This is a genomic window from Nocardia sp. NPDC050697, assembly GCF_040654395.1.
Classification (GTDB): domain Bacteria; phylum Actinomycetota; class Actinomycetes; order Mycobacteriales; family Mycobacteriaceae; genus Nocardia.
The window spans coordinates 558832-670371 of the sequence record NZ_JBFAHY010000001.1 but is presented as its reverse complement, the minus strand read 5'-3'; the positions used below and the strand labels follow the sequence as shown (position 1 = coordinate 670371).

111 protein-coding genes and 2 pseudogenes (1 of these 113 only partly in view) are annotated in these 111540 nt (G+C 72.7%); 56 read left to right on the top strand and 57 right to left on the bottom strand.

Features of this window, described 5'->3' with window-relative positions; all coding sequences use genetic code 11:
* Positions 1 to 14 precede the first annotated feature (14 nt).
* The 15 genes from AB0H71_RS03340 to AB0H71_RS03270 are packed head-to-tail and all read right to left on the bottom strand — an operon-like array spanning position 15 to position 22852.
* On the bottom strand, positions 15 to 593 hold the full coding sequence (locus tag AB0H71_RS03340; RefSeq protein ID WP_357014401.1) for a helix-turn-helix domain-containing protein: 579 nt from the start codon (positions 591 to 593) through the stop codon (positions 15 to 17).
* The gene (locus AB0H71_RS03335) at positions 590 to 1366 is read right to left on the bottom strand and encodes a hypothetical protein (protein WP_357014399.1); all 777 of its coding nucleotides are present in this window, start codon (positions 1364 to 1366) and stop codon (positions 590 to 592) included. Before AB0H71_RS03335 ends, AB0H71_RS03340 begins: the two co-directional genes overlap by 4 nt.
* Positions 1363 to 1992: a hypothetical protein gene (locus tag AB0H71_RS03330; RefSeq protein ID WP_357014397.1), complete on the bottom strand. Its 630-nt coding sequence runs from the start codon at positions 1990 to 1992 to the stop codon at positions 1363 to 1365. Before AB0H71_RS03330 ends, AB0H71_RS03335 begins: the two co-directional genes overlap by 4 nt.
* Positions 1979 to 4615, bottom strand: coding sequence for a phosphoenolpyruvate synthase (locus tag AB0H71_RS03325; protein ID WP_357014396.1), 2637 nt, complete (start codon positions 4613 to 4615; stop codon positions 1979 to 1981). Before AB0H71_RS03325 ends, AB0H71_RS03330 begins: the two co-directional genes overlap by 14 nt.
* A complete protein-coding gene (locus tag AB0H71_RS03320; protein ID WP_357014394.1) occupies positions 4612 to 7083 on the bottom strand; it encodes an ABC transporter permease in 2472 nt (823 codons plus the stop codon). Before AB0H71_RS03320 ends, AB0H71_RS03325 begins: the two co-directional genes overlap by 4 nt.
* Positions 7080 to 7772, bottom strand: a complete 693-nt coding sequence (locus tag AB0H71_RS03315; protein ID WP_357014392.1) for an ABC transporter ATP-binding protein — start codon at positions 7770 to 7772, stop codon at positions 7080 to 7082. Before AB0H71_RS03315 ends, AB0H71_RS03320 begins: the two co-directional genes overlap by 4 nt.
* Complete coding sequence (locus tag AB0H71_RS03310) at positions 7760 to 8833, bottom strand: SDR family oxidoreductase (protein WP_357014391.1); 1074 nt, start codon at positions 8831 to 8833, stop codon at positions 7760 to 7762. Before AB0H71_RS03310 ends, AB0H71_RS03315 begins: the two co-directional genes overlap by 13 nt.
* Positions 8830 to 9087, bottom strand: a complete 258-nt coding sequence (locus tag AB0H71_RS03305; RefSeq protein WP_357014389.1) for an acyl carrier protein — start codon at positions 9085 to 9087, stop codon at positions 8830 to 8832. The genes AB0H71_RS03310 and AB0H71_RS03305 overlap by 4 nt, the downstream gene beginning before the upstream one ends.
* Positions 9084 to 12671 (bottom strand): DUF6001 family protein, encoded by a 3588-nt coding sequence (locus tag AB0H71_RS03300; RefSeq protein ID WP_357014387.1) that lies wholly within the window; start codon positions 12669 to 12671, stop codon positions 9084 to 9086. Before AB0H71_RS03300 ends, AB0H71_RS03305 begins: the two co-directional genes overlap by 4 nt.
* 41 nt (positions 12672 to 12712) lie before the next feature.
* Positions 12713 to 15733: an amino acid adenylation domain-containing protein gene (locus tag AB0H71_RS03295; RefSeq protein WP_357014385.1), complete on the bottom strand. Its 3021-nt coding sequence runs from the start codon at positions 15731 to 15733 to the stop codon at positions 12713 to 12715.
* Positions 15730 to 18327, bottom strand: a complete 2598-nt coding sequence (locus AB0H71_RS03290; protein WP_357016125.1) for a beta-ketoacyl synthase N-terminal-like domain-containing protein — start codon at positions 18325 to 18327, stop codon at positions 15730 to 15732. The genes AB0H71_RS03295 and AB0H71_RS03290 overlap by 4 nt, the downstream gene beginning before the upstream one ends.
* A 7-nt stretch (positions 18328 to 18334) precedes the next feature.
* The gene (locus AB0H71_RS03285) at positions 18335 to 19300 is read right to left on the bottom strand and encodes a hypothetical protein (RefSeq protein WP_357014384.1); all 966 of its coding nucleotides are present in this window, start codon (positions 19298 to 19300) and stop codon (positions 18335 to 18337) included.
* Positions 19297 to 19740 (bottom strand): aspartate 1-decarboxylase, encoded by a 444-nt coding sequence (gene panD, locus AB0H71_RS03280; RefSeq protein WP_357014382.1) that lies wholly within the window; start codon positions 19738 to 19740, stop codon positions 19297 to 19299. Before panD ends, AB0H71_RS03285 begins: the two co-directional genes overlap by 4 nt.
* The gene (locus AB0H71_RS03275) at positions 19725 to 20528 is read right to left on the bottom strand and encodes an MBL fold metallo-hydrolase (protein ID WP_357014381.1); all 804 of its coding nucleotides are present in this window, start codon (positions 20526 to 20528) and stop codon (positions 19725 to 19727) included. Before AB0H71_RS03275 ends, panD begins: the two co-directional genes overlap by 16 nt.
* Entirely contained in the window at positions 20525 to 22852 is a 2328-nt protein-coding gene (locus AB0H71_RS03270) for a hypothetical protein (RefSeq protein ID WP_357014380.1), read from the bottom strand. Before AB0H71_RS03270 ends, AB0H71_RS03275 begins: the two co-directional genes overlap by 4 nt.
* A gap of 514 nt (positions 22853 to 23366) precedes the next feature.
* Between AB0H71_RS03270 and AB0H71_RS03265 the strand changes: the two genes are divergently transcribed.
* Complete coding sequence (locus AB0H71_RS03265) at positions 23367 to 23966, top strand: TetR/AcrR family transcriptional regulator (protein WP_357014378.1); 600 nt, start codon at positions 23367 to 23369, stop codon at positions 23964 to 23966.
* A 182-nt stretch (positions 23967 to 24148) separates the two neighbouring features.
* Complete coding sequence (locus AB0H71_RS03260; RefSeq protein WP_357014376.1) at positions 24149 to 25501, top strand: lipase family protein; 1353 nt, start codon at positions 24149 to 24151, stop codon at positions 25499 to 25501.
* Positions 25502 to 25738: 237 nt separating this feature from the next.
* Here the strand turns inward: AB0H71_RS03260 and AB0H71_RS03255 are convergent, their stop codons facing one another.
* Positions 25739 to 26986 carry a helix-turn-helix domain-containing protein gene (locus tag AB0H71_RS03255; protein WP_357014374.1) on the bottom strand — a complete coding sequence of 416 codons (1248 nt, stop codon included), beginning with the start codon at positions 26984 to 26986 and terminating at the stop codon, positions 25739 to 25741.
* Positions 26987 to 27127: 141 nt separating this feature from the next.
* Positions 27128 to 28339 (bottom strand): SpoIIE family protein phosphatase, encoded by a 1212-nt coding sequence (locus tag AB0H71_RS03250; RefSeq protein ID WP_357014373.1) that lies wholly within the window; start codon positions 28337 to 28339, stop codon positions 27128 to 27130.
* A 345-nt stretch (positions 28340 to 28684) separates the two neighbouring features.
* Here AB0H71_RS03250 and AB0H71_RS03245 point away from each other — a divergent pair, with 345 nt between their 5' ends.
* Positions 28685 to 29008 carry a hypothetical protein gene (locus tag AB0H71_RS03245; protein WP_357014371.1) on the top strand — a complete coding sequence of 108 codons (324 nt, stop codon included), beginning with the start codon at positions 28685 to 28687 and terminating at the stop codon, positions 29006 to 29008.
* 89 nt (positions 29009 to 29097) lie between these two features.
* On the opposite strand, the gene AB0H71_RS03240 is transcribed toward AB0H71_RS03245, so the two are convergent.
* Positions 29098 to 29931, bottom strand: coding sequence for a hypothetical protein (locus AB0H71_RS03240; RefSeq protein WP_357014369.1), 834 nt, complete (start codon positions 29929 to 29931; stop codon positions 29098 to 29100).
* Between the two features lie 58 nt (positions 29932 to 29989).
* Here AB0H71_RS03240 and AB0H71_RS03235 point away from each other — a divergent pair, with 58 nt between their 5' ends.
* Complete coding sequence (locus AB0H71_RS03235; RefSeq protein WP_357016122.1) at positions 29990 to 30190, top strand: hypothetical protein; 201 nt, start codon at positions 29990 to 29992, stop codon at positions 30188 to 30190.
* Between the two features lie 61 nt (positions 30191 to 30251).
* On the opposite strand, the gene AB0H71_RS03230 is transcribed toward AB0H71_RS03235, so the two are convergent.
* Positions 30252 to 30845 (bottom strand): hypothetical protein, encoded by a 594-nt coding sequence (locus tag AB0H71_RS03230; protein WP_357014367.1) that lies wholly within the window; start codon positions 30843 to 30845, stop codon positions 30252 to 30254.
* A gap of 351 nt (positions 30846 to 31196) precedes the next feature.
* Here AB0H71_RS03230 and AB0H71_RS03225 point away from each other — a divergent pair, with 351 nt between their 5' ends.
* The gene (locus AB0H71_RS03225) at positions 31197 to 31844 is read left to right on the top strand and encodes an ANTAR domain-containing protein (protein ID WP_357014366.1); all 648 of its coding nucleotides are present in this window, start codon (positions 31197 to 31199) and stop codon (positions 31842 to 31844) included.
* 234 nt (positions 31845 to 32078) lie between these two features.
* Positions 32079 to 33920 (top strand): anthranilate synthase family protein, encoded by a 1842-nt coding sequence (locus AB0H71_RS03220; RefSeq protein WP_357014364.1) that lies wholly within the window; start codon positions 32079 to 32081, stop codon positions 33918 to 33920.
* 17 nt (positions 33921 to 33937) lie between these two features.
* On the opposite strand, the gene AB0H71_RS03215 is transcribed toward AB0H71_RS03220, so the two are convergent.
* The 3 genes from AB0H71_RS03215 to AB0H71_RS03205 all read right to left on the bottom strand — a co-directional run bounded on the left by AB0H71_RS03215 (position 33938) and on the right by AB0H71_RS03205 (position 35296).
* Positions 33938 to 34333 (bottom strand): SRPBCC family protein, encoded by a 396-nt coding sequence (locus tag AB0H71_RS03215; protein ID WP_357014363.1) that lies wholly within the window; start codon positions 34331 to 34333, stop codon positions 33938 to 33940.
* Positions 34334 to 34539: 206 nt separating this feature from the next.
* Positions 34540 to 34743: a cold-shock protein gene (locus tag AB0H71_RS03210; protein WP_357014361.1), complete on the bottom strand. Its 204-nt coding sequence runs from the start codon at positions 34741 to 34743 to the stop codon at positions 34540 to 34542.
* 136 nt (positions 34744 to 34879) lie between these two features.
* On the bottom strand, positions 34880 to 35296 hold the full coding sequence (locus AB0H71_RS03205) for a DUF3052 family protein (protein WP_357014359.1): 417 nt from the start codon (positions 35294 to 35296) through the stop codon (positions 34880 to 34882).
* Between the two features lie 608 nt (positions 35297 to 35904).
* Here AB0H71_RS03205 and AB0H71_RS03200 point away from each other — a divergent pair.
* Positions 35905 to 36186, top strand: a complete 282-nt coding sequence (locus tag AB0H71_RS03200) for a hypothetical protein (protein WP_357014358.1) — start codon at positions 35905 to 35907, stop codon at positions 36184 to 36186.
* Positions 36187 to 36196: 10 nt separating this feature from the next.
* On the opposite strand, the gene AB0H71_RS03195 is transcribed toward AB0H71_RS03200, so the two are convergent.
* Positions 36197 to 36448: a hypothetical protein gene (locus tag AB0H71_RS03195; protein WP_357014356.1), complete on the bottom strand. Its 252-nt coding sequence runs from the start codon at positions 36446 to 36448 to the stop codon at positions 36197 to 36199.
* Positions 36449 to 36926: 478 nt separating this feature from the next.
* Here AB0H71_RS03195 and AB0H71_RS03190 point away from each other — a divergent pair, with 478 nt between their 5' ends.
* The 3 genes from AB0H71_RS03190 to AB0H71_RS03180 are packed head-to-tail and all read left to right on the top strand — an operon-like array spanning position 36927 to position 39512.
* Positions 36927 to 37307, top strand: a complete 381-nt coding sequence (locus AB0H71_RS03190) for a hypothetical protein (protein ID WP_357014354.1) — start codon at positions 36927 to 36929, stop codon at positions 37305 to 37307.
* Between the two features lie 7 nt (positions 37308 to 37314).
* A complete protein-coding gene (locus AB0H71_RS03185; RefSeq protein WP_357014352.1) occupies positions 37315 to 38214 on the top strand; it encodes an SGNH/GDSL hydrolase family protein in 900 nt (299 codons plus the stop codon).
* The gene (locus tag AB0H71_RS03180; protein ID WP_357014350.1) at positions 38211 to 39512 is read left to right on the top strand and encodes an acyltransferase; all 1302 of its coding nucleotides are present in this window, start codon (positions 38211 to 38213) and stop codon (positions 39510 to 39512) included. The genes AB0H71_RS03185 and AB0H71_RS03180 overlap by 4 nt, the downstream gene beginning before the upstream one ends.
* Before the next feature lie 215 nt (positions 39513 to 39727).
* Here AB0H71_RS03180 and AB0H71_RS03175 read toward each other — a convergent pair whose 3' ends face one another.
* Entirely contained in the window at positions 39728 to 39835 is a 108-nt protein-coding gene (locus tag AB0H71_RS03175) for a lipoprotein (RefSeq protein ID WP_357014349.1), read from the bottom strand.
* Positions 39836 to 40004: 169 nt separating this feature from the next.
* Positions 40005 to 40190 carry a hypothetical protein gene (locus AB0H71_RS03170; RefSeq protein WP_357014347.1) on the bottom strand — a complete coding sequence of 62 codons (186 nt, stop codon included), beginning with the start codon at positions 40188 to 40190 and terminating at the stop codon, positions 40005 to 40007.
* A 127-nt stretch (positions 40191 to 40317) separates the two neighbouring features.
* Here AB0H71_RS03170 and AB0H71_RS03165 point away from each other — a divergent pair, with 127 nt between their 5' ends.
* The 3 genes from AB0H71_RS03165 to AB0H71_RS03155 are packed head-to-tail and all read left to right on the top strand — an operon-like array spanning position 40318 to position 42051.
* On the top strand, positions 40318 to 40734 hold the full coding sequence (locus AB0H71_RS03165; RefSeq protein WP_357014345.1) for a hypothetical protein: 417 nt from the start codon (positions 40318 to 40320) through the stop codon (positions 40732 to 40734).
* Positions 40715 to 41233: a DUF6879 family protein gene (locus tag AB0H71_RS03160; RefSeq protein WP_357014344.1), complete on the top strand. Its 519-nt coding sequence runs from the start codon at positions 40715 to 40717 to the stop codon at positions 41231 to 41233. Before AB0H71_RS03165 ends, AB0H71_RS03160 begins: the two co-directional genes overlap by 20 nt.
* On the top strand, positions 41230 to 42051 hold the full coding sequence (locus AB0H71_RS03155; protein WP_357014342.1) for a helix-turn-helix transcriptional regulator: 822 nt from the start codon (positions 41230 to 41232) through the stop codon (positions 42049 to 42051). Before AB0H71_RS03160 ends, AB0H71_RS03155 begins: the two co-directional genes overlap by 4 nt.
* A gap of 139 nt (positions 42052 to 42190) precedes the next feature.
* On the opposite strand, the gene AB0H71_RS03150 is transcribed toward AB0H71_RS03155, so the two are convergent.
* Positions 42191 to 43024 (bottom strand): hypothetical protein, encoded by an 834-nt coding sequence (locus tag AB0H71_RS03150; protein WP_357014340.1) that lies wholly within the window; start codon positions 43022 to 43024, stop codon positions 42191 to 42193.
* Positions 43025 to 43056: 32 nt separating this feature from the next.
* Here AB0H71_RS03150 and AB0H71_RS03145 point away from each other — a divergent pair, with 32 nt between their 5' ends.
* Complete coding sequence (locus AB0H71_RS03145; protein ID WP_357014338.1) at positions 43057 to 43998, top strand: restriction endonuclease; 942 nt, start codon at positions 43057 to 43059, stop codon at positions 43996 to 43998.
* Positions 43999 to 44205: 207 nt separating this feature from the next.
* On the opposite strand, the gene AB0H71_RS03140 is transcribed toward AB0H71_RS03145, so the two are convergent.
* Both AB0H71_RS03140 and AB0H71_RS03135 read right to left on the bottom strand, forming a co-directional pair.
* A complete protein-coding gene (locus AB0H71_RS03140; RefSeq protein ID WP_357014336.1) occupies positions 44206 to 45357 on the bottom strand; it encodes a hypothetical protein in 1152 nt (383 codons plus the stop codon).
* Entirely contained in the window at positions 45354 to 46283 is a 930-nt protein-coding gene (locus AB0H71_RS03135) for a metal-dependent hydrolase (protein WP_357014335.1), read from the bottom strand. Before AB0H71_RS03135 ends, AB0H71_RS03140 begins: the two co-directional genes overlap by 4 nt.
* A gap of 89 nt (positions 46284 to 46372) precedes the next feature.
* Between AB0H71_RS03135 and AB0H71_RS03130 the strand changes: the two genes are divergently transcribed.
* From AB0H71_RS03130 to AB0H71_RS03110, 5 genes and pseudogenes are all read left to right on the top strand, one after another.
* Complete coding sequence (locus AB0H71_RS03130) at positions 46373 to 46984, top strand: TetR/AcrR family transcriptional regulator (RefSeq protein WP_357014333.1); 612 nt, start codon at positions 46373 to 46375, stop codon at positions 46982 to 46984.
* 183 nt (positions 46985 to 47167) lie between these two features.
* Complete coding sequence (locus tag AB0H71_RS03125) at positions 47168 to 48202, top strand: glycosyltransferase family 1 protein (protein ID WP_357016119.1); 1035 nt, start codon at positions 47168 to 47170, stop codon at positions 48200 to 48202.
* The gene (locus AB0H71_RS03120; protein ID WP_357014331.1) at positions 48199 to 49287 is read left to right on the top strand and encodes a glycosyltransferase; all 1089 of its coding nucleotides are present in this window, start codon (positions 48199 to 48201) and stop codon (positions 49285 to 49287) included. The genes AB0H71_RS03125 and AB0H71_RS03120 overlap by 4 nt, the downstream gene beginning before the upstream one ends.
* Complete coding sequence (locus AB0H71_RS03115; RefSeq protein ID WP_357014329.1) at positions 49284 to 50264, top strand: glycosyltransferase; 981 nt, start codon at positions 49284 to 49286, stop codon at positions 50262 to 50264. The genes AB0H71_RS03120 and AB0H71_RS03115 overlap by 4 nt, the downstream gene beginning before the upstream one ends.
* Positions 50174 to 50896: pseudogene (locus tag AB0H71_RS03110) on the top strand (glycosyltransferase family 2 protein); the annotation flags it as partial. The gene AB0H71_RS03115 and the pseudogene AB0H71_RS03110, both read left to right, overlap by 91 nt.
* A 176-nt stretch (positions 50897 to 51072) precedes the next feature.
* Here the strand turns inward: AB0H71_RS03110 and AB0H71_RS03105 are convergent.
* Both AB0H71_RS03105 and AB0H71_RS03100 read right to left on the bottom strand, forming a co-directional pair.
* Positions 51073 to 52464, bottom strand: a complete 1392-nt coding sequence (locus tag AB0H71_RS03105; RefSeq protein WP_357014327.1) for an FAD-dependent oxidoreductase — start codon at positions 52462 to 52464, stop codon at positions 51073 to 51075.
* A gap of 10 nt (positions 52465 to 52474) precedes the next feature.
* Positions 52475 to 53362: a diiron oxygenase gene (locus tag AB0H71_RS03100; protein WP_357014326.1), complete on the bottom strand. Its 888-nt coding sequence runs from the start codon at positions 53360 to 53362 to the stop codon at positions 52475 to 52477.
* Positions 53363 to 53670: 308 nt separating this feature from the next.
* Between AB0H71_RS03100 and AB0H71_RS03095 the strand changes: the two genes are divergently transcribed.
* Positions 53671 to 53874 carry a cold-shock protein gene (locus AB0H71_RS03095; protein ID WP_067650927.1) on the top strand — a complete coding sequence of 68 codons (204 nt, stop codon included), beginning with the start codon at positions 53671 to 53673 and terminating at the stop codon, positions 53872 to 53874.
* Between the two features lie 50 nt (positions 53875 to 53924).
* On the opposite strand, the gene AB0H71_RS03090 is transcribed toward AB0H71_RS03095, so the two are convergent.
* On the bottom strand, positions 53925 to 54140 hold the full coding sequence (locus tag AB0H71_RS03090) for a hypothetical protein (protein ID WP_357014324.1): 216 nt from the start codon (positions 54138 to 54140) through the stop codon (positions 53925 to 53927).
* Between the two features lie 135 nt (positions 54141 to 54275).
* Here AB0H71_RS03090 and AB0H71_RS03085 point away from each other — a divergent pair, with 135 nt between their 5' ends.
* The gene (locus AB0H71_RS03085) at positions 54276 to 54833 is read left to right on the top strand and encodes a hypothetical protein (RefSeq protein ID WP_357014322.1); all 558 of its coding nucleotides are present in this window, start codon (positions 54276 to 54278) and stop codon (positions 54831 to 54833) included.
* Positions 54834 to 54877: 44 nt separating this feature from the next.
* Positions 54878 to 55681, top strand: coding sequence for a hypothetical protein (locus tag AB0H71_RS03080; protein ID WP_357014320.1), 804 nt, complete (start codon positions 54878 to 54880; stop codon positions 55679 to 55681).
* 52 nt (positions 55682 to 55733) lie between these two features.
* On the opposite strand, the gene AB0H71_RS03075 is transcribed toward AB0H71_RS03080, so the two are convergent.
* From AB0H71_RS03075 to AB0H71_RS03065, 3 genes are read right to left on the bottom strand one after another with little or no spacing between them, the layout of a single operon-like run.
* Positions 55734 to 56198 carry a group II truncated hemoglobin gene (locus AB0H71_RS03075; protein WP_357014319.1) on the bottom strand — a complete coding sequence of 155 codons (465 nt, stop codon included), beginning with the start codon at positions 56196 to 56198 and terminating at the stop codon, positions 55734 to 55736.
* A 14-nt stretch (positions 56199 to 56212) separates the two neighbouring features.
* Positions 56213 to 57292 (bottom strand): NAD(P)-dependent oxidoreductase, encoded by a 1080-nt coding sequence (locus AB0H71_RS03070; protein WP_357014317.1) that lies wholly within the window; start codon positions 57290 to 57292, stop codon positions 56213 to 56215.
* Complete coding sequence (locus AB0H71_RS03065; RefSeq protein WP_357014315.1) at positions 57289 to 57783, bottom strand: nuclear transport factor 2 family protein; 495 nt, start codon at positions 57781 to 57783, stop codon at positions 57289 to 57291. The genes AB0H71_RS03070 and AB0H71_RS03065 overlap by 4 nt, the downstream gene beginning before the upstream one ends.
* Positions 57784 to 57987: 204 nt before the next feature.
* On the opposite strand from AB0H71_RS03065, the gene AB0H71_RS03060 reads away from it, so the two are divergent.
* The 4 genes from AB0H71_RS03060 to AB0H71_RS03045 all read left to right on the top strand — a co-directional run bounded on the left by AB0H71_RS03060 (position 57988) and on the right by AB0H71_RS03045 (position 62192).
* Positions 57988 to 59049, top strand: coding sequence for a dihydrodipicolinate reductase (locus tag AB0H71_RS03060; protein WP_357014314.1), 1062 nt, complete (start codon positions 57988 to 57990; stop codon positions 59047 to 59049).
* A complete protein-coding gene (locus tag AB0H71_RS03055) occupies positions 59046 to 60425 on the top strand; it encodes an ABC transporter substrate-binding protein (protein ID WP_357014312.1) in 1380 nt (459 codons plus the stop codon). The genes AB0H71_RS03060 and AB0H71_RS03055 overlap by 4 nt, the downstream gene beginning before the upstream one ends.
* A 42-nt stretch (positions 60426 to 60467) precedes the next feature.
* The gene (locus tag AB0H71_RS03050; RefSeq protein WP_357014311.1) at positions 60468 to 61151 is read left to right on the top strand and encodes a TetR/AcrR family transcriptional regulator C-terminal domain-containing protein; all 684 of its coding nucleotides are present in this window, start codon (positions 60468 to 60470) and stop codon (positions 61149 to 61151) included.
* A 93-nt stretch (positions 61152 to 61244) separates the two neighbouring features.
* Positions 61245 to 62192, top strand: coding sequence for an alpha/beta fold hydrolase (locus tag AB0H71_RS03045; protein WP_357014309.1), 948 nt, complete (start codon positions 61245 to 61247; stop codon positions 62190 to 62192).
* Here AB0H71_RS03045 and AB0H71_RS03040 read toward each other — a convergent pair.
* Complete coding sequence (locus AB0H71_RS03040; RefSeq protein WP_357014307.1) at positions 62189 to 63154, bottom strand: helix-turn-helix domain-containing protein; 966 nt, start codon at positions 63152 to 63154, stop codon at positions 62189 to 62191. The genes AB0H71_RS03045 and AB0H71_RS03040 overlap by 4 nt on opposite strands.
* 101 nt (positions 63155 to 63255) lie before the next feature.
* On the opposite strand from AB0H71_RS03040, the gene AB0H71_RS03035 reads away from it, so the two are divergent.
* Complete coding sequence (locus AB0H71_RS03035) at positions 63256 to 63708, top strand: hypothetical protein (RefSeq protein ID WP_357014306.1); 453 nt, start codon at positions 63256 to 63258, stop codon at positions 63706 to 63708.
* Here the strand turns inward: AB0H71_RS03035 and AB0H71_RS03030 are convergent.
* Genes AB0H71_RS03030 through AB0H71_RS03020 form a run of 3 tightly spaced genes read right to left on the bottom strand, consistent with a single transcriptional unit; the run spans position 63699 to position 66792 of the window.
* A complete protein-coding gene (locus AB0H71_RS03030; protein WP_357014304.1) occupies positions 63699 to 64709 on the bottom strand; it encodes a phosphotransferase family protein in 1011 nt (336 codons plus the stop codon). The two genes, AB0H71_RS03035 and AB0H71_RS03030, sit on opposite strands and share 10 nt — an antisense overlap.
* Complete coding sequence (locus tag AB0H71_RS03025) at positions 64706 to 65998, bottom strand: acyl-CoA dehydrogenase family protein (protein ID WP_357014302.1); 1293 nt, start codon at positions 65996 to 65998, stop codon at positions 64706 to 64708. Before AB0H71_RS03025 ends, AB0H71_RS03030 begins: the two co-directional genes overlap by 4 nt.
* A gap of 32 nt (positions 65999 to 66030) precedes the next feature.
* A complete protein-coding gene (locus AB0H71_RS03020; RefSeq protein ID WP_357014301.1) occupies positions 66031 to 66792 on the bottom strand; it encodes an SDR family oxidoreductase in 762 nt (253 codons plus the stop codon).
* A gap of 92 nt (positions 66793 to 66884) precedes the next feature.
* Between AB0H71_RS03020 and AB0H71_RS03015 the strand changes: the two are divergent.
* Both AB0H71_RS03015 and ilvD read left to right on the top strand, forming a co-directional pair.
* A pseudogene (locus AB0H71_RS03015) lies at positions 66885 to 67238 on the top strand (SDR family oxidoreductase); the annotation flags it as partial.
* 155 nt (positions 67239 to 67393) lie between these two features.
* Positions 67394 to 69088, top strand: coding sequence for a dihydroxy-acid dehydratase (gene ilvD / locus AB0H71_RS03010; protein WP_357014299.1), 1695 nt, complete (start codon positions 67394 to 67396; stop codon positions 69086 to 69088).
* Here ilvD and AB0H71_RS03005 read toward each other — a convergent pair.
* Positions 69072 to 69704 carry a helix-turn-helix domain-containing protein gene (locus tag AB0H71_RS03005; RefSeq protein WP_357014297.1) on the bottom strand — a complete coding sequence of 211 codons (633 nt, stop codon included), beginning with the start codon at positions 69702 to 69704 and terminating at the stop codon, positions 69072 to 69074. The two genes, ilvD and AB0H71_RS03005, sit on opposite strands and share 17 nt — an antisense overlap.
* Before the next feature lie 84 nt (positions 69705 to 69788).
* On the opposite strand from AB0H71_RS03005, the gene AB0H71_RS03000 reads away from it, so the two are divergent.
* The 4 genes from AB0H71_RS03000 to AB0H71_RS02985 are packed head-to-tail and all read left to right on the top strand — an operon-like array spanning position 69789 to position 72037.
* Positions 69789 to 70484, top strand: a complete 696-nt coding sequence (locus AB0H71_RS03000; protein WP_357014295.1) for a hypothetical protein — start codon at positions 69789 to 69791, stop codon at positions 70482 to 70484.
* Positions 70481 to 71221, top strand: coding sequence for a hypothetical protein (locus AB0H71_RS02995; RefSeq protein ID WP_357014294.1), 741 nt, complete (start codon positions 70481 to 70483; stop codon positions 71219 to 71221). The genes AB0H71_RS03000 and AB0H71_RS02995 overlap by 4 nt, the downstream gene beginning before the upstream one ends.
* A gap of 35 nt (positions 71222 to 71256) precedes the next feature.
* Entirely contained in the window at positions 71257 to 71757 is a 501-nt protein-coding gene (locus AB0H71_RS02990) for a cytochrome c oxidase subunit 3 (protein ID WP_357016116.1), read from the top strand.
* A gap of 4 nt (positions 71758 to 71761) precedes the next feature.
* Positions 71762 to 72037, top strand: a complete 276-nt coding sequence (locus tag AB0H71_RS02985) for a cytochrome C oxidase subunit IV family protein (RefSeq protein ID WP_357014292.1) — start codon at positions 71762 to 71764, stop codon at positions 72035 to 72037.
* Here AB0H71_RS02985 and AB0H71_RS02980 read toward each other — a convergent pair.
* Entirely contained in the window at positions 72022 to 72237 is a 216-nt protein-coding gene (locus tag AB0H71_RS02980; protein ID WP_357014291.1) for a hypothetical protein, read from the bottom strand. The two genes, AB0H71_RS02985 and AB0H71_RS02980, sit on opposite strands and share 16 nt — an antisense overlap.
* A 155-nt stretch (positions 72238 to 72392) precedes the next feature.
* Between AB0H71_RS02980 and AB0H71_RS02975 the strand changes: the two genes are divergently transcribed.
* Entirely contained in the window at positions 72393 to 73166 is a 774-nt protein-coding gene (locus AB0H71_RS02975) for a hypothetical protein (RefSeq protein WP_357014289.1), read from the top strand.
* 4 nt (positions 73167 to 73170) lie between these two features.
* On the opposite strand, the gene AB0H71_RS02970 is transcribed toward AB0H71_RS02975, so the two are convergent.
* Genes AB0H71_RS02970 through AB0H71_RS02930 form a run of 9 tightly spaced genes read right to left on the bottom strand, consistent with a single transcriptional unit; the run spans position 73171 to position 81427 of the window.
* A complete protein-coding gene (locus AB0H71_RS02970; RefSeq protein WP_357014287.1) occupies positions 73171 to 73680 on the bottom strand; it encodes a GNAT family N-acetyltransferase in 510 nt (169 codons plus the stop codon).
* Entirely contained in the window at positions 73677 to 74423 is a 747-nt protein-coding gene (locus AB0H71_RS02965; RefSeq protein ID WP_357014285.1) for an enoyl-CoA hydratase/isomerase family protein, read from the bottom strand. The genes AB0H71_RS02970 and AB0H71_RS02965 overlap by 4 nt, the downstream gene beginning before the upstream one ends.
* Positions 74320 to 74919: a hypothetical protein gene (locus tag AB0H71_RS02960; protein ID WP_357014284.1), complete on the bottom strand. Its 600-nt coding sequence runs from the start codon at positions 74917 to 74919 to the stop codon at positions 74320 to 74322. Before AB0H71_RS02960 ends, AB0H71_RS02965 begins: the two co-directional genes overlap by 104 nt.
* 11 nt (positions 74920 to 74930) lie before the next feature.
* Positions 74931 to 76061: an acyl-CoA dehydrogenase family protein gene (locus tag AB0H71_RS02955; RefSeq protein WP_357014282.1), complete on the bottom strand. Its 1131-nt coding sequence runs from the start codon at positions 76059 to 76061 to the stop codon at positions 74931 to 74933.
* A complete protein-coding gene (locus tag AB0H71_RS02950; RefSeq protein WP_357014280.1) occupies positions 76048 to 76320 on the bottom strand; it encodes a phosphopantetheine-binding protein in 273 nt (90 codons plus the stop codon). The genes AB0H71_RS02955 and AB0H71_RS02950 overlap by 14 nt, the downstream gene beginning before the upstream one ends.
* A complete protein-coding gene (locus AB0H71_RS02945) occupies positions 76317 to 77489 on the bottom strand; it encodes a type III PLP-dependent enzyme (protein ID WP_357014278.1) in 1173 nt (390 codons plus the stop codon). Before AB0H71_RS02945 ends, AB0H71_RS02950 begins: the two co-directional genes overlap by 4 nt.
* Complete coding sequence (locus AB0H71_RS02940; RefSeq protein ID WP_357014276.1) at positions 77486 to 78913, bottom strand: AMP-binding protein; 1428 nt, start codon at positions 78911 to 78913, stop codon at positions 77486 to 77488. The genes AB0H71_RS02945 and AB0H71_RS02940 overlap by 4 nt, the downstream gene beginning before the upstream one ends.
* Complete coding sequence (locus AB0H71_RS02935; RefSeq protein ID WP_357014274.1) at positions 78897 to 80615, bottom strand: AMP-binding protein; 1719 nt, start codon at positions 80613 to 80615, stop codon at positions 78897 to 78899. Before AB0H71_RS02935 ends, AB0H71_RS02940 begins: the two co-directional genes overlap by 17 nt.
* A 2-nt stretch (positions 80616 to 80617) precedes the next feature.
* Positions 80618 to 81427, bottom strand: a complete 810-nt coding sequence (locus AB0H71_RS02930; protein ID WP_357014272.1) for a hypothetical protein — start codon at positions 81425 to 81427, stop codon at positions 80618 to 80620.
* A 416-nt stretch (positions 81428 to 81843) separates the two neighbouring features.
* Between AB0H71_RS02930 and AB0H71_RS02925 the strand changes: the two genes are divergently transcribed.
* From AB0H71_RS02925 to AB0H71_RS02915, 3 genes are all read left to right on the top strand, one after another.
* The gene (locus tag AB0H71_RS02925; RefSeq protein WP_357014271.1) at positions 81844 to 82740 is read left to right on the top strand and encodes a LysR family transcriptional regulator; all 897 of its coding nucleotides are present in this window, start codon (positions 81844 to 81846) and stop codon (positions 82738 to 82740) included.
* 81 nt (positions 82741 to 82821) lie between these two features.
* A complete protein-coding gene (locus AB0H71_RS02920; protein WP_357014269.1) occupies positions 82822 to 83418 on the top strand; it encodes a LysE family translocator in 597 nt (198 codons plus the stop codon).
* A 55-nt stretch (positions 83419 to 83473) separates the two neighbouring features.
* Positions 83474 to 83755, top strand: coding sequence for a hypothetical protein (locus AB0H71_RS02915; RefSeq protein ID WP_357014267.1), 282 nt, complete (start codon positions 83474 to 83476; stop codon positions 83753 to 83755).
* Here the strand turns inward: AB0H71_RS02915 and AB0H71_RS02910 are convergent.
* On the bottom strand, positions 83728 to 84834 hold the full coding sequence (locus AB0H71_RS02910) for an alpha/beta fold hydrolase (protein WP_357014266.1): 1107 nt from the start codon (positions 84832 to 84834) through the stop codon (positions 83728 to 83730). The genes AB0H71_RS02915 and AB0H71_RS02910 overlap by 28 nt on opposite strands.
* Here AB0H71_RS02910 and AB0H71_RS02905 point away from each other — a divergent pair.
* Positions 84833 to 85453, top strand: coding sequence for a class I SAM-dependent methyltransferase (locus tag AB0H71_RS02905; RefSeq protein WP_357014264.1), 621 nt, complete (start codon positions 84833 to 84835; stop codon positions 85451 to 85453). The two genes, AB0H71_RS02910 and AB0H71_RS02905, sit on opposite strands and share 2 nt — an antisense overlap.
* Before the next feature lies 1 nt (position 85454).
* Here AB0H71_RS02905 and AB0H71_RS02900 read toward each other — a convergent pair whose 3' ends face one another.
* Positions 85455 to 86018 carry a helix-turn-helix domain-containing protein gene (locus AB0H71_RS02900; RefSeq protein ID WP_357014263.1) on the bottom strand — a complete coding sequence of 188 codons (564 nt, stop codon included), beginning with the start codon at positions 86016 to 86018 and terminating at the stop codon, positions 85455 to 85457.
* Positions 86019 to 86173: 155 nt separating this feature from the next.
* Between AB0H71_RS02900 and AB0H71_RS02895 the strand changes: the two genes are divergently transcribed.
* Both AB0H71_RS02895 and AB0H71_RS02890 read left to right on the top strand, forming a co-directional pair.
* Positions 86174 to 88423 carry an MMPL family transporter gene (locus tag AB0H71_RS02895; RefSeq protein ID WP_357014261.1) on the top strand — a complete coding sequence of 750 codons (2250 nt, stop codon included), beginning with the start codon at positions 86174 to 86176 and terminating at the stop codon, positions 88421 to 88423.
* Positions 88424 to 88512: 89 nt separating this feature from the next.
* Positions 88513 to 89013 (top strand): GNAT family N-acetyltransferase, encoded by a 501-nt coding sequence (locus AB0H71_RS02890; protein WP_357014259.1) that lies wholly within the window; start codon positions 88513 to 88515, stop codon positions 89011 to 89013.
* 3 nt (positions 89014 to 89016) lie between these two features.
* Here the strand turns inward: AB0H71_RS02890 and AB0H71_RS02885 are convergent, their stop codons facing one another.
* Both AB0H71_RS02885 and AB0H71_RS02880 read right to left on the bottom strand, forming a co-directional pair.
* Positions 89017 to 90030 carry a MerR family transcriptional regulator gene (locus AB0H71_RS02885; RefSeq protein ID WP_357014257.1) on the bottom strand — a complete coding sequence of 338 codons (1014 nt, stop codon included), beginning with the start codon at positions 90028 to 90030 and terminating at the stop codon, positions 89017 to 89019.
* Positions 90024 to 90662 carry a HEAT repeat domain-containing protein gene (locus AB0H71_RS02880; RefSeq protein WP_357014255.1) on the bottom strand — a complete coding sequence of 213 codons (639 nt, stop codon included), beginning with the start codon at positions 90660 to 90662 and terminating at the stop codon, positions 90024 to 90026. Before AB0H71_RS02880 ends, AB0H71_RS02885 begins: the two co-directional genes overlap by 7 nt.
* A gap of 79 nt (positions 90663 to 90741) precedes the next feature.
* Between AB0H71_RS02880 and AB0H71_RS02875 the strand changes: the two genes are divergently transcribed.
* Positions 90742 to 90939, top strand: a complete 198-nt coding sequence (locus AB0H71_RS02875) for a hypothetical protein (protein ID WP_357014254.1) — start codon at positions 90742 to 90744, stop codon at positions 90937 to 90939.
* A 389-nt stretch (positions 90940 to 91328) separates the two neighbouring features.
* Here the strand turns inward: AB0H71_RS02875 and AB0H71_RS02870 are convergent, their stop codons facing one another.
* Both AB0H71_RS02870 and AB0H71_RS02865 read right to left on the bottom strand, forming a co-directional pair.
* Entirely contained in the window at positions 91329 to 92237 is a 909-nt protein-coding gene (locus AB0H71_RS02870) for a MerR family transcriptional regulator (protein ID WP_357014253.1), read from the bottom strand.
* Positions 92238 to 92282: 45 nt separating this feature from the next.
* Positions 92283 to 93767 (bottom strand): protein kinase, encoded by a 1485-nt coding sequence (locus AB0H71_RS02865; RefSeq protein ID WP_357014251.1) that lies wholly within the window; start codon positions 93765 to 93767, stop codon positions 92283 to 92285.
* A gap of 123 nt (positions 93768 to 93890) precedes the next feature.
* Here AB0H71_RS02865 and AB0H71_RS02860 point away from each other — a divergent pair, with 123 nt between their 5' ends.
* The 8 genes from AB0H71_RS02860 (at position 93891) to AB0H71_RS02825 (ending at position 101529) form a co-directional block, all read left to right on the top strand.
* A complete protein-coding gene (locus tag AB0H71_RS02860; RefSeq protein WP_357014250.1) occupies positions 93891 to 94895 on the top strand; it encodes a hypothetical protein in 1005 nt (334 codons plus the stop codon).
* Positions 94877 to 95671, top strand: coding sequence for a hypothetical protein (locus AB0H71_RS02855; protein WP_357014249.1), 795 nt, complete (start codon positions 94877 to 94879; stop codon positions 95669 to 95671). Before AB0H71_RS02860 ends, AB0H71_RS02855 begins: the two co-directional genes overlap by 19 nt.
* A gap of 24 nt (positions 95672 to 95695) precedes the next feature.
* Positions 95696 to 96175, top strand: a complete 480-nt coding sequence (locus tag AB0H71_RS02850; RefSeq protein WP_357014247.1) for a hypothetical protein — start codon at positions 95696 to 95698, stop codon at positions 96173 to 96175.
* Positions 96176 to 96179: 4 nt separating this feature from the next.
* The gene (locus AB0H71_RS02845) at positions 96180 to 97904 is read left to right on the top strand and encodes an asparagine synthase-related protein (RefSeq protein ID WP_357014245.1); all 1725 of its coding nucleotides are present in this window, start codon (positions 96180 to 96182) and stop codon (positions 97902 to 97904) included.
* Positions 97901 to 98641, top strand: coding sequence for a hypothetical protein (locus AB0H71_RS02840; protein ID WP_357014243.1), 741 nt, complete (start codon positions 97901 to 97903; stop codon positions 98639 to 98641). The genes AB0H71_RS02845 and AB0H71_RS02840 overlap by 4 nt, the downstream gene beginning before the upstream one ends.
* A 41-nt stretch (positions 98642 to 98682) precedes the next feature.
* Entirely contained in the window at positions 98683 to 99588 is a 906-nt protein-coding gene (locus AB0H71_RS02835) for an aromatic prenyltransferase (RefSeq protein ID WP_357014241.1), read from the top strand.
* A 365-nt stretch (positions 99589 to 99953) separates the two neighbouring features.
* Positions 99954 to 101033, top strand: a complete 1080-nt coding sequence (locus tag AB0H71_RS02830) for a rhodanese-like domain-containing protein (protein ID WP_357014240.1) — start codon at positions 99954 to 99956, stop codon at positions 101031 to 101033.
* 208 nt (positions 101034 to 101241) lie between these two features.
* Positions 101242 to 101529, top strand: a complete 288-nt coding sequence (locus AB0H71_RS02825; RefSeq protein ID WP_357014238.1) for an antibiotic biosynthesis monooxygenase family protein — start codon at positions 101242 to 101244, stop codon at positions 101527 to 101529.
* Between the two features lie 78 nt (positions 101530 to 101607).
* Here AB0H71_RS02825 and AB0H71_RS02820 read toward each other — a convergent pair whose 3' ends face one another.
* A complete protein-coding gene (locus tag AB0H71_RS02820) occupies positions 101608 to 103107 on the bottom strand; it encodes a hypothetical protein (protein ID WP_357014236.1) in 1500 nt (499 codons plus the stop codon).
* 311 nt (positions 103108 to 103418) lie between these two features.
* Between AB0H71_RS02820 and AB0H71_RS02815 the strand changes: the two genes are divergently transcribed.
* Together AB0H71_RS02815 and AB0H71_RS02810 are read left to right on the top strand one after the other, a co-directional pair.
* Complete coding sequence (locus AB0H71_RS02815; RefSeq protein WP_357014234.1) at positions 103419 to 104147, top strand: PIG-L deacetylase family protein; 729 nt, start codon at positions 103419 to 103421, stop codon at positions 104145 to 104147.
* Between the two features lie 247 nt (positions 104148 to 104394).
* On the top strand, positions 104395 to 105540 hold the full coding sequence (locus tag AB0H71_RS02810) for a damage-control phosphatase ARMT1 family protein (RefSeq protein ID WP_357014232.1): 1146 nt from the start codon (positions 104395 to 104397) through the stop codon (positions 105538 to 105540).
* Here AB0H71_RS02810 and AB0H71_RS02805 read toward each other — a convergent pair.
* The gene (locus AB0H71_RS02805; protein WP_357016113.1) at positions 105494 to 105700 is read right to left on the bottom strand and encodes a DUF397 domain-containing protein; all 207 of its coding nucleotides are present in this window, start codon (positions 105698 to 105700) and stop codon (positions 105494 to 105496) included. The genes AB0H71_RS02810 and AB0H71_RS02805 overlap by 47 nt on opposite strands.
* A 738-nt stretch (positions 105701 to 106438) precedes the next feature.
* On the opposite strand from AB0H71_RS02805, the gene AB0H71_RS02800 reads away from it, so the two are divergent.
* The 5 genes from AB0H71_RS02800 to AB0H71_RS02780 all read left to right on the top strand — a co-directional run.
* Positions 106439 to 106741 carry a hypothetical protein gene (locus AB0H71_RS02800; RefSeq protein ID WP_357014230.1) on the top strand — a complete coding sequence of 101 codons (303 nt, stop codon included), beginning with the start codon at positions 106439 to 106441 and terminating at the stop codon, positions 106739 to 106741.
* Between the two features lie 487 nt (positions 106742 to 107228).
* Positions 107229 to 108485 carry an ABC transporter substrate-binding protein gene (locus tag AB0H71_RS02795; protein ID WP_357014228.1) on the top strand — a complete coding sequence of 419 codons (1257 nt, stop codon included), beginning with the start codon at positions 107229 to 107231 and terminating at the stop codon, positions 108483 to 108485.
* Between the two features lie 86 nt (positions 108486 to 108571).
* Positions 108572 to 110569, top strand: coding sequence for an ABC transporter permease (locus tag AB0H71_RS02790; RefSeq protein WP_357014227.1), 1998 nt, complete (start codon positions 108572 to 108574; stop codon positions 110567 to 110569).
* Complete coding sequence (locus AB0H71_RS02785) at positions 110562 to 111326, top strand: ATP-binding cassette domain-containing protein (protein ID WP_357014225.1); 765 nt, start codon at positions 110562 to 110564, stop codon at positions 111324 to 111326. Before AB0H71_RS02790 ends, AB0H71_RS02785 begins: the two co-directional genes overlap by 8 nt.
* Positions 111323 to 111540, top strand: the start of a protein-coding gene (locus AB0H71_RS02780) for an ATP-binding cassette domain-containing protein (protein WP_357014223.1). 505 nt of this gene lie beyond the right edge of the window; 218 of the gene's 723 nt are visible here — the first part of the coding sequence; it begins with the start codon at positions 111323 to 111325; the stop codon falls past the right edge of the window. The genes AB0H71_RS02785 and AB0H71_RS02780 overlap by 4 nt, the downstream gene beginning before the upstream one ends.

Genomic DNA, 111540 nt, shown 5'->3' with positions numbered 1-111540 from the left:
GTAGCGCAGCCGGTTCACGTATCCGGGTCCTCGTCTCGGTCGCCGTGGGGGCCGGGGCCCGCCAGATTGCCGGACGCCTCGGATCCACCCTCGACAATGTCGTCTTCCCTGGCCTTCTCGGAGTCCGGAGAGCTTGCACCGTTGTCCGAGTCGTGCGGTCGCGTCATGGGTCCGTTCTCCTCCGCGGGGTGGGCGCTCGTCGCCCACGCAGTCGGCACCGTGCCTTCGCGAATCGGCCTACCCGGGTGCTCACCCGACAAACCGGGCGGGGCACCGCAGGCCCGGCGCAGGTGTTCACGCCGCACGATCACGGCGGCCCGCAGCTGCCAGAGCGACTCGAGCCGGGTGAGGTCGAGCCCGAGGAGCTCACCGGCTTTGGCGAGCCGGTTGCTCACCGTGTTCGGGTGCACGCCGAGGGCAACACCCGATGCCTGCCGCCCGTGCTCCTGCCGGACGTACTCGATCACGGTGTCGAGCAGCTCGGGGTGCGCGGCGAGCGGGTCGAGGAGCCGGGCGAGGTGGTCGCGGCCGGGGCCGGGGCGGGTGAGCTGGTCCTCGAGGGCGAGTTCGGCGCGCACCGGGTCCCAGGTCATGCGACGAAGCTGTGCACGATCTCGTCCGCGTCCGGGACGCGGACGAACTGCACTTCGGGGCAGTGCTTCTCGAGTTCGGGGCCGAGGGCGAGGTAGCCGGTGCGCAGGGTCTCCAGGTGGGCGGCGGTTTCGTGGGTCTCCCGGTGCCCGCCGCGCAGCGCGAGCCGTCGCGCGGCCTCGGCGGGCGGGGTGTCCAGCCACAGCACCCGGTCGGGCAGGGTGGTGCGGTAGGTCTCGGCGAGGCGGGTGATGGCCGCCGCGGTGCCGGTGCCGAGGATGGCGGCGATCGCGTCGAGCACCGTCGTGAGGTCGCCGCCGATACCGACCCGGTCCTGTTCGAGCGCCTGCCAGCGGTGCAGCGCGGCCGTCGCGCCGGGGTGCCGCCGCTCGGCCAGGGCGAGGACGGCGGGGACGTCGGGGGCCGCGCGGCGGGCCAGGCGGGTGTAGAGCGGGGCGTAGACCAGGGTCTCGATGATCGGATGGCGTTCGCACACCAGCACGTCGGGGCGGTAGGTGCGCAGCAGGAAGTCCTCGACCGGCCCGTAGAGGGTCATCCGCAGGTACAGCGTCGCGGCCTTCACCACCGGGCTGCCCAGGGAATCCGCCGCCTCCCCGACGGCCGCGAGCCCGCGCGACACCTCGTGCAGCGGCCCGTCGCCATTGTGGTGCAGGTCGGGGCAGCTGAGGGTGAGCAGGCGGGCGGCCCGCACCCGGGCGATGAGCGAGGATTTGCCGGAGCCGTCGATCCCGACCACCGCCACCCGGACGGTCACCGCCGCACCGCCTCGATGGCGGCGAGCATGGTCGCGGTCAGCGCGGCCGGGTCGGCGGTGGCGTCGAGCTCGACCCAGCCCAGCTCGGCGCCGAGCCGGTCCAGCTCCCGGTGGCTGCGGCGCTGGAATTCGAGGAACCGCGCGGCATCGCCGTAGCCGCTCTCGTAGTCGCTGCGCTCGCCGCGCCGGGCCAGCGCGGTCTCCGGGGTGACCCGCAGGTGGAAGGTGAGCGCGGGCGCCGGGAATCCGGTGACCGCGGCGCGCAGGGCGACCGGGTCACCGCCGTGCGCCACCTCGGTGGCGAAGTACTTGTACCAGTAGGCGTTCAGCAGCACGATGCGCGGCGTGCGGGCCAGCGCCAGGTCCAGTCCGGTGTGCACGGCGTGGAAGAGGAAGTGCGCGCGCGCCGCCGGGCCGAGCACGCGCAGGTAGGCCAGAACGGCCGCGCGGTCGCGGAAGGGCAGGTGCCGCGCGAGCACCGGGTCGGCGAGCGCGTCCCAGATCCCGGCGGCGACGGTATCGGTGCCGTCGGCGGTGAGGGCCGCGGTGAGGGCGTCGACCTGGGTGCTCTTGCCGGAGGCGTCGGCCCCGGACACGCAGATCAGCACCGGCTCAGCCGAGTTCATCGAGCCGCTCCACCAGTCCGGAGCCGCCGTCCAGCCGGACGGTCTCGCCGTCCCGGATGGTCGCCATGAGCCCGGGCACCCCGACCACGGCCGGGATCCCGAGTTCCCGGGCGAGCACCGCGGAGTGCGAGAGCATGCTGCCGCGCTCGATGAGCAGCCCGCGCACGCTCGGGAAGAGCGGCCCCCACCCGGGGTCGGTGCGCAGCGCGGCCATGATGGTGCCGCGCACGTCCAGGTCGTCGTCGGGGCTGCGGACCACCCGGATCGGGCCCTGCACGATGCCGGGCCAGCAGCCGGTGCCGCGCAGGGCCCGGCCGTCACCGGCGGGCTGCGCGGCGGGCGCGGCGGGGGCGACGATGTCGGAGGGGCCGGTGGTCTCGAACTGGTTCGGTGGCTCGGTGTGCTCGTAGCGGGCGAACTCGGCGATGCGGGTGCGGGCGAGCGCGGCGAGGTCGGTGGTCATGGAGCGGCCCTCGGCGAAGGCCTGGATCTCCTCCATGGTCAGGTAGAAGACGTGGCGCGGCTCGTCGAGGCGGCCCGCGGCGGCGAGCACCTCGCCGACCCGCAGGTACACCGAGCGGCCGACCCCGACGATGCGGGTGCGGGTGAGCCGCATGCGTTCCCGGTCGCGCACCGCCGTGCGGGCCCGGCGCAGTACGGGGGCCAGGCGGTCGCGGCGGCGGCGCGGGAGCGCGGCCAGGATCTCGCGCTCGAAGGCGGCGCGGCGGGCGCGGTGGTCGCGGTCGAAGGCGGCGGCGTCGATGGTGTCGTCGCGGACGTAGTTGCGCAGGATGGTGCCGATGAACGACGGGTCCTGGCGCAGCGAGACGGTCTCCAGCTTCTGCTCGCCCATGCAGCGGTCGCCGTAGCGGTCGAGGTAGTCGTCGAGTGCGGCGGCGACCGCGGGGGCGGCGGCGCGCACGGCGTCCAGGCCGGTGCGGGGGTCGCCGGTGGCGAGCGCGGTGCGCAGCTCCGGGGCGCGGCGGATGTCGGCGGCGAGGCGCATGAGGATGAGCGTCGGCTGCAGCGACTCCACCGCCTCCTCGGAGGCGAGCAGCCCGGCCACCGTCTCCTCCGAGCCGGGTGCGCCGCCGCCGGCCAGGATGCGCCTGGCCCGGCCCGCCTGGTTGCTCAGGTAGAGGTCGTTGAGGATCTGCACGGCCCAGCGGTCGAAGAGCTTCAGGCCGCGCTCGGCCAGGTCGAGCAGCTGGTCCAGCTCGGCGGCGGTATCGAGGTCGCGGCGGATCCGCTCGACCTCGGCGCCGACCTCGCGCTGGAACCGCTCGACCAGCCTGCCCCGGTTCAGCATGCGCCAGCCGAGCACCACGAAGACCGGGGCCAGCCGCGGGATCGCGGCGAGCCGCTCCGCCGGACCGGCGTGGATGCCCTCGATGAAGTCGACCGGGTGCTCGACGCCGATCATGCGCTCGACATCGTCCTTGTTGCGGTCGAAGAACGGGGCCAGCCGCAGCACCCGGTACCAGTTGTTGATGTTGTAGTAGACCCGCCCGGAGACCAGCCCGACCATATTGCGCAGCACCTTGTCGTTGGCGGCGATGGTGCGGTCGCCGACGCCGATGAGGTGCAGGGTCTCGCGGAAGATCACCTCGTAGACCTTGGCCGCCCAGGAGAAGGTGAGCGGGGTGGTGACGCCGTTGAAGCTCTCCTGGATATTGCTGTTGTCCCACACCGTGCGCCAGCTGCCGAGCGCCGCGGCCACGGCGGTGATGGGCCGGGTCTGCAGGAAGACGGCTTCGCCGTCGCGGATGGTCCACTCGATGTCCTGGGGGCCGCCGAGCACCGCCGCGATCGCCACGCCCGCGCGCACGAGCGCGGCCGTCTGCTCCGGGGTGAGGCAGCGGACCCGGCGGCGCTGCTCGGCGACCACACGCTGTTCGGCGCCGCCGCCGTCGGCCCGGCCGAACTCGAGGTCCTTGTCGGCGACGGTCACCGACAGCTCGGTGCCGTCGTGGCCGACGGTGAACTCGTCGGTGGCGCAGGCCCCGCTCACCACGCCCTCGCCGATGCCCCAGCAGGCGCTGAGGACCGCCCGGTCGGTGGCGCCGGTGACCGGGTCGGTGGTGAAGAGGACGCCGGAGACCTCGCCGTCCACCATGTCCTGGATGATCACCGCGAGTGCGGCGGCGGCGCCGTAGTGCAGCGCGCGAGGGCTGAAGGCGGAGGCCCAGCAGCGGCGGACGGCGTCGACGACCTGGTCGGTGCCGGTCAGGTAGAGGTAGGACTCGTAGATGCCCGCGTAGGAGCGGTCGGCGCCGTCCTCCCCGACGGCCGAGCTGCGCACCGCGACGCGGCCGCGCCCGCTCAGGGCGTGCGCGATGACGGTCACGAGCGCGGGATCCATCGGGGTGCGGCAGATCTCGGCGCGCAGCCGTTCCGCCGCCTCGGCGTCACCGTCGAGCGAACGCCGGTGCAGCTCGGGGAGCTCGCCGCGGGTCAGGTGCTCGGTGAAACCCTCGGTGCCGAGCACCACCCAGGACGGCACCCGCGCGCCGGTGCGGGACAGCCGGGCCAGCCCCACCGCCTTCCCGCCCGCCCACGCGGCATCGCCGTCGGTGACAAGGGCGCCGTCGCGCAGCTCGGGCAGGGCAATTCGCTGATTCATTCGACCCTCATCGCTTCGATGATGTTGACGGTGGAGACGCGCCACGCGGCGGGCAGCGCGCCGAGCAGGCAGAGCAGGAGCGCGCCGAGCGCCAGCGCGTAGGCGCCGGGGACCGGCGCGAAGGCGACGTCGACGTTCCACGCGCGGGCGGAGGCGAGGTCGGCGACGACCTGCTGCGCCGAGCCGAACACCAGCCCGAGCACCCCGCCGGTCACGGCCAGCCCGGCCGCCTCGGCGAGCACCGTGGCGACGGTGAACCGGCGGGCGGCGCCGATGGCGCGCAGCACCCCGATCTCGCGGCGCCGTTCGAGCACCGAGAGCAGCAGCGTGTTCAGCAGCGCGACCGCGGCGATGATCGTGACGATGATCCAGATGAGGTGATTCAGGCTGGTGGCCTGGTCGAGCGCGGCGGCGAAGCCGTTCACCGCCGCGTCGCCGCTGTAGACGTGGACGTCCGGCGGGACCGCGCTCCGGACCCGGTCGAGCGCCGCGCCGGGGTCGGCGCCGGGCTGGAGCCCGAGTTGCAGTGCGGCGGTGCCGGTATCGCCGAACCACCGCTGGACGAGCGGAAGGCCCAGTGCGAGTGCGCCGTTGAGGGCAGAGAAGAAGGCGACCTCGGCGAGGACCGGGACCGCGTGGGCGCCGGTGGGGCTCGGGACCGTGAGGGTGTCGCCCACCTCGAGCGAGAGCGCGTCGGCGAGGTCGCGGGAGACGACGGCGCCCTCGCCGTCCAGGACGCGGCGCGCTACCTCGGGGCCCGCGGCGTCCAGCAGGGCATTCGCCGAGCCCGGCGCGACGCCGTAGGCGAGGGCGCGCTGCTCGCCCAGCTCGACGTAGGTGGCCTGGTCGGCGACGACCGTGGCGATCGGGGGCAGTGCGCGCAGCCGGTCGGCGGTGTCCGCGGGGAGCCGGGGTCCGGTGGGGAAGGTTCCGGCGGGGGTGGTCGAGACCCAGATGTCGGCGCCGCGCAGCACCTCGAAGGACTCTTCGGTCGAGGTCACCGCGTTGCTGTTGCCCGCGCTGATCGCGAAGCTGGCCGCGACCGCGACGGCGACCGTCAGCAGCGTCGCCCAGGAGCGCTTCGGCGAGCGGCGGATGGTCTCGGCGGCGAGCGCGCCCGCGCCGCCGCAGCGGCTCGCGACCGCGGCCGCCGCGCGCACCAGCACCGCGCCGGCCGCGAAGCCCGCCGCGATCTCGGCGGCGAACATGGTCGAGATGCCCCCATTGGCGAGAATGCCGGGCTGACCGGTCGCGACCAGCACCGCCGCGACGGCCAGCACCGCGGCGAGCACGGCCGCGCCGATCCGCGCGGCGGGCCGGATGCGGTCGGCCGGGGAGACCCCGACCGGGGCGAGCGCCTCCACCGGCGACACCCGGTAGACCTGCCGCGCGGCCAGTGCCGCCGCGGCCACGCAGACCGCGACCGCCGCGAGCACGGCGAGCGGGATCGTCCACCACGGCACCGCGAACTCGATCCGGGCGGAAACGGATTGCAAAAATATGTCCGGGAGCTGCCCGACCGCGGTGCGGCCGAGCAGCAGCCCGAGCGCGGCGCCGGCGAGCGCGCCGAGCAGCGCGGCGACGGCGGTCTCGGCCAGCAGGTCGGCGACGATGCTCCGGCGGGTCGCGCCGAGCGCGCGCAGCATGGCGATCCGCTGCCGCCGCCCGGCGATCGCCAGCCCCATCGCGGTGTAGATGAGGAAGGCGGCGACCAGGAACGACATTCCGGCGGCGGAGACCGAGACGAAGCGGATGAGCTGCACGCCGTTGCTCGCCGCGGCGCGGTGCGCCGCGGGCTCGCCCACCCCGGCCCGGCCCGCCACGGCGGCGGTGACATCGCGGCGCAGTGCGGCGGGGTCGGTGCCGGGCGCGGCCACGATCAGGACGGAATCGATGCGGTCGCCGCGGCCCGCGGCGCGCTGGGCCAGCGGGAGCGGTGCGAGCAGGAAGCGGCCGCCGTCGAAGCGCTCGAGGCCGTCGAGCACGGCGGCCACGGTCACCCCGGTGTCCTGCAGGGCGAGGCGCTCCCCCGCCGCGAAGCCGGTGTTCGGGCCCGCCAGGACTCCGTCCGGGGTGGTGGGCAGGGCGCGCAGGTGGTCCTGGAGCGGGCTGTGCAGCGCGGCCGCGGTGGCGTCGGTGCCGATCAGCAGGGCGGTGCCGCGCGCGGTGGTGACCGGGGTCTGCACCAGCGGGACCGCCGCCGCGACGCCGGGGACCGCGGCGACCTCGGTGCGCAGCGCCGCCGGGATGCCGGCGCCGGAGAATGCCGAGACCTCCAGCGCGGCATCGCCGGTGGTGCCGTGTGCGAAGTCGTCCAGGGAGCGGTCGATCGAGCCGATGATCGAGAGCACCGTCACCAGCAGCGCGGTCGAGACCGCGACCACCGCGCCGGAGGTGAGCGCGCGGGCGCGGTGCGCGGACCACTCCCTGATCCCGAAGACCCACCAGCGGTTCAGCGCCGACCTCACGGCGCCTCGCGCACGATGTCGTCGGCGACCCGGCCGTCCCGCAGCGTGACCACGCGGTCGGTACCCGCGGCGGCCTGCTGGTCGTGGGTGACCATGACGACCGCGCGCTGCCGCTCGCCGTCGCGCGCGAGCCGGGCCAGCAGCGCCATGAGCTCCTCACCCGCGCGGGTGTCGAGGTTGCCGCTCGGTTCGTCGGCCAACACGATCGGCGGGTCGAGCATGAGCGCGCGCGCCACCGCGACCCGCTGCATCTGACCGCCGGAGAGCTGGGCGGGGCGGTGCTCGGCGCGGTCGGCCAGCCCGACGGTGCCGAGCAGGTCGTGGGCGCGGCTGCGGGCGCCGCGCAGGGTGCCGCCGTCGAGCAGCGACGGCAGCGCGACGTTCTCCCAGGCGCTCAGCGTGGGGAGCAGGTTGAAGAACTGGAAGACGAAGCCGATGGTGTGGCGGCGGAACGCCGCCTGCCGCTGTTCGCCGAGCCGGTCCACCGGCTCGCCGCGGAAGATCACCCGGCCGCTGTCCGGGGCGTCCAGCGTGCCGAGCAGGTGCAGCAGCGTGCTCTTGCCGGAGCCGGACGGCCCGACGACCGCGGTGAAGGTGCCCGCGCCGAAGCGCAGGCTGACCCGGTCGAGCGCGCGCACCTCCCGGCCGCCGACGGTGTAGGACTTGCTCACCTCGCTCAGCTCGAGCACCGCACCACCTCCTCGACGGAGGCCAGCGGCGCGCCGAGATAGCCGCTCTCGGTGCAGAAGTCGAGCAGGGTGCGCAGGTAGGCGGGGCCGGTGTCCGGTACCGCGGTGCCGAGCAGCGCGGCGGTGTTCGCGGTGTCGAAGCTGCGGCGGGCGCCGAAGTAGCCGGTGTACTGGGCGCCGATCCGCAGGTAGTACTCGCGCTCGAGGTCGCCGAGATCGGCGAGCGCGAAGGCCGAGGCGGGCACGAACCGCGCCACCTCGAACGAGGGGTACTCGGCCAGCACCTCCGACATGCCGCGCAGCGACAGCGGGTCGGCGCCGACCGCGTGGCAGGTCCGCCGCTCGGCGAAGTCCGTGACCGCGGCGACCACGGTCTCGGCGACGAAATCGACCGGGGCCAGCGAGAGCGTGGCGTCGTAGCGGCCGGGCAGCGTGCGCAACTTGCCCTCCACGATCAGCTTCACCACGGTGTAGAGGTTCTTGTAGTCGCGGATGGCGCCGCTGCCGGTGTAGCCGGTGACGATGCCGGGGCGCACGATCGACCAGCGCAGCCCCTCGGTGGTGCGCACGTGGGTCTCGGCGTCGAACTTGCTGCGCTCGTAGCCGTTGCCGAAGCCGTGCGCGTCATCGAGGTCGTCCTCGGCGATCACGCCCTCGCGGCGGCCGCAGACGTAGGCGGTGCTCACGTACACCAGCGGGACGTCCAGCTGCAGGGCGAGCGCGCAGGCGTGCGCGGTGCCCGCGACGTTGAGTTCGTCGTAATCGCGCTGCGACGCGGCGAAATCGGTGGTGGCGGCGCTGTGCACGATGGCCCCGACCCGGTCGGCGAGGGTGCGGGCGTCCAGGCCGAAACCCGGTGCGCGCACGTCGCCGCGCACGGCGGTGACCGGTGCCTCCGGGTCGTCGGCGAACGCGGTCGCGGGCAGCCGGTTCCCGGCGCAGTCCACGATGTCGGGGGTGCGGTGGGTGAGCGCGACGACGTGCCGTCCGCGCCGGTGCAGCCGGGCGGCCACCTCGGCGCCGACCAGCCCGCCGGCGCCGGTGAGCAGCACGGCGGTCATCGGCGCTCCCCCGCGGTGGCGCCGCGGACCAGCCCGACGACGTCGCCGACCCGCAGGATGTCGGCCAGGTCCTCGGGGTTCTGCCTGGGCAGGGCGAAGACGCGCTCCAGGGCGACGGTGAGCTCCATCAGCCGGATGGAGTCGAAGCCGAGATCCTCGATCAGGCGTTCGTCGTCGCCGACCCGCTGCGGGGTGTCGGGGGCCATGCGGGCGATGAGGGTGCGGACGGGTTCCGCGATGGCGTCGTCGGTCATCGGTCGAGTTCTCCGTTCGGGTCGGTGCCGCGCTGGTGCGGCTGGGCGCCGCCGGAGGCGAGCAGGTCCTGGACCTCGTCGATCGGCAGCTCGGTGTCCAGGTAGGCCGCGAGCCGCAGCCAGTCGTAGGTGATCCGCAGGGTCGCGCGCCACTGCTCGTGCGAATCGAAGGAGGCGGGGAAGGCCAGGTCGGCGCCGGCGCGGACGGTGTCCACGAGGTCGTCGAGGACGGCGAGCCCGGCGTTCGGCGGTGCCGCGTCCGGCCCGGCGAAGCCGACCCTGGCCGCGGCGTCCACCCGGGCCAGCAGCCGGTCGCGGCCGGGCAGCGCGGCGGGCACGAGCCGCTCGAGCGTGGCGACCGGCGCCACGTCCGGGGGCAGCGGGCTGATGCCGAGCGTGCACAGCAGCAGCCGCACCGCGCCCTTGAGCAGCCGGTCCGCGGCGGCCTCGGCCACCCGGGGCTGCCCCTGGCCGAGCGCACCGACCAGGTCCTCGCGGGCGTTCTCCACGATCACGTTGGACCAGACCAGCGCCGAGGCGCACTCGGTGAAGCGGGTGGCAGGCAGCGGGCTCAGCGTCACCGGCTGCCCCTCGGCCCTGGTGCCGCCGCCGATGCCGAGCACCGGGCTGACCGGGCACGGGGCGAGGGTGGACGGGCCGAGCGGTTTCACCATCGCCACCGCGGGCCGGATCGCGGCGCCGCGGCCCCAGCGCAGGCCGACCAGTCCGAGGCGGACGAACTCGGCGAGTTCGGCGTGCAGCGGCTCCGGCCCGCGCGCGAGCACCTCGGCGACGGAGCGGCCGAAGACCACGCCGCGCCAGGCTCTAGCGGCGCGGTCGGAGAGGACCAGGACGTCGGAGCGGCCGCGCACCACGTGGATGCGGCCGTCGATGGGCCAGGTCGTCACGGTGTCGACGCGGGTGAGCACCACCTGCGCCGGGTCGTCGGCGACCGCGACCCCCAGCTCCGCGGCGAGCGCCAGCGCCGGCGCGAGCACCCCGGCGGGGGCGAGCGCGGGCTCCGGCGCGAGGGCGGGCGCGGGCTCGAGCGCAGCCGCGGGCGCGGGCTCGGACGCGAGCGCGGGGACGGGCTCCGGCGCGGTGCGAATGCGCAGCGAGCGGAGCTGCTCGAAGTAGCGGCCGGCGAGCGTGTCCGCGCCGAGCCGGTCGAGCTGCGGCCCGAGCCACTTGCTCTCCAGGTAGGTCTCGCCGCGCTCGGCGAGGTACCCCTTGACCGCCTGGAGCAGCCCGTCCGCCGCCCAGGCCGCGGCGGTGCCGTGGTCGCGCAGCGCGGCCATGGCCACCGCCTGGCGCAGCGATTGGGTCGCGCGCGCCGACCACCAGCGGACCAGCACCCGGCTCAGCTCCGGGAGGGGCAGCGCCTGCCGCAGCCTGGCGATATCGGCCGCCCCGGGGCGCACCACCGCCGCCCTGGCGAACCGCTGGCAGCGGTTGAGCAGCTCCTGGTCCAGGTCGAGCAGTGCGGCGCCGGTGACGTCCTCGTCCAGCGCGGCCTTGCGGACGAGGTCGAGCTGCGCCCGCAGCTCGCCCTCCGACCGGGTGCGCACCTCGACCCGGCGCCCGCCGAGGAACAGCACCGACGGCATCACCGGCGTCGCCGCCGCGCCGGGCGAGACCGCGAGGAAGTCGATATCGGAGCCCTCGTTGCCGAACCCCTCTGCGATCGATCCCTCCAGCAGCACCGTCGCCGCCGCGGGCACCTCGACCGCCGCGAGCGCCTGCTCCAGCAGCCGGGTCAGCTCGGCGTCGCCGAGCCGGGACAGCGACGCGCGCCGCTCGGCGAACACCGGTGCGTCGTCGGTCTCGACCGTGCCGGTCCCGTTGTCCCGGTACAGCTCCCACATGAGCCTGCGCCGCGGCTTGCCGCTGGAAGTGCGCCGGATCAGCCCGCGCTCGCCGGTGACGACGACGCAGTCATGAGCAGGGCCGAGTTCGGCGCGCAGCGCCTTGCGGGCGGCGTCCGTCCAGTCACCGGGAGCATGCTCGGCGAAGAGCACGACGCCCTGACCTGCGCCCGCGTCCGGCATGGCGACCGCGGCGAAGGTGTGCTTGGGCAGCCCGGTCTCGCGGGCGATCCTGGCGTCGAGGTCCTCCATGAAGACCGAGCGGCCCCGCACCTTGAGGCTGGAGCCCATCCGGCCGAGCACGTAGAGCCGGCCGCCGCGCAGGAAGCCCGCGTCGCCGGTCCACAGCTCGCCGCCGGTGAAGCGGGTGCCGGCGGCCGAATCCTGTTCGCCGTGGTAGCCGGCGGCGACCGAGGCGCCGCTGAGCACCACCTCACCGAGCGTGCCCGGCGCGAGCGCGGCGCCGTCGGTGCCGGCGATGCGCACCGCGACCGCGGCGCCCTGACCGCCGAGCCCGACCAGCCAGCCGCCCCCCGGCAGTGGCTGCCCCCGGTACGGGGTCTCGGCGACGACGGCGACCGGCGCGCCGAACCGGGTCGCGGCGCTGTCGATCCGCACCGCGACCGGGGTCTCGCCCGAGCGGGTGATGGTGGCCATGAGCGTGCATTCGGCCAGGCCGTAGGCGGGGCGCAGGGCGGCGGGGTCGTAGCCGGCCGGGGCCAGCAGCGCGGTGAAGGCGCTGACGTGCTCGACGTCGACCGGTTCGGCGCCGGTGATCAGCGAGCGCAGGCCGGACAGGTCCAGGCCGACGAGGTCCTCGGGCCGGACCCGGCGCGCGGTGTACCCGAGCCCGAACGACGGCGCCACCGCGTGCTGGGCCTCCGCCATCGCCCGCACCCAGCGCAGTGGCTCGCGGATGAACTGATCGGGGCGTATCAGGAACAGCTCGCCCTGGCCGGCGATGGTCGCTATGACCGCGCCGACCAGCCCCATGTCGTGGTAGAGCGGGAGCCAGGAGACGGTGGCGTCGCCGGGGCGCCAGCCGATCGAGCCGGTGATGTGGGCGACGTTCGCGGCGAGGTTGCGCCAGCTGATCGGCACCCCCTTGGGCGCGCCCGACGAGCCGGAGGTGAACTGCACCAGCGCGCGATCGGTACTCCCCCGCCCGCGGGCGGGCCCGGCGGCCGCGGCGGATTCCACCGCGGTCCCCGGCAGGCTCGCCGTGGCCGCGCCGTCCTCCGCCGGGTTCTCCGGGGCGCTCGCCGCGAATGCGCCACCGCCCGCGGCGTCCTCCGGCAGGGTCACCGGGGTGCCGGCCACCCCGGTGTCGGCCATGGCCGCGCCGATCGGCCCGCGCAGCTGTCCGGTGGTGACGACCAGCCGCGGGGCGGCCCGGGTGAACTGCGCGCGCAGCTGCTCGCCGTACTCCCCGCCCGCGCCGAACACCGGCGGCGCCACCATCGTCACCGTCGCGCCGCACGACCAGACCGCGAACATGGCGGCGATGCAGCGCATCTCGGTCGGCAGCACCACGCACACCCCGTCGCCCGCGCGCAGCCCGGCGGCGGCGAGCAGGGCGGCGACGGTGCGCACGTCGGCGGCGAGCTCGGGGTAGCCCCGCCTGGTCCAGCCGCCGTCGTCGCCGGCGAGCCGCACCCCGCTCGCCGGGTCCGGGTCGTCGAGCCAGCCGCAGATGGCCCGGTAATCGTCGGAGGGCACGGGGTCTCGCTTCCTGTCGTCGGGGTTCGCGGGCACGGGCGTCACACCCGCTCGGCCAGGAACTCGGTCAGCGTGTCGGGGGTGCAGTGCTCGAACAGGTCGACCACGCTCAGCTCGGGCAGCCCGAGCCGGGCCCGCAGCCGCTCGCCGACCTGCAGCACCATGGCCGAGGTTCCGCCCGCGTCGAAGAACCGGGTGGAGCCGTCGAATGCGGTGCTGCCGAGCACTTCGCTCCACACCTCGGTCACCACCGCGTCGAGCCCGGCAGCGGCGCGGTCGCCCGGCGCGGCGGCGGGCGCGGTGTCGCGGTCGGCGGTGTGCAGCCGGGTCAGCGCGGCGGCGTCGAGCTTGCCGTTGGCGTTCACCGGCAGCACCGGGACGACCAGGTAGCGGTCGGGGTGGAAGGCGCGGGGCAGCAGCGGGCGCAGCCGATCGCGGACCGCCGCGAGATCGCCGTCCCCGGTCAGCACCAGGAAGCACACGAGTTCGGCGGTGAGCCCCTCCCCCGCCACCAGCACGTGCGCGTTCGCGACCAGCCCGGTCCGGTGCAGGGCCCGCTCGACCTCGCCCGGCTCGAGGCGGTGGCCGCGAATCTTGACCTGGGTGTCCATCCGGCCCGCGACGACGAACTGCCCGTCCGCGCCGAGCGTGCCCCGATCGCCGGAGAGGTAGCGGGGCACGCCGTCGATCTCGACGATGCGCGCGCGGGTGAGCTCGTCGTCCCCGAGATACCCCCGCATGAGCCCGGGACCGCTGATCACGAGCTGGCCGGGGACGCCGCGGGGCAGCACCCGGTGCGCGGCGTCGACCACGGCCATGCCGGTGTCGGCGAACGGCCTGCCGATGACGGAGCGCTCCGGCGGCCGGGCCGGGACGCGGAACGCGGTGTGGTACATGGTGGTCTCGGTGATGCCGTAGCAGTTCACGACCGCCACGTCGGGGCGGGCGGCGACGAAACCGCCGACGCTGCCGTACTCCAGCCGCTCCCCGCACAGCAGCACGTGACGCAGGTGGTCCAGCGTGCGAAGCCACGGCCCGTGCACGGCGAACGCCGACGGCGTCTGCGACACCACCGCCACCCGGTGCCGGTCCAGGAAGGCGCCGAGCGCGGCCGGGTCGCGCTTGACCTCGGCGCCCGGAATGCACACCGCGCCACCGGAGAACAGCGCACCGAAGGTCTCGACGAGGGAGATGTCGAACGACATCGAGTGGAACAGCAGCCAGCGCTCCGCCCCGATGCCGGTGGCCCGCCGCAGCCCGTCGAAGAACCGGACCGCGGCGTCGTGGCCGATCCGCACACCCTTCGGGGTGCCGGTCGTGCCGGAGGTGAAGATGATGTAGGCGAGATCGTCCGGGGCAGGGCCGTCACCCGAGGCGGGGGCGGCCGGCAGCCGCTCGGGCATCGCCACCGTGCGCACACCGGGCAGCGGGTCGCAGCGGCTCGCGCCGTCCTCATCGGCCGGGCCAGTGACGATCGTGATGCCGGGGCAGGCCGCGGCGATCTGGGCGACCCGGGCCGGGGCGGCCGCCACATCGATCGGCACGTAGACCTTGCCCGCCTTGAACACCCCGAGCATGGTCGCCACCAGCCGCACCGAGGGCGCGATGGTGACGCCGACCAGGGCGCCGGGGACGTGCGCGCGCAGCCAGGCCGCGACGGCGTCGGAGAGCGCGTCCAGCTCGGCGTAGCTCAGCTTCTCGTCGTCGGTGCGCACCGCCGTCGCCTCGGGAGCGCGGGCCACCGCGGTCGCGAACTCCGCGGCCATGCTGCGGCGCGGGAAGGTGGTCTCCGGGTCGACCCGCGCGGCGAGATCGCCTTCGGCCCAGCTGATCTCGCCGAGCCGCAGGCTCTCCGGGGCGGCCACGACCTGGTGCAGCACGTGCCGGTAGAGCGCGCCGATATCGGCGTCGGGCAGCTGATCGGCGCGCTGGACGAGCAGCGCGGGCTCGTCCGCGCCCACCTCGACGGTCACCGAGAGCGGGTGCTGCAGGTAGCGGCGGTCCACGTGCAGCGCCTCGCCCGCCACGCCGTCCACGACCGCGGCCAGCGGGCGCGGGTACAGGGTGAAGGCGACCGAGGGCTGGGTGGCGTCCATGGCCTCGGAGCCGATCAGGCTGCGGGAGAACGCCGAGAAGGGCAGCTGCTCGAACTCGAGCAGCCCGCGCAGCTGGGTCTCGGTGCGCGCGCAGAGCTCGGCGAAGCCGAGCTCCGGGCGCAGGTCGAACCGGATCGGCAGGGCGTTGACGCGCACGCCGCGGGTGGTCGCCGAGCCCGCCCCCGAGCGGCGATTGGACATCGGGGTGGAGACCACGACGGTGTCGGTGCCCGCCAGGCAGCCCGCGGCGAGCGCCAGCGTCGCGAGCAGCACTGTGTAGCGGCGCACGCCGAGCGCGGCCCCCGCCGCCTTGGCGCGGTCGTAGTCGGCGCGCGGCAAGGGTTCGCGGCGGATGCCGCCGGTGATCCGGCCGTCGGGGTCGCGCTCGCGCCAGCCCTCGACGCGCAGGTCGTCGAGGCCGGCGAGCACCGCGCCGAAGTGCCGCGCGGCGGCGGCGCGGCTCGGGGCGGGCGGCTCGGCGGCATCGGCGGGCGAGCCGGGGTCGGGGCTGGTGTAGGCGGGATCGGCGTAGCGGGCGGCGAAGTCGGCGAGCAGGTTGTAGAAGCCGAAACCGTCGGAGAGCACGTGCGCGCCGGCGAACAGGAAGTAGGCGTCGGTGCCGTCGGTGGCGATCTCCGCGCGGTAGAGGGGGGCGATCGCCGGGTCGAAGACGGTGTCGCCGAGCCTGCCCGCCTCGGCCTGGATGGCGGCGAGGTCGGGGTAGCGGGTGACCGGGACCGGCGCGCGCACGTCCGTCGGAGTCACGACGACATCGCCACCGGTGAGCGTGAAGGTCTCCGTGAAGGCGCGATTGCCGTGCAGGATCGCCGCGACGGCGGCGGCGAACCGGACCGGGTCGGTCCCGGCGGGCAGCCGGGAGAGCAGCGCCCAGTTCTGCGCCGGGTCGGCGGGGCGCAGCGCGGCGGCGAGCACCAGGTGCCGCTGGATCGGGGAGGCGGGTCTCATGGAATGGTCCTTCTCGTGTGCAGCGCCCGCTCGAGCAGCTCGGCCGCCGCCGCCCGGCAGGGCGGCTCGGTGAAGACGGTGTAGTGGTCGCCGGGGGTGTCGACGGTCTGCACCGCCGCACGGGTCCAGCGGGACCAGTCGGTGCCGGCGGCGGGGTCGATGCCGACGGCGCGGGCCCGCCACGCGGGGAGCGGGATCTCGGCGCGGAGCACCGTGATCGGCACCGAGACCGGGGCCGCGGGCCGGTAGGCGCGCAATGCGCTCGTATTGGCCAGCCACAGCGATTCGAAGGCGGCGAGGAGACCCGCGGGGTCGGCGCCGGGCAGCTCGGCGGCGGCCGTGCGCGCGATCGCGCCGACCTCGCGGCTCAGCGCCTCCGGCTGCACCGGTTCGGCCCCGAACGCCTGCGGCGGGAAGGAATCGATGAGCACCAGCCGGGCCGGTGGCATGCCGTCGCCTTCGAGCTGCCGCGCCATCTCGAAGGCGACATTGCCGCCGAAGGAGTACCCGCCGAGCACCAGCTCCGGGGTGACGGCGCCGCGGGCCCGCAGGGTGCGCACGCAGGCGGCGGCGATCTCCTCGACGGTGTGCGCGCCGCGCACCGCGCGGAACGCCGCCAGGGTCAACCGCGGTGCCGCGCGCTGGAGCGCGGCATAGCCGAAGTTGGTGCCGCCCGCGGGCGGGTACAGGTAGATCTGCGGCTCGCCCGCGCCGAGGACCAGCAGATCGGGGTCGCCGGGCGCGTCGTCCCGATGCCGTCCCGTGGCCCGCCCCTGGGCACGTGCCTGTCCGGCCAGGATCGCGGCCAGGTCACCGATCCGGGAGACCCCGTCCAGCGCGTCGAAGTCGACCCGGAAGCCGATGCTGTCGGTGAGCGTGCCGGCCAGCGCGACCAGCATCATGGACTCCCCGCCCGCGGCGAAGAAGTCGGTGTCCTCGTCCGCCCCGCCGCCCAGCTCGGCCACGGCCAGCCGCACGAACAGGGCGTGCGCGTCGTCCTCGCGGGCGGGCGCGGGCGCTGCCAGCAGCGGCAGGCTGTGGCGCTCCGGGATCAGCGGGCTCGGCGGGAGCCAGATCCGCTGGCCCACATCGGACTCCACTTCGAACCGGGCGGCCGTCGAGCCGACCGGCTCCAGCGCGAGCAGCTCGGCCAGTTCGGTGGCGGACCCCGCCGAGCCCGTCCAGACGTGCTCGTGGCGCACCCGGCGGTCCAGCGTCACCGCGATATCGCGCACCGCCGGCTCCGGGTTCGCCCGCAGGTACTCGGCGAGCCGCTGCCGGTACTCGCGCAGCCCGTCCGCCGAGCGGGCCGAGACCACCACCGGGACCGGCCCCCCTTCGGCCGGTCCCGGTGCCCGCGCCTCGGCCCGCCGCAACACGACGTGCCCATTGGTACCGCCCATGCCGAACGAGCTGACGGCGGCGTACTCCAGGTCGGGCACCGGCACCGGCTCGGTGGCGAAGGCGAACCGCGAATCCGCCAGCGGGATCGCCGGATTGGGCGCGGTGAACGCGGGCTGGGGGAAGATCGTGCGCTCGCGCAGCACCAGCATCGCCTTCAGCAGCCCGACCATGCCCGCGGCCACGTCGAGGTGGCCGTACCCCGCCTTGGCCGCGCCGAGGTAGCAGCGCCGCCCGGCCGGGTCCGCGTAGGCCCGGGAGAGCGCGCGGAACTCGATCGGATCACCGAGCGGCGTTCCCGTGCCGTGTGTTTCGAGGTAGCCGAGCGCACCGGGGGTGATCCCCGCCCGGTCCAGCGCGGCCGCGAGCACGTCCTGCTGCCCGCCGACCGCGGGCGCGCTGTACGCCATCCGCCGCGCGCCGTCGTTGTTGATCGCCGAACCCGCGATCACCGCGAGCACGGCATCGCCGTCCGCCCTGGCATCGGCGAGCCGCCGCACCACCACCACCCCGCCGCCGCTCCCGCGCACGGTGCCGTCGGCGGCCGCGTCGAAGGGCCGCGAGCGCCCGGTGGCCGAGAGGATCCCGCCCGCCTCGTGCAGGTACCCCTGCCCCTGCGGGAAGGCCAGCGACGCCGCTCCCACGATCGCGGTGTCGGCGTCGCCGAAGGCCAGCCCCAGGCACGCCTGGTGCAGCGCGACCAGCGAACTCGAGCACGCGCTCTGCACGGTCAGCGCCGGGCCGGTGCAGCCGAGGCGGTAGGCGATGCGGCTGGCCAGGAAGTCGCGGTCGTTGCCGAGCAGCGCGCGGTAGTCGACCCGGGCCGGGCCCGGCTCCGGCGCGGGCACCCGGCCGTGCAGCCAGGTCGACGCCGAGGCCGTCGCGTACACCCCGATCCGAGCGCCGGAGCGCGCGATCCCGGTGGATTCCATGGCCTCGTGGGCCAGCCGGAGCAGCAGCCGCTGCTGCGGGTCGGTCCAGCGCGCCTCGCTGGCGGTCAGCCCGAAGAACTCGCGGTCGAACAGCTCCGCCTCGGGCAGCACCGAGGCGACCGGAACCTCGTCGGCGTCGGCGCGCACGCGCGGCACCGGGCCGAAGTGCGTGGCGCCCGCGAGCAGATCGGCGCGGAAGCGATCCAGGTCGGCGACGCCGGGCAGCGCGAGCGCCGCCCCGACGATGGCGAAGGGCTCCATCACCGCCTCAGATCACCGCCAGCAGCGCGGCGGCCGAGACGATCTGCCCGATCAGCCACATCCCCGCCGACATCTCCGCGACATCCTTGACCCGGAACCGGTCCGGCTGCACCAGGAACCGCACCGCCGCCCCGATCGGGAGCAGCGCGGTGACCCCGAGCGCGATGATCGCCCACCGGGCGTCCGCACCCGCGGTGTGCAGCACGACCACCTCGAGCACGGTGGCAACGACGGCGAGCGCCACCAGGACCGCGACCGTGCCGGCCAGGCCGAGCGACCGGGTCCACGACCCCGCCGCCTTCGTGTAGTCGACCACGGTCGGCCGGTCGTCGCCGGGCGTGCGCGACTTGCGCGCGATCTCCAGCAGCAGCGCCGCCACGCACCACAGCGCCACCAGCCACCACACCGCCGCCGGCACCAGCCGGTCGCCGCCGCCCATCTGCGCGATCCACACCGAGCCGAAGCCCCAGAACGGCACCACGCTCAGCGCGAGCAGCACCCGCCGCGACTCCAGCCACGCCCCGATCGCCGCCCACTTCACCTGCACGAACTGCACGAGGTTGTTGGTCACGAAGATGACCACCCACCACAGCGTCACCCGGCCCGGCCCGCCGTCGATCCAGATCGAGACCGCCACCGAGACCACCAGGCAGAGCACCGCGATCACCCGCAGCTGGGTGAAGGTCACCAGCCCGCGCTGCAGCACCCGCTCCGGGTAGTGCTCGGCATCGTGCGCGGCGTCCTTGTTGTCGTCGATGCAGCGCACCATGAGCGTGTAGGCGACGAAGGCCGCGAAGCCGGCCCAGGTGGCGGCCCGCAGCGCCGGTTCCTGATCGGTGATCGCCTGACCGAAGAGGAAGGCGGCCAGGAACATGGGCAGCTGCGCCGCGACCTGCCAGGCGGGGAAGCGCTCGTTGGAGTAGGCGAGCAGCCGCAGCGCGAACGGGGACTCGGTGCTGATGGTGGTGGTCACGAGGGAGTTCCTTGTCGCTGTCCGGCGGCGGTGCGGGCACCGGAGATCTGGTCCGTGGCACCGGGGACGGGTTGCGCGGGGTCGGCCCCGATCGCGACGATCCGGTTGGCGGCGTCGACGTGCACCACCCGCGGCCGGTGCGCGGCGAGCTCGGCGGGGTCGAACTGGCCGTAGGCGATCACGATCACCAGGTCGCCCGGGTGCACCAGGTGCGCGGCGGCGCCGTTGATCCCGATCACCCCCGACCCGGGCTCGCCGCTGATCACGTACGTGGTGAGCCGGGCGCCGTTGGTGATGTCGACGATGTCGACCTGTTCGCCCTCGAGGATGCCGGCCGCGCGCAGCAGCTCGGCATCGATGGTGACCGAGCCGACGTAGTGCAGGTCGGCCTGGGTGACGGTGGCGCGGTGCACCTTGGCGTGCATCACAGTCCGGCGCACGACCGCTCTCCTTCCGGTTGGTTCGCCAGTCGGGCGAAGGTGATCGGGTCGTGCGCGGCGAACACGGTGACCGGCGCGCCCGGTAGCCGGGTGAGCTCGGCCAGCCGGTGCAGCGTGCGCACCCGGGCGGTGGCGAGCCGCGGTTCGGGCACCCCGAACGCGGCGCCGGCCAGCAGCAGCCCGGGCAGCAGCCGATGCAGCTGGAGTTCGGAGACGAAGGCGTCGCCCGCGTGCAGCAGCCACCGCTCCCCGGTGTCGATCGCGACGCCGACGTGGCCCGCGGTGTGGCCGTAGAGCGGGACCAGCCGCAGCTCGGGTGGCAGCCCGCTCGGCGCCGCGGTGCCGGGGAAGCCGAACCACTCGGCCCCGCCGCGCTCGTGGATCGACCAGCGCGGGCCGTGCGCCCACTGCGCGGTGCGGTAGCGCCAGCGGTCGGTGCCGGTCGGCGCGGCGGCGGCGCGCAGCTCGGGGCCGTGCACATGGATTCGGGCCCGCGGGAAGTCGCCGATCCCGCCGGCGTGGTCGTAGTCCAGGTGGGTCAGCACGATGTGGCCGACGTCGCGCGGGTCGTACCCCAGCGCCGCGACCTGCCGCAGCGCGGTGTGCTCCGGGTCGAGCCGGGGCGCGAGCACCCGCCGGGTCCAGCCGAGCCTGCGGTCCGGCTCGGCGAGATCGGCGGTGCCGAAGCCGCTGTCCACCAGCACCAGCGCGTCGGCGGTCTCGACCAGCAGGCAGTGCGTGACGATCCCGCTCGCGAGCGGGCCGCAGTCCAGGTGGTGCACCCTCATCCGCGGCCCCGCTCGATCTCGCCGAGCCGCGCCACCGTGGCGACGACCCGCTCCAGGAACGAGAGCCGGTGCGCGGTGTGCACCATCAGGTACAGCGAGAGCCTGCGCACGGTGAAATCGGCCAGCGCCAGCCGGTACCCGCGCCGCCACCGCACCGGGTCGAGCGCGACGCCCGCGGCGCGCTGCACCGCGAGCCGGTGGTGCTCGAGGTGGCCCTCGACCTCCTCGGCGGTGGCCGCCGGGGTCAGCACGTAGGCGAGCAGCTCGGCCAGGTCGCGCTGCGGCACGTGCACCGAGGCCAGCTCCCAGTCGTAGGCCACCAGCTCGAAACCGTCCGCGACCTCGCGCAGCCCGATATTGCGGGAGTTGAAGTCGTTGTGCACCAGGGTGCGCGGCATGGCCTCCAGCTCCGGCCACCAGTCGGCGACGGTCTCGATCCACTCAATGGTCTCGGCGAGCCACTCGCCGGCGACCAGGTGCGGGTACTCGCGGTGGTGGTGCTCGTAGAGCCCGCGCCACAGCTCGGCCATCTCGACCATGCGGCCGGTCTCGGTGGCCGGGCCGAACCAGGGCTTCGCGACGAGCTCGCCGGTGCGGTTCAGCCAGTGCCCGTGCACCGGCGCGATACCGTCGAGCGCGGCGCGGACGTGGTGGGGACGCCAGTCCTGCGGGCGGTCGGCGGAGTCCCTGAGCAGCACGTCGTCGCCGAGCCGCTCCAGCAGCAGCAGGTACGCCTCGCGCTCCGGCGCCCGGTGGATGCCGTGGCAGCGCGGCATGATCGCCGCCAGCGGCCCCGGGTCCCGGTACAGCTCCAGCTCGCGCAGGTGGGTGCCGAGGAAGCCGCTGGCATCGCTGCCCCGCGACCACGCCTCGGCCAGCCTGCCGCCGGCCAGCGACACCAGCCGGTGCGCGGCCAGCACCACCTCGCCGTCGAGCGGCTTGGCCTTGACCACGAGTTCCAGCGGGGCCGCCTCGTCGTCGAAGTGCACGTCCACCGGCAGCACCCCGACCAGCTTCTGGGTGCTCACCCGGTGGGTCAGCTCGCTGATCACGCTGGACTCGGTGTTGTCGCCGACCACCTTGACCGTCTGCACCCGGCCGTCGCCGGTCAGGGTGCGCTCGAAGAACTCCGGGGTCAGGTCGAGCGCGGTGAACCAGCGCACCGGGCGGTTGCGGCCGAGCCGCTCGTGCGCGGTCGCGAACTGGCCGCCGATCACCGCCGACAGCGTCGAGAGGTCGAGCGCGAGCGCGAACCCGGCGATGATCTCGGCCAGCCTGCCCGCGGTTCCGGTGCCGCCGCAGCCGAGCATCTCCAGGTAGTCGGCCTGCTGCGGCAGCCCGGTGCCGCCGCCGACGGTGCCGATCGCCAGCGCGGGCAGCAGCAGCGAGGCGTAGACGCCGTCCCCGTCCGGCTCGATATTGAGGATCCCGGCGCCGGACTCGTGCACGCAGGCGATGTCCTGGCCGGTCGCGGCGAAGATGGCCGCGATCGCGTTCGCCACATTGATGTTCGGCGCGATGCCGCCGCCGAGCGCGGTGCCGATGACATTGATCGAATACGCCCGGCACAGCGCCGCCTGGTCGACCTTCAGCACGTGGGCGAGCGTGGCGCCGTCGATCCGGCACTCCGCGGTCACCCTGGTGCCGCGGCCGTTGATCAGCGAGCGCTGGCTGAGCTTCTTGTCACCGGCGGTATTGCCCTCGACGCAGAAGGAGCGCAGCGCGATCTCCGGGTCGTCGGCGAGCTGCTTCTCGATCCACAGGCAGGCCCGCCAGGTGCAGGCGGTGGTCATGTTCTGCCCGGAGGCGTCGCCGGTCTCGTACTCGAAGACCAGGTCGACGCTGCGCCCGATCTGCATGGGGCGCAGCCCGACCAGCCGCGCGTGCCGCGAGACGTCGGCGACCTGCGCGCTCAGCTCGTCCTGGCTGGCCTGGGCCCACGCCGCGAAGCGGTGCGCGCTCACCACGTCGTCCAGGTCGAACCGCGGCGAGCGGACCATGCGCTGCCCGAGCACCCTCGTGCTGACCCCGCCCGCGCGGGACACCGCGTGCGCGCCGCGGGTCGCCGACGCGACCAGCGCGCCCTCGGTGGTGGCGAACGGCGCGGTGATCCACCCGGTCGCGTGCTCGCCGCGGAAGCGCAGCGGCCCGGCCAGCCCGACCGGGATGGTCACGCTGCCGACCAGGTTCTCGATATTGCCGACCAGCCGAGCCGGGTCCAGGTCGAAGGTGTCCAGCGCGCGCAGGCTGCCGCCGGTCTGCGCGCGAATCCACGCCAGCCGCCTGCGCCGCGCGCTCTCGCTCTCGTGTCCGCGGTCGGGCACGCGGGGCATCGAAGCCGTCTGGTCGCGCACGTGCAGCCTCCTTGGTCGCCCACCGCGCAGCTCCGCCGCCCGGCCGCGGCAGCGCGTTCGGGGGCGAAAGGGCAATGGGGACAGTCGAATCGAAGAAGGCGCCGATGCCTTCCGGGTACTCACCTCGCGACGTCGGCGCTTCCGCAACGTAACAAAGAGAGCGAGCGGTCGCTACTTATGTCGCAGCCGCATACGACGGGCAAACGGGGTGCGAATTCGGGACGACCTGCGCGGACGTCGCCGACTCCAGCCCGGGGAACCGACATTCGGATAGACACGAGTCACACCCGTATGGTTGTGCTATCAAACCGTCAGCGACGGGCATCGAGTCGTCGGCCGCCCTCCCTCCGACTTCGGCACCGAACCTCCTCGGTGTGAGTCCCGGCATTTTCAGATCGAGCCGAGCTCGCGGCCCGATCACATCGGCCACGTTCCCGATAGTGCCCGGTCACGCCGGGTCCGGAGGGCCCTATCGTGCGAGGTCGTGGCACAGCGAACACAGGCCGAACGCCGGGAGTCGACGATCGCCAAACTGACCGACGCCACCATCGGAGCCATCGCCGAGCTCGGCTACCCGCGCGCGACGGTGCAGGAGATCGTCCGGCGGGCCGGCGTCTCCCAGGGCGCCCTGTTCCGGCACTTCCCGAACCGGATCGCGCTGATCGTGCACAGCGCGAGCGGGATCGGCTCCCGGCTGCTCGACGAGTTCGACCGCCGCGCCGCCGAACCCGGCCTCGGACCCCGCGAGATCCTGCTGATCCTGCGCGAACTGGTCGAATCCGACCCGAACCGGGTCTGGCGCGAACTCGAATTCAACTCCCGCACCGATACCGAACTCCGCGCGCTGCTGCTCCCGGTGATCGGGCGGCACTACCGCGCAATCGGCGCCGCCGCCGACCGGCTCCCCCAGCTCGCCCAGCTCACCGCCGCCCAGCGGCGCGCGCTGGCCGAGGTGGCCATCACCGTCTTCCACGGCGAGGCGCAGCTGCAGGCGCTGATCCCGACGCCGGCGGCGGCGGATATGCGGGTGGAGATGCTGCTCACCTATCTGGCCACCCTCGGCGTCCCCCTCTCACAGCCGTGATCTAGACCACTTACCCGCCGGTACGAAATCACCGGATGCCATTGCGACACGCACCACTCTGTGTCATAGTCGGCGGACATTTGATCCCGGACGGTTTCACTCGCCCACGTCGCCGGAGACCCCGTTCTGCGCGGCGCGATCGTGTGACCCCGGTCATCCCAACGGCGTGATGGAGGACGTGTATGAGAACTCGAGCGGTCGCACGGGCGGCGGGCATCGCCGTCGCGGCGCTGTCGACGGCGGTGGCGACGGCGCTGGCGCCGTCGGTCGCGCAGGCCCGTGACACCTTCTACTCCTACAGCGGCACCGCGGATCTCGCGACGCTGGCGCCGGGAACCGTCCTCGACGTCCGGACGGTGCCGTTCCACCTCACCGAGGTGCCGACGCCGCTGACCGCCATCCAGGTGCTGTACCGCTCGACCGACGCGCTCGGCAACGCCGTCGCCAATGTGACCTCGGTGCTCAGAGCCGCCGGTGCCGGCCCGGCCACGGGCGTGATCTCGTACCAGTCCGCCTACGACTCGCTCAACCCCGAGGACAGCCCGTCGCGCGCGGTGGCCGGTGACATCCAGATCGGCGGATTCACCAGCGGCGGGCGCAATCTCGCCGTCGGCGGGCTGTTCTTCTCCGGCGAGGTCACCGGGTTCGCGCTGCTGCTCGCGCAGGGTTTCAGCATCGTGGTGCCGGATACCGAGGGGCAGCAGGCCAACTTCGCCGCGGGCCCGGAGTACGGGATGAACACCCTCGACTCGCTGCGCGCGGTCGCCCGGGTGCCCGAGACCGGCATCGCCCCCGGCACCCGCACCGCGCTGATGGGGTACTCCGGCGGCGCGATCGCCAGCAACTGGGCGGCGATCCTCGCACCGGAATACGCCCCGGAGATCGCGGCGCAGCTCATCGGGGTCGCGCAGGGCGGGCTGCTCGCCGTGCCCGCGCACACCCTCCGCTACGCCTCGGGCAGCCTGGCCTGGGCGGGCGTGGTCGGGATGGCGCTGGTCGGCATCTCGCGCTCGTACGGGATCGATGTCGAGCAGTACCTGAGCGACTACGGCAGGCAGGTCTTCGCCCGGCTGCGGGACGCCTCCATCATCAACGTCTTCCTGCAGTACCCCGGGCTCACCTGGCAGCAGATGGTGCTGCCGCAGTACGCCGACCCGAACTCCATCCCGGAGTTCACCGCGGTCGCGAACGCGATCAATATGGGGCTCGCGCCCGTCCCGACCGTCCCGATGCTCGTCTACCAGGGCACCGGCGGCATCTTCGAGGGAACCGCGCCCGGCGGGCCCGGTCTCGGCGACGGTGACGGCATCATGATCGCCGGCGACGTGCGCGCCCTGCTGAACCGCTACTGCGCGACCGGGCTGCCGGTGCAGTACCGGGAGCTGCCGCTGCTCAGCCACGGTGCCGTGGTACCGATCTGGGCCCTGGAGACGCTCGCCTGGGTGAACGCCCGCTTCGCCGGGGAGCCCGCGCCGACCAGCTGCGGGCAGATCGCGCCCGGCAACGCGCTGGAGCCGGAGGTCTACCACGGATAGCGGGGCGCTGCCGTGCCGGTTCGCGCTGCTAGACAGCGGGTTCCGGCCTCGCCGTCCGGGCCTTCGCGGTTGCGGCGGCTCGCCGGGCACGCGCGTGCCGGACAGCTCCCGCACCGCCGATCCCGCTACCCGCACCCGGCCCACGCTAGGGGGATGCGCGGCTCCCCGCCGGGCCGCGCGCCGGACTTGGTGCCGCCGCACAACGGCATCGATCCGCTTTGTGCGCGGGCTCCAGTCTCAGCCGGTCGGCAGCAGTTCGTCGCCGTAGGCGGCCAGCACCTCCAGCGCCAGCTCCAGGTGCAGCCTGCGCTGCTCGATCGGGCGCCCGAGCCGCTGCTCCGCCTGCTGCAACCGGTAGCGCACGGTATTGGAGTGCACCCCGAGCGCCTCCGCGGTGGCCGTCACACTGCCGCCGCCCGCGAGGAACTCGCGCACCGTCTCGCGCAGCCGGGCGGCCGGTTCACCGGGGCCCGCGATCCCGCCGAGCTCCCGCTCGACCAGCAGCCGGGCCGACTCCACGCTGCCGTCACCGGTGAGCAGGCACACCAGCTCCACATCGCGGTAGGCGATCACCGGCCCGGCGGCGGCACCGTCGGTGGCGAGCCGCTGCGCCGCCAGCGCCTCCCGATGGCTGCGCCGGAACCCGCGCACCCCCGGCCACGGGGTGCCCGCCGCCATCCGGGTGCCGGGCACCGGCGGCGCCGGGATCAGCGCGACATCGGCGGGCTCCGGGGTCGCGACCCAGGCCCACAGCCCGTGCGTGCCGCTGGGCAGGGTGAGCGGGGGCGGGCCGCCGAGCGCGGCGGCGGTGTCGGCGGCCAGCCGGGCCAGCACCCGCGCCGCCACCGGCGAGGCCATGCTGTGCTCGGCCCAGAGCGTGAGCGCGATCTGCTGGTGCTCCACGTTGTGCCCGAGCCGCTCCGGCGTCAGCTCGGCCGCGGCCGCGTCGCCGCGCAGCAGCGCCCGCACGGTGGCGGCGCGCTGCTCCTCGGCGCTGCGGCTGCGCTGCTCGCGCTCCTCGAGGTAGGCGGTGACCACCGCGTCCAGGCAGCCGTCCAGCCACTGGCTGCTGCGCTCCCAGAAGGTCACCAGCACCGCCCCGCGCAGCTCCGGATCGCGGATCTGCAGGTCGAGCACGCCGGTGATGTAGCGCCACAGCCCGCGCTGCCCGACCCGATAGGTCTTGAGCAGCACGTTCAGGTCGTAACCCCGGCGCGCCACCGTGCGGGCGCCGTCGATCACCTCGATCGGCGGCCGGATCCGGAACCGCGGCTGCCCGATCCCGGCCAGCAGCCCGAGCCAGTGCGCCTTGCCGCTGGTGCGCACCTCGCCGCGCAGCTCCGGGTCGGCGGCGAAGCGCGGAAACTCCTCCAGCATCGCCCGGTCGACGTACCGCAGCACGTGCGCGGTCTCGCCCTCGGTGCGCACCCGCTCGGCGAAGTCCGCGAGCCAAGCGTGCACGATCGCGCTGTCGACGGCCACCATGTTCCCTTCCGGGCCCCCGGCCCCGGCGGCGAGTACGACGCGCTGTTCGCCTGTCGCCGAACCGGACTCGGCGCGGCACCGGATGCGGGACGTCCCATCGCGTGACGGATAACGTCGTTACCCGGCAGACAGTACTACATGTTACTGTCCGGTAATCGGGACGGGAAGGTGCAGCGCCAGCAGCGCGGTGTCGTCGGTGACACCGGGGCCGAGAGTGTGCAGCAGATCGGCCAGCGCGGTCACCACGTCGGTCGCCGAGACCGGGGCCAACGTCGCCGCCAGCCGCAGCAGCGCCTGCTCCCCGAAGAGCCCGCCGGTGCCCGTGCGGGCCTCGGTGAGCCCGTCGGTGTAGAACAGCACGGTGTCGCCGGGACACAGCGCCACGGTGGTCGTGACGATCGCGGCACCGGCCAGCACCCCGATCAGCTGGCCTCCCTCGGTCGGGAGATACGAGGCGGAGCCATTGCCGCGCAACAGGATCGGCGGCGGGTGCCCGCCGGAGGCGATGACGATCTCGACCCCGCCGCCGGAGAGCACGAGCTGCCCGTAGAGCACCGTACAGAATCGGGGATCGCCGGGGTGGTGCGCCTCGAGCAATACCCCGTTGAGGTGCTCGAGCACCGCGGCGGGGTCGGCGGCGAAGACCGCGGCCGACCGCAGCGTGTACCGCACCCGCGAGGTGATGGTCGCGGCCAGCGCGCCCTTGCCGCAGACGTCGCCGAGGAAGAAGCCCCAGCGGCCGGCGGCCAGCGGGAAGAGGTCGTAGAAGTCGCCGCCGACCTCGTCCAGCGAGGCGATGTGGTAGTGCGCGGCGGCGTCGAGACCGGGCACCGTCTCCAGCGCGGGCGGCAGCAGCGTGCTCTGCAGCAGGTGGTTGAGCCGGTGCAGCCGGTCCCGCTCCACCTCCGAGGCGCGGTGCGCGCGCAGCAGTTCGCTCTCGTAGGCCCTGCGCTCCTTCGCCGCGACCACGGTGCTGCGGATCAGCAGGGGCGTGCCGTCGGGGCCGGTGCGCACCACCGAGGTGACCAGCACCGGAAGCCGCTGTCCGTCGGCGGCGCGCAGCTCGAGCGCGATCGCGTTCACCTCGCCCTGCAGCTGCAGCAGCGGCGCGAAGTGGGTTTCGTGGTAGAGCCTGCCGCCGACGGTGAGCAGGTCGCCGAACCGGCGGACCCCGACCAGCTCCGCGCGGGTGTGGCCGAGCCACTCCAGCAGGGTGGTGTTGATCCGGGCGATCGTGCCGTCCATCAGGGTGGAGAGATAGCCGCAGGGCGCGTGCTCGTAGAGGTCCTCGGCATCGTCCTCGAGCACGGCGGCGGCACGCTCCTCGGCCCCGCGGCCCGGCGCGGCGCTCATCGCCCGGCCGCGGCCCGGCCCGCGACGACCCGTCCCGCGATCTCGGCGTCCACCCGATCATCCTGGCAGAACCGGGCGATATCGCAGCGATCTTGCACCGAATGGCTCGCGTGTGGCGCGCCGAACCCTGTCGACGTGGCTGGTTGCGTTCCGCTGCGCTGCCGGCGTCCAGCGGCATACCGGGGCATCGGACGAGAGGCGCCTCACCTGGGACAGGATTCGCACCGGACTGTTCGGGTAGGACGCGCGAGCGGTTCCGATGTGGAGGCAGGTGCGCGGGTGTCGGGTTCGACGGTTGCGATGGAGATCCGGGCGCGGCCCGAGCAGTTGGGGATCCTGCGCTCGATGACCCGATCGCTGGGATTGGGGCTGGGGCTGGCGATCGACGCCGCCGCGGACCTGGAGCTGGTCGCGCACGAGGTGGCGATGGCGCTGATCCCGGTGGCGGTGCCGGGCGCGGTCCTGCGCTTCGAGTACCGGGTGCTGGCGATCGAGATCGAGGTGCTGATCAGCTCGCACACCGCTGTGCCGCCGGTGCTGAACGGGCTGGGCTGGCACATCGTGCGCACCCTGGTCACCGACTTCGCGCTGGGGTGCGGCTCCTACGACCCGGCCGAGGCCGGGCACCCGGTGACGGTCGGGTTCTCCTGGCCGCACCCGCTCGGGTAGCGCCGCGGGCGGCTCGGATGCGAGATCCGCCGCTGCCGGGCCGAACCGGCCTGCCTGCGCGGTCCGGCGGCGGTGATCGCCGGCCGCCGTCAATCCCGCGGCAGCAGCAGATAGTGCAGACGCAGCACCGTCGCCCGCCCGAGCGCGAGGGTGTGGTCGGTGCGTACCAGCTGCGCGCCGTCGGGGTAGACGACGAACTCCTCGTGCAGCGGCAGCCGCGCCGCCCACGCCCGCTCCCCCTCGACGACGGTCACATAGGCCCCGTCGGCACCGAACGGCCCCGGCGGCGAAACCAGCCGCAGGGCGCCGTTCTCCCCCGGCTCCGGGCGCAGGAACACCTGAATGGTGCCGAGCGGCAACGGGAAACAGACATGCACACTCGGCTGCGTGGAGCCGGGCAGCACAGCCGTCCGGTAGAAGCCGCTGTAGATGTACTCGCCGGTGGCCCTGGAGGTGCGCAACCACGCCGCTCCTAGGTGCGCACCCGCCCCGTCGAGCAGGGTCTCGACCCGGCTGTCGATGCCACGCGCGGTGTCCAGCGGCCGGATCGGCAGCGCCAGCTGCCCCACCCGCCGCCCGAAGTAGCGGGTGATCAGCCAGCCGCCGGGCACGAACACCGGCGTCCACTGCACCCAGGCCTCCATCCGCCACCGCGCGGTGCGCTGGTAGAAGTCGCGGACGTCGGGATGCAGCCGGGCCGGATCGAAACCGGGGCCGGCGAGCGCGTCGATATCGGGCAGCAGCCCCGCCTCCGCGTCCCGCGTGACCCGCCCACCCGAACGCTCCACCTCCGCCGCGAGCCAGGTATCGGCGACGGTGCCCTTCGCGACAGCCGAGATCGGCGCCCGCAGCCAGGCGTGCGCGCCGGCGAGATCGACCGGCCGCCCGACGGTCTTCCAGAACCGGCGGGTCCCCCTGTCCATCGACCACCACATGCCTGCATTCAACCAGCCCTGGGTGCGGGGCTTCTGGCATCGGGCCATGGACCAGGACGCCGGCGAGTTCACCCCGCGGATCGGCACGGTGGCGCGCCGGGAACTCGCCGCGCACGGCTACGCCCGCTACGAGCAGCTGAGCGCGGTGTCCGCGAAGGAACTGCTCGGCATCCACGGCGTCGGGCCGAAGGCGATCCGCATCCTCGGCGAGGAGCTCGCGGGCCGCGGGAGCGGGTTCGCGGACTGACCCCACTGCGGGCGGGCCGGCAACTCCGCTGGCGGATCGGGGAGCTGTCGGCCGACGCGCGTCAGCAGGCTGCGCACTCGCCCGGGCCGAGCGCGAAACTGCCTGCGACGGCGTCGATGCGAGCACCGGCGGCGCGGAAGCGCTCGATCGGCGCGGAACCGGCGCCGGGATACCCGCCGAGCGCGAGCGCGCATGCCTTGAAAGCGCGGGCGGCGGCGCTGGGATGGCAGTGCGCCCCCGCGAACCAGCGGTCGAACCCCGCGGGCAACTCCTGATCCCACACGACGATGTCGAGCAGGTCGCGCTCGAGGCACTCCCGCACGCCGCCGCGCACCCGCTCATCGGCGGCGAGCAGCGCGGGCGCGACGATCAGCAGCTCCGGCCAGGTGTGGTGCACCGGGACCGAGAGCGGCCCCTCCAGCTCCAGCACCGTCGCGCCGAGGAGCTGCAGCGGCGCGATATCGCCGACGTCGGCGAGCGCCACCGCCACCTCCCAGCCCGCCTGCGCCCGGTCGAAGAGCCAGCCGCCCGCCTGTGTCACGACGTCCTGGGCGTCCGGCGCGAGGACCGCGAGGCGGTGCCGCAGCCGCAGCCCCTGCGAGTAACTCCACCAGTCCCGGATCGGGCTCCGATTCTCCACCGCGCGCACCCGCACTCCCCTTCCACCTCGAACGATCCACTAGCCCGTCGCCACACCCTCCGCCGAAGTTTACGCGCGTAACCCCAGCGATGACCGCCCTGCGCTCGAACGACACCGGCCGCGAAACCTCACCGTGCCGGTGACCACATCCCCGGTTCGGCAGTACCGGTGAGACGTTCGACATCGCACCCCCGACGGACCGGCCCAGCACCGGCACCCACCCTGAGCAACGGCCGCATCACCGCCGCTCCGGGCGGGGATCCCAGCGAAATCGAGCCCCCGAACCGCCCAAACGTCGCGGCGCCCGCGATTCTCCTCACGCCGGAATCCGGAAATGCCCCGCAGGTCAGCGCCGGTTTTACCAGCATGGACAGTTTCCGAGCAGCACCGGCGAGCGGGGTGACCCCCACCGCTCGACTCGAGGCGGACGGCGAGCGCACCGCGGCGGGATCACTGCGCGCGGGGCACTTCTCCTACCGCCCCGGCACCCGGACGGTGTGGTGGTCGGCGCAGGCGGCACCACCGCTCGAGCCGATGGCGGCGGACGACGCGCTCGCCCGCGTGCACCCGGACGACCGGGAGCCGCTCACCCGTGCCCTCGCCGCACCGGAGCGCAGCTGCCTGCGGCTGCGCGTACGCGGCGCGAAGCGGGGCACGCGCACGCTGATCGTGATCAGCGAGCCCGTCCCCGGCGGTGCCGACGGTCGCTACGTCGATCTCACCGCCGCCCTCCGTGCCGACGGCACGGCGCTGGTCGACGAGTCGGTATCCCGATTCCTGACCGGCCGCGCCGTCGTCGAGCAGGCCGTCGGCATGCTGCTGCTCGTCTACGCCATCCCCGCGGACCGGGCGCGCGAGATCCTCGCCTGGCGCGCCACCGAGACCGGTGTGCCGGTCGAGGAGCTCGCGGCCCGGCTCTGCGCCGCGGTCGAGGGGCGGAGCCCGGCGCCGCCCGCCCTGCGATCCCGCTTCGACGACCTGCTGCTGGCCGTGCGCGACGCCGGCTCCGGTTGAGCGGGGCGGATGAGCTCACCCGGCACCGTGCGACGCGGCGGCGCCGCGTGCGCGGACATCCGCCGGAAGTTGTTGTAGGGTCACCGATCATGATCATCGAGCACGGATGGCAGTGGCGCCGGTAGGCGCCACTGTCAGCGTGTGAATTCTCCGCTCAGAGGCTGCCTTTCCCGATCGGGACGCGCCTCGCGGAGCAGGGGCCGGCGTTCGGGCAGGCGTAACGAAAGGTTCCCGGTGTCCGAGCTGTTGATCGAGGTCCTCGAAGGACAACACGATTGTTTCGCCCTGCTCTGCCGCGACGGCAGCACGCTCGACGTGCTGACCGGCCGGGCCCGGCAGGTCGCCACCATCGCCGACATCCCGCTGCCCGGCGACGCGGACGGCCCCGCCGTCCTCGCCGCCATCCCCTACCGGCAGATCGCCGAGCGCGGCTTCGCCTGCCACGACGACGGCGCCGCGCTCACCTGCCTGCTGATCGAGGAGCGCGGCACCGCCGCGGTCGCCGACGCCGTCGACCTGCTGCCGGCGGGCAGCCCCGGGCTGCGGGCGGGCGAATTCACCACCTCGGACAGCGATTACGCGCAGATCGTCAAGCAGATCGTGACCGACGAGATCGCGCACGGCGCGGGCGCCAACTTCGTCATCCGGCGAGACTTCCGGGGCCGGATCGGCGGCGACCACGTGCGCAGCGCGCTGGTGCTGCTGCGCCGGCTGCTGCGCCACGAGGTCGGCGCCTACTGGACCTTCGCCTTCGTCACCCCCGAGCTGGCGCTGATCGGCGCCACCCCGGAGCGGCACGTCTCCGCGCAGGCGGGCACCGTGCTCATGAACCCGATCAGCGGCACCCTCCGGCACCCGGGCGCCGCGCCCGACCCCGCCGCCGTGCTCACCTTCCTCGGCGACCGCAAGGAGACCGACGAGCTGTTCATGGTCGTCGACGAGGAACTCAAGATGATGGCCGCGATCTGCGACCGCGGCGGCCAGGTGCTCGGCCCGTACCTCAAGCAGATGGGCAACCTCACCCACACCGAGTACCTGCTGCGCGGCGAGAGCACCCGCGACGTCCGGGACATCCTGCGCGCCACCATGTTCGCGCCCACCGTCACCGGTTCCCCGATCGAGAACGCCGCCCGGATCATCCACCGCTACGAGGAGAGCGGCCGCGGCTACTACTCCGGCGTGCTCGCCCTGCTCGGCCGCGACGCGCACGGCCAGACCCTGGACGCGCCGATCCTCATCCGCACCGTCGAGCTGCACGCCGACGGCACCGTGAAAGCCTCCGTCGGCGCTACCCTGGTCCGCGCCTCCGACCCCGCCACCGAGGTCGCCGAGACGCACGCCAAGCTCGCCGGTGTGCTCCAGGCGCTCGGCGTGCGGCGCGGGCACCGGCCCGCGCTCGGGCGCACCGCGCTGCACGAGCACCCCGGGATCCGCAAGGCGCTGGCCGCGCGGAACGGCTCGCTCGCCCAGTTCTGGCTCGACCGCCAGCCCGCCGCCGCCCGAGGTGCCGCCGAGCCGGTGACCGCCACCATCGTCGACTGCGAGGACGAGTGGTCGGCCATGCTCGGCCACCAGCTGCGGCACATCGGGCTCACCGTCCGGGTCCGGCGCTGGAGCGAGCAGCCCGACTCCGACCCCGCCGACCTGCTCGTCATGGGCCCCGGCCCCGGCGACCCCACCGCCACGGCGGAGCCGCGGATCGCGCGCATCGACGCGCTGCTGCGGCATCGGCTGCGCGAGAGCCGCCCGCTGCTCGCCATCTGCCTGAGCCACCAGCTGCTCGCCGCGCGGCTCGGGCTCCGGCTGGTCCGGCTGCCCGCGCCGAACCAGGGCAGTCAGCACACCATCGAGCTGTTCGGGCGCCGCACCACCGTCGGGCTCTACAACAGCTTCACCGCCGTCGGCGCGGTGCCGCCGCCCTGGGTGGCCGGGTGCGTCGACGCGGAAAGCGGGGCCGTGCACGCGCTGCGCGGGCCGGGGTTCGCCTCGGTGCAGTTCCATCCGGAGTCGGTGCTGAGCACCGACGGGATCGAGATCCTGGGCGAGCTGGTGACGCACGCGCTGGCCGGGCGCTGAACCGGTCGCGGCGGAGCTCAGCGCTGGCAGGCCATGTGGTCGATGCGGCTCAGGGCGAGCGCCAGGACGGGCAGGTACGCCGGCGCCCACAGCGGAGCGGACATCCACGCCGCACAGCCGCCGGTGACCGGCTCGACGCCGTGCGAGGTGGCCGGGACTCCCGCGACCGTCCAGGACCAGCGGCGTCCCGGGTCGACCTCGGTGATGACGAACGGCAGCGGCACCCCGACCGCGGTGGTCACGATGCCGCGGGCGCCTTCGACCACCCGTCCGCCGTCGATGGAGGCGCCGCGCACGGTCGGGCCCCAGCGCGGCCAGGCGGTGAGATCGGTGAGCAGCGCCCACACCACCTCCGGTGCTGCCGCGATGTCGCGGTGCACGGTCCAGCGCCGGTCCCGCAGTGTCGGTGTCATGTGTTCATCCTGGCGTGGATATGCGGAGGATGCGCGTATGCCGCGCCACTCCGATCCGCCGGGGGCGGACTCCGGCACGGACCCGCACACCTGTCATCCACTGCCACCGGCCCGAGCGACCGCCGCGGCTCCCACGGGAGCGGTGAAAAGGGCCTCGAAACGCACGAAACCCGCGCCGTGGGCGCGGGTTTCGGGTCAGCCGGTCGTTAGACGGCGCGGACGCTCGCCGCCTGCGGGCCCTTCTGGCCCTGCTCGACATCGAACTCGACGCGCTGGCCCTCATCGAGGGACTTGAATCCGGACCCGGAGATCGCGGAGTAGTGGACGAACACGTCAGGACCGCCACCGTCTTGCGCGATGAACCCGAAGCCCTTTTCGCCGTTGAACCACTTCACACTGCCTTGACTCATGTACTTTGTGTTGCTTTCTGTAGCAAGCCGAGCCGTCACTGTGAAGACTCGTGCTTATCTCCACACTCCCACACCCGCGGCAACCTGGCCGGGAACGTGACCCACAGCACTTCTTCTACGCCACCACATCGCACCTTCATCGGGGCGCGCGGGCGGGCAGGCACATCCCGGTGACGTCCCAGTCGTCGAGGACATCGACCCGGGTGGCGATGAGTAATCCCGCCCGCTCGGCGGCTTCGGTGACGATCACCGCGCACACGTGGCCGGGGCGGTCGATTCCCGGAGTGAGCAACCACAGCGGGGTGCTGCCGGTCATCGCCTCGGCGCACGAGAGCAGCACCTCGGCCAGGTCGCCGTCGGCGGCGCGGTGCCACACCAGCAGCGCCTGCGGCGTGTGCAGGTAGTCGCGGTGGGCGAGGCCCCGGCCGATGATCGCCTCGATCTCACTCCGCAACCGCTGGTCGGCGTCCGGGCCGTAGCCCAGCTCGCGCACCCGCTGCCCCCTGCTGAATTCCAGCCGCACCGCGGCCACGAGTACCGGATCGGTCACCACCGCCGTCTCCCTTCCACGTTCGCGCGTGTGCTGCATGACCGAGCGGGGCGGAGCACAGGTGGAGATGTCGAGAGCCCCCTTCGCACCCACCAACAGCGAAGGTAGACCTCGATCGAGCCCCGGGGCCGGTAGCGGATGTCACCGTGGCGTGTCGCGGCGAGGGCTCGGATCGCCGCAGCTTTCTGGGGAACTACAGAGGCCCCGGCGCCAATGGCGCCGGGGCCTGAAGAGTTCGAGGGTTATTGCGACATCATCACTCGGCAGGTGCCGGGCGAGTGAAGGCGGGTCGAGTTGTTCAGTAGGCCACCTCCCGGGATCGGTTGACATTCCTGCGGTACTGCGCCCTCGCCCCCGGCGGTCCGGCCGACCGCACCGGATTCTCTTCTCCGCCGGGGAAAGGCGAGGGTCCTGCCTTCCGGGCAGTTCGCCTGCCCGGCTACCAGTCCTTCTGTTCTCGACGGGAGAGACAGTAGTAGCTTCCCGGCAGAATGTCTACACCCGCGAGAGTAGGTTTTGCGCGAGGGATCGGTGGCATTCCGAGGGGGTCTCATTACCCTGGGTTTCGGGGCCGTACCGGTATCCGAGCCGCAGCAGAACGGGGGGCGGTCGTGGAGAGCGACGATCTGGAAGCCGAACTCGCCGATACGATCACGCGCCTGGGCGGGCTCGGACCGGCTCCCACCCGCGCCGACGTGCACGCGCTCCGGGAGCGGGTCGGGGTGCTCTTCAGCAAGCTGTCGCGCACCGTCCCCGACGGGCCCCGCCACGACCGGCTGCACGCCGCGCTGCGCCGGGCCGAACAGCTGCTCGTCCACGCGAGTGAGCGGGCCGACCGCGCGGTGACCGTCGCCCACATCAGCGCCGCCCGGCGCCGGGCCGCGCCGCGCTGATCCCTTCCGGTTACGTGCCGGGCAGCTCGGCGATGTCGGTGGGTTCGGCGTTCGCGTGCTGGCCGGCACGCGCGAGAACGATGAGGTCACGGGAATCGCGGGCGTGGGTCAGCTGGGCGACCTGCTCGGCGTCGGCCATCGCGACCGCGGCGTGCGCGGCGAAGAGCAACCCGACCTGTTCCGAGTCGTCGGTGAAGGCGCCGGGTTCGTGGGCGTAGAGGCCCTGTCCGAGGGCGATCCGGGCACGGTCGACCTCGTGCACCAGCGGCGCGGAGGCGAACGGAGTGCGCAGGCGGCGCGCCGGGAGGCGACGCTACACCGGCGGTGCCACCGGAACGGTGTCCGTTGGCTCGACGCACCTCCGGCGGCACCTGCGGTTTCCGGCACCCGATGTCGCACGAGTGGGGCCGGACGCCGCACTGGCGATCTGCCCGCTACGGACCACCGCCAAACGCGCCGGCGACACGCTGTGCACGTGGCAGGCCGGACACACCCGGGTCAAGGGGGGTTGCGGCACCACAGCGGGCCTGGCCCGGGAGTTCCACACCCGGCTCGCGTACGGCGCTTCCCCCCGGGGTCGTGATACCACCCGGTGAGCACCCGTACTCCATTGTCATCGAACACATCCGGCCCGGAACGAAGATCATGTTTCGCCCGATTCGGGCACTGCGCACCGGCAGCGGTTGTACGCTGCGCGCAAAGTGAACCGCACGTAGTTCACATCTGGATTCGAGAGGCCCATGACGATTCGCACCCCGGGTACGCACCTTCTCCGCGCGGCGGGCGCGCTGCTCACCGGACTCCTTCTCCTGAGCGCGACAGCCTGTGGCGGCGGGTCGGCCGAGCCGCAGGAACCGCCCGCCGCCAGCACCACCTCCCCGGCCCAGACCACTCCCGTGCCCGCCGCCGAGCCCGCCCCGATCAGCAGCGCCGCGCCTGCACCGGCCGAGGCCGCCCCGCCCGCGCCGGAACCGGTGGTCGCCGAGCCGGAGCCGGTCGTTCAGGCGCCGCCGCCGGTCGCGCCGAAACCGGCACCGCAGGCGGTCGCCCCGCAGCCGGCACCGCAGCCCGCACCTCCCACCCTGGACGCGCCCGGTTTCGAGCCGCGCGCCGGCTACTGAGGTCACGATGAGATCCGTCGTCAGCGCCGTGTGCGCGGCGGCCCTGCTGACCGCCGCGTCGGCACTGGGAACCGCCGCGGCGCAGGCCGATCCGGTGCCCGAGGGCACGCCGGTCGTGGTCCTCGGCGATTCCTACACCGCCAACGGCTGGGATCCCTTCACCCTCGGCGATGTCTGCGTGCGCGGCGCCACCGCGTGGCCCGCGCAGCTCGGCCGGTTGATCGGGTCGGAGGGGCAGGTGGCGAACCCCTCCTGCTCCGGCGGGACCATCGACAGCGGCCCCGGCTACACCCTCACCCACGAGGTGCTCCAGGCCGACCGCGAGGGCGCCTTCGGCCCCGCCACCCGGCTCGTGACGCTGCAACTCGGCCTCGACGACCACTGGGGCGAGACCGAGCAGACGCTCTGGTACGGCCTGCAGCAGTGCGTCTTCGACCTGATCCGCGGCTGCGACCTGGACGCGGTCGAGCAGGGGCGCTACCCGGACCTGCGCGGCGTCACCGGCACCAGCTACGCCGAGCGGATCCGCGCCGCGATCACCTACATCCGCTACTACGCCCCCGCCGCCCGGGTCGTCATCATGGGATATCCGGAGGTCCTGGTTCCCGGCACGGACACGGCCTGCGTCAGCATCCTCGGCGTCGCGCCGTTCGTGCAGCCGCGCGCCGGGGCCGTGGTGGAGTACTTCGACCGGATGGACCGCGCCCAGCGCGAGGCCGCGCAGCTGCTCGGGCTGGAGTTCTTCGACGCCCGCGCGCTCACCGCCGGGCACGGGCTCTGCTCGGCCGAGCCGTGGATCAACGGGCTCTTCGACTGGCGCACCGATATCGCCGGGCTGCCGCTGCACCCCTCCGCCCGTGGCGACGCCGTCGTCGCGAACGCGCTGTACGACAGGTACCTCCGGTGATCACGCTTCCGGAGACCGCTAAGGTCGCCGGGGAGCGGCGGCCGGCGCTGCCGTCGCTCACCGGCGCGCGCTGGTGGGCGGCGTTCGCGGTGTTCACCCTGCACGCCCTGGTGTTCCTGCCGGTGTACCCGTTCCAGAAGTCCGAGCTGTTCCGGACGCTGCACCAGTGGCTGCCCATGCAGCTCGGGGCCGCCGGGGTCACCTTCTTCTTCGTGCTCTCGGGCTTCATCATCTACTGGTCGTTCCGGCCCGGCATGCCGGTGCGGCTCTTCTACCGGCGCCGGGTGCTGAAGATCTACCCCACCCACCTGGTGGCGGCGGCCGCGTTCGTCCTGGTCGCGGCGGTGCCGCTGCACCGGCTGGTGGTGTGGCTGCCGAACCTGTTCCTGGTGCACGCGTGGGTGCCGAAGTGGAGCACTGTCGGCGGGCTCAATGTGCCGTCCTGGTCGCTCGCCTCGGAGATGCTGTTCTACCTGAGCTTTCCGCTGCTGGTCCCGCTGGTGCTGCGCATCCCGGCGCGCCGGCTGCTGCTCGCCGCCACCCTCCTGGTGCTGGCCGTGCTCGCCCTGCACGCCGCCTTCTACCTCTGGGTGCCGGGCCCGAAGGGCATCGCCAATGCCTTCGCGCCCCGCCTGGTACCCGGCGACACCTCCCCCTACTACGAGCTGCACGCCTCCCCCGCCTGGTTCGCACAGCCCGATATCCCGGTGTCGCAGTCCTATTGGCTCGGCTACACCTTCCCCCTGGCCCGGCTCCCCGAGTTCTACCTCGGCGTGCTCGCGGCCCGCATGGTGATCGAGGGACGCTGGCGCAACACCCGCCTCGCACCCCCCGTCCTCGCCCTGGCCCTCGCCTACGCCGCGACCTGGCTGGTGCCGGTCGACTTCAAGATGTCGGCGCTGCTCATCGCGCCCACCGCGGCGGTGGTGGCGACGCTCGCGGTCCGGGATCTGCGCGGGATCCGCGGGGTCAACGCGCATCCGCGCATGGTGTGGTTCGGGAATATCTCGTACGCGTTCTACCTGATCCAGTTCCCGGTGATGGTGCTGGTCACCCGGTTGTTCATCGGCGGGCGGCAGTTCGGGTTCGTCGGGTGGGCCGGGTTCAGCGTTCTCGTGCTGGTGCTGTCGACCGCGGCCGCCGCGGCTATCTACCACTGGGTGGATCTGCCGGTGATGAACCGGTTCGCCGGGCGGTCGGCGCCGCCCGGAGCGGGCGAAGATTCCGCAACACCTCGCGTGAGCTCGGAAAAGGGGGCACAGGTAGGTTCGCTGCGGTCTACACGGATACACAGATAGTGTTCGTGCGCGGCCGATGTCAACACAGGTCCGCCACCGAGGTCCGCCGTTGTACGGTTCGATCGCTCGACGTCTGTAGCCGGAAAGTCCCCCAGACGCCACCGCACCGGCGGGGGCGGGGTCGCATCCGGGCGGGGTCGGCACGTCGGCGGACGGCCGGGACGCTGGTGCGGTGGACGGTTGCGGGGCGGGTGTGGTGACCACGGCCCGCGTTGTCACGGTGACGGCGGGTCTTTGCGTGCTCGATGGTGGGCGGCGGGTTCGTTGGCGCATCCGGACAACGCGGCGATGGCGAGGGCGGCGAGCACGGGGCGGCGGTTCATGGTCTCCTCTTATTCGGGATGGGACGGACCACCGGAAGTTCCAACGTGGTCGCGGCGGCGGTCGTGAAGTATTCGGAGCTGTGCCGTCCGGCCGGGCGAGGTGTGGTGCGACGACGGCCCTCCACGAACCCGAGGGCGAACGACGCGAGAACCACCGTGGTGCAGAGAATCACGACCACAACGACTCGCAAGGCAACGGGGGCAGATCGTCGCACGCGCCGTCATCGACCACGACCGGCACACCGAGCCAGGCGCCCACGTCCTGCGCGTACAGGTCGGCCGCTTGCCGACCGGCTCGGTACGAGAACACACGTCCGGCGAACGTCAGCCGGACACGGCACTGTTCTTGTGCCATCCCAGCCCCCTTTCGTTTGGCGATGAGCCGGGTGGAGGACGACGACACCCCACCCGACCCATTGCGAACGAACGTACGAACACGGCGGCGAAATCCTGAATGTGTTTGCTACTGTTTTCTTTTAAGCATGAAAATTGTTGACTGGTATCGCGAGTTGTCTGACGATCGGAACATGGAAGAAAACATGCGAAACACTCCGCCCGATACCTCTCCGCTGCGCATAACGTTCCTGGGCAAACACACCCAGGGCGGCGACTCGCCCACGCTGTACGCCACCGACCGGGGCACGTACGTGGTTCAGGGCTGGCGGGTACCGGGCCACGACGACCAAGTGGAGATTTCCCACCCGCTGCTCGCGTTCCTGGAACCGGGCACATGCCTCGGCGTACTGCTCCACGATACCGGGCACGGGACGTTCATCCTCGGCGGTGGCCCGGTGACCGATCCGGGTGCGCTGGCCGAGATGAACATCCCGGACCATGAGACCTGCATCGAGGTACCCCAAGGAAGGGAAGTCAGGAAGTATGCGACTCCTGCGGCATGAGGCGTTCTACGACCTCTTCCGTTCGTGCAAGCGCACCGCATTTCACCTCGAAGTTGTCGACACGTACTCCACACCCGAGGAATCCGAACCGTTCCGGAAATTCCTCGCCGGGGAACCGGACGACTTCGAGTGGTTCCACGACTGGACGGACCTCGTTCGCGAGGTCACGTCGTCGGGAATCGTGATGCGGCGTGCCCGCGTCGTCACGGAGCCGAATGTCGACTACACCCGATGGGGCCTCGTCGTCGCGCATCAGAACATCGACGCCGGGGAGGACATCCGATACCTTCCCCGGCACCGGATCGACCCGGCCGAGCTGTCGGCGGATGACTTTTGGTTGTTCGATGACACGCTCGTGTCATTCACCACCTTCACGCCCGACGGCGCGGCGGGTGGGGGCGCGGTCACGACCGACCCCGTCATTGCCGACTACGCCCGGTCGGTGTGGAATCGAGTGTGGGATCGTGCAATCCCCCACGCCGAGTACATCCGGGCGTGACCACCACCGCGAAACAGGCGCGCGAGGCGTTCGGTGACCGCCTGCGCAACCTCCGCAAGGACGCCGGGCTGACCGGTCGGCAACTCGCCGAACTCGCCGGTTGGCCCGGCTCCAAGGTGTCGAAAATCGAGTACGGCAGGCAGGCGCCCACCGATGACGACTTGCGCGTGTGGTGCATCCACACCCGCAGCGCCGACCAGGTGCCCGACCTCATCGCCACGTTGCGCAACGTCGAAGCGGCATACCTCGAATGGCGGCGGATGCGACTGCCCCACCGCCAGAAACAATCGGTCGCCGTTGCCGAGCGGACAAACCTCATTCGCTCGTTCGAGCTGTTGCTGGTCCCCGGCCTGTTGCAGACCCCGCCGTACGCCGAAGCGATTCTTCGCCGGGTACTCAGCTTCTACGACGGTCCGAACGATGACATCGGCGCGAGCTTGGCCGCGCGGCTCGAACGGCAACAGGTTCTGTACCGGGGCAACCACCGGTTCTATTTCATCCTCTCGGAGCAAGTTCTCCACACCCGCGTCGGCACCGCGGACTTGATGGTGGAGCAGATGGACCGGTTGCTGACCGCGATGTCGCTGCCCCGCGTCGCGCTGGGCATCATCCCGGCCGACCACGAATACCTCGCGCCGACGAACAACTTCGTCATGTACGACGATCGAGAGGTCCGGGTCGAAACCGTGTCGGCCGAGCTCACGATCACCCAACCGGCCGAGATTGCTCTGTACGACAAGTCATTTCAGACGCTCCGCGCGCAAGCCGTCCACGGGGCCGATGCCCGCGCGATGATCGCCGCCGCGATGAGCCGCTGAGCGCCCCCGTGACGGCCTGAGCGGTGTCCGGCCCACCACGGACGGCCGGACGACCCATCCGGCCCGCCCACGGCCCGGATAGCCGCTACTTTCGGACCACCATGTCGGGATCGTGTCCACACCGCCCCGGCATGACGGGCTACCCGGCCGGAAACGGCTCCGCGAGCAGGTCAGATACCATCAGTCCAAGTTGCCTGGCGGCGGCGGTTACCTCCACACGGCCCCGGCGGTTTGCCTTGCCGTGCGTGATGTCGCCCCGAATCTCGTAGCAGTACCGGAAGAAGTCCCCGGACGCCGTGCCGTTGTACTGCTTGGTTGGCAACTTCGTCTCGACAAAATTGACCAGAGTGTCAGTGATCCCCCGGTAGATGCGCACCCCATGCAATGCCTCCACTGAACTCGTGAGCAATACGATCCGCGCCTCCGGGTTCGACTCGAAGAACGATGCACTGAACAGGTCGTATGCTGCTTCGTCCTTCGCCTGCGGGGTAGCCCGCGGAACAGCCAACGCGCCTTTGAGAGCCGTCTCTAATCGTTCGGGCGAGGGGGTGTGAACCATCGTGGCGTGCCCGGTCATGAAAACCGGCGAGGGGTCGTCCTCGAATACCAGCGTGCCGTTATACCCCTCGAAGGTCGGCACACCGAACCTCTGCTCCATCATTCGGTGCGCCGGTTGCTGCGTGGGTTCGCGCGGAATCCGGTCGCCGAAGTCGGCCCCGATACGGAGCTTTGCGAGGGACGCCTGAACCGCGATGCGCCACTGCACAGCCGCATCCTCGGCAGCGGCACGCGATTCGTACGAACCGCCGATCAGAAACAGCGTGTCCGCCTTCTCGATCGTCAGCTCATCGTTGCCGGTCGACAACCGTACATGTGGGCTCGCCTCCGCTGGTGTCAGCTCGTGTCGCGGCGCGTCGATGTCCAGCCGTGTGTGGACGCTGATGTTGATTTGAGTCCTGAACGAATAGCCCACCGAGCGATCATGGCAACCCGTATCCTGCCCTGGTGCCGAAACGCACTAACCTCTTCCAACAGGTCGTCACGGTGATCCACGAGCATCTCGCTGATGGCGTGACCGTCGAGGAGTCAGCGATGCTGACCAATCGGCGCACCGGGCGGAAGCGAGAGGTAGACGTCGTTCTCCGATCGAAGTCCGGCGGCTATGAGTTCCTCATCGGAATCGAGGCCACATCGAGGCGGCGAGGTCCTGCGAGCACTCCGTGGGTCGAAGCCATGATCGGCAAGCACCAGAACCTACCCACAAACAAGGTCATCCTGGTTTCAGAGAGCGGCTTCACCGAACAGGCTCGCGAACTGGCGATCCAGGAAAACATGGTGCCGATCTCGCCTGAAACCCTGGGCGACGGTGACCCGGCGTTCCGGATCGTCAACTCAGTCCGATCGCTATGGCCGAAGCAGATCGACCTAACTCCTCGGGGTGCCCACGTGATGGTGGACGTTCCAGGCGAGGGTGTCGGCTGGCTCCGCGCGCCACACGATCTGGACGTGTTCGCTGTGGATGAGTCGTGGGCCCCGCTCCATTCCGTCATTGACGCGCTCCTTCGCGGAAATTGGCCCCGGATCGCCGAGCAAATCGACCTAGTGAACATCGCAGAGGATTTCGACGGAACCGCCGTTCTCTCGGTCGGGCCGGGTTGGACGATCAAGATTGATGGGGTCGAACAGTCGTTGTACGTACGGTACGTCGACGGCAACCGGACGGACTTCCATCGAATCGACGGCATCGAACTCGTGGCGAATGCTCTCATCACCGTGACCGAGATTCAGCTCCACCATCGGCACCTCGCAGAGACCAACGTCAGCTACTCGTACGGTGAAGGTCGCATCGGGGACACGAACGCACTGATCGTGGCGACCGAGTCAGAGAACGGGGGCATGATGTCCATCAAGCTCAACCCGGCCCACATGAAGAAGGCCGGTGACTGACGTATGGCCTGACCACACCCTGCACATGCACGATCTGACGCGCGGCAGGCCGGCCTGAATTTCATGTCGAATGACCGACCGGCGCGGGCTGTGCGTTGACGAGCCGTATTAACCGGAAATAGTCCTGGCAGCCGAGAAGTTCAGCACCGCCGTGTGCGATCTCTGTGTCCGGCGGTGCAGCCGGGTGACGGCTGCACCGCCGAGGCGCTACGCCGAGGCGGACTCCGCGGCCGGTGCCACCGCTTCACTCGGCGCCGCCGCCCGCGGGATCGTTACGGTCGCAAGCACGGAGGCGATCGCGATCACGAAGCAGGCGATCGTGTACCAGAGGCTGCCGATGGGATCGCCGTTGTCCGTAACCCCGTCCACCGCCCCGAAGTAGTCGGGAAGCGCGGTCACCCACAGCACCGCCATCACCACCAGGTAGACCACGGCGTACCACTGCACGAAGCCGTTCCGATCGCCCCGCAAAGACGAAGCCTCGGAGCGCAGCTCCGACCACCGGCGCCACAGCAGCACCACCGCGACCACCGACAGCACGGCGAGCTCCGCCGCGTACACCACACCGCGCACGGTGTCGCTGCCGATGCCGATCACCGTGGCGGGCAGCGGAAGCACGAAGGTGCCGACCGAGGCGAGCAACCCGATCACCACGGTCCGCCAAACCAGTTGCAGCCCGGTGAACCTCACCCCGGCATCGACCTGCCGCCCGACGAAGAACTGCACGCACAGCGCCAGCGACATCGGCCAGAGCGCGGCGAAGACGACCACGCTCGGCAGCGGCACGGCGTCGAAGAAGGGCTGGTTGATCGGGTTGTCCAGGGACCACTCCCACCAGCGCAGCTGCGGGCCGATGTGGTCGAAGATCTCGTAGAAGGCGTGGTGCACGAAGCCGACGCAGACCGCACCCGCCAGCACCCCGTAGCGGCGGAACACCCCGAGCATGCGGACGATCTCGAAGGCCAGCGTCGCCATGAGCGGATAGATCGCGACGATGTAGAGCGGCAGCCGCCCCCACAGGAAGTCGACGGTGAACACATTGTGCGCGAACATGGTGTCGACGTGTTCTTCGATGCCGAAGGCCGCCGGGAAGTACAGCGGCGGCTCGATCACGAACAGGTAGGCGGTGGCGCCGAACCAGAGGACCAGATTGGTCGGGTCGCCGTGCCTGCGCAGCCGCAGGATGGCGTAGACCAGCGCCAGGATCGAGCCGAGCACGATGGTCAGCTCGAGCACCGGCAGCGTCCAGTTCTCCAGCGCGGCCGGGTTGCGGAACTCGACGAGCCCGCCCGCCTCGTCGCAGGAGAAGCCGAGCCGCGCCGCGAGTTCGGCGAAGGTGGGGGCGCAGAGGTCGCTCATCGCCGCACCGCCAGCGGGGCCTCGGCGGTGTACCAGCGGGTGCAGTCGTAGCCGGCGTCGTAGCGCGCGAACCACTCGCCCGCCAGCGCGGGCAGCTTCTCGCCACCCGGGTCGTGCCCCGGCATCTGGCTGCGGAACACCCCGGCCAGCGCGGTGAGCTGCTCCCCGCGCGGCAGCCCGTCGAAGGCGCGCGGCATGGGGCCCTTGGTCAGGTAGGGCGCGACCGAGCCGAGCACCTTCTGCTTGACCCGGTGGGTGGCGAACATGGACAGCGCGTCGACCTTCCGCTGCGCCAGCGGGACGTGCTGGTTGAACCCGGCGCAGGCGATCCGGATCACCTTCATGACGTGCGCGAAGATCGAGGGCGCCATCCGCATGCGGTACAGCTCGTTGCCGACCAGCGCGTTGAACAGGATCAGCGCGGAACTCCGGTGCTCGACCTCCTCCACGAAGTGCCAGAGGAAGAGCGAGGCCACCCGGTCGTCGCCGGGGCGGAAGAGGGTGTCGGCGTGGTCGAGCATGAGCTTGAAGACCGGCGTGAAGGTGGCCTCCAGATCGGCGGTGTAGGCCAGCCGGTAGTCGGTGGAGGTCGCCTCGGTGAGCAGGTCGAACTCGCCGATCACCGCGTCCAGCGTGTTCTGCAGCCCGGGGTACCGCGCGATCAGCGCCTTGACGTGCTGGCGGTGCGCGGTGGAGTGATGCCCCTCCTGCCGCATGAAGGCGATCGCCTCCGCCGACACCTCCGGATCGGTCAGCACCGGCTTGAGCTGCATGATCAGCTTGACGATCATCTTCTCGAAGCCGACCGCCAGGAACGAGACCGCATTGGTCATGCTCGACCAGGCCGGGTTCTCGGGGTTCCAGCAGAAGGGCACGTCGGCGGAGTCGAAGCCGAAATCCATCTTCCGCGGTTGTAACTGGGTCATCTCTCGCCTCACACCTCGGGGCCGTTTGGGTCACCATACACAAATGCAAGCGGCTGTATGATTGCTTTCGCGCTGGTAAGGTCCGATCGGTGGCGCGCAGACGCGGATGGGGCGGCAGTCCGCCGGTCGACGACGAGGACGCGCAGCGCCGCATCGTCGCCGCCGCCGTCGAGCTGATCGGCGCGACCGGCGCCGCGATCACGATCGCCCAGGTCGCCGAGGTGCTCGGGGTGATCCGGCAGACCGTCTACCGCTACTTCCCCACCGCCGAGGCGCTGATGACCGCCGCCGCCATGGCCTCCGTCGACGGCTTCCTCGACCGGCTCACCGCGCACGTGGCCGGGCTCGACGACCCGGCCGAGGCGATGACCGAGGGCGTGCTCTTCACCCTGGTCGAGGTGCGCCGCACCCCGCACCTCGGGCTGCTGCTCTCCAGCTCCTACTCCGGGCGCGACCCGGACAGCCTCACCTCCGAGCAGGCGCGGACCTTCGGCATGACCATGATCCGGCGCTTCGACGTGGACTGGGAGCGGCACGGGTACGACGAGGCGGCGCTGCACGAACTCGTGGAGTACGTGCTGCGGACCATGCAGTCCTTCTTCGTCTCGCCGGGGGATCCGCCGCGCACCGAGGACCGGCTGCGGGCCTACCTGCGCCGCTGGATGGGCACCGCCATCGCCGCGCAGTCGCGGGTCGGCTGACGCCGGGAGCGGCCGCCGGGAGTTTGCCGCCGCACACCCAGGGTAGGAGCCTGCCGTCACCTGTGATCAGCGGCGAAAGGACGGACCTGGCATGGTGCGAACTCCTGGCGGGCAGCGATGACCGAGGCCGTGCTCGCGCCGCCGCGGCGGCCGGGCGGGCCGGCGCCGATCCGGGTGGCGTCGGTGCCCGCTTCGCACGTCTACGTGCGGCACCTGGGCGATCCCGACGCCGCCGACGGGGTGCTCCGGCTGCCCGACCCGCCACCCGCGGACGGGCGGACCGTGCCGGGCGGCTGGTGGCCGCCGCTCATGCTCGACCCGGCCTGGATCGACGCGCACCACGCCGAATTCGACCTCATGCACCTCCATTTCGGCTTCGACACCGTCGAGCCCGCGGTGCTGCGCGAGATCACCGGCCGGTTGCGGGCGCACGGCAAGCCGCTCGTCTACACCGTGCACGACCTGCGCAACCCGCACCACCCCGACCCCGCCGCGCACCACGCCCAGCTCGACGTGCTGATCGCGGCCGCCGACGTGCTCATCACCCTGACGCCGGGCGCGGCGCGGGAGATCGAGCGCCGCTGGGGACGGCGGCCGCACGTGCTGCCGCACCCGCACGTGGTCGAGCCCGGCCTGCTGCGGGCCGGGCGAACGCCGCTGCGGCGGTTCGGCATCGGGGTGCACGTGAAGAGCCTGCGCGCCAATATGGACCCGCTGCCGGTGCTGGAGGTGCTGGCCGGGGTGGTCACCGAGCTCCCCGACGCGGTGCTGCGGATCAACCTGCACGACGAGATGTTCGACCCGGACAACCACTGGTACGACCCGGACACGGGCGCCGCGGTGCTCGCCTTCCGGCAGCGCCAGCAGGTCGAGGTGCAGGTGCACGAGTACTTCTCCGACGCCGAGCTGTGGCGGTACCTGTCCTCGCTCTCGGTCTCGGTGCTGCCCTACCGCTTCGGCACGCACTCGGGGTGGCTGGAGGCCTGCTACGACCTCGGCACCGCGGTCATCGCCCCGGACTGCGGCCACTACGGCGACCAGCGGCCCTGCCACACCTACGGATTCGGCGCGGACGGGCTGGACGCGGCCGCGCTGCGGCGCGCGGTGCTCGCGGCGCACGCCGGCCGGGCACCCCGCGCGACCTGGCCGCAGCGGCTCGCCGAGCGCCGCGCACTGGCCGCCGCGCACCGGCGCCTCTACCAGCGGGCACTGTCGTGAGCGAGCTGCGGGTCGCACTCATCGCCTCCAGCAGGCACCCCATCGCCCAGCCCTTCGCGGGCGGGCTGGAGGCGCACGTGTGGCACCTGGCCCGCGCGCTGCGCGGCCGCGGCCACGCGGTGACGCTCTTCGCCGCCGCGGGCAGCGACCCGGCGCTCGACGCGGCGACCGTCACCGAACCGGCGTTCACGCCGAGCCCGCTCGCCGCCGCCGATCCCTCGGCCGCGCCGGCCGAGTTCCTGGTCGACCACCACGCCTACCTGAGCCTCATGCTGCGGCTCCAGCGCACCGGCGCCGCGAATTTCGACGTGGTGCACAACCACAGCCTGCACTACCTGCCGGTGGCCATGGCCGCGGGCGTGCCGGTGCCGATGCTGACCACCCTGCACACCCCGCCGACGCCGTGGCTGGAGTCCGCGTTCGGGGTCGCCGGGGCGGGCGGGTCGGCGTTCGCGGCGGTCAGCGCGCACACCGCGCGGTCCTGGCGGCCGCTGCTCGGCGAGATCCCGGTGATCGGCAACGGGATCGACGCGCGGTGCTGGCCGGTCGGCCGCGGCGGCCCCGACCTGGTGTGGACCGGGCGGATCACCCCGGAGAAGGGCACCGAGCTCGCGATCGAGGCCGCCGCGGCGGCCGGGCGCAGGCTGCACCTGGCCGGGCCGGTGAGCGACGGCGGCTACTTCGCGCGGGCGGTGGCGCCGCGGCTGGGGCCGGATGTCGTCTACCACGGGCACCTGCACCAGGCGGCGCTCGCGGAGCTGGTCGGCTCGTGTGCGGCCGCGCTGGTCACCCCGTGCTGGGACGAGCCGTACGGGCTCGTGGTAGCCGAGGCGCTCGCCTGCGGGACGCCGGTCGTCGCCTTCGCGCGCGGCGGAATCCCGGAGATCCTCGACGCCGGCTCCGGCGTGCTGGTCCCGCCCGGCGACACCGCCGCCATGGCGGCCGCCGCCGACCGGGCCGCCGCGCTGTCGCGGGCGGATGCCAGGCGGCGCGCCGAAACGCACTGCGCCCAGTCCGGGATGGTCGAGGCCTACCTGCGCCGCTACGAACGGTTGATCGGCCGCGGCGCGGAGGTGGCCGCGTGATCGGCTACTACGTGCACCACCACGGTGCCGGGCACCTGCACCGCGCCCGGGCCATCGCCGCCGAACTCACCGAGCCGGTGACCGTGCTGACCTCGCTCCCCGACCCGGGCCCCGGCTTCGCCGGCACCGTGCCCCTGCCCCGCGACGACGAGGGCGCCGACCCGACCGGCACCGACGCGGGCGGCGCGCTGCACTGGGTGCCGCGCGGTGACCGCGGGCTCGCGGACCGGATGGCGGCCATCGCGGCGTGGATCGCCGCGGCGCGGCCCGCCGCACTGGTCGTGGACGTGTCGGTGGAGGTGGCGCTGCTGGCCCGGCTGCACGGGGTCCCGGTGGTGACCATGGTGCTGCCCGGCGAGCGGGTGGACGACCCGCACCGGCTGGTGCACCGCATCGCCGACCGGGTGATCGCCGCATGGCCCCGCGAGCTGAACGATCCGCCCTACCTGCGCGGCCGCGACGTCCGCTTCGTCGGCGGGATCAGCCGTTTCGCCGGGCGTGCGAGGGATCCGGATCCGCTGGCGCCCGACGTGCTGGTGCTGGCCGGAGCGGGCGGTGCGGACTTCGGCGCGAAGGACGTCGCGGAACTGGCTGGGCGGCAGGCAAACTGGCGCTATCTCGGCCCCGGCGCCTGGGTGGACGACCCGTGGCCGCTGCTGTGCGGGGCCGGGGTCGTGATCACGCACTGCGGGCAGGGCGCCGTCGCCGATATCGCCGCCGCCGGGGCGCGGGCGGTGCTGATTCCCGCCGCGCGGCCGTTCGGCGAGCAGCACGCCACCGCCGCCGCGCTGGACGCCGCCGGGCTCGCGGTCGTCGCGGAGCACTGGCCCGCGCCCGGCGAGTGGCCCGAGCTGCTCGGGCGCGCCGCGGAGCTCGACCCGGACCGGTGGAGCGCCTGGCGCACCACCGGCGCCGCCGCCAGGGCCGCCGCCGTGATCGAGGAGCTCACCGGGCACCGCGAGCGGCGGGCATCGTGAGGACGGCGGTGATCACCCTGTGCGGCAACCGGCTTCCGCACCTGCGCAATCAGCTGCGCGGCATAGAACTCGGGACGCTGGGCCCCGATCTGCACCTCGTGGTCGCGCTCGGGGACCCCGCCGTCGCCCCCGCGCTCACCGAAACACCTGCGCACGTGATCGAATTCGATTGCGCCGCGCCGCTTCCCCTGGCGTCCGCGCGCAATCTCGGCGCCAAGGCCGCGCTGGCGGCCGGGGCCGAGGTGCTGATCTTCCTCGATGTGGACTGCGTTCCCGCCCCCGAGCTGGTCGCCCGCTACCGCGAGCTGGCGGCCTCCGGTGCACCGGCGCTGTGGTGCGGTCCGGTCACCTACCTGCCCCCGCCACCGCCGGACGGCTACGACCTCGAACGGCTCGCAGCACACCGGGCCCCGCACCCCGTCCGCCCCGACCCCGGCCCCCGCGCGGTGCTGCGCGACGGTGACCACGACCTCTTCTGGTCCCTGTCCTTCGCGCTCACCGCCGGCACCTGGCGCACGCTCGGCGGCTTCCACCCCGGCTACCGCGGCTACGGCGGCGAGGACACCGATTACGGCGCCAAGGCCGCCGCGCTCGGCGTACCGCTGCACTGGGCGGGCGGCGCCGACGCCTACCACCAGCACCACCCGGTCTCCGACCCGCCGGTCGAGCACGTCACCGACATCCTCGCCAACGCCGCCCGCTTCCACCGCCGCTGGGCCCGCTGGCCCATGACCGGCTGGCTGCGCGCCTTCGCCGACGCCGGGCTGGCCCGCTACGACCCGGTCCGCGACACCTGGACCGCGCCGGATCACGCCCGGACGAGCTCGCCCGAGCGCACCCCCGCCAGATCGTCGGCGAGCGCCGCCACGGTCTCCGCCGCGCACACCCGGTTGTCCCCCACCCCGCCGACCGGCCCGCGCTTGGCCCACCCCGTGACGTAGAGCCCGGAGACGACATCGCCGGTCGCCGGATCCACGACCCGCCCCGCCCGGTGCGCCACCGTGCCCCGCTCGCTGAGCGGCACCCCGCGCAGCGGCGTCACCTGGAACCCGGCGGCGCTGACCACCGAGTTCGCCCCGAAGGTGCGCCCCGCGCCGGTCGAGACGCGCAGCGTGCGGCCGTCGGCGATCTCCAGCCCGGTCGCCTCGCTGCCGAAGGAGAAGACCACCCTGGTGCGGCCGCGGACGGGCGGGTCGCCGATATCGACCGTGGGCAGCCCGCCGATATCCCGGACGAACGGCGTCGGCACCGCACGCGGCGCCAGCCCGGCGCGATCCCTGGCGAGGTCGACATTGCGCAGCTGCGCGAGCTTGTGGAAGACCGACGGGGTGAAGGCGACCCGGTCGGTGCGGGAGAGCACCACGATCTGCTCGACCGGACGCCCGCCGAGGTTCACCTCGTCCCGGGTGACGATGTGCCGCACCAGGTCCATGGCGACATTGCCGCCGCCCACCACCAGGCAGACCGGGCCGAGGTCACCGGCCCCGGCGGGGGCGGGCAGCCCGGCATTGTCGGCGGCGATGATGTCGATGGCGTGGTGGAAGCCGGGGATCCGGCGGTGGTTGTCGTGGCCGAGGGTGCGCGGGCGGGTCGCGCCGCAGGCCAGCACGGTGGCGTCGAACTCACGGCGCAGCTCGTCCACGGCGATGTCGACGCCGATCTCGGTGCCGAGCAGCACGGTCACCCGGTCGTCGCCGAAGGGCTTGCCGAACAGCCCGATCATGTCCCGCACCCGGCTGTCGGCGTGCGAGACGCCGCGGCGCAGCAGCCCGCCGATCTCCTCGTGCTTCTCGAACACCGTGATCCGCGCCGAGCCGGAGCGCTGCAGCAGCTCCCGCACGGTGTAGAGCGCGGCCGGACCGGCGCCCACCACGGCGATCCGCAGCGGCGCCGGCAGCGCGCGGTGGCCGGTGTCGCGCGGCGCCGGCACCCGCGGCGAGCGCGGCCTGCCCCGGAAGAACTCCTCGTTGATCCGCGCGAACGGCAGCTCGGTGCTGGTCAGGTCGAACTCGGACTTGATCGCCGAGGCCGGGCAGGCCTCCACGCAGGCGGTGCAGTCGATGCAGGTGCGCGGGTCGATGTGCAGGGTCGCGGCCGTCCCGAAGCCGGGCTCTCCCGGCGCCGGGTGGATACAGTTCTGCGGGCACACCTTGACGCACGAGGCGTCCTTGCAGCAGTGGCCGAGGATCACATGGGTCACGCGGGTTCCCTCACAGCAGGTTCGACTTGCGGTAGATCCAGCGGGAGCCGCGATCGAGCAGCTCCTCCCGGCTCAGGAAATCCATCAGCGGCTCGGCGGCCCGGCGGAACATCATCCGGTGGTGCTCGTTGCCGTCGATGGCGCGCTTGACGGTCGCCCAGTCCAGGCCCAGGTCCTCGTAGACCCGCCGGTTGATCAGGCTCTTCCCGATCACGTGGGTGCCGATCGCGATGATCAGCGCGCAGATCCGGCGCCGCAGCCGCGAGCGCCCCGCCAGCTGGTCGCGGATATTGCGCCGCGCGAACTGCATGTGCCGCGACTCCTCCACCACGTGGATGTAGGAGGTCTGGCGCACCGCGGCGGCCACCTCCGGATCCGCCATCCAGTCGCGCTGCATGACGTCGAAGATCTCCTCGCCCGCCAGCACCAACCCGTAGACCGCCTCGCGCCAGGCCACGTAGCGGAACAACCAGCCGAAGACGGCGAAGGAGAAATCCCTGCGGTGGAACCGCGCGCCGATCCCGGCCACCGCGTTCACGAACATCAGCGAGTGCATGTTCTCGTCGGCGCACTCGTGCAGCAGGAAGCGGGTGTCCGGGCGCGCCGGGTCGGCGTTCACGTGCCTGCGCAGCAGCGCCGACTGCAGCAGCAGCTCCAGCCAGATCGCGATCCCGAGGAACTGGGCCACCTCGGCCCTGGTCACCAGCACCTGCTGCGCGGGCGGGAGCGCCCGCCAGGCCGCGGTGTCGTACAGCGGCGACCAGCGCGGCGACATGCCGTGCGAGCGGTCGTCGTGCTTGGCGTCGGCGAAGATCGCCGGGTCGCGGGCGTCGAAGGACAGCCGCGCTGCCGAGGACAGCAGATCTTCGAACAGGGCATCGCTGTCCGCAGACGTCATCGTCACTCCTTCGGTCGGGCGAAATCGAGCCGAGGTCCCACAACATTCGGAGCGCGGCCGGGCGGGGACTGCTCTCGCGGCATCCGTGCGCGCCCCGGTGCACCCACGGTCGGCTTCCCCGCGGTCAGCGGACCCCCGGACGCCGTTCACCGCCGTTTCACTCGGGGACCGGTCGGTTGCGATCCCGTAGCGATCGTCACGTTTACCCACCCGAGGGTGCGCGAGAGGAGTAGATATGGCAGGCTGTCCTGTGAGCACGGGTTGTCGCAGCGATTTCCCGGCTCTCAACAGAAAGCAACACAAAGTAAATGACGCAAGGCAGTGTGAAGTGGTTCAACGGCGAAAAGGGCTTCGGGTTCATCGCGCAAGACGGTGGCGGCCCTGACGTGTTCGTCCACTACTCCGCGATTTCCGGCTCCGGGTTCAAGTCCCTGGACGAGGGGCAGCGTGTCGAGTTCGAGATCGAGCAGGGCCAGAAGGGTCCGCAGGCTCAGAGCGTCCGCGCCATCTGAGAGCAGCTAGTACTACGGGAACCCGCGCTTCGGCGCGGGTTTTCGTGCGTTCAGGGGGTTGTTGCGGTGTGTAGGTGCGGCGAGAGTCCAGGGGCCGCGGCCACCGTCCGCTCGACCTTCGGCGACGATGCCCCGGTCAGCGCGCGGCGGCGGTTCTTCTCGTCGGCTTCCGCGCCGACCGCGTAGTCGCCGATCGCGATGATGGCGGAGTCCAGTTCGCGGACACTGCTGGCGCGGATCGGCTCGCCGTTGCGCCGGGGTTTCACATCCGCCTGGAACGGGCAACGGAGGTCGGCGGGCTCGCGGCGGTAGCATCCCAGGAGCAGGGCTGCTCGAGCGGCCTGGCCGGTGGGAGCTGCGGCGATCGGGCGTAAAGCTGAGATGGCAGAGGGGGCGCAGGTATGGCAGACGATGCTCAGGCACCGGCGGAGGGCGGTCAGTACGGTCTGGATCTCGGGGTCGAGGTCGAGCGCACCGCGTGGGGCGAATGGGTCGATCCGGCCCGGCGGGCGGCGGCGGCGCAGCGGTTCCTGCGCCTGGCCGAGATCGACCGGCTCCCTCCGACGCCGTGGGCGCCGGACTCGCCCGAAGCGCGGCGGTTGAATCCGATCGTGGAGCAGTTGTTCCCCGACCTCGACACCGCGATGGCCCCGCAGAACGCGGAGATGGCCGATGCGTTCATCTGCTTCGTCGGGGAGTGCTTCGCCGCGTACGCGGGCGGGCAGTGGATCGACTACGAGTGGCCGGACCGCGAGTACAGCTTCTACGACGCGGTCAACCCGGCGTTGCGTCTGGACACCGAGGACGAGGACGAGCTGACGGCGTGGTTCGTGATGGAGTCGATGATCGGCTACCACCGCGAGGAGCACGAGGGCATGTTCTCCGAACTCGCCGCCACCCTGAACGAGTACGCCGCCGATCATGAGCAGACCAAGCGGGAAAACTCCCGCACCAGCTAGAAACCACGCCGCGCTGCGTGGCGGGGGCGTCGGGGGGCGCGGCTGTGCCGGAGTACGACAAGGATCGCGAGCACTACGACAACAACCGGCGGGGCCGGATCTTCGAGACCGGTACCGAGCAGTACTACCGCGATCGGGAGCGCGGCTACACCCGGGACTCGCGGACATTCATCTCGCCGCGGATCGGCACGATCAAGTTCGACAAGACCCGCGAGGTCGACGGCCGCGTGCAGGCCATCGAGGAGAAGTCCGGGCGCATCGAGGGCAAGAAGGACGAGAAACAGCTCAAAGCGGTGCGGGATCTGCTCGCGCGCGGGACCGTGTCCCAGCATGTGCTGCGCTCGGTGCAGGGCGAGGCGGTATCGAAGACGTGCCAGGAACTGATCCAGGGCCTCACCCGCGATTTTCCGGGTCAGTTCAACCACCAGGTCATTTCCCGCGCCGACGCTCGACAGATCTGGGCATTGGGCCTGCAGCGAGAACAGGGCCAGCAGCTGGAACTACCCGGTGTCGGTGAACAAGCCCGTCGGCAACGCCACACCCGCCAGCAGGACCGCGCCCGAGAGGAACGAGAGCGCGAGGAACGCGCCCACCACGCGCAGCAGATCGCCCAGCAACGACAGCGCGAGGCCGCCGAACGGTTCGCTCGCGCCGCGCGGGAAGCACGCGAGGCAGCAGAACGCGGGCAGCGCCGGCCCTTCTCCGCACGCGACATCGCCGACCTGCTCGCGGTGAGCCGCCCACCGCCGGGCTATGAGTCACCCCACCGTGAGCCTCCCGCCGCCGGAAGCACCCGCGCCGGGCGCGAAGAACGCAACCGGGTACGCGGAACCGAACGCGAACGCTGAACCCCCTGTCGCCGTTGCGCTCGGGGAACCTTGACCAGCACCGAAGTCCCGATCAGGGCTGAAAAGGCGGCGCTACACCCCATCCCCAGTGCGGCACCGGCGCCTGCTCCACCACCTCGGCCCCCGGCTGCGAATTGTGCAGCGCCAGCCGCGTCCCCCACTCCAGGTAGCCGACGAGCGCCGCCCGGAACTCCGGATCGTCCGGCAACTCGGCGTCGTCGGCGGCCAGGCTCATGAGCGAGGCGAAGCGGAAGCGCTGCTCGGGGGTGATGCCGAGGTTCCGGTGGTGGGCCAGCATGGTGGCGTAGCCGCCGCGGCGCTCGGTGTACCCGGCGGGGCCGCCGAAGACCTCGCTCCACCAGGTGGTGACGTGGTCGCGGTGGGCGGCCGTGACCCCGCCGGGGAAGAGCGGGCCGAGCAGCTCGTCGCGCTCGACCCGGTCGTAGAAGCAGCCGATCATGCGCTCGATGGCGGGTCTGCCGCCCGCCCACTGGTACAGCGTTGGAATCTCGCTCACCTGTAACAGTGTAATCACTGCAAAGGTGCTTCGTCCGCGAGGATTTCGGGGCCGTAGCGGCGGGTGAGGAAGGTCCACGGATCGGCGTAGCGGCCGCGGCGTTCGAGGCGGCGCTGGGCGGCGAGGAAGAACAGGATCACCGGGCGCAGCGCGGGGCCGACGACGCGCGGGAGCTGTCCGTTCGCGCCGGCGACCCAGGCGACGGTGTCGGGCCAGTCGTGCGCCTGGAATTCGAGCAGGGCCTGGCTCTCGGTGGTGTCGAACCAGCCGGTGAAGCTCCAGCCGCGGTCGTCGGCGGGGTCGCCGGGCAGCCCGGCGCGCTCGCCGAGCCGGCCGAGCCCGGTGGCGGCGGCGATATCGTCGCTCAGCTCCTGGGAGCGGAGGCGGTAGCTGTCGTTGCCCGCGATCAGCAGCACCTTGCCCGCGACGGCGGGGCCGCGCTCGACCGCGGTGGCGAAGGCGAGGGCGGCGTCGCGGGCGTCGACGGCGTGGATGCGGTTGTCGGTGGGGATGGCGCGCATGAGCGAGAGGTAGTCGCCGTTCAGCCGTCCGGCGCCGACCGGGGAGATCACCCCGGCCAGCCGCAGCACGGCGTGCGGCAGCCCGCTGCCGGTGACGACGGCCTCGCCGAGCACCTTGTCCGCGCCGTAGCGGTCGATCGGGGCGACCGGGGTGCCGGTGGTGATCGGCTCCGGGTAGCGGTACGGGTTGCGGGAGCCGTAGACGGCGGCGCTGGAGGCGAAGAGCAGCAGCGGCGGCGTCTCCAGGGCCCGGGCCGCCTCGACGAGGTTCGTCGTGCCCTCCACATTCACCTTCCTGGCGTGCGCGGGCGCCCGGTAGGAGATGGGGGCGTAGACGGCGGCCAGGTGCACGATGGCGTCCGGCCGGTGCTCGGCGACCACGGCCTGCACGGCCTCCCGGTCGAGCAGGTCGGTCCAGGAGGGGACGAGCGCGCCGGCGAGCCCGGCGGCCGCCGTCTCGGTGGCGTCGGTGCGCAGCTCCAGCGCGATCACGGTGTGCCCGCGGGCCAGCAGCAGCTCGGTGCAGAGCGCGCCGATCTGGCCGAACGCGCCGGTGACCAGCACGGTGCTCACAGCCCGCGCCTCCGGGCGAGCGCGGCGCCGGCATCGCGCAGCCGCGGGGTGAGCCGCACCGCGACCAGCGGGGTGCGGATGTCCTCCCGGACGCGGGTGAGCGCGGAGGTGGCGATGCGCCAGGTGCCGCCCTGTTTCTCGTAGGTCTCGTGGTAATGGCCGTAGCCGTGCAGGTCGAAGCCGGGGCCGAGCCGCACCACGTCGTGCAGCGCCCAGACCCCGGTGGCGGTGGTGGCCGAGGTCAGCTCGAGCTCCGGGTTGTGCACCTGGTGCACGGTCGGCCTGCCGTCGCCGAGGGTGGCGCGGATGTAGGCGACGAAGGCGTCGGCGCCGGTGACGACCTGGCCGCCGGCCGCGGAGGTGTCGCTGACGAAGCCGTCGGTGAAGAGCGCCCGCCACTCGGCCCAGCGTTTGGTGTCCAGGTAGCGGCAGTAGCGCGCCTTGAGTGCGGTGATCGCGGTGACCTCGCGCCACCCTGCCGACTCGTCCATCGCCGCTCCCGTCCGCCGGACCCACTGTCGCCGGATATGCCTAACACGACCTCCCAACCCAGGTCAACGATTCTTCCCCATCGGGACAAATGGGAGTGATTGACTGTATCCGCCAGTTATTTTCCGGCCGGGAAAAACCGGGACGGCGAGGAGTAAGCAGGACGCGAGAATCCGGTTCGACTTTTTCGAGAACGAGAGGCACCGATGTCGGCGAAGAGCTATCGGGTCGTGCAGTGGACGACCGGCAATGTGGGCAGGAGCTCGGTCAAGGCGTTGATCGCGCACCCCGCGGTGGAGCTGGTCGGGTGCTACGCGTGGTCGCCGGAGAAGGCGGGCAGGGACATCGGTGAGCTGGCCGGGCTGGACCCGATCGGGGTCGCGGCCACCAACGATGTGAAGGCGCTGCTGGCGCTGGAGCCGGACTGCGTCGTCTACAACCCGATGTGGATCGATGTCGCCGAGCTGGAGGAGATCCTGGCCTCCGGCGCCAATGTGGTGACGACGGCGTCGTTCATCACCGGCCACAACCTCGACGCCGACCGGGCCCGGCTGGAAGACGCCTGTCGCCGCGGCGGCTCCACCATCTTCGGCTCCGGGGTGAGCCCCGGCTTCGCGCAGCTGCTCGCCATCGTGGCGGCCAATGCCTGCGACCGGGTCGACAAGGTGACCATCGCCGAGCAGGCCGACACCACCTTCTACGACTCCCCCGCCACCGAGCGCCCGGTCGGCTTCGGCACCGCCATCGACGATCCGGCGCTCGACGGCATGGCCGAGCGGGGCACCGCGGTCTTCGCCGAGGCGGTGCGGCTGCTCGCCGATTCACTCGGCGCCGAGCTGGACGAGATCCGCTGCGTCGCCGAGTACGCGCAGACCACCGAGGATCTCGACCTCGGCTCCTGGACCATCGAGAAGGGCTGCGTCGCCGGCGTCTTCGTGAGCTGGCAGGGCATCGTCGGCGGGAAGACCGTGGTCGACCTGAACGTGCGCTGGCGCAAGGGCCAGAGCCTGGACCCGGATTGGAAGCTGGACGGCGACGGCTGGAAGATCACCGTGGACGGCCGCCCCACCGTGACCATGAACGTCGGCTTCCTGCCGCCCCCCGACTTCGTCGGCGAGACCATCGCCGACTTCATGGTGCTCGGCCACATCATGACCGCCATGCCGCCGATCCACGCCATCCCGGCGGTGGTGCAGGCCGGGGCGGGCATCGTCACCTACACCGACCTGCCGCTGACCCTGCCGCGCGGCATCCTGAGCGCGCCGTGACCACCCGGCTGCGCGCGGCCGCCGTCCTCGCGGCGGCCGCGCTGCTCGCGCTCACCGGCTGCGGCCGCTCCGGCGAGCCGGGCCGGGAGGACGGGGGCGGCGGTGGAACGCCCGCGGTCGCCGCCGAGTTCGGCGATCTCGGCGCGGTCTGCGGAAGCGGCGCGCCGACGAAGGCGACCGGGCGCGGGGTCACCGCGGAGAGCGTGACCGTCGGGGTCGTCGCCGATCTGGGGTTCACCAAGAACCCGGAGTTCATCGAGGCCGCCGAGGTCTTCACCGCCTGGTGCAACGACCACGGCGGCATCGCCGGGCGGCGGATCGAGCTGAAGGTCCGCGACACCAGGCTCACCGAGGTCAAGCAGCGCATGCTGGAGTCCTGCCGCGACGACTTCGCCCTGGTCGGCGGCGGCGCCGGGCTGGACTCGCTGGGTGTGAAGGACCGGCTGAACTGCCTGCTGCCCAGCTTCCCGGCGCAGGTCGCGCAGCCGGGCAGCGTCGGCGCCGACCTGGAGGTGAGCGCCTCTCCGACCACGCTGCCCCGGCACGACATCTACACCGGGTTCCGGCAGTGGTTGCTGGAGGCGTACCCGGCGTCGCGGGACCGGATCGGCTACGTCAGCGCCGACTCCCCGGTCTCCAAGATCCTCGGCGACAAGGGCAAGGAGAGCTTCGAGGCGCTCGGCGCGAGCATCGTCTACGACGACCGCTACCCCATCGCGGGCGTGCCGGACTGGACCCCGTTCGCGCAGGCGCTGAAGGACCGGGAGGTGCGCGGGCTGGTCTTCAACGGCGAGCCGAGGCAGCTGGCCAAGCTGGAGGAGGCGCTCACCGGGATCGGCTACCGGCCGGACTGGATCGACGCCACCAACAACAACTACAGCGCCGGGTTCCTGAGCGACCTCGGGCAGTCGCTGGCCTTCCAGAACAATGTGGCCGACCTCGGCGGCGTCAGCCCCATCGAGGAGGGCGCCGCCGTCCCGGTCATGGCGCAGGTGCGGAAGCTCTTCGCCGCGTACGCGCCGGACAGCACGCTGAGCTTTCCGCAGCTGCGCTCGCTCTCGGCCTGGCTGCTCTTCGCGAAGGCGGCGTCGAGCTGCGGCGACGACCTCACCCCTCGCTGCGTGTACGAGGCCGCGAGCGCCGAGCAGGCGTGGACCGCCGGTGGTTTGCAGGCACCGATCGATCTCACCGACCGCGACGGCACCTCGGTCTGCTTCGACATCGAGCAGGCCACCCCGGACGGCTGGAAGCCCGCCGACTTCCGCCCGGACACCGGCCCGTACCGCTGCGACGTGCGACCCTACGCCTTCCGCCGCGACTACGGCGCGCCGCTCACCCTCGCCGATGTCGGGAAATCCCTGGCCGACCTGCGGTGACCGCTACCCCGACCGCGCGGTCTGCACCCGTAGGCTGGGCGGATGAGCGAGGGGGCGGGGGTACCGCGGCGGCCGGGGCGGCCGGCCAAGCTGAGCCGGGAGCGGATCGTCGCCGCGGCCAGGGAGCTGCCGCTGGAGTCGCTGACCATGCAGGCGGTCGCCGATGTGCTCGGCGTCGACCGCAAGGCGCTGAACTACTACGTCAGTGACCGCGCCGGGCTGCTGCAGCTGCTCGCGCTCGACGCCTTCGAGACCGAGCTCGCCGGGCTGCGCTTCGGCCCGGACACCGGCTGGCCGGAGCTGCTGCGGCTCACCGCGGCGGCGATTCGCACGGCGCTCATCCGGGTCGGCGGGCTGGTCTCGGCCATCGACTTCGGCGGGGTGCGGGGGTCGGCGGCCCTGGATACCGTCGAGCGCATTCTGACGCTGCTGCTCGCGGCCGGTTTCACCCCCCAGGAGGCGGGGCGCACGCTCACCCTGATCGCCGAGATCGCCCGCGCCGCCGCCGGGGAGGCGATGGAGACCAGGGGCGGGCCGCCGGAGCCGCAGGCGCACAATGTCGTGCACGTGCTCGCCGGGGAGCCGAGCGGCCAGTTCCCAGCGCTGCGCCGGATCGCGGCCGAGCGCGATGCGGTCCGGGATCGAGGTGTCCAGTTCGAGTTCGACCTGGACATCCTGCTCGCCGGGCTCGCCGCCCGCCTGCGCGGACGGGCAGCGGGAGGATGACCGGGCACCGTCGGCGGGCCCGCCGGGTGTGATCTCACCGGACCGCCACCGAACCGGGGGCGAGTTCGTGCGGTGCGTCACACAGTCGTGGGCATGGATATCTCCACCGCTTCCCGATGGTGCGGCCTGGCCGCGGCCGCCCTGCTCTTCGGCGGCCTCGCCGCCCCGGCCCTGGCCGACCCGCCGCCGGCCACCCCCCTGCCGGTGCCGCGCAACTTCCTGCTCGACGCCTCGCTCAGCGCGCTCCAGGGCGGCGCCGCGAATGCGCCGGGCACCAACGACTGGTCCTGCAAGCCCTCCCCCGAGCACCCCGAGCCCGTCGTCCTCGTGCACGGCCTCATGGCGAACCGCGTCGACAACTGGCAGACCTACGGCCCGCTGCTGGCCAATAGCGGCTACTGCGTCTTCGCCCTGACCTACGGCAGCGCCGACGGCGACCCGAACGGCTTCATCGGCGGCATCACCTCTATGGAGAGCAGCGCGGCGACGCTCGACGCCTTCGTCGACCTGGTGCGCGCCGCGACCGGCGCGCCCAAGGTCGCCCTCGTGGGCCACTCCGAGGGCGCCACCATGCCCTACTGGTACATCAAGCTCGGCGGTGGCCGGAACAAGGTCGCCAGGATGATCGGGCTCTCCCCCGCCGTGCACGGCATCGGCGGGCAGGCCGGTACCGACACCGGCTCGAGCACCGGATCGGCGAACCTCCCGGCGCCGCTCGAATTCGTGCCCACCTCGGAGTTCATCCGTCAGCTCGTCCAGGGGGGTATCACGGTTCCGGGCGTCGCCTACACCCAGATCATGACGCGCTACGACGAGGTGATCGTGCCGTACACCTCGGGCCGGATCGACGAGCCCGGTGCGGCGAACCACGTCGTCCAGGACTATTGCGCCCAGGATCTGGCGGATCACCTGTCGATCAACTCCGACCCCACCGCCTCCAGCCTGGTCCTCGATGCCCTCGACCCCGAGCACCCGCGCCCGGTGGAGTGCACGCTCGTGCTGCCCGCGATCGGCGTCGTCGGCACCGGATCGGGTAACTAGGCCGGGTGTTTCGCGCCGGGCCGCAGCGCGCCGGGGGCACGTCCGGTGTGCCGCTTGACCAACCGGTGCAGCGTCGCCGGGTCGGCCAGGCCGACGGCGGCGGCGATCTCGCCGAGCGGCAGCCGGGTGCTGCGCAGCAGGTGCAGCGCCCGCTGCAACCGGACCCGGGCGACGAGTTGCAGCGGGCTCAGCCCGGCGGCGGCGCCGGTGCGCCGGGCCAGGGTGCGCGGGCTCAGGTTGCAGTGCCGGGCCAGCGATTCCAGCGTGTGCGGGTGCGCGGGGTGCGCGCGGACGAAGGATTCCAGCGCGGCCACGGTGTCGTCGCGGGCCGCGAGGTGCGAGGGGACGAGGAAGCTGGCCTGCGAGGCGCGCTGGTCGACCACGAGCCGGGCGGCGAGTTCGTCGGTGAGCGCGGCGCCGCCGTGCTGCCGCATGATCGCCAGCATCAGGTCGATGTGCGCGAAGGCGCTGCCCGCGGTGCGGATCGGGCCGTCGCGCACCACCATGTCGTCGAGCACGACCCGCGCGCCCGGAGCGACCCGGGCGAGTTCGGCGCCGAGCCACCAGGTGGTGACGCAGCGGCGGCCGGTGAGCAGCCCGGCGGCGCCGAGGACGAAGACCGCGGTGCAGGAGGCCGCGATCTCGGCCCCGCGCGCCTGCGCGTCGACGAGCCAGGCACCGGCGGCGGCGATATCGGGGGCGGCGAGCCTGGCCGCGATCTCGGTGGCGTCGGCGGCGCCGAGCCCGGGGAGCACGACCAGGTCGCGGGGGCGGGCGCGGGCCAGCGGCCGGGCGCGGGCGGTGAGGCCGCCGCGGATGCGCACCTCCGGCGCCGGTGCGACGAAGCGCAGGTCGAAGGCGGGTGCGCCGAGGATGCGGTTGGCGGCGGAGACCACGTCGACGGTGCTGCCGACCGCGCTCGCGCTCGCGCCGTCCAGTACGAGCAGGTCGATCCCGATCATGTGGCGAATTGTGCAAGAAAGCTGTCGAGTCCGCCACTGTCGGTAACCCGGGGCGAGCGGCAGAGTGAGACGGGCACGTTCCGAACGACGGAAGGCCCGATATGCCCCTGCTGCGCGTGGTGCTGACCCCCGGCGCATTCGACGACGACCAGAAGGCGCGGCTGGCGGCCGCGCTCACCGACGCCTCCTGCCGCGCCGAATCGCTGCCCGACGACCCGCGCAACCGGATGGGCTCGCTGGTGCTCCTGGAGGAGCTCGCCCCCGGCGCCTTCTACTCCGCCGCGCACCGGGCCGAGGCGGCGGTGGCCGGGGTCTTCATCGACTGGCAGGTCAGCGCGGGAGTGCTGGACGGTGCCCGCAAGGCGCGCTTCGCCGCCGAGCTCCAGGAGGCGGCGCGCGCGGTCCGCGACGACGACCGGCTGGTGGTGACCTCGTGCGTGATCCACGAGGTGCCGGAGGGGCAGTGGGCGCAGAACGGCGCCATCCGGCGGCTGCCGGAGATCACCGCCCGCGCCCGCTTCCAGCACCTGACCGACCTGCTCGATCAGCGATAGCCGGTGCTCTCGGCCAGCTCGGCGGCGTCCCGCATGAGCTTCGGCACGAGCTCGCCGAATGCCTTCAGCTTCGGACTGTCACCGGCGCGCTGATAGCCCTGCTCCAGCACGATGGCGAGTTTCCAGCGGGCCAGGATCAGGTAGTAGTCGAAGTCGTCGACCTGCCGCCCGGACACCTCGGCGAACCGGGCCACCAGCTGATCGCGGCCCGGCATGCCGTGCACGCCGACGTGCCCCGCGGTCGCGGCCGGGTCGTCGGTGGACTCGGGCCAATCCTTCAGCGCCCAGGCCAGATCCAGTTTGGGGTCGCCGATGGTGCCCATCTCCCAATCCACGATGGCGGCGAGCCGGGCCGGGCCGCCGTGCGCGAACAGGACATTGGCCCACTGGTAGTCGCCGTGCATGAGCCCGGGGACGAAGTCGAGCGGGCGGTGCGCGTACAGCCAGGCGGTGGCGGTCGCCATGCCGTCCAGCTCGCGGCCCTTGATCCGCTCGAACATACCGGTCCAGCGCTGCACCTGGCGGTCGTGGAAGCCGTCCGGCCTGCCGAGGTCGTCCAGGCCGCGGGCCCGCCAGTCCACGGTGGTCAGCTGGGCGACGCCCTCGACCAGGCGGTAGGCCAGGTCGGCGGGGTCGGCGTCGAAGGGCTCGGGCCAGCGCTTGCGGTGGTCCATCGGCGCCCAGCCGTCGATGTGGCCCATGAGGTAGAAGGCGCGGCCGAGCACCTCGGGGTCCGGGCAGACGGCGATGCCGCGGGCGTGCGGGACGTCGGTGCCGTCCAGCGCGGCGGTGATCCGCCACTCCCGCAGGATGCCCCTGTCCCGCTCGGCGGGGGCGCTGGCGGGCGGGATGCGCAGCACGCTGTGGTGCTCGCCGCGGCGCAGTTCGTAGATCTCGTTCTGTGCGCCGCCGGAGAGCTCGGTGATCTCCAGGGGCGCCCCCGTGCCGAGTTCCTTCTCGTCCAGCCAGGCGGTGAGGCGGGCGCTGTCGAGGCCGGTCACCGCTCGTCGCCCAGGAAATCGGCGTACTGGGCGAGCGCGGCCTCGCGTTTGCGCGGCAGCCACTCGGTGGGCCACAGCTCGTCGGTGGCGGAGTGGTCGCGCAGCACCTGGCGGGCGACGGTGGTCTTGTGCACCTCGGTGGGGCCGTCGGCCAGCCCCATGACGGCGGCGCCGGAGATCATCTTCATGAGCGGCACCTCGTCGGTGACGCCGAGCGCGCCGTGCACCTGCATGGAGCGCCAGGCGATGTCGTGCAGCACCGTCGGCATGACGACCTTGACCGCGGCGATGTCCTTGCGGACCTTCTTGTAGTCGTTGTACTTGTCGATCTTCCACGCGGTGTGCAGCACCAGCAGCCGGAACTGGGCCAGCTGCGCCCAGGAGTCGGCGATATAGCCCTGCACGAACTGCTTCTCGGCGAGCTGGCTGCCCGCGGTCTCCCGGCTCAGCGCCCGCTCGCAGAGCATGTCCAGCGCCCGCTGCGCCAGCCCGATGGTGCGCATGGCGTGGTGGATGCGGCCGCCGCCGAGCCGGGTCTGCGCGATCACGAAGGCCTGCCCCGCGCCGCCGAGCAGCGCCGAATCCGGCACCCGCACCTGGTTGTAGTGGAGGAGCGCGTGCTGTCCGGCGGCCTCCGGCTCGCCGTAGAGCCGGACGTCGCGCTCGATCTCGATGCCGGGGGTGTCGGCGGGCACCAGGAACATCGACATGCCCCTGTACGCACCGGCTTCGGGGTCGGTGATCGCCATGACGATGTAGAACGCCGCGGTCCTGGCATTGGAGGAGAAGTACTTGCGGCCCTCGAGCACCCAGTCGCCGCCGTCCCGGACCGCGGTGGTGGTGAACTGGCGCGGGTCGGCGCCGGCCTGCGGCTCGGTCATGGAGTAGCAGGAGAAGAGCTCGCCGTCGAGCAGCGGGCGCAGGTACCGCTCCTTCTGCTCGTCGCTGCCGTAGTGCGCGAGGATCTCGGCATTGCCGGTGTCGGGGGCCTGGCAGCCGAAGACGATCGGCGCCCACGAGCAGCGGCCCAGGATCTCGTTCAGCAGCGCGAGCTTCACCTGGCCGTGGCCCTGGCCGCCGAGCTCGGGGCCGAGGTGGGTGGCCCACAGCCCCCGCTCGCGCACCCGCTGCTTGAGCGGGGCGATGGCATCACGGCGCTTGCCCGTGAGCGGCACGAACTGCTCGTGCGGCCAGACCAGGTCCAGCGGCTCCACCTCGGTGCGGACGAAATCGTCCGCCCAGTCCAGCTTGGCCTGATACTCGGGATCGGTCTCGAAATCCCACGCCATGTCGTACTCCTGTTCGGTCGGGGTCGGGAGGGTCAGGGCATGCCGCCGTCGGAGCGCAGGGTGGCCCCGGTGGTGAAGCTGGAGGCATCGGAGGCGAGGAAGAGCGCGGCGCCGACGATCTCGGGCGGGCGGCCCGCGCGTTGCAGGGCGTGCGCGCCGAAGGGGTTGGGCACCGCATCGATGTCCCAGTCCGCCGTGGCGCCGGTCAGGTGCGGGCCCGCCATGAGGGTGTTGACCCGCACCGCCGGGCCGAAGGCGAGCGCCAGCCCCTCGGTCATGGCATTGAGCCCGGCCTTGGCGGCGGCGTACGGCACGATCGAGGGCCGCGGGCGGATCGAGCCGGACGAGCTGACATTGATGATCGAGCCGCGCCCGGCCGCCACCATGCGCTCGCCGACCAGCACCGAGAGCCGGAACGGGCCCTTGAGGTTCAGGTTCACCACGGCGTCGAAGAGCCTCTCGCTCACCGCGCCGAGGGAGTCGTAGACCGGCTGCATCCCGGCGTTGTTGATCAGCACGTCGACCCGGCCGAACCGGTCGTAGGCGGCCTCGACCAGGCCGTCCAGCTGGTCCCAGCGGCCCACGTGCACGGCGTGCGGCAGTGCGGCGCGGCCGGTCTCGCGCTCGATCTCCGCGCAGGTCGCCGCGCAGCTCTCGAGGTCGCGGCTCGCGATCACCAGGTCGGCGCCGCAGCGCGCCGCGCCGAGCGCCATCTCCCGGCCCAGCCCCCTGCTCCCGCCGGTCACCAGCACCACGCGGCCGGTCAGGTCGAACATGTCGTCCGCGTAGCCCATGCCTCAGACTCCCGCTCTCATCTTCCAGAATGCTATTCTTGATTGCGAGAGTGACATACTCGGGTATGGGTGCACAAGGAGGTGTCGCCGAATTCGGCGGGCTGAACGGGCTGTTCAACGTCGGCGCCGATATGCGCGCGCTGCGCGGCGACACCGACGTGGTCGATATCGACCTCGCGGTCTGGGACCGGCTGCTCACCGCGAACCTGCGCGGCTGCCTGCTCACCATGCGGCACGTCATCCCACACCTGCTCGCGCGCGGCGGCGGCGCCATCGTCAACACCTCCTCGGCCGCCGCCTTCCAGGGCGAGTCGGCGCGGCCCGCCTACGCCGCCGCCAAGGCCGGGATCGGCGCGCTCACCCGGCACGTCGCCACCCGCTGGGGCCGCGACGGCATCCGCTGCAATGCCGTCGCGCGGGGCTTCACCGCCACCGAGGCGATCCGCGCGGTCAGGTGCTGAATATCGACGGCGGCACCGTGCTGCGTTGAGCGGAGCCCGAGCAATGTTGCCGGATGCGGTAATGACCCCACCGAAGAGTTGCGTTCGCGGTAACAATGCTGGTCACGGCTGCCGGAAGACGATGGGGTAGCCTCCCGGAAATGACAGATCCGGTCGATATGAAGCCGCGCAGCCGCGATGTCACCGACGGGATGCAGCGGGCCCCCTCCCGGGCCATGCTGCGCGCCGTCGGGCTGACCGACGACGACTGGGACAAACCGCAGATCGGCATCGCCTCGGCCTGGAACGAGGTGACCCCGTGCAACCTCACCCTGCGCACGCTGGCGCAGCGGGCCAAGGCCGGGGTGCGCGCGGCAGGTGGGGTGGCGCTGGAGTTCGGCACCATCACCGTCAGCGACGGCATCTCCATGGGCCACGAGGGAATGCGCGCCTCGCTGGTGAGCCGCGAGGTGATCACCGACAGCGTGGAGACGGTGGTGCACGCCGAGCGCCTCGACGGCTTCATCGGGCTGGCCGGCTGCGACAAGTCCATCCCCGGCATGCTGATGGCGGCCGCCCGGCTCGACCTGCCCAGCGTCTTCGTCTACAACGGCTCCATCCTGCCCGGCAACCACAACGGCACCTCGCTCGACATCACCAGCGTCTTCGAGGCGGTCGGCGCCTGCGCGGCGGGCAAGATCGACGAGCACGAGCTGGGCCAGATCGAGCGCAAGGCCTGCCCCGGCGAGGGCGCCTGCGGCGGCATGTTCACCGCCAACACCATGTCCTCGATCGCCGAGGCGCTCGGGCTCAGCCTGCCCGGCTCGGCCTCCCCGCCCGCCGTGGACCGGCGCCGCGAGGACGACGCCGCCGCGGCGGGCGAGGCGATCGTCGGCATGCTGCGGCTCGGCATCCGGCCCAGCCAGATCCTGACCAAGCAGGCCTTCGAGAACGCCATCGCGGTGACCTCCGCGCTCGGCGGCAGCACCAATGCGGTGCTGCACCTGCTCGCCATCGCCAACGAGGCCGGGGTCGAGCTGCACCTGGACGATTTCAACCGGATCGCCGCCCGGGTCCCGCATGTCGCGGACATGAAGCCGGGCGGGCGGTTTCACATGCTGGAGCTGGACCGGGTCGGCGGCGTCCCGGTGGTGCTCAAGCAGCTGCTCGACGCCGGGCTGTTGCACGGCGACTGCCTCACCGTCACCGGCAAGACCATGGCGGAGAACCTGGCCGAGATCGACCCGCCCGCCCCGGACGGGGTCGTGGTCTACCCCATCGACCGCCCGATCCACCGCGACGGCGGCATCAATGTGCTCAGCGGCTCGCTCGCGCCGAAGGGCAGCGTGGTCAAGGTCGCCGGGCTCACCGCCGACCAGATGCTCTTCGAGGGCCCGGCCCGGGTTTTCGACGGCGAGGACGGGGCGATGGCCGCGATCCTGGCCGGGGAGATCGAGCCGGGCACGGTGCTGGTGATCCGCTACGAGGGGCCCAAGGGCGGGCCGGGGATGCGCGAGATGCTCGCCATCACCGGCGCGCTCAAGGGCGCCGGGCGCGGTGCCGACTGCGCGCTGGTGACCGACGGCCGGTTCAGCGGCGGCACGTGGGGTTTCTGCATCGGCCACGTGGCGCCGGAGGCGCGGGACGGCGGGCCGATCGCCTTCGTGCGGGACGGCGACCGCATCCGGGTGGACGTCCACGAGAAGGCGCTGGACCTGCTGGTCGACGAGGCCGAGCTGGCCGCGCGGCGGGAGGGCTGGGTGCCGAACGAGCCGCGCTACACCCGCGGCGTGCTCGGCAAGTACGCCCGGCTGGTGCAGGGCGCCGAGACCGGGGCCATCACCAACCCGCGCTGAGCACGGTATCGATCTCGGCGGCGAGCCGCGGCGTGAGCGGCTCGTCGCCGAAATCGGCCGCGGCCCAGCAGCGGACGCCGTCGGCGACCAGCATCTGCGCCAGCCGGGCCAGCCGCACCACATCGACGTCCGGGCCCAGCTTGCCGTCGCGCTGCGCCCGCTGGAACGGCCCGAGGAACAGGTAGGCGATATCCGCCGCGCTCGCTCCGTCGGCGAGCACCCGCCGCTCCAGCCGGTAGGTCTCCAGCACCGCCTCGAAAATGAGCTCGGCGGGGTAGCGGCGGGCCCGCTGCTCCAGCGTCCCGATCACCGCGGTGAGTACCTCGCGCAGCTCGTAGGGGCGGGCCAGCACCGCCTCGGCGGCGGCGTGCGCCTCCCGCATGGTGAACACCTCGAGCGCGAGCAGGATCTCCTCTCGGCGCGCGAAGTACACGTAGAACAACGCCTTCGAGACCCCCGCCGCCTTGCAGATATCGGTGACGGTGGTGCCCGCGAACCCCTTCGTGCGCCACAGCGCCATGGCCGCCTGCATGATCGCCTCCCGGCTGGCCTGCGAGCGGGCCCGCACCGGTGTCGCCCTGTGCTGACGCTGGTCATTTTTCGGAGTTGCTGCCACACAGCGATATTACCGCTCCCCAGTTATTGACTACCGTCAGGAAAGTTGCGATCCTCGGTGGGCGCGGGAGCGGGAGGAACACCTATGGACGACGCCGATCTGCGGGCGCAGTACGCGATTCTGTGGTCGACCCCGGTGGTCGCGGTCGTGCTGGGGGTGCTGTTCGTGGCCTTCCCCGGCTTCTTCCCGCCCATGTCGCCGAGCATGACGCCCGACGAGGTGGCGCGGTTCTACCTGGACAACACCGCGCTCACCCGGTTCAGCATGGTCGGGTTCAATCTGTGCGGGATCATGATCGTGCCGTTCTTCGTGCTGATCATGGGCCGGATGGCGCGGATGGGCGGGCAGAGCCGGATCCTCGCCTTCTCCTACCTGACCTCGGTGGTGGCGGGGGCGACGCTCTTCGCGCTCTCGAACATCCTCTTCGCGGTCGCGGCGTTCCGCCCGGAGCGCGACCCGGCGCTCGTCCAGGTGCTCAACGATCTGGCCTGGCTGCTGTTCATCGCGCCGATCGGCATGCTGGTGGCGCAGTTCGTGCTGCTGGCGCTGGCGGTGTACCTGGACGACCGGGCGGTCTTCCCGCGCTGGGTGGCGCCGTACTCGCTGCTCACCGCGGCGGTCATGGCGCCATCGGCCGGGGCGGCGGTGTTCCGGAGCGGGCCGCTGGCCTGGGACGGCTTCGTCTCGTTCTGGCTGCGCAACGGCGCCTTCGCGCTCTTCGTCGCGGTCATGTTCGTGCGGGTGCGGGTGGCGCTGCGGGAGCAGGAGCGGGCGGCATGAGCGTGCTGGAGCGGCAGCGGGTCCGGAATCTCGATGTCTGGATCGCCTACTGGGGATTCGCCGTCTTCTACGCCGCGCTCTCGGCCGGGGTGGTCTTCCTCGGCCGCGCGACCCCGCCGCCGCGCCCTGACGTGACCGCCGAGCAGACGGCGCGGTGGTTCGCCGAGCACGCGACCGGGATCCGGCTCGGGTTCGGCATCCTGCTGGTGATCGCGGGCGGCGCGGCCGTCTCGAACGGCATCATCGGCTACTTCATGAAGCGCATGAGCTCGGGGCGGCTGCTGGCCTACGCCTACATCGCCGCCATGGGGGTGGGCGCCATCCCCGGGTTCCACCTGCTGCTCATCTGCTGGCTCACCGCCACCTTCCGGCCGGACCGTACCCCCGCGATCAGCTCCTTCCTCTACGACCTCGGCATGCTCTCCTACAACGGCTCGCTCGGCTGCTTCACCGCCGCCTACGCGGTGCTCGCCATCGCGATCTTCTACGACCGCAACGGGATCTTCCCGAAGTGGTTCGCCTACGTGTCGATCTGGCAGATCGTGACCGAGGTGGTCGCCACCCAGATGTGGGTCTTCCGCTCCGGCGCCTTCGCCTGGAACGGCATGATCACCTTCTACATCGCGGTGGTGATCTTCGGAATCTGGATCGCCTGCCTGCTGCCACTCATGCGCAGCGCCGCGCGGGCCGAAACCGCCGGGACCGCACCGCTGTACAGCGCGGAGACCGCCCGGTGAGCGCACCGGCCGGGCGGATCTCCGGCGACATCCACATGTGGGTGATGATCCTGGGCGACCTGTTCTTCTTCGGCTGCTACTTCCTCACCTACATGGTGTTCCGGGCGCGCTCCCCCGAGCTCTTCGCGGCCGGGCAGCGGCAGCTGCTCCTCGGCGTCGGCGTCGTCAATACCGTTGTGCTGCTCACCGCGTCGCTCTTCGCCGCGCTCGCGGTGCTGGAAATCCGGCGGGGCGCGGTGCGCGCGACGCGGCGGCTGCTGCTCGCCGCGGGCGGCTGCGGGGTGCTCTTCGCGGCGCTCAAGGGCTACGAGTGGCAGCACGCCGTCGCGGCCGGGCACACCGTGGCCGACGAGTTCTTCTCCTTCTACTACGTGCTCACCGGGGTGCACCTGGCGCATCTGCTGCTCGGGCTGCTCGTCCTCGGCATCGTGGCCCGGGTGCCGCGGGTGAGCCCGGTGGAGCAGGGGGCGCTGTACTGGCACATGATCGACCTGCTCTGGATCGTGATCTTCGCGATCCTCTACCTGCTGAGGTGATGCCGTGACCGAGGCTCCGTCGCTGCCGCGCGACCGGCGCGCGCTCGTGCTGGTCTGGCTGGCGCTGGTGGGCAGCACCGTCATCGCCTGGTGGTTCGCCCCCGGCCACGACGCCGCCGAGCTGGCCGTCGTCGTGGTGGCGCTCGGGTTCGTCAAGTGCCGGTTGGTGATTCGCCGGTTCATGGAGGTCGGGCAGGCGCCGCGCTGGCTGCGGGCCGGCACCGACGCCTGGCTGGTGCTGCTGTGGGCCGGGCTGGCCGGGATCTACCTCTGGGGCTGATCGTCCTCCTTCGCCTGCTTGCGCCGCTGCGCCCAGTTCAGCCCGAGGACGACGGCACCGCCGACCACGATGCCGGTGCAGAAGGTGCCGATCCAGCCGTCCATGCCTGCGGGCGCGCCGTCGAGCAGCATTTTCACGGCGAGGTAGCCGAGGCAGGTGAAGATGCCTGCCAGGACGAGCCGGGAAGCGGGGTCTTTCACGCGGTGCTCCTTGGTCGATGGTCCGCCCGCCGCGGGCGGCACAGGGTAATCAGCGCGGCCGCGCGTTTCGTTTACACGCGAATCGCCGCGCCACCCCGCTACCGGGACAGCGGCGCCGATCAGCGGGAGAATGGGGAGGGACAGGGGGTATACCGATGGACGAACGCGACCCGCTACCCGAGCACGACTGGCCCCGCGCCCTCGCCCGCGGCACGGCGCTGGCCACCGACTACCTGGCCGGGCTCGCACCCGGCGCGGCCGGGGTGCTCTACGGCCTCGCCACCGAGCAGGAGGTGCACGGGTTCGAGGGCAGCAGGGAGCAGGCGCTGGCGCACCTCGGCGCCATGCTCGGCACCTACCCCGACCAGGCGGTGCTCCGGGTCTGGCTGGGGTCGGGCGGCACCGGGGTCGAGCAGCGCGCCATAGGCCGCGCCGCCGAGGTGCGGGTGCGCACCCGCGGCTGGGATCCGGCCGTCGGCCCGCTGCAGTACCGCCTCGCGCACGCCTCGCCCTGGGCCACCACCGCCGATATCGAGCACCCCTCGCTCACCCTGCGCCGCGCCGGCACCGCGCCGTCCTGGGAGATCACCTTCATCGAGACCATCTTCGACGACGACGGCGAGGTCGGCACCACCGTCGACCTGGGGCTCAGCTCCACCTCGTTCGCGGCGCTCACCGACCTGCCCGCCGCCTTCTGGTCCGCGGTGGAGAGCGCCGAGACGCTGGATCAGGTGGTCGCCGCGGTGCACCGCTTCGGCGCCCGCGACACCACCGCCGACGCCCGCCCCTCCTGGATGTTCGGCCCCGCCGCACCGCCCGACCCCACCGAGGTGGAGCGGGCCCGCGAGCTGCGCAGCCGGTTCTGGGCGGTCATCGCCGACGCGCACCGTGCCGCCAGCGACGAGCCGGACACCACCGCGGGGTCGTAGCGGTCTACCCGCCGGCGACCCGCGGCTCGGCGGCGCGCGGGAGGTGCAGGGTGTGCAGCGTCTCCGGGTAGTGGTCACCGCCGAGTTGCTCGGTGCTGAAGAGCAATTCGGTGGTGCGGGCGGCGCCGTAGCGCTTGGCCAGCCGGGAGAGCAGGAACTTGACCGCGCGGTTGCTCGCGTCGACCGACATCTCGATGCGCTCGATCGGGTGCGCGGCGGCGGCCAGCACCAGGTCGTAGAGGCGGACGGCGATATCGGGGTGCGTCGCGGCCGGGGCGATCGCGGTCTGCCAGGCGAAGTAGGTGCCGGGGTCGGCGGGGCGCAGGTAGCCGGTGAGCACCCCGGCCAGGGCGCCGTCCGCGACCGCGACGGCGCAGGTGTCGGCGAAGTCGCGGCAGAGCAGGGCGTAGAGGTAGGCGGAGTTGGTGTCCAGGCCGGGGGTGTCGCGGATCAGGCGGTGAACGGCGGCCGCGTCGGCGAGCCCGGGGTGCCTGACCACCAGCTCCCCGGTCACCGGTGCTCCGCGAAACGGCCGAGCGCGGAGCGGAATTCGTCCGCGCCGACGAGCTCGGCATTGAGCGCCGCCGCCTCGGCGAGCGCGGCATTGCGCGCCGTCGCGCCGCGCAGCGCGCGCAGCACCGGGCCGCGGGCGAAATCGGCGGTGCGCGCGCCGAGTTCGGTCTCCGCGCGTGCGAGATCGTCGTACCAGAAGTCGACGAAGCGGTGGCCGGGTTCGAGGCGAACCGTCTCCCCGGCCACCAGCAGCCGCCGGGCCAGGCCGGGGCCGAGCACGGCGGCGAGCAGCGCGGGCGGGGCGAGGTCGGGGACGACGCCGAGCCGGGGCTCCGGCAGCGCCAGCGTGACCGGCCCGGCCGCCACCCGCAGGTCGGTGAGCGCGGCCAGCTCGGTACCTGCGCCGACGATCTCGCCGGCCAGCACCGCGACCGTCACCACCGGGCTGTCGTTGAGCAGCCTCCCGACCGCGCGCATGGGCGCCCCGGCCGCGCGCAGCGCCGATTCCGGCCCGCCCCGGCGGGTGGCCCGCCCGACCGCGCCGGAGAGCCAGGCCAGGTTGTTGCCCGCCGAGAAGCGCGGGCCGCCGTGCAGCGCCACGCAGTCGACATCGCGATCGCGGTCGAGCGCGGCGGCGAGCTCAGTCCAGAACGCGCCGTCGAAGGGGCGGGTGCCGTCGAACCGGATCCAGGCCACCCGGCCGCGGATCTCGGTGCGGATCGCCGCCGGAGCGGACGTCGTCATCGGAAACCTCCTGTAGCACCAGGGCACACGGGCGAGTGCTCGCCGCGGCCAGGAATGTGTCGTCGCCGAGCGGGACGCAGAGCCAGTACGCCTCGTCGAAGCGGCCCTGCCGCGCCCGCACCCGCAGGTCGTAGCGCCAGGGCGCGTCGGCGAGGCCGCGGCCGCGCAGCTTGGCGACGGCCTCGCGCACGCTCCAGGACGCCGCCGACTCGGCCGCCGAGGCGCAGCCGAGCCTGCGGGCGAAGCGGGGCGAGATGCCCGCGGCGCGCTGCACGTCGACCCCGACCGGCGCCGGGCAGGTCGCCGCCGCCAGCCACTCGGCGTCGTGGGTGAGCGAGACGTGCGTGCCGGGCCGGGTGCAGTACGGCGCCCCGCCCGGCCGGGTGCGCACCTCGTCGTGCGCGGCGAGACCGTGGAACCCGGCGTGCCGGAACAAGATCCGGCGCACCGCGGTACTCGCCTCCCCGGCCGCGCGGCGGGCTACGGTGACCCGCACGGGGGCCGGTGTCACCGGGCGCGCGCCGTCGGCGCCGGGCCGAACCCGGCGCGCAGGATGAGCTTGCCGTTGATGGCGGCGAGCCGGTCGTTGGAGAAGTTCAGGCTGGCGCTGCGCAGATCGCGGAAGGCGCGCTCGATCCGGGTGCCCGGATCGCGCATGTAGCCGTGCGGCAGCCCGCCGATCTCGACCATGGTGTCCACCGCCGCGAAGCAGCGGGTGGCGGCGAGCACCTTGAGATCGTTGGTGCGGATGGCGAATTCGGTGCCGGAGCGGCCCGCGGCGTAGCCGGCGACGAGCGCGTCCAGCGCCAGCCGGACCGCGTCGAGGTCGCTGTGCACCGCGGCGAGCCGGCCGAGCATGAGCTCGCTCTCGCCGATCTTGCGCCGCAGCGTCGGCGCCTCCCGGATCGCCCGGACCAGCCGGTTCCCGCACTCGGTCGCCGCGCCGAGCCAGGCGGCGGCCCAGCCGATGTGCGCGAACACCCCGAAGGAGTCGCTGACCACCCGGTCGAAGCCGCCGGGGCCGCCGACCACATTGCGCTCCGGCACGGTGGCGCGCAGCCGCAGCGGCACCGAGGCGCTCTCCCGCATGCCCATGGGGTCCCAGGCCGAGCGGCCGAGCTCGACCTCGGCGGCGTCCCTCGGCACGTAGACCAGCGACGGCCGCCCGTCCGGCTCGGAGACCTTGACCAGGAAGGAATCGCAGACCTCGCCGCCGGTGACGATCGGTGCGTCCCGGTCCAGCGTGATCCGGCCGCCGGCCCGGGTGATCACCGAATCGGAGGCGCGCAGGTCGCCGCCGGAGTTGCGCTCGGTGGTGACCGAGCCGATGTAGGTGGCGCCCTCGGCCAGGGCGGGGCCGAGCTCGGCGCGCAGCTCGTCGGTGCCGTGCAGCGCGATCACGTGCGCCTGCTGCAGGTGCATGCCGACGATGGTGCCGAGCGCGGCCGAGACCCGCCCGGCCTCGTAGATCGACTCCACCAGCGGCCGCAGGTCGCGCGGGTCGGGGTCGTCGAACGCGATCGAGAGGAGCCCGGCCTCGCGGGCGAGCTTCATGGCGTCGGCCGGGAAGCGGGCGTCGCGCTCGGCGTCGTCGACCGCCTCGATCAGGGTCGCGCGCAGGTCGTCATCGAGCAACATGCTTCTCCTCGACCAGGAAGGTGACGATGGAGCCGACCGAGGCGAAGGTGTCCTCGGCGACGTCGTCCTCGTCGATCTCGATGCCGAAGGCGTCCTCCAGGGCGAAGAGCACCTCGACCACCTTCATGGAGTTCAGGCCGTAGCCGGCCAGGTCGGCGTCGCGGGGTACGTCGGCGGGGAGCGCGGGCACCTCGGCCCGGACCGAGTCGGCGACGACGGTCGCGATGCGGTCGGTGGCGGGAGCGTCGGTCTGGGTCATGCCGGTACTACCTCTCTGTGGACCACCTGGGCGCAGGTGGTGGTGACGAGCCGGCCGTCGAGCCGGATCTCCTCGGCCGGATAGGGGTGGCCGAGGAAGTTGGTGAGCGAGGCGCTCAGGCCGTACGCCCCGACATTGGGGATGGTGACGGTGTCGCCGATGGCGAGTTCGGTGGCGGACTGCTTGTTCAGCACGTCGACCGGGGTGCAGAGCGGCCCGACGATGCGTTCGGGCTCGAAACCCGTTGCGGTGTCGTCGGTTCCGATACGGGCCTGGGGCAGCCTGCGCAGCCCGGAGAGGCCGCCGAGGTGGTTCACCCCGGAGGAGAGCACCACGAAGCGCTGGCCCTTGGAGCGCTTGACGTCGAGCACCACCGTCTTCAGCACGCCGCAGCCACCGGTCAGGTAGCGGCCGGATTCGAAGGTCACCCGGGCGCCGCGGTCGCGCAGCCGCGCGGTCAGCGCCTCGAGCCGGGCGCGCAGCCCCGGCCAGTGCGGGCGGGCGCCGGGCACCGCGAAGGGGTGCCCGAAGCCGCCGCCCAGGTCGGCGATGAACTCCCCCGCCGCGTCGCCGGCGTAGCGCTCGGCGATCCGGGTGGAGATCTCGAACTGCCCGGCCAGGTCGTCCTCGGACTCGATATTGCTGCCCATGTAGAGGTGCACGCCGCGGAAGCGGTGCCCGGCCTCGATGACCTGCCGCACCACCGCGTCGGCGTCCTCCTCGTCCACGCCGAACTGCGAGGCGGTGCCGGTCATCTGCAGCCCGGCGCGCTGCGAGGCGGCGCTGGCGTTGATCCGCACCAGGATGTCCTGGCCGGTGATGCCGAGCTCGCGCATGCGGCGCAGCTCGGTGGGGGTCTCGATGCTGACGACGGCCGCCGCCTCGGCGGCCGCCCGCAGGTAGGCCGCGGTCTTGCCGGGGCCGGTGCAGACCACCTCCGCGGCGCGCCCGCTGCGGCGCCGGGCCTGGACCGCGATCGCCAGCTCGCCCTCGGAGCTGACCTCGAGCCCGGTGCCGCTCCGGGCGGCGTGCTCGACCACCGCCGGGTGCGGGTTGGCCTTCATCGAGTACAGCAGCGCGGAGCCGTCGGGGAGCTGATCGCGCAGCGCGGCGATCGCCTCCGAGACCGCGGACAGTTCGTAGACGTAGGTGCTGGTGTCGTCGTTCACTCGGGCTCGCCTTCCAGTAGCCGGGCGACCGCGCGGCGGTCGATCTTGCCGTTGTGGTTGAGGGGCAGCTCCGCCAGCGCGGTCAGGGTGGCGGGGTGCTTGGCCGGTTCGAGCAGCTCGGCCAGGTGCGCGCGCACCGCGTCGGCGGTGGCGGCGCCGCGGTAGGCGGCGGCGTAGGGGGTGTCGCCGCGCGGGGGCAGCACACACGCCTCCTCGACGCCGTCGACGGCGCGCAGCGCGGCCTCCACCTCGGCGGCGCTGGTGCGGTAGCCGTTGGCCTTGAAGACGTCGTCCAGCCTGCCCTCGACGTGCAGGTTGCCGACGGCGTCCAGGTAGCCGGAGTCGCCGGTGGCCACCCAGCGCACCCCGTCGGCATCGGTGCGGAACCGCTCGTTCCGTACCGGGTCGGTGACCGGCCAGTACCCGGCCATGACGTGCGGGCCGCCGACGTGGATCTCGCCCACCGCGCCCGCGGGCAGCGCGGCGCCGTCCGCGACGATGCGGATCTCGGTGCCGGGCAGCGCGGTTCCGCTGGCGCTGTCGTCGGCGCGCGCCGGGTCGGTGATGGCGGCGCGCTTGCACTCGGTGAGCCCGTACATGGGCACGATCCGGGCCGCGGGGGCCAGCCGGCGCAGCCCGCGCACCTGGGCCGGGGCGCAGGCGCCGCCGGTGGAGGTGATGAGCCGAAGCCCGGGCAGGGTGCGGCCGCGCCGGTCGGCGAGCCGGACGAGCGCCTCGGAGAGCACCGGCATGCTCGGCAGCACGGTGACGCCGTCGGCGGCGAGCCGGCCGAGGAGCGCGGGGCCGGCCGCGCCCTCCGGGTACAGCCGCACCACCGCGCCGGCCAGCATGGCGAGCCACACCTGGTAGAGGCCGTAGTCGAAGGTCAGCGGCAGCGGCTGGGCGATCACGTCGTCCGGGCGGTAGCGCAGGCACTCGGCGATGGCCCGCACCGCGAAGCCGACCGCGGCCGGTGGGCAGAGAATGCCCTTGGGCGTGCCGGAGCTACCCGAGGTGTAGATCAGCAGCCCGCCCGCGTGCTCGCCGTGCGCGCCGTCGGGTCCGGCCAGCGGATGCGTGCGAATCCCGTTCCCGTCGTGCGTGATCGAGAATCGGGCGCCGCAATCGGCGGCGATGGCCGCGCGGCGCCGCACCGGTATGCCGCTGTCGGCCGGGACCACGACCGCGCCGGCGCGCTGCGCGCCGATCAGGGTGGCGACGTCGCGGGCGGTGCGCCGCACCACGGCGAGCACCCGGTCGCCCGGCTCGAGGCCGGCGTCGCGCAGCGCGGACTCCACCTCGCTCGCCCAGCGGTCCAGGTCGCCCGCGCGCCACAATCCGTCCTCGTCGCGGATGCCGAAGCTCGCCGGGGCGCGGTGCAGCAGGCCGGAGAAGCCCGCGGCGGTCCTAATGGTGCTCGGCAAAGAGTTCTCCCATCGATCCGATGCTCTCGAAGGACTTCTCGGTGAAGCGGGCATAGTCGGCGGCGCGGCCCAGGTGGTCCTCGACCGCCTCGATGCACTCGGCGGCCACCAGCGAGTTGAAGCGCGGGTGGTCGCGGAGCGCGCGCAGCGCGTGGATCTCGGCGGGCGCGCTGCCCAGGTGCTCGGCCAGGTAGTGCTCGATGAGCTGCACCGGGCTGGCCGCCGCTGCCACCTCGGGCGCGGGCTCGGCGACCGGCCGCAGCGCGCGCAGCGCCTGCCGGTCCACCTTGCCGGTGGCGGTCACCGGCAGCTCGGGCAGCACGTGCACCGCGCCGGGCACCGCCACCGGCGGCAGCAGCTTGCGGCAGTGCCCGAGGATCTCGGCGGCGAGCGCGGCCGGATCGGTGGCTCCGGCGGGCTGGACGAAGGCGTCGACGCTGTCGCCGGAGGGCCGCACGACCACCGCCACGGCGCGCACCTCGCCGAGCCGCGCGACGGTGGCCTCGACCTCGTCCAGCTCGACCCGCTGGCCGCGGAGCTTGACCATGCTGTCCAGCCGGCCGTGCAGCCGCACGGCGCCGTCGCGCAGCGTCGCCTCGTCGCCGGTGCGGTACCAGCGCCTGCCCTCGGCGGCGAGGAAGCGCGCGGCGTTCTGCTCGGCGTCCAGGTAGCCGGGGGTGACCGCGGTGCCGCCCGCGAGCAGCTCGCCGCGGCCCTCGTCGGCGACGGTGCCGTCCGCGCGGCGCACCCGCAGCGCGACACCGGGGAGCTCGGTGCCGACCTCGGAGCTGTCGTGCGGGCGCCCGCGCTCCAGCCGCAGCGCCGTGATCACATTGGTCTCGATGGGCCCGTACAGGTTGTGCAGCACCGCCTCCGGGTAGGCCCGCTCGACCAGCTCGCGGCCGCGCGCGGTGAGCCGCTCCCCGGCGAACATGACGCGCCGCACCCGCGCCCGGCCGCCGGTGCGCAGCGCCGACTGCGCCACCCGCTCCAGGAAGGTCGGCACCATGTAGGCGGAGGTGATGCCGCGGCCGGCCAGGAAGGCGCTCGCCGCCTGCGGGCTGGTGCGCTCGGTCTCGCTCGGCAGCACCAGCGTGGCGCCGGCCCCGAGGCCGTGGAAGAGGTCGTGCGTGCAGAGGTCGAAGTGCAGCGGGGAGAGCAGCGCCACCCGGTCCCCCGCCTCCAGCGGGAGCTCGGTGCGGCACCAGCGCACGAAGTGGTTCAGGTTCTCCTGCGCGATGAGCACCGACTTCGGGGTGCCGGTAGAGCCGGAGGTGTGCAGGATCGCCAGCGGGACCAGCGCGGGCTGCGCGGCATTGCGCGGCAGCCGGTAGCCGCCCGGGTCGAGGTCGAGGCGCTCGACGGCCACCTCGGCGCCGTCGGCACGCAGCTGCGCCACCGGCCGCACGGCGGCGCGGAGCTGCGCCAGCCGGGCCGCGGGCAGGTCGTCCGGGACCGGTACGTAGGTGAGGTGGCCGCGGGCGCAGGCCAGCATGGCGACGACGGTTCCGGGGGCGTGCGTGCTGGAGAGCAGGATTCTGCTGCCGGTGACGGCGCCGGTCTCGCGCCGGATCCGGGCGCCGAGCGCGTCGGCGGCCGCGGCCAGCTCGGCGTAGGAGAGCACGCCGCCGGGCGACTCCAGGGCGGGCCGGTCACCGAAATCGGCGAGCCCGGCGAGCATTTCGTCGATGACGGTCGCCACGGTCACCACCGCCCCGCCACGTCGGCGTCGACGTCGAGCGCGGCGGCGACGGCGTCGATGTAGGTCGCCGGCACCGAGCGGCCGCGCTTCGCCCGCCGCAGCGCCAGGTACACAACCTCGGATGCCCGGGTCCAGGCCTCGATGGACTCGGCGAGCAGCCCGGGGCGGTAGCGGTCGTTGACCCGGCGCGCCCTGGCCAGCAGCCAGGTGTCCAGTGCCAGCTGGTCCAGGGTGAGCGTGCCCCCGCGCAGCCGCTCGCGGTATTCGGCGGTGGCGTCCGGGTCGGTGTGCGAAACCGGTTCGGCCGCACAGGCTCCGGGATCGATTACTTCGACCTTGAGGTGCCTGGTGATGGTGGCGGCGCGCCGGTCCGGCTCGGTGATCACCGTCGGGACGGCCGCGCCGAACTCGGTGATGGTGCGGTAGGGGTCGAAGGCGAGATCCGTACCGAGCACGAGGAATCCGTGCTCGATGTGTTTCTGCCCGGCGTAGGGCGTCCAGGGCATGGCGTAGGCGTCGCCGATGGCGACCAGGGCGGCGGCGGTATCCGGGCCGGGACCTTCACCCGCGTGAATCCGGACGGCGCCGGCGGCGGTGGCGCGCTCCAGCTGCCCCGCGCCGATCCCCGCGAAGGAGAGCTCCCCGCCGGGACCGGAAGCCGGTGCGGCACAGAAGTATCCGCCCAGCAGGCGGTCCGGGTCGATATCGTGCAGCGCGAGCAGGGCGGCGACATTGCCGGTCACGCAGTCGTAGTCGGGCGGGGCCGTCCGGAGCAGTTTCTCGGCGGTTCTCTCGGCGGTGTCGGCGTTCATTATCACCTCGGAGTCGGGACGGGCACGGCACAGCGAGCCCGCCGTGCCGCGGGCACGCGGAACTCGATTCGGGAGCAAGCGGCGCGCTCGGCTGCACGCCACCGATGGGAGTGGGCGATCGCGTTCGGAAGCGATCGGGGAGAGCTACCGGCCGAAGCGCCGGTGCGAATGCCGGGAAGAGTGAATTAGATTGCCGCGCAACGGCGGTGGGCCGAACGGTGTGCGTCGTTCTCGACAGTACATCGATACCCGGTCAAGTGAGCCCCCTCTGTCATGACCTTGTCGAAGCCGTAGTACCCCGAATCATGAAGCGAAACCTGGACTTCGGGATTCCTTCGGCACCTCTCCAGTCCTGCACGGCGGGTGCCGCCGGGTCAAGCGAGCCTTTTCTTCACCGGTATTGAAGGATCGGCTACATGATCGATCCCGGCCGCCTCCAGGTCCTGCGCGCCGTCGAGCTGCACGGCTCGATCTCCGCCGCCGCGCGGGTCATGCACCTGACCCCGTCGGCGGTGTCCCAGCAGATCAAGCTGCTCGCCGCGGAGACCGGTGCGCCGCTGCTCGAGCGCAGGGGCAGAGGGGTGCGGCTCACCGCCGCCGCCAGGACCCTGCTCGGCTTCGCGCACCGGGTCACCGCCGACTGGGAGCAGACCAGCGCCGCGCTGGCGCGTTCCGGCACCGGGCGGGGCGGGGAGTTCGCGCTGTGCAGCTTCGCCACCGCCATCCCGCTGCTGGCCGCGCCGGTGGCCGCCGCGCTCACCGCCGCCGACCCCGGGCTGACCGTCACCGTGGCCGAGGCCGGCACCGAGCACAGCCTGGCGGCGCTGCTGCACCGCGACGCCGATCTGGCGATCGTGGTCGCGCCGGGCAACCCGGCGCACGACGATGTCCGCTTCGAACAATCGCTGCTGCTCTCCGATATCCAGGATCTCGTTGTGCCGGAGGGACATCCGCTGGCCGCCGCCGGGCCGGTGGCGCTGGAGGACGCCGACCGGGAGACCTGGATCGAGCCGCACGGCGACCACCGCGAGCTGATCGTGGCCTTCTGCGCGCTGCGCGGCTTCGCCCCGCGCTTCCGGCACCAGGCCGACGACTGGAGCGCGGTGCTGGCGCTGGTGCAATGTGGCATGGGGGTATGCCTGTATCCCCGGATGGCACCGCTGAACACCGCGGGCGTGGTGCGGGTGCCGCTGGCCGAGCCGGCCACCGCGCTGCGCCGGGTGCTCACCTGCGTCCGGGCGGGCAGCGCCGGGCAGCCGCTGGTCGCGGCGGCGCTGCGGCTGCTGCGGGAAAGATCGGCTACGGTGGAGTAGAAGATCGTCCCCCCGTGCGTCTCGCCCGTGAATGAGCCCCCATTCCGCCCGAGGTAGAAGGGGAATCGAAGAACCATGGACGTGCAGACGTCACTCCTGCTCGGCTTCGTCGGCGTCGCGCTCGTCGCCTACCTGGTGCCCGGCCCGGACTGGCTGATGGTGATGCGCGGCGCCACCACCGGCGCCTGGCACGGCACCGTCACCGGGCTCGGCACCCAGGCCGGGCTGCTCGTGCACGGGCTGCTCGCCACCGCCGGGGTCTCCGCGCTCATCGCCGCCGCGCCCGCCGCGCTGGTGGTGATCCAGCTGCTCGGCGCGGTGTACCTGCTCTACCTCGGGGTCGCGGGGCTGCGGCAGCCCGTCGCCGCGGAGGGCGCCGCCCCGATCGGCTGGCGCGAGGCCTTCGTGACGAACCTGTCGAACCCGAAGGTCATCGTCTTCTTCGCCGCCGTCGCACCGCAATTCGTCGCCCGCGAGCACCCGGTGTGGCCCCAGATGCTGCTGCTCACCGTGATCGACGTGGTGCTCGGTATTCTCTGGTGGGCCGCGCTCGCGGTGGTGCTGAGCCCGCTGGCCGGCCGGATCGGGCCCGCCCGCATCAATACCGTGGCCTCGGCGCTGCTGGTGCTGGTCGCGGTGGGTTTGCTCGGCTACACGATCGCGGAGCATGTAGCGTAACCCCTCCATCACCTGATTGAATCGGACCGGTACACGGCGATCGGAAGAGGGCTTCATGGCTTTCGAGCGGCTCACCTGGGGTGATCTGGATACGTTGACGCGCAAGCAATTACTGGATCGGCTCGTGGTGGAGCAGCAGTACTGGCAGGGGCGGGAGCGGGCGCACATGACGGCACCCGATCTGGCCGCGCGGGCGGAGTTCGCCCGGATCCTCTTCGCGGTGGTGGCCCCGGACGGGCCCGCCTCGCAGCGGCGGCTGCCGGCGAAGTGGGTGCACAGCAAGTACGGGGCGCGGGCGGGGTACTGGAGTCAGATTCCGGGGCGGCCCGGGTCGTAGCCGCGCAGCGCGGCGGCCGCGGCGGCGCGCGAGCGGACGCCGAGTTTGGCGCGGGCATTGGCGATGTGGCGGTGCACGGTGTGCGGGCTCAGCGTCAGGCGTTCGCCGATCCCGGCGTCGGTGAGCCCGGCGGCCACCAGGTGCAGGATCTCGCGTTCGCGCTCGGTGACGGCGGCCGGGCCGGGCGGCGCGGGGCGGGAGCGCACCGGGTGGCCGAGGCCGCGCAGGGTGGCGTCGGCGACGGCGGAAGCGTCACCGCGCCAGGGGAAGTGGTCGTCGCCGGTGAGCTCGACCAGGGTCGCGCCGCGGACGCGGCGGGCCACGTCCACGCCGAGCGCGAAGGGCACCGCGCGGTCGTCGCGGCGGTGCAGCACGGTGGTGGGCGCGGTGACGGCGGCCAGGTGCGCGGTGGCGTCCAGCTCGTAGCTCTCGGCGAGGGCGCGGGCGGCCTGCTCGGCGGTGGCGGAGAGCCGCTGGAAGCGGGCGAAGCGCTCGCGCTCGGCGCTGCTCGCGCCCGGCACGAAGACATCGGCCAGCAGGCGGGAGCCGAGCCCCCAGTGCGCGGCGACCGCCTCGACCATGGCGCGGCGCGCGGGTTCGGGGGCGATATCGGCGCCGCGGGCGAAGGCGCCGTAGAGCACCAGCCGCCGCACCCGCTTCGGCAGCCGCGCGGCCAGTCCGGCGGCGACCGCCGCACCCGAGGAGCCGCCGAGCAGGGCGACCCGCTCGACCTCGAGCGCGTCCAGCAGCTCGGTGACCACCGCGATCTCGCCGTCCGGATCGGTCGTGCCCGACGCGGAGAGCCCGCGGCCCGGCTGGTCGTAGCGGATCACCGTGAAGTGCTCGGCCAGGCGCGAGATATAACCGCGGAAGAGCGGGTCCGCCCAGTTCAACGCGAGGTGACCGCACCACCAGCCGCCCATGAGCAGCGCGGGCCCCGACCCCGTGACGGCGTACGCGAGCGAGCCGCCAGCGATAGGCAGCTGGCGGACGGTCTGATCCTCGGCGCGCGGCACCTCTCGATAATGGCCCGTTCCGGCCATGCGCGGCAGCCCCGGCCCGGACCACACTGATCCCATGACCGCACCGAGCCTCGGGCAGCGCTGTTTCGCCGCCTGGTACCCCCGCTTCATGGGCCGCGTCGACCGGGCCGGGCAGGCCGGGCTGCGCCGGGCCCAGCTCGCCGCCGCCCGCGGCCGCACCCTGGAGATCGGCGCGGGCAGCGGCCTCTCCGTCCCGCACTACCCGGCCGAGCTCACCCAGCTGGTGCTGCTCGAACCCAATGCCGCCCTGCGCGAACAGCTCTCGGCCCGGGACGACCTGCCGCTCACCGTGCTCGACGGGGACGCGCACGCCCTCGGCTTCCCGGACGCGAGCTTCGACACCGTCACCGCCTCGCTGGTCTTCTGCTCGCTCCGCGACCCGGCCACCGCGCTGGCCGAGGTGCACCGGGTGCTGCGCCCGGGCGGGCGGTTCCTCTTCCATGAGCACGTGCGCGGCACCGGCGCGCTCGGCGTGCTGCAGGACGCGCTCACCCCCGTGCAGCGCAGGCTGGCCGACGGCTGCCACGCCAACCGCGATTTCGAGGCGCTGCTCGCCGCCTCGGCGCTGACGGTGACCGAGGTGTTCCACACCCGCATGCCGACCGCGCTGCCGACCATCGCGCCGCTGGTGATCGGCACCGCGGAGCGCGGGTAGCTCACTCCGGCCGCAGCGCCGCCAGCGCGAGCCGCGCGTACCGGCGCCAGACGGCCGGGTCGCGGATCTCCAGCCCGATCAGCGCCCGCGCCACCCCGGAGACCAGCACCTGCACATCCATGGCGGTGGCGTCCGGGCGCAGCCTGCCCTGCGCGCGGGCCAGCGCCACGACCTGTTCCAGCTGGTGGTCCAGCCGCTCGTCCGCCAGGCCGTCGACGCCGCTGAGCACCTCGACCATGAGCCGGTCCGCGGCGAGCCGGGCGGCGATCCGCTCCAGCAGCTCCTCCAGCGCGCGGTAGGCGTCGGTGCGGGCGGCGGTCAGCGCGGCGGCGCCGAGCTCGGTGAACCACGCCAGGTGCCGCAGCGCCAGCTCGCGCACCAGGTCGGCCTTGGTCGGGTAACTGCGGTAGACGGTGGCCTTGCCGACCCCGGCCCGCGCCGCCACCTCCGGGATGGTGGCCTCCAGCCCGTGCTCGGTGAAGACCTCGATCGCGGCCTCCAGTACCCGCTCGGAGTTGTGCTGCGCGTCCACCCGGCGGCGTCGCTGCCGCTGAGGTGCTGTCATCGCTCCGCTCCTTCGCCGAGTGTGTCCGGGGTCTCATTTGCCCAGCTCACGTGAGTTGCCGCACGTTCGGGGCGCTGAAGTGGACCCTCAAGTCCGCATCCTCCTACCCTAGACGTATCCGGACCGTTTGGTCCACAAAGGCTTGGAGGACGCGCATGGCGTGGCAGTTGTTCCGGCTGGGCCGGTGGTCGTTCGCGCACCGCAGGGCGGTCGCGGCGATCTGGGTGGTGCTGCTGGCCGTGCTCGCCGTCGGCGCGGCGACGCTCTCCGGCAAGACCAGTGACAAGTTCGAGCTGGGCGGGATCGAGTCGACCCAGGCGTTCGACCTCATCGAGGAGCGGGCCCCGCAGGCCGCCCCGGACGGCGCCACCGCGCGCGTGGTCTTCGAGGCGCCGGAGGGCCGCTCGCTGACCGAGCCCGGCTACACCGCCGCGGTCGGCACCGCGCTGCGCGAGCTCGGCACCGAGCACGTCGCCTCGGTGACCGATCCGTTCACCGGCGGCACGCTCACCGGCGACGGCCGGGTCGGCTACGCCGCGGTGAGCTACAGCAAGACCGCGAACGAGCTCACCGACGCCGACCGCTCGGCGCTGGAGAACGCCGCGCACAACGCGGAGGCGGCCGGGCTGAACGTCGCGATCGGCGGCGACGCCATGAACGAGGTCGCGATGCCGCTGGCCGAGGTCATCGGCATCGCGGTGGCGCTGCTGGTGCTCGCGGTGACCTTCGGCTCGCTGGTCGCGGCCGGGATGCCGCTGCTCACCGCGCTGGTGGGGGTCGGCATCGGCATGCTGGCGATCACCACGCTCACCGGTTTCGTCGAGCTCTCCTCCACCACACCGGCGCTCGGCACCATGCTGGGGCTGGCGGTCGGCATCGACTACGCGCTGTTCATCATGAGCCGCTACCAGAGCGAGGTCCGCGCCGGGCGCTCGCTGGAGGAGGCGGCGGGCCGCGCGGTCGGCACCGCGGGCTCGGCGGTGGTCTTCGCCGGGCTCACCGTCATCATCGCGCTGGTCGGGCTGGCGGTCTGCGGGATCGGCTTCCTGATTCAGATGGGGCTGGGCGGCGCCTTCACCGTGGCCGTCGCGGTGCTCATCTCGCTCACCCTGCTCCCCGCCATCCTCGGCTTCGCCGGTGAGCGGGTCATGAAGGGCAAGCCGCGCTACCTGGCCAAGGCCACCCCCGGCGACGAGCCGCGCACGCACGGCCGCCGCTGGGTGGAGGGAATCTCCCGCAACAGGTGGGCCGCGCTCACCGCCGGTATCGCCGTCGCCGTGCTGGCCGCGATCCCGGTCGCCTCCATGCAGCTCGCGCTGCCCGACGACGCCGGCAAGCCCGCGGGCAGCGAGGCCCGCACCGCCTACGACCTGATCGCGGAGAACTTCGGCGCGGGCGCCAACGGCCCGCTGGTCGTGGTGGTCGACACCGCGAACGCCGCCGATCCGGCCGGTGCGGTGGCCAGGGTGACCGACGAATTGCAGACCATGGCGGGCCACGCGGGCACCGACGTCGCCACCGTGATCCCCGCGCTCACCAGCGACACCCCGCAGGCGCAGCAGGCCTTCGCCCAGCAGCTCGAGGTCGTGAAGTTCGCGACCATCACGGTGATCCCGGGCTCCGGGCCGTCCGATCAGGCCACCAAGGACCTGGTCGCCGAGATCCGCGCCGCCGTCGCCGACCTGCCCGCGCAAACCGGCGCCCGCGCCCTGGTCACCGGCCAGACCGCGGTCGGGGTCGATATCGCCAACGAGCTGACCTCGGTGTTCCCGCTCTACCTCGCGGTCGTGGTCGGGCTCGCGGTCTTCCTGCTGATCGCGGTGTTCCGCTCGCTGTGGGTGCCGCTCAAGGCCGCGCTCGGCTTCCTGCTCTCGGTCGGGGTCTCGCTCGGCGCCACCGTGGCGGTGTTCCAGTGGGGCTGGCTCAACCAGCTCATCGGCCTCGACACCACCTCGCCGGTGCTCTTCATCCTGCCGATCCTGCTCACCGGCATCCTCTTCGGGCTCGCCATGGATTACGAGGTCTTCCTGGTCAGCCGGATGCGCGAGGCGTACGCACACGGCACCCCGGCCCGGCAGGCCGTGCTCGACGGCTTCGCGCACAGCGCGCGGGTGGTGGTCGCCGCCGCGATCATCATGGTCGGCGTCTTCGCGGGCTTCGCGCTCACCGACGACGTGATCCTCAAGACCATCGGCTTCGCGCTCGCCGTCGGCGTGCTGGCCGATGCCTTCCTGGTCCGCATGCTCATCGTCCCGGCCTTCATGCTGATCGTGGGCGAGCGGATCTGGTGGATGCCGAAGTGGCTGGCGCCGCTGGTGCCGACCTTCGATATCGAGGGTGAGGGGCTCACCAAGCGGCTCGACGCCCCCGCGGATGCCGCCGAGCCGATTCCCGCGCTGCGCTGAGGTCGTTCGTGCGGCCCGCTCCCGGAATCCGGGGGCGGGCCGTTTCGGTGCGGGAATGTCCGGGCGCCGCCGCGCTGTTGTGCCGGTTCGTGACACGCTGCGACAAATCCCGCGAGCTGCGCTGGGTCGGTGCCGCCGACCCGCTGGTGCGGCCGCTCCTCGACGAGCTGGCCTTCGAGTACGAGACCAGGTACGGCCCGAACGACGAGATGAGCAATACCGCGCCCGCCGACTTCGAGCCGCCGGACGGCGGGTTGGTCCTGGTGCTCGAGGGTGGCGCCGCGGTTGCCGGTGGCGGGTTCCGGCGGATCGATGCGGAGACGGCGGAGATCAAGCGGGTGTGGACGCACTCGGGGCATCGGCGGCGGGGGTATGCCAGGGCGGTGCTGGTGGAGTTGGAGCGGGCTGCCGTGGGGGCCGGGTATCGCTTGATCCGGCTCACCACCGGGCCTCGGCAGCCGGAGGCGGCCGGGTTGTATCTCAGTACGGGGTACGAGCCGAAGTACGACATCGGTGCCGATCCGGCGACGCTGCCGTATCTGACCTTCGAGAAGGTGCTGGCCGGCGCGCGCGTGGCTGTCGAGGACTGAGCGCTAGCCGGAGGCCCGTGTCGCCACCAGATCGGCGAACGCGGTGGCGACCAGGGCGATGGATGGGTCGGGGTCCGCGCGGAGCGGTCGCAGGACTTCCAGTGCCGCGCTGCCGGGCAGCTCGACCAGCGCCTGGATGAGCCGGAGCCGGACGCTCGTGTCGGCTTCGTGCGCGGCCAGCGCCGCGGTGAGGGCGGCCAGGATGCGCTCGGCGGCCACCGGATCCTGGGAGAGCGCACCGAGCACCTCGCCCGCCTCCACGTCGTTCGTGCCCGCCACCACCAGGGCGACCAGAACCGGCTCGGCGGCACCCACCCCGCGACCACCGGCGGCGAGCGCGGCCGGACCGCGCACGGCCGGCGCCGGGTCGTCCAGCGCGGCGGTGAGCAGCGCGGTCGCGGCAGCACCGGGAATCTCCGCCACCGCGAGCACGGCCCGGCGCCGCACCTCCGCATCGGCGGAGCGCAGTCCGGGCGCGAGCCCCGCCAGCCCGTCGGTCCCGGCCCTGGCGAGCGCCCAGCGCAGCGCCCCCGCCATATTCGGTTCGTTCTCGGCGAGCACCGCGGCGGTGAGCAGCTCGGTGGGGACCGGTTCGGTCGCGGCGGGGTTGAGCACGGTCTGCAACCGGCGCGGCGGGTCGGCCGAGCCGAGATTGCGGACCAGCTCGACGATGCGTAGGACATCGCGCCAGTCCCCCGGCTCCGCCCCCTCGACCGCCCGCAACCGCTCCAGCAGCTCCCGCTCCCTGCCCAGCCGCTCCTCGGTGCGCCGGATGAGATCGCCGACCAGGGCCTGCGGCGCGAAGGCCGGATCCTCCAGCGCCCGGGCCACCTCGCGCAGCGAGAGGCCGAGCGTGCGCAGGCTCTCCACGTGGAAGATGCGCCGGATATCGGCGTCGGCGTACTCGCGGTAGCCGCCGACGGTGCGCCCGGTCGGCCGGACCAGCCCGAGCGCGTCGTAGTGGCGCAGCATCCGGGTGCTGACCCCCGAACGCCGCGCCACCTCGCCGATCAGCACGGGGCGCCGTCCAGCGCGGCGATCCGCTTGGCCGCCTCGATATCGAAGGCGGCGTCCGGGTCGCGCAGCAGCTGCTCGGTGACCAGGGCGTGCGCCCGCACCTCGGGATCGGTGCTCGCCTTCGCCCGGGCGAGCACCGGCTCTATCAGCTCGCCGAGCGCGGCCAGTGCCCGGCTCAGGCTGCGCCGCACCTCGCGGTCGCCGCGGCCGAACTGTGCGGCGAGTTCGCCGGCCAGGGCCGCGCGCTCGTCATCGGGGACCAGCACGACCGCGGCCCGCCACGCACTGCGCGCCACCTCGTCGTCGGGGTCGCGCAGCAACTCCGGCGTGATGGCCGACCAGGTGGCCGGGTCACCGATCTTGGATAGCGTGTGCAGCGCCTGGCTGCGGGCCTGCGCGGCGCCGGACCCCAGCTCGGCGAGCAGCGCGGGCACGGTGTCCGCCGCCGGGAGCCGGGTGAGCGCCCAGGTGAGCATGTCGCGGACGTAGAAGTCCGGCTCGACGGCGCAGCGCGCCAGTAGCTCGGCGAGCAGCGCGGGGTCCGGGTGCGTACCCGCGGTGAGCGCGGCCTGCAGCCGGGTCGAGGCGCTCGCCGCGCGCAGTGCGGTGCGCAGTCTCGATGTCGGGTTCATGGGAACCACCTCCTCCCGTTCAGTGAAGACGTTGCCACTGTGTCAAGGTCAAGCGCTGGTTCGTGGCAGGGTGCCCGGCATGTCCCGGGCACTCGGGTTCGGCGCGGTCGCGCGCGCCTACGACCGTTTCCGGCCGGGGGACCAACCTGCCCTCGCCGACCTGGTGCTCGCGCACGCGGGCCGCCCGGTGCGCACCGCGCTGGAGATCGGCGCGGGCACCGGCACGGCGACCCGGCTCTTCGCCGACCTCACCGCGCACCTCGCCCGCCGGGCGTGAACTTCTGCGGCCCAACGGCTTCGGGCGCGCGGACCCGCCCCGGACGAGGACAGGGACGACCGGGGCGGGCCTGGCGCCCGGATCGCACGACGCGCGAGAATGAGCGAACCGGGCACCAGTCACCGAGATACCCGGCCACGCCGGATCCACGCTGCCGGAGGGGCTCCGAAATAACAGCACTCGTCCTCCCTGGTCGCGGTGCCGGCCTGCTGCGTGTGACGCGTTACCCGGCGTAACAGGAAGCAGCGCAGTGGTTCTCAGGTGAATCGGAGGAACACTGTCGGCCGATGACAGATACCGGCCGGCCCTCTTCCTACCGTGGCGACCCGTGACCGGCGGCGGTCCGCTCCTCGGGTTCGAGGACCGAACCGCCGCCGGGCGGGCACCTACTATGCCCCCGCCCGCAGCGCCGCGATGAACCACTCCCACGCGGGAACCTGCGGCTCCCGAGCGGGCCACCCGTTCAGCACCCCGAGCAACTGCCAGTACCGCTCGACCCGCCGATCGCTGAACACCGCCACGGAATCCGCCAGCCGCACCCGCTCGGCAGCGGACAGCCCCGGATCCACGATCTGATCCAGCAACTCCCGGCCCCGCGCCGACTCCGGCGCGACCCCCTCGCTCAACGCCTGCGCGGCGACCGCGGAGACCCGCCCCGGGTCCGGCGCGAACTCCGGCCGATCCCCCTCCGCCCCGGTGACCGCCATCTCCCGCACCCGCTCCTGAAAACCGGGGTCCCCGACCAGCTCCGCCAGCTCGACCCAGGCATCCACCTGCTCGGGGCTGGGATCATCCGGCAACTCCGCGGGCAGCGACCGCATCCCCCGCGCGATGTGCGCACCGGGCGCGTCCGCCGGAATCCCCGCGAACGTCGCGTCCACGAACTCGTCGATCACCTGCTGCCGCTCGGCGGCGGACAGCTTCGCCATCTTGTGCATGATTCTCATCTCCTCGGTCGAACTTCCTCGATGAGCGACCGAACGCAGCACCGCCCGCCGGACCCGCAGCGTGCGGATCTCGGCGTCCAGCGCCCGCACGTGCGCGGCGGCCACCTCGGCCACCGTGCTCTGGCGCAGCAGCACCTTGTGCACGGTGGGCAGGTCGAGCCCCAGTTCGCGCAGCGTGCGCACCAGGTCGAGCCGGGCCACCGCCTCGGTGTCGTAGAGCCGGTAGCCGGTCGGCGACCTGTCGGTCGGCGGCACCACCCCGGCGTCGGACCAGAAGCGGATGGTCCGCACTGCGAGCCCGGTGCGCCGGGCCAGCTCGCCGATGGTGAACAGTTCGTCGCGGTCACTCACGGGAATCAGCCTCGGGTTTCCAGTAGGTGGAGAGTCAAGGGGACGTCAGACGACGTCGGCCAGCACCACCGTGACATTGCCGGGGCCGCCCGCCCGGAGCGCCTTCTCGATCAGGCGATCGGCGCAGCGGTCGATGCTGTCCGGGCTGCGCAGCACCTCCAGGATCGCCGCGTGCGGCACCACCCGGTGCAGGCCGTCCGTGCAGAGCAGGTAGCGGTCGCCGGGCTGCACCGGGTGCACTGTGCCCGCCGGGGCGGCGTCCGACCGGCCGGAGAAGCCGGGCCCGCTGTTCCAGCCGTCGTCGGTGAGCTGCGCGAGGTGGTCGCCGCGCAGGAGGTAGGCACGGGAATCCCCGAGGTGCACCAGCGCTATCTCGGTGCGGTCGAAGAGGATCGCCGTCAGGGTCGTGCCCATTCCGGCGCGGGCGGGCTCCTCCGCGATTCGCTCGGCGATCGCCCTGTCCCCCTCGAGCGCGGCCGCCCGCAGTGCCCGGAGTGGATCGGCGACCTCGTCGCTGTCGAGCGGGGCCAGCGCCTTCATGATCGAGTAGGACGCGAGACTCCCCTGCGGGGCATGCCCGAAACCATCGGCGACCGCGAGGAGCCGCTGCCCGGCGTACACCGAGTCGTCGTTGCTCTGCTGCTCGAGTCCGCGGTCGCTGCGGGCCGTGAATCGGAGGGCGAGTTCGGCCGACGGCGAGACGTTCCGGACGGCGATCGCCTTCCCGAGCGCGGCCGCCAGTTCCGTGCAGCTCGCGTAGCGGCTCGCCGGGTCCTTCGCCATGGCGGTCGCGATCACCTCGTCCACCGCCTCGGGCAGCTCGGGCCGGAGCGCCGTCACCCGCGGCGGCGGCTCACCGAGATGCGCCGCGATCATCCCGGCGGTGTCCCGGCGGGAGAACGGCGTCCGCCCGGTCAGCATGGTGAACACCGTGCACCCGAGCGAATAGATATCGGCGCGGTGATCGACCTCCCCGTCCCCGAACCGCTCCGGCGCGGCGTAGGCGACCGTGGCGTGCACACCCCGCGCGGTCCTGGTGTCGTCGACGGCCCGCGCGATGCCGAAATCGGTGACGACGACCCGTTCACCGTCGAGCAGCAGGTTCGACGGCTTGATGTCGCGGTGCAGGACGCGGTTGCTGTGCGCGTGCTCCAGACCGTCGGCGGCACCGGCGGTCAAACGCACGGCGCGCTCCGGCCCGAGCCGCCCGCCCTCGGCGGCGATGAGGCCGGCGACATCGCCACCGCGGACATAGCGCATGGAGATCCAGAGGATCTCCTCGTCCCGATTGCTGCAGTCGTAGACGTGCACGATATTCGGATGCTCCAGCCGCGCCGTGAGCACGGCCTCCCGCGTGAATCGCATGCGGATGTCGGGATCGTTCGCGTACCCGCCGTTCAGGACCTTCAGCGCGACGGTGCGCCCCATCAACCGTGGATGCCGCGCCAGATAGACCGTGCCGATCCCGCCGCCGCCCACCCGCCGCTCGACCGTGTACCCGGCGAAGTTGTCTCCCGGACGCAGCTCCACCCGTGACCCCTCGTCGCTCGATCCATCGGCTCCACGATAGCCGGGCACCATCGCCGCAGCCTTCCCGTGCGCTCCGGACCCGCAATGGCTCGCGGATCCGCCGCGGATGGGTGAATATAGGGCGTGATCTGCCCGCACTGTCAGACCAGCCTGCTCTACCGGCAGCGCCCGAACCGCGTCTGCTCGTCCTGCGGGCGCCCCTTCGCGCTGGAGCCGAAGGAGAGCCCGTTCCGCCTGCACGACCTGCGCCTGCGGCGCCTGGCGGAGAAGCTCTCGGACGGCAGGGAGCTGCTCTACACCGGCCCGCAGCTCTACTTCGCGGCCGGCCGCAAGACGCTGCCGAGCACCCGGCGGCACTACCACCTGGCCGTGGTCGGCTACACGCTGCTGATCGGGATCATCGGTTTCCTGCTGCTGATCACCGGGGTGCTCCCGGTCGGCCCGGGGCTGGCCGGGATCGCCGCGACGATCCTGGTGGTCAATGTGCTCCTGCTGCTCATGCGGCCGCAGCTGGCGCGCCGCGCCACCGTCGAAATGGAGCGCAGCTACGCCGACTTCAGCACCCAGGTGCTGCGGCCGTGGCAGCGGGTCTACGGCGCACCGCCCGCCCGGCTGACCCGCGACGACTTCCGCGCGCCCGCCGTGCCCCAGCCCCGCGTCGCGCTGCTCTGCCCGGACCGCCCGACCCTGACCTGCCTGGCCGCCAACGGCGCGCCCGCCACCTGGCAGCTGGCGCTGTGTGAGCGGCCCGAGCAGGTGCCGCGCGGGATTCCGGTGCTGGTCCTGCACGACGCGGGGATCGCCGGGATCGGCTGGGCGCGCCAGGTGCGCGAGGCGCTGGGCCCGCGCGCCGTCCTGCTCGGCCTCTCCCCCGCGACCGTGCGCACCGCGAAGTGGGCGGTGCGGGTGAAGGAGCAGCCGATGGAAAAGGCGGAGCTGCCGCCCGCCATCGGCGCCGAGGACCGGCAGTGGCTGCTGGACGGCTGGTGGTCCCCGGTCGCCGCGCTGCCCCCGGCGCGGCTGCTCGCCCTGGTGCAGCGCGGCGTCGACCGGGTGGCCGAGGCCGCCGACCCCGACCGCCGCCGCGCCGGGCAGGTAGGTTTCCTGACGTGGCCCACCCCGGCGTGATCGAGCGGTTGCTGCCGCTCGCCGTCGCCCGCGCGACCGCCCCGAGCGGACTCCAGGTCACCGAGCGCCAGCTGTACTACGAGCTGTGCCGCCTGCTCGCCCCCGCGCACCGGCTGCGCCGCGGACCCGGCTTCACCGTGCGAGTCCCGCTGCGCTACAGCACCTTCCGGGAAGCGCTCGGCGAGCACCCCGTGCTCACCGTGCCGCCGCCGGAACGTGGAGAGCCGGGCCGCCACACCCCCGAGCCGGACCTGTTCGACTACGGCCTCCCCCGCCTGCTCCTCTGCCGGTCGCACGAGATCGCGCACATGCTGCGCGCCAACGGCCTCCCGATGGAGTCGGCCTGCCCGGTGCTCAGCGCGGACGAACTCCCGGTCCACCCGGGCGTCACGACGATGCTCGCGAGCGTCTCCGGCACCGCCTACGTCCTGCACGAGGCGAGCACCGCGGGCTTCGAATTCGCCGCCCGGGTCCGCGAACTCGCCGCCCTCCCGGACGAGGTGAGCGTGGTCCCGCTCGGCCTCCGCCCCCGCCAGGCGCAGGCCCTGCACCTGTTCCACCTCCCCGGAGCACCCACCGAACCCCTGCCCGCCCCGGACGACCGCGAACGCCGCTGGCTGGCCCGCGGCCACACCGTCGAACTCGAGGCGGTGCGCCCGGCCGCGCTGCTGCGCACCGTGCACCGCCTGGTGCGCGGGGTCCGCACCCCGCGCACCCCGCTGCTCGAACTCCGCCGCACCCGGGACTCCGGGTTCCTCACCTGGCCCGCCGCATGACCGGCACCCCGAAAGGAGCCCGCCGTGCCCCCGTACCGGCAGGTCGACTACACCGATGAGCTGCTCGCCGACGGCACCGTGCACCGCCGCTACGGCGACGGCCGCCAGGAGTGGCGCAGCCGCGGCCCCGGCGGCACCGTGCTCTGGCGGGACGACCAGGGCCGCTCCGGCCGCGACGAGCCGCTCGGGCCGAAGATCATCCGGCGCGACCACCCCGGCGGCGTCCTCTACGGCCGCGAGGCGGGGTACGGCCGCACCCTCTGGGGCGACGGCGTGCTCACGGTGAACCGCAGCTCGTTCGGCGGCCGGATCGGCGCGGTGCTCGCCACCGTCGCCGGCGGCGCGCTGCTCGGCGCGCTCGTCCTGCCGCCGCTGGTGCTGAGCCCCGAGGAAGAGGAAGAGCTGCGCAATCAGGCGGCGAGCAGCAGCTCCGGCGGCGGGGACGACGGCGGCGGCTACGGCGACTGGGACGACAGCTACGGCGACGACGACGATTTCGGGTGATGTGATGTCCCGCTGGTGCGCCTTCCAGGCGACCGACCCCGCCGCGCAGGTGCGGGCCGTCGGCGCCGAACTCCTCACATCGCACGGCCCGCACGCCCTCGGCCTGCTGGACGGCCCCGGCGTCGCCGCGGGCCCCTTCACCGCCGGTGCGCTCACCGCGGTCGGCGAGGTCACGCTGTTCAACACCGGCGAGCTGCGCGCCGAACTCGGTCCCGCAGCACCACCCCCCGGCAGCCCCGACGGCCTCGTGCTCCTGCACCTCTACGAACGCTTCGGCCTGCCCGGCATCGCCGCCGCGGACGGCATGTTCGCCCTCGCCATCACCGACGGCCCCGACCTGGTGCTGCTCCGCGACCACGTCGGCGCCCGCACCCTCTTCCACGCGCACAGCACCGCCGGCTGGGCCGCCTCCACCTCCCTGCGCGCGCTGCGCCGCTGGCCCGCCCTGCGCACCGGCCTGCACCTCCCGGCCGTCCGCGACTTCCTGACCTTCGCCTACCTGCCCGGCCGCGACACCCTGCTGCACGGCGTCCACGAGGTACTCCCCGGCCGCTGCGTCCGCCTGCACCCCGACGGCACCAGCAGCGAGCAGACCTTCTGGGAGCCCGAGGAACTGATCGACGACCGCCCCGACCACGCCCTCGCCCTGCGTGCCCTGCTCGAGCAGGCGGTCTCTCGCAGGCTGCCGCAGGGCGAGCCGGTCGCGGTCCTGCTCTCCGGCGGTATCGACAGCAGCCTGGTGACCGCGCTCGCCGCCAAGCTGCACGACCACCCGGTGCGCACCTACTCGATCAGCTTCGGCGACACCGCCCCCAACGAACTCGGCTACTCGGGCCTGGTCGCCGCGCACTGCGGCACCGAGCACCGGGTGCTCACGGTGCCCGGCGCGACCGTCGCCGCCCGCCTCGCCGACACCGTCGGGCTGCTCGACTCCCCCGTCGGCGACCCCCTCACCGTGCCGAATGCCCTGCTGGCCGAGGCGGTCGCCGCCGACGGCGCCACCGTCGCGCTCAACGGCGAGGGCGGCGACCCGGTCTTCGGCGGGCCCAAGAACCTCCCCATGCTCATCTTCGAGCTCTTCCGCGGCGACCCCGCCCCCGACGCCCGCGCCCGCGCCTACATCGACAGCTACCGCAAGTGCCACGCCGACCTCCCCGCGCTCCTCACCCCCGACACCCTGACCGCCCTGGAATCCGCCCCCGGCCCGGCCGCGCACGTCGCCCCCTACCTGCGCCAGGGCCGGATGACGGCGCTGCTGAACCAGCTCCTGCACGTCAACCTGCGCACCAAGGGCGCGCACCACATCCTGACGAAGGTGGAGCGGCTCACCGCCGCCAGCGGCATCGAGGGCCGCGCTCCGCTCTTCGACCGCGCGGTCATCGACCGCGCCTTCGCCACCCCGCCCGCGCTGAAGCTCGCCGGGACCAGCGAGAAGTGGATCCTCAAGGAGTCGGTGCGCGACCTGCTCCCCGCCACGATCGTCGACCGCCCCAAGAGCGGCATGCGGGTGCCGGTGCAGCAGTGGCTCGACGGCCCGCTGCGCGACCTCGGCCACGACCTGCTGCTCTCCCGCGCCGCCAGGGACCGCGGGCTCTTCCGCGCGGAGACCGTGCGCGGCTGGTTGCGCGGGGAGGGCGCGCTGCTCCCGCGACAGGGTGGCAAACTCTGGCTGGTGTTGTCGCTGGAACTGTGGTTGCGCTCGTTCGACGTGGGCGGGCCGGTCGCATGACCCGGCTCAAGGTGGCGGCCGACGCCGAGAACGAGATCCACGACCTGGCGACCTTCGCGGACCCGGGCCGCAATGTGGTCACCCCGGTCGCCCGCTTCGCCCCCGAGATCGCCGCCGCCGTGGTCGGCGCCTTCGCGCAGATCGTGCGCACCGCCAAGGCCAGCGCCGCCGCCACCAGCGCGGATTCCGACGGCATCGTCCGCTCCCAGACCTTCGAGGAGGGCGATGTCTACATGGTCGAGAAGCCCTTCGACGGCTTCTTCGCCGACCGCTACCTCATGGACTTCTACGACACCGCCGAGCGCGGCATCTGCTCGCGCATGCACCTGCACACCGGGCTGCGCTTCGTGCGCATGATGACCGGGCCCGGCACCAGCATCCGGGTCGGCAGCCTCTCGCCGTTCGTGGTCACCGACGTCCCCGGCGTCACCCCGTTCGCGCCGGAGCGGTTCACCGACGACCTGCCCGGCACCCCGCCCGGCGTGCACCGCACCCGGCACAACCTCATCGTGCCGCCCTGCTCCTTCGTCGACATGCAGATCCCGCGCGGGGTGAGCCACCAGTTCAATGCCGTCGGCCCGAACGCCGTCATCGACTCGGTGCACCCGGAGGAGTCGGTGGAGGTGTTCCGCGAGCGCATGTCCGGCTACCGGATGATGGCGCAGACCGTCTTCCTCGCCCCCGAGCTTCCCCCCGCCGAGACCTGTGCCTATCCGGAGGGTCGATCCGCGTCGTAGGCCGTAGAGTGGCCGGTGCGTGCGAGTGCGGGGGTGCAGGGATGACCGACAACAGCTTCGACCGGAACCGGTTCCGCGACGATTTGGGCGATTTCGCCCGGCTCGCCGAGGCGCCGTACGACCCGGCGATCGTGGACGCCGTCCTCGACGCACTCGGTGACAGCGTGCGCGGCACCTGGCCCGCCCTGCGCACCACCACCCACCCGGTCGGTGAACGCATCGTCAACGCGCGCTTCACCAACTTCGCCGCGGCCACCGAACCGGCCCAAGTCCTGCGTGACGCCGGGCTGCTGCCCTTCACCGGCCACCCGCTGGAGACCGTGCTGGCCGAGGTGCCGGCGGCGGTGCCGGTGCTGTGGGGCGTCGATATCGCCGTGCACGCCGGGGTGCAGAAGATCTGGCTGGTGCTGCCCGAATCCCTGAGTATCGAACGGCTGCTGCAAATTCCGGGACTGCCGGACGCCGTGCCCGCACACGCCGAGCACCTGCGCCGCTACGGCGACCGCGTCGGCATCATCGGCCTCGACTTCGCCGCCCGCACCATGAACATCTACTCGCAGGTGCTCGCACCGGGCACCCTCACCGCCGCCGAGATCAGCACCCTGCTCGCCGAGCTGGACTTCACCGCCGCCACCGACGCCGAGCTGGCACTGCTCGGCCAGACCTTCAACGTCTACCGCACCTTCTCCTGGACCTCCCCGCACCTCCAGCGCGTCTGCTTCCCCCTGCGCTGCACCCCCGAGACCTTCCCCGCCCACCTCGACCCCACCCTGCCGCGCCTCGCCGCCGGCGCCCCCTACGCGGGAACGGGTGCGCGGCACCTGAATTTCTACGCCGCTTACGGCGCGACCTCCCGCTACTACAAGATCCAGGCCGACTACCTCTCCCCCGCCGGCGCGGTCCTGCCGGACCACAAGACGCCGGAGTCGCTGCGCCGCCGCGCATGACCGCCGCAGTTACCTCATGGCGAACCCATAGGACATCGGGTGAACAGCGGACAGGAATCCGCCGCCGGGCCGGGTAGAACTACAGGGGTGCACCCGGGACGGATCGCTCATCTCCGCTCCGGGTGCGGCTCCGCCCCGGATCCCCTGCCAGGGTCGACGACAGTCCCTACCGGGGCGGAGCCAACCAAGAGACGGTCGGTAGATACCGTTCACCGTGGTCGAAAGGTGCTGTGACCTGTCGGCTCTCGAACCACCGTGATTCGAACACCGCTCCCGGCCCGTCCGCCCAGCTCAGTCCCGGCGGGTGCGGCACCGGCCCTCGCAGCGCCCGCGGCGCCGCAGGAACCCGGCCTTACCGTACGAGCGTGAGCACTTCCTCGATCGAGCCGGGCACCATCGACACCGACACGCTGCGCCGCTGGCTCGCCGACGGCGACGAACTCGCGGTGCTCGACATCCGCCCCAGCGAGGTGGTCGGCTACGCCTCGCCGCTCTTCGCGACCAACCTGCCCGCCGCGCGCGTCACCGCCGAGATCGACCGCTTCGTGCCGCGCCCGGTGGTGCGCACCGTCCTGGTCGATGCCGGTGACGGCACCGCCGAGGCGCTCGCCGCCGAACTCGCCGCCGCCGGCCGCACCGGCGTGCACGTGCTGGAGGGCGGTATCCCCGCCTGGACCGCCGCGGGCATCGACCTGCCCACCTTCGACATCCCCGGCCAGGACTTCTCGCTCGGCATCCGCGACGAGCGCGACACCCCCGTCGTCACCGCCGCCGAGCTCAGGACGCTGAAGGACCGGGGCGCCGACGTCGTGGTGATCGACACCCGCACCGTCCCCGAGTTCACCGCGGGCCACGTCCCCGGCGCCGTCGGTGTCCCCGGCGCCGAGCTGCTGCTCCGCTTCGCCGACGTCGTCCCCTCCCCCGACACCCACGTCGTCGTCTCCTGCGCCGGGCTCCCGCGCGCCATCATCGGCGCCCAGACGCTGATCGACGCGGGCGTCCCGAACAAGGTCTCCTACCTGCACGACGGCACCAAGGCGTGGAAGCAGGAGAATCTCGAGCTCGAGACCGGCGCCACCGCGCTCTACGGCCCCGTCGACGCCGCCGCCCGGGCGGGTGCCGCTCAGCGTGTGCGCACCATCTCGACCGGGGACGACTTCCCGCGCATCGATATCGAGACGGCGAACGCCTGGGCCGCCGACCCCGAACGCACCACCTACCTGCTCGACGTGCGCACTCCCGAGGAGTTCGAGCAGGGGCACCTGCCCGGCTCGATCAATGCCGAGGGCGGGCAGTTGCTCGGCGTCTCCTACCGGACCATTGCCGTCCGGGGCGCGCGGGTGGTGCTGATCGACGACATGACGGCGGCGCGGGCGTCGGTGGTGGCGCACTGGTTGCAGCGGCGCGGTTTCGAAATCGCCGTCCTGCTCCACGATTTCGCCTGATCAGGGCGCGATGATCCGACGGGTTCAGATCGGGACCGCACACCCCGACCCGGTGTGTACCGGGAACGACCGGAGTCCAGCGCACCGTGGCGACGCCGTCGACCGGAGTGACGCGCAGTGCTGTCGACCATGGGCGATTTCCTCCCACCGATGAACTTCGGCCACTTCCGCCGTCGGTATACCCGACACCCACGAGAAGGAGCCGTCCATGGTTATCGTCGCAGGCCACATCACCGTCGACCCCGCAGATCGCGAGTCCTACCTGGCAGGATGCGTGAGCGTGGTCGAGCAGGCCCGCCGCGCCCCGGGGTGCCTCGACTTCTCCATCAGCGCGGATCTGGTCGATCCGGGGCGGATCGATATCTTCGAGCGCTGGGAGTCGCAGGCGGCGGTGGAGGCGTTCCGGGGTAGCGGGCCCGGGGAGGATCAGGGTGCGCAGATGCTGTCCGCCTCGGTCGCCGAGTACGACATCGCCGAGGTGCGCTCGCTGACGTAGCCAGGAGTTCGACGTGCGTCGAAGGCGAGCCGGCAATTCGGCGGCAAGCTGCGACCCCACCTGGCGGGGCATCAGGGATCATGCCGAGAGATCGGCGAACTGGGCCGGTGCCGCACCTGCTCGCCCGGCCCTGGCGAGCCGGTGCGCGCGGTCGTGCAGCATGTTCCCGGAGCGGCTCCGTACCCACCGCACGGTAAACGGGATCGGGCGAGCGACGGCCGCGCGAAGCCGCTCCCGCACCGCTTCGGTCTTCGGGAAGCTCGCCGGCGCACCCCAGACCAGTGCCGCGGTCACCGCCTCGACGGCGCCGACGCAATCCGACAAGACGACCAGCGGGCGGCCGGTGAACTCGGGGGCAAGCACCGCCGCGCAGATGGCGAGGACCTCGGTCTCCGTCGCGGACGTGCCTTCGGTACAGCGCCCGCCGCCGAGGCGCCCGTCGGCCGCTGCCCAGCCGTAGCCACCGGTCGCGCCGAATCCGGAGCCATCCACCGCCACCTCGATCGGGTCGGCGGTCTCGACCGGGAGCACGGCTGCGGGCTCGGCAGGCTCACTCGGCACCGCAGTCTCCGGAAGCACCGCCGTGCAGAGCATCTCGGCCAGCTCCGAACCGGTACCGAAATCGAAATCCGGGCTCTCCAGCAACTCACGGTGGGCGGCCACGACCGCACGGATCCGCTGCCACAGCTCCGGGTGCGCCGCCACGCACGCCGCGGCTGCCGCAGCGTGGAATCCGGGCACGTCGTACCCCGGCTCCCCATCCACCGCCGCCGCGATGGAATTCCGGAGTTCCTGGAAGGCGACCTTGGCTACGCCGCGATGGAAGCGCAGGACCGCGAACTCCTCGTACAGCTCGCTCAACCTCCGCAGGTGCGCCGCCTTCGGCCCGTACCGCGCCGTCTCGTCGATGTCGGCCCGCACCTCGACCTCGACGCTGCCCAGCGCCCGGCACCAGCGCTCGACGACCGGAATCTCGTCCAGCGCCGGGATGTATTCGACGGTCAGCGAGCGGCGCACCGCCCGGACGAACTCGTCCTCGTCCAGTGCCAGCAGCCGCTCGGCTTCCGGTGTCGCCGCCGGGACCGGCCACCCGTGCGTGACCGCCCACGACCACAGCTCGGCCGCGGGGAGCCGATATCGGGCCGCCGAACCGGTCACCGCGGTCGCGGCCTGCTCGAAGTGCCACCGATACTCCTCGGGCCGGAGCAGAGCCAGCAGCCAGCGGCACAGCGGCTCGAATCCGCGGATGCGGAATTCGTGATGGCGCTCCCGGAGTTCGGCGCGCTTTTCGTCGCGCACCTCGATCCGCAGCGCCTCCGCGCGCTGCAATCCCGGGCTGAGCGAACGGTAGCGGTGCTTGCTCCGGGTCAGCCGGGCGGCGTGCATCTCGCCCGCCAGCAGCGTCGCGATGTAGTGCAGGCAATTCGCCCTGACCTCCCGCAACAGCGGGCTGTGCAGCGTCGCCAAGGTCTCCGGCGACGCGGTCTCCTCCACCTCCGCCCAGCACGCGGCCAGCAGGACGTCGAAATCGGTGCGCATCGACTCCACCAGCGCCGGCGAGACCGAGGGAGTGTCCATGTCAGGACCATAAAACGAGCCACCGACACGAACCGGGAACAATCCGCGCCGGAGCCCCGTTGTAGAGGCTGTCGGCACCCTGGGCAGCCCCGGGCCGCACCCTCCGTCGCTTCGAGCGACCACTCGCCGAGAGGCGCTTGCCGGGTGCCGGCACTGTTCGCGGGAACGCCGCGGGCCGACTCCGGCCCGCGGCGTTTCTCGTACGGCGGCCCGCGGGTGCCACGCGTGCGCACCAGAGCCACCACGCCGAGCACGATCTCGCCGACCTCGGGGCCCTCGTGGCCCGGTCCTGACTCACCGGAGGTGCCGCCATGGCCGCCCGCCACTTCGATCCCGCCGAACCGGGAACACCCACCGTGACTTGGCAACCACTGGTCGCGGGGCTACCGGTGGCCGAACCGGAGATCGACGCCCTCGTCCTGGTCGCGCCGCACCCCGACGACGAGGTGCTCGGCCTCGGCGCGCTCACCGCCGCGCTCACCGGCCGCGGAGTCCCGGTCACGATCATCGCCGTCACCGACGGTGACGCCTCGCACCCCGGCTCGCCGACCCACACCCCGGCCGCGCTCGCCGAGCTCCGCCGCCGCGAATCCGCAGCGGCCGCAGCCGTACTCGGGGTCACCGACATCGTCCACCTGGGCCTGCCCGACGGCGCCGTCACCGACCACGAGGACCGCCTGACCGAACTGCTCGCCCCGCACCTGCCCGCGGGAGCGACCGTCGCCGTCCCCTTCCACGCCGACGGCCACCCCGACCACGAAGCCACCGCCCGCGCCGCAGCGGCCGCCGCCCGCGGACTGCCGCTGCTGGAGTACCCGATCTGGCTCTGGCACTGGTCGCACCCCGGCGACCCGGACATCGACTGGACCCGCGCCCGGCGGCTGCCCGCTACACCCGGGCAGGCCGAGCGCAAACGTCGAGCCGTGGCGGCGTTCGCCTCCCAGATCGCACCGCTTTCCGCGCACCCCGCCGACCGCGCGGTGCTGCCCGCGCACATCCTGGCCCGGCTGCTCGACCTGGACGAGGTGGTCTTCGTATGAGCCCGCGCGGCGACCCGGAGTTCTTCGACGCCCATGTTCCGCGCCGGCCCGGACGCCTTCGACTGAGCGAGGTCGCGTACTACCGAACCGCTCCCACACTCGCCACCACCGTCCTGACCGCGCGCTGAGGGCGACGGAGCCCGGCCCTTCCGGTTCGGCAGCGGCTCGTTGCCGGCCCGAACTCACCGGGCGTAGCCTCGCCCTGCGAGGCTGTGATCCCGATCGGAGAAAGGACAGGGTGCTGACATTGACCCCGCGACCCATCCTCGCCGGCACCCCGGGCTCCTTCGCCCGCGCCGTCTTCCACGAACGCCACCCGAAGCTCATCGAGCGCGTCCTGCGCGCCCTTCCGTACCCGCCCGCCCAGCGGGCCGCGCTGGAGGAGCTGCTCACCGAAAGCACCACCGGCGTGATGCAACCGCTGTCGGAGGACACCGCCGACCGCGAGCGCTGGCTGGCCCGGGGCGCCGAGCACTACGGCAAACCGTGGGGTGACGCGCCGTTCCTGTGGGCGGAGAGCTTCTTCTACCGGCGGCTGCTGGAGGCCACCGGCTACCACCGCCCCGGCCCGTGGCGGGGCATCGACCCCTTCGCCCCGTTCAAGACCGCCGAACTGCACGGCGCCACCGTCACCGGCCAGCTCGGCAGCCTCGGCGACGTCGACCGCGATCGACTGCTGCTGGCCTGCCTCTGGGGCAACCGCGCCGACCTCGGCTTCCAGCTCACCGCCACGGAGAGCGAAACCTCCGATGCGCTGCTCATCGACGACAGCGCGCTGCTGTGGTCGATGCTGGAGGACGCACCCCGGCTGGACGTGATCGCCGACAACGCCGGCGCTGAACTCCTGCCCGACCTGATCCTCATCGACCACCTGCTGACCGCCGGGACCGTCCCCGAGATCAGGTTGTGGGTCAAACCCGCCCCCTACTACGTCTCCGACGCCACCACGGCCGACGTCCTGGCCATCCTGGCCCTGCTGCGCGACACCGCCACCAGCCTCGGCCGCCGCCTCGAAGACCACATCACTACCGCGCGGCTCAGCATCGACACCCACGAGTTCTTCTGCGCCCCGCTCCTGTTCGCCGAAATGCCGGACGATCTCGCCACCGAACTCGCGGGCGCGCAGGTCACCGTGCTCAAGGGCGACCTGAACTACCGGCGCCTGGTCGGCGACCTGGACTGGCCCGCCACCACGCCCTTCGCCGAGACCGTTCAGCCGTTCCCGGCACCCGTCGTGGCGCTGCGGACCTTGAAATCCGATGTCGTGGTAGGGCTCAGCGCCGAGCAGGAGACCGCTCTCGACACCCGCGAGCCCGGCTGGCGCACCCGCGGTACTCACGCCCTCATCAGCGCCGCACCCGGTCGAATTCACCGCCGCGAAGGCCGGCGGTGAAGGCGTCCCACTCACCGGGGGTGAACACCAGCGCGGGCCCGGACGTGTTCTTGGAGTCCCGGACACCGACGTGACCGCCGGCCAGACGCGCGACCTCGACGCAGTCGTTTCCGCCGGTGCTGTGGCTCGACGTGAACCACTCGGCATGGGATAGGTCCACCGAATTCGGCGCGGATGGCACTGGCGTGCTCGTGCCACCACAACCCCTCTCCCTCGTTCGCCTCCGCAGCTCGCGTGAGCTCGAGGAGCTTGGGCAGCTTGTCCATCGCGTTGTAGAACTGGCACAGCGCATGGGTGTCCAGCGTCCGAATCCGACCGGCCCCGCCGCGCTCGGTTGACCCATTTCGGCTGCCCCGCAGCCTTTTCAGCTGCACTGCTCCCTGACAAGAACAGCACGAGGGGCAGGGGCACGGCATGGTGGCAGTGGATGAGCGTTGGCGCGACGACTGGGAGTAGCCGTGGACAAGCACATCCGGATCGAGTACGCGGCCGGGGCGATCTTCGACTAGCGCGTCAGCGACACCGCGGTCCGACAGCTCGAGAGCACACCGCGCTCCTCTGGGAGCCGTGTCGAGCCGCCATCGGACAGGGGGACGTCCGCCGCGCGTCCGCGCGGGGCGGATCCGGGCCTCCGGTTTCCTCTGCTCCCGAACCGCGAGGGATGTTTCCGAGCAACGGGTTTCGCTGCGCGAGCCGGGGTGAACCTGACACCACGCCCGGCCACGGGGCAACACCGACAGACGGGAAAATAGTGCGCGGAGTGCGGATTTCGGCGGTAGCAATGCTCGCGTGCGCGGTAGTGGCCGCGCTGGCACCCTCGGCGCAGGCAGGGCCCGAACTGAACGGCACCGATCCACGGGAAAGCGGCTGCGCGCGCGGATCGGTCATCACCGCGACCGTGCCCCTGCTGGATCCTGCGGGAGACCCGACCCGGCTGGAGGTGACGGTGCGCCGCTCCCCGGCATGCGCGACGCGCTGGATCGACCTGGTCAACCCCTACCCCGCGGGCTACGCGCAGGTTCAGCTGTTCACCGCGGTCGCCTACACCGACGTCGCCACCACCCACACCGGTACCGCCGGCGGCCTGCACCGCTCCCCGCAGGTGTTCGCCCCGGGACAGACCTGCATCGAGTTCAGCGCCCTCGTCACCGCCGACGCCCGGGTGCTCGCCGGTGGCGGGGAGCCGACCACGCTCTGCTGACCGGCGCCGCCGCGACGGAAGGGGATCCCGCTTCGTGTGAGCGATACGGGGTTTCGCCGCGGCGGCCACCGGTGATTCCGATCAGCGCGGCCGGGGTTTCCCTGCACCCGTCAGCGCCGCGTGGGAGCCTACCGGCGCACGGACGTCCGTCCGAGGCACGGACAGGGCATTGTCACCCCGATGCCCGCGCCGGGCGGGTGGACGCAGTTGTCGACGCCGCACTCCGACGACCGGCCACCCGAACCGCGTCAGGGCACGCCGACCCGCGCCATCGCAACCGCAAACCCCCAGCTCGCCCCCACCTATGGCCGAACAAATCAAGCTTGACACGCCTGTAAGGCCGGGCTAGCTTTTGGTGGCCCAGGTCACAATCAGTGACCGGGCCGCCGGAATCGCCGACTGCGCGATGCGGCGTCGAATCGGTGGCTCGACGGGATGGCCCGGCGTCAATACAGCCGTGCCCGACCGGCCTGGAAGGGCTTGCAAGATGGGTAGCAGAACCGGCCGAATCGCCGCGGCGGCATTGGCTGTGGCGTGTGTGTTCTCCGTCGTCTCGTGTAGCGACGACAGCAGTTCCGACGCGGGAGGCACCTCCATCGCGCCGGGTAACCAGGCGAGCGGTGAGCCGATCAAGATCGGGCTGTTCAATCCGTCGAAGGGCCCGGCCACCCAGCCCGGCGTGACGACCGGCAAGAACGCCGCGGTCGAGTACATCAACAACCAGATCGGCGGGATCAACGGCCGCCCGATCGAGGTGGTCGACTGCGGGGTCGACAACACCTCGCCGGAGTCGACGATCTCCTGCGCGAACCAGTTCGTGCAGGCCGGGGTGGTCGCCACGATCGACGGCTACAACGCCGAATCGCTGGCCGCCATGCCCATTCTGACCTCGGCGGGCATCCCGCTGGTCGGCCAGATCCCGTTCAATACCGCCACCGCCGCCTCCGCCGAGAACCGGGTGTTCTTCGGGCCGCACCCGGCGGGCTTCCTGGTCGGCTTCCTGCAGTCGCTCAAGCAGGCGGGCAAGAACTCGCTGACGCTGGTGAACGCCGATCTGCCGCAGGCGCACCAGGTGTTCGACCAGCTGCTCGCGCCGCTCGCCGCGCAGCTCGGCATGGACGTCAAGAGCGCCTACTACCCGCCCGCCTCGCCGAACTTCACCGCGCTGGCCTCCACCATCGCCGACGGCAGCCCCGCCGCCGGCGGGCTCATGACCGCCCCCAACGACAACACCTGCAACAAGCTCGCGCAGGCGCTGAAGTCGGTGAACTACAGCGGCACCGTGTTCCTCGCGGCCTGCACGGAGTACGTCGAGCTGCTCGGCGCCCAGGCCGTCGGGTCGCAGTCGTACTCGCCGGTGTGGCTGGCGCCCGCCGCCGATTCCGCGCCCGAACCGGCGAAGACCAACCTGAAGACCGCGGAGAAGTTCATCGACAATGCCGGTGGCACCGCGGGCTTCTACGCCTACGGCACCTTCGCCACCCTGGTCGACTTCGCGCAGGCGCTCACCGCGAAGGCTCCGGCGGAGTTCACCGGCCCGGCCATCCTGGCGGCACTGAAGGGACTCACCGACTACCAGAGCTTCCTCGGGCCCAAGCTGAACTGCGGGAAGCCGAGCACCCCGACCTGCACCAGCGAGATGCTGCTGTTCGAGGTGACCGCCGACAAGAAGCAGGCCCCGGTGACCGGTGGCTTCATCACCCCGAATCCCCAGGTCATGGCGCTGATCCCGGGCGCCGCGTAGCGAATTCGGGTGCCGTGGGGGCGGGTCGTCCGGCAACGGGCGGCCCGCCCTTCACGACTCGGCTCTTCAGAGAAGATCGGCAGCACATGGCCCAGTTCCTCCAGTTCGTCTTCCTCGGCCTGTCGACCGGCGCGGTGTACGCGGTCCTGGCCTCGTCCCTGGTGGCGGTGCACGCCGCGACGGGGATCATCAACTTCGCGCAGGGCGCCTTCGCGCTGTGGGCGGTCTACGTGGTGGCCGCGCTGCGCACCGACGGCACCTTGGTCCTGCCCGTCGGCAGTCTTTCGCTCGGTAGCGAGGACGCGCCGACGGGCATGCTGCTCGCCGCCGTCCTCGGGGTGGGCTCGGCCGCCGTCTGGGCGCTGCTCGCGCACCTGCTGGTGTTCCGGCCGCTGCGGCAGGCGCCGGTGCTGGCCCAGGTGGTGGCCTCGGTCGGGTTGATGCTGTTCATCCAGGCCCTAGTGGGGCTGCGGTTCGACACCGAGAACCTGTTCGCGAAACCGATTTTGCCCGACGACACCGTGCACCTCGCCGGTGCGCTGGTCAATGTCTCGGACCTGATCCTCGCCGGTACCGCGATCGCGGTCGCGGCGCTGCTCTACGCCTACTTCCGCTTCACCACCGCCGGGATCGCGACCCGCGCGGGCTCGGAGGACGAGCTCGCCGCCCGCCTCACCGGCTTCGCCCCGGACCGGCTGGCCGCCGTCGTCTGGGGCATGACCGGCGCCGCCTGCGGCCTGATCGGCGTGCTCGCCGCCTACACCATCGGGCTGAACGAGACGAGCTACACCTTCTACGTGATCCCCGCGCTGGCCGCGGCGCTGGTCGGGCGGCTGGCCTCCTTCGGCACCGCCTGCGCGGCCGGGCTGCTGCTCGGCTCCTTCCAGGCGGTCATCCTGTGGGCCGATTCCAAGGACGTCTTCCCGAACTGGGCGCAGGCGGGGCTCGGGGACGCGGTGCCGTTCGTCATCGTGATCATCGCGCTGTTCCTGCTCGGCGGGCGCATCCCGGCCCGCGGCTCCCTCGGCGCGGTGCGGATGCCCGCGGTGCGGATCCCGCGCATCCGGGTGGTCACGACGGTGCTGGTGGTGGCGCTCGCGGTCGCCGCGATCGTCTTCACCACCGGCACCTGGCGTTTCGGCGTGGTCACCTCGACCATCCTGTCGCTGATCGCGCTCTCGCTGGTGCTGCTCACCGGCTACCTCGGGCAGATCTCGCTCGCGAGTATGGCGTTCGCGGGGGCCGCCGGATTCGCGCTGTCGAAGCTGGCCGACAGCTGGAGCGTGCCCTTCCCGCTCGGCATGATCGCGGCGGCCCTGGTCGCCACCGCGCTCGGCGTGCTGGTGGGCGTGCCCGCGCTGCGGATCCGCGGGGCGCAGCTGGCGGTGGTGACGCTGGCCGCGGCGCTGGCGATCCAGAGCTTCGTGTTCAACAACCCCGCGCTCACCCCGGCGCAGGGCAACCTCATCGCCGACCCCACGCTCTTCGGCATCGACCTCGGGGTCCGCGAGGGCACCGACCTGGTGACCCTGCGGTTCGCGCTGATGGTGCTGGTCGTGGTGGCGATCTGCACGCTCGCGGTCATGCGGATCATGGGCGGCGCCACCGGGCGGGCGCTGCTCGCGGTGCGCTCCAACGAGCGCGCGGCCGCCTCGGTCGGCATCGACGTGGCCTCCACGAAGCTGCTCGGCTTCGCCGTCTCGGCCTTTCTGGCCGGGATCGGCGGCTGCCTCATCGGGTACAGCCGCGGCCAGCTCTCGGCGGCCTCCTTCACCGTCATGATCGGGCTGACCGTGCTGGCCATGACCTACGTCGGCGGTATCACCTCGGTCTCCGGCGCGTTCATCGCGGGCACGGCCGGGCCGCTCGGGGTCGGCTACGTCTTCCTCAACCAGACCCTCGAGCTGGGCGAGTACTACGAACTCATCGCCGCCGGCGTGCTGCTACTGATGGCGGTGCTCAACCCGGTCGGGGTGGCCGGGGCGATGGCCGAGGTGCGGGACCACCTGCGGACGGCGGCAGCGCGACGATCGGCGCCCACGCCGGTCGCCGCGGCGGAAGAGAAGGCGGCGGCCCATGTCTGAGACCCTGTTGCGCACCGCGCAGCTCTCGGTGCGCTACGGCGGCGTCGTCGCCAACTCCGGCATCGACCTCACCGTCGGCGCCGGCGAGATCGTCGGGCTCATCGGCCCCAACGGCGCGGGCAAGACCACCTTCGTCGACGCCGTCACCGGATTCACCGCGGCCACCGGCGAGGTCACCCTGGAGGAGACCCGGCTCGACCGGCTCGGCCCGCACCGCCGCCGCCGCGCCGGACTCGCCCGCACCTGGCAGGCCGGGGAGCTCTTCGGCGACCTCACCGTGGAGCAGAACCTCGCCGTCGCGCTGCAGCGGACCGGCGTGCGGTCGCTGTTCACCGATATCCTCGGCCGCTCCGCACCGCCGCGCGACACCATCGAGGCGGCGCTGGAGCTGGTGGGCGTCCCGGGTTCCGGTGCCCGCCGCCCCGGCGAACTCACCCTCGGCCAGCAGAAACTGGTCGGGGTCGCGCGCGCCCTCGTCGGCGGCTCCCGGGTGGTTTTGCTCGATGAACCCGCCGCCGGGCTCGACACCCACGAGAGCGTCGAATTCGGGCAGCACCTGCGCCGGGTGGCGGCCTCCGGCATCGGCGTCCTGCTCATCGACCACGACATGCAGCTGGTGCTCGACATCTGCGCGCGGCTCTACGTGCTCGACTTCGGGGTCGTCATCGCCAGCGGCGAACCGGCCGTCATCCGCGAGGACCCGACCGTGATCGCCGCCTACCTGGGGACCGCGCAACCGGCAGGAGAGACCGAATGACCAGTCCCGCACTGGAGCTGGCGGGCGTCACCGTCGGCTACGGCGGCGTGCCCGCCGTCCGCGACCTGGACCTGCGGGCCCGCCCCGGCGAGATCCTCGCGCTGCTCGGCCCCAACGGCGCGGGCAAGACCACCACGCTGCTCGCCGCCGTCGGCGCGCTGCCGCTCATCTCCGGAACCATCACGGCGCTGGGTTCCCCTTTGGATCGGCGGGT

Coding starts and splice junctions, on each gene's coding strand:
- AB0H71_RS02790 (WP_357014227.1), top strand. CDS start 108,572: ATGGCCCAGTTCCTCCAGTTCGTCTTCCTCGGCCTGTCGACCGGCGCG.
- AB0H71_RS02900 (WP_357014263.1), bottom strand. CDS start 86,018: ATGACAGCACCTCAGCGGCAGCGACGCCGCCGGGTGGACGCGCAGCAC.
- AB0H71_RS02905 (WP_357014264.1), top strand. CDS start 84,833: ATGACCGCACCGAGCCTCGGGCAGCGCTGTTTCGCCGCCTGGTACCCC.
- AB0H71_RS03170 (WP_357014347.1), bottom strand. CDS start 40,190: ATGGCACAAGAACAGTGCCGTGTCCGGCTGACGTTCGCCGGACGTGTG.
- AB0H71_RS02910 (WP_357014266.1), bottom strand. CDS start 84,834: ATGGGATCAGTGTGGTCCGGGCCGGGGCTGCCGCGCATGGCCGGAACG.
- AB0H71_RS03025 (WP_357014302.1), bottom strand. CDS start 65,998: ATGGCGTGGGATTTCGAGACCGATCCCGAGTATCAGGCCAAGCTGGAC.
- AB0H71_RS03235 (WP_357016122.1), top strand. CDS start 29,990: ATGGACCAGGACGCCGGCGAGTTCACCCCGCGGATCGGCACGGTGGCG.
- AB0H71_RS02785 (WP_357014225.1), top strand. CDS start 110,562: ATGTCTGAGACCCTGTTGCGCACCGCGCAGCTCTCGGTGCGCTACGGC.
- AB0H71_RS02840 (WP_357014243.1), top strand. CDS start 97,901: ATGACCCGGCTCAAGGTGGCGGCCGACGCCGAGAACGAGATCCACGAC.
- AB0H71_RS03050 (WP_357014311.1), top strand. CDS start 60,468: ATGAGCGAGGGGGCGGGGGTACCGCGGCGGCCGGGGCGGCCGGCCAAG.
- AB0H71_RS02965 (WP_357014285.1), bottom strand. CDS start 74,423: ATGACGACGTCCGCTCCGGCGGCGATCCGCACCGAGATCCGCGGCCGG.
- AB0H71_RS03190 (WP_357014354.1), top strand. CDS start 36,927: ATGACGATTCGCACCCCGGGTACGCACCTTCTCCGCGCGGCGGGCGCG.
- AB0H71_RS02930 (WP_357014272.1), bottom strand. CDS start 81,427: ATGAACGCCGACACCGCCGAGAGAACCGCCGAGAAACTGCTCCGGACG.
- AB0H71_RS02820 (WP_357014236.1), bottom strand. CDS start 103,107: ATGGACACTCCCTCGGTCTCGCCGGCGCTGGTGGAGTCGATGCGCACC.
- AB0H71_RS03260 (WP_357014376.1), top strand. CDS start 24,149: ATGAGAACTCGAGCGGTCGCACGGGCGGCGGGCATCGCCGTCGCGGCG.
- AB0H71_RS03275 (WP_357014381.1), bottom strand. CDS start 20,528: ATGAGGGTGCACCACCTGGACTGCGGCCCGCTCGCGAGCGGGATCGTC.
- AB0H71_RS03185 (WP_357014352.1), top strand. CDS start 37,315: ATGAGATCCGTCGTCAGCGCCGTGTGCGCGGCGGCCCTGCTGACCGCC.
- AB0H71_RS03240 (WP_357014369.1), bottom strand. CDS start 29,931: ATGGACAGGGGGACCCGCCGGTTCTGGAAGACCGTCGGGCGGCCGGTC.
- AB0H71_RS03040 (WP_357014307.1), bottom strand. CDS start 63,154: ATGATCGGGATCGACCTGCTCGTACTGGACGGCGCGAGCGCGAGCGCG.
- AB0H71_RS03255 (WP_357014374.1), bottom strand. CDS start 26,986: ATGGTGGCCGTCGACAGCGCGATCGTGCACGCTTGGCTCGCGGACTTC.
- AB0H71_RS03095 (WP_067650927.1), top strand. CDS start 53,671: ATGACGCAAGGCAGTGTGAAGTGGTTCAACGGCGAAAAGGGCTTCGGG.
- AB0H71_RS02895 (WP_357014261.1), top strand. CDS start 86,174: ATGGCGTGGCAGTTGTTCCGGCTGGGCCGGTGGTCGTTCGCGCACCGC.
- AB0H71_RS03160 (WP_357014344.1), top strand. CDS start 40,715: ATGCGACTCCTGCGGCATGAGGCGTTCTACGACCTCTTCCGTTCGTGC.
- AB0H71_RS03045 (WP_357014309.1), top strand. CDS start 61,245: ATGGATATCTCCACCGCTTCCCGATGGTGCGGCCTGGCCGCGGCCGCC.
- ilvD (WP_357014299.1), top strand. CDS start 67,394: ATGACAGATCCGGTCGATATGAAGCCGCGCAGCCGCGATGTCACCGAC.
- AB0H71_RS03290 (WP_357016125.1), bottom strand. CDS start 18,327: ATGGAGCCCTTCGCCATCGTCGGGGCGGCGCTCGCGCTGCCCGGCGTC.
- AB0H71_RS03305 (WP_357014389.1), bottom strand. CDS start 9,087: ATGACCGACGACGCCATCGCGGAACCCGTCCGCACCCTCATCGCCCGC.
- AB0H71_RS03140 (WP_357014336.1), bottom strand. CDS start 45,357: ATGAGCGACCTCTGCGCCCCCACCTTCGCCGAACTCGCGGCGCGGCTC.
- AB0H71_RS03295 (WP_357014385.1), bottom strand. CDS start 15,733: ATGAGACCCGCCTCCCCGATCCAGCGGCACCTGGTGCTCGCCGCCGCG.
- AB0H71_RS02875 (WP_357014254.1), top strand. CDS start 90,742: ATGTCCCGGGCACTCGGGTTCGGCGCGGTCGCGCGCGCCTACGACCGT.
- AB0H71_RS02825 (WP_357014238.1), top strand. CDS start 101,242: ATGGTTATCGTCGCAGGCCACATCACCGTCGACCCCGCAGATCGCGAG.
- AB0H71_RS03210 (WP_357014361.1), bottom strand. CDS start 34,743: ATGAGTCAAGGCAGTGTGAAGTGGTTCAACGGCGAAAAGGGCTTCGGG.
- AB0H71_RS03085 (WP_357014322.1), top strand. CDS start 54,276: ATGGCAGACGATGCTCAGGCACCGGCGGAGGGCGGTCAGTACGGTCTG.
- AB0H71_RS03310 (WP_357014391.1), bottom strand. CDS start 8,833: ATGACCGCCGTGCTGCTCACCGGCGCCGGCGGGCTGGTCGGCGCCGAG.
- AB0H71_RS02880 (WP_357014255.1), bottom strand. CDS start 90,662: ATGAACCCGACATCGAGACTGCGCACCGCACTGCGCGCGGCGAGCGCC.
- AB0H71_RS03245 (WP_357014371.1), top strand. CDS start 28,685: ATGACCCGATCGCTGGGATTGGGGCTGGGGCTGGCGATCGACGCCGCC.
- AB0H71_RS03020 (WP_357014301.1), bottom strand. CDS start 66,792: ATGGGCTACGCGGACGACATGTTCGACCTGACCGGCCGCGTGGTGCTG.
- AB0H71_RS02925 (WP_357014271.1), top strand. CDS start 81,844: ATGATCGATCCCGGCCGCCTCCAGGTCCTGCGCGCCGTCGAGCTGCAC.
- AB0H71_RS03000 (WP_357014295.1), top strand. CDS start 69,789: ATGGACGACGCCGATCTGCGGGCGCAGTACGCGATTCTGTGGTCGACC.
- AB0H71_RS02815 (WP_357014234.1), top strand. CDS start 103,419: ATGGCCGCCCGCCACTTCGATCCCGCCGAACCGGGAACACCCACCGTG.
- AB0H71_RS03035 (WP_357014306.1), top strand. CDS start 63,256: ATGCCCCTGCTGCGCGTGGTGCTGACCCCCGGCGCATTCGACGACGAC.
- AB0H71_RS03165 (WP_357014345.1), top strand. CDS start 40,318: ATGAAAATTGTTGACTGGTATCGCGAGTTGTCTGACGATCGGAACATG.
- AB0H71_RS03215 (WP_357014363.1), bottom strand. CDS start 34,333: ATGACACCGACACTGCGGGACCGGCGCTGGACCGTGCACCGCGACATC.
- AB0H71_RS03135 (WP_357014335.1), bottom strand. CDS start 46,283: ATGACCCAGTTACAACCGCGGAAGATGGATTTCGGCTTCGACTCCGCC.
- AB0H71_RS02915 (WP_357014267.1), top strand. CDS start 83,474: ATGGCTTTCGAGCGGCTCACCTGGGGTGATCTGGATACGTTGACGCGC.
- AB0H71_RS03340 (WP_357014401.1), bottom strand. CDS start 593: ATGACCTGGGACCCGGTGCGCGCCGAACTCGCCCTCGAGGACCAGCTC.
- AB0H71_RS03330 (WP_357014397.1), bottom strand. CDS start 1,992: ATGAACTCGGCTGAGCCGGTGCTGATCTGCGTGTCCGGGGCCGACGCC.
- AB0H71_RS02835 (WP_357014241.1), top strand. CDS start 98,683: ATGACCGACAACAGCTTCGACCGGAACCGGTTCCGCGACGATTTGGGC.
- AB0H71_RS03225 (WP_357014366.1), top strand. CDS start 31,197: ATGGACAGTTTCCGAGCAGCACCGGCGAGCGGGGTGACCCCCACCGCT.
- AB0H71_RS03065 (WP_357014315.1), bottom strand. CDS start 57,783: ATGGACGAGTCGGCAGGGTGGCGCGAGGTCACCGCGATCACCGCACTC.
- AB0H71_RS03175 (WP_357014349.1), bottom strand. CDS start 39,835: ATGAACCGCCGCCCCGTGCTCGCCGCCCTCGCCATCGCCGCGTTGTCC.
- AB0H71_RS02950 (WP_357014280.1), bottom strand. CDS start 76,320: ATGACCCAGACCGACGCTCCCGCCACCGACCGCATCGCGACCGTCGTC.
- AB0H71_RS03325 (WP_357014396.1), bottom strand. CDS start 4,615: ATGAATCAGCGAATTGCCCTGCCCGAGCTGCGCGACGGCGCCCTTGTC.
- AB0H71_RS02795 (WP_357014228.1), top strand. CDS start 107,229: ATGGGTAGCAGAACCGGCCGAATCGCCGCGGCGGCATTGGCTGTGGCG.
- AB0H71_RS02845 (WP_357014245.1), top strand. CDS start 96,180: ATGTCCCGCTGGTGCGCCTTCCAGGCGACCGACCCCGCCGCGCAGGTG.
- AB0H71_RS03060 (WP_357014314.1), top strand. CDS start 57,988: ATGTCGGCGAAGAGCTATCGGGTCGTGCAGTGGACGACCGGCAATGTG.
- AB0H71_RS02955 (WP_357014282.1), bottom strand. CDS start 76,061: ATGTTGCTCGATGACGACCTGCGCGCGACCCTGATCGAGGCGGTCGAC.
- AB0H71_RS02990 (WP_357016116.1), top strand. CDS start 71,257: ATGTGGGTGATGATCCTGGGCGACCTGTTCTTCTTCGGCTGCTACTTC.
- AB0H71_RS03100 (WP_357014326.1), bottom strand. CDS start 53,362: ATGACGTCTGCGGACAGCGATGCCCTGTTCGAAGATCTGCTGTCCTCG.
- AB0H71_RS02975 (WP_357014289.1), top strand. CDS start 72,393: ATGGACGAACGCGACCCGCTACCCGAGCACGACTGGCCCCGCGCCCTC.
- AB0H71_RS03250 (WP_357014373.1), bottom strand. CDS start 28,339: ATGAGCGCCGCGCCGGGCCGCGGGGCCGAGGAGCGTGCCGCCGCCGTG.
- AB0H71_RS02995 (WP_357014294.1), top strand. CDS start 70,481: ATGAGCGTGCTGGAGCGGCAGCGGGTCCGGAATCTCGATGTCTGGATC.